Below are 97,220 nucleotides of genomic sequence, written 5' to 3'. Positions count from 1 at the left end.
CCCGACGCATGAATCGGCTCTCGAATTTGAATTTCTCCCTCCCCTTCCGGGGGAGGGCTGGGGTGGGGGCACGCGGCCGTTGCAAAAGCACGGCCTCCACCGGCGCCGCTCGCCCCCATCCCAGCCTTCCCCCAGGGGGGGAAGGAGCCACTACGCAGAGCACCCGACGCGCATGAATCGGCTCTCGAATTTGAGTTTCTCCCTCCCCCTTTGGGGGAGGGCTGGGGTGGGGGCACGCGGCCGTTGCAAAAGCACGGCCTCCACCGGCGCCGCTCGCCCCCATCCCAACCTTCCCCCAGAGGGGGAAGGAGCGAAGACCAAGACATGAACACCACCGGACCTCTTCAAGGCATCCGCATCCTCGACCTCACGGCCGTGGTGATGGGGCCCTATGCCACGCAGACGCTGGGCGACCTCGGCGCCGACATCGTCAAGGTCGAGCCGCCCGCCGGCGACAACCTGCGCGCGGTCGGCCCGATGCGCCATGCCGGCATGGGCGCGATGGCGATGCACCTCAACCGCAACAAGCGATCCGTCGTGCTCGACCTCAAGCAGCCCGAGGGCCGCGAGGCCTGCCTGCGGCTGGCGGCGGGGTGCGACGCGCTCATCTACAACACACGACCGCAGGCGATGGCACGGCTGGGCCTGGGCTACGACGCGGTGGCCGCGGTCAACCCGAAGATCGTCTACCTCGGCGCCTTCGGCTACGGCGAAGAAGGCCCCTATGCGGGCAAGCCCGCGTACGACGACCTGATCCAGGGGGCGGCAGGCATCGCCTCGCTGTTCGCGCAGCAAAGCGGCAGCGCGCCGCGCTACGCGCCCGTCACGCTGGCCGACCGCGCCGTGGGCCTGCAGGCCGCCATTGCCCTCCTTGCCGCCGTGCTGCATGCGCAGCGCACCGGCCAGGGCCAGGCCGTGGAGGTGCCCATGTTCGAAGCGCTGTCGCAGTTCGTCATGGGCGACCACCTCGGCGGCCACAGCTTCGAGCCGCCGCTCGGCCCCACCGGCTACGCGCGCCTGCTCGCGCCGCACCGCAAGCCCTACGCCACGTCGGACGGCTACCTGAGCGTGCTCATCTACAACGACAAGCACTGGCAGTCCTTCTTCGACGTCATCGGCCGCCCCGACCTGCGCGCCTCGCCGATGTTCGGCACGCACACCGCGCGCGCCGCGAACATCGGCGCGGTGTACGCGTTCGTGGCCGAGGTGATGGCCACGCGCAGCAGCGACGCATGGTTCGCCGCGCTGGCGGCGGCCGACATTCCGGTCGCCCGCCTGCACAGCACCGAGAGCCTGCTCGACGACCCGCACCTGCGCGCGGTCGATTTCTTTCCCGAGTTCGACCACCCGACCGAAGGCCGCATCCGCACCCTCGCGCCGGTCGGGCGCTACAGCGCCACGCCCACGGCCATCCGCCGCCCCACGCCGCGCATCGGCGAACAGAGCGTGGAGCTGCTGCGCGAAGCCGGCTACGACGACGCGGCCATCGAACGCATGCTCGCGCGCGGCGTCACGCTGCAGCCAGATCCAATGAAAGACAGCGAATGAATTTCTCCCTGAACGAAGACCAGCGCTCGCTGGTCGCGGCCATCGAACGGCTGTGCGAAGACTTCCCCGCCGACTACTGGCGCGACCACGACGACCGCGCCGTGTTCCCGCACGCGTTCCACCGCGCCGTGGCCGAGAGCGGCTGGCTCGGCATCGCCATGCCCGAGGCGCAGGGCGGCGCGGGGCTCGGCATCACCGAGGCGGCGCTGATGATGCGCGCCATCAGCGCGTCGGGCGCCGGCATGTCGGGTGCGTCGGCGGTGCACATGAACATCTTCGGGCTCAACCCGGTGGTGGTGTTCGGCAGCGAGGCGCAGCGCCAGCGCTTCCTGCCGCCGCTGATCGCCGGCACCGAGAAGGCCTGCTTCGCCGTGACCGAACCCGACGCGGGCCTGGACACCACCAGCCTGAAGACACAGGCGGTGCGCCGGCCCGGCGGCGGCTATCTGCTGCACGGCCGCAAGATCTGGATCTCGACCGCGCAGGTGGCCGACCGCATGCTGATCCTCACGCGCACCACGCCGCTGGACCAGGTGAACAAGCCCACGCAGGGGCTCACGCTGTTCTACACGCCGCTGGACCGCAGCAAGGTCGAGGTGCGCGAGATCCACAAGCTCGGCCGCGCGGCGGTCGACTCCAACATGCTGTTCATCGACGGGCTCGAAGTGCCTGAAGAAGACCGCATCGGCGAGGAAGGGCGCGGCTTCGAATACATCCTGCACGGGCTGAACCCCGAGCGCATATTGATCGCGGCGGAGGCCATCGGCATTGGCCGCGCGGCGCTGCGCATCGCCTCGCAGTACGCGCAGGAGCGCGTGGTGTTCGGCCGGCCCATCGGCCAGAACCAGGGCGTGGCGCACCCGCTGGCGCGCGCCTGGGCCAACCTGGAGGCGGCCGACCTGATGGTCTTCAAGGCCGCCACGCTATACGACGCGGGCGAGCCCTGCGGCATCGAGGCCAACGCCGCCAAGTACCTGGCGGCCGAGGCGGCGCACGACGCCTGCCAGAACGCCGTGCTCACGCTGGGCGGCATGGGCTATGCGAAGGAATACCACGTGGAGCGGCTGCTGCGCGAGAGCTACATACCGCGCATTGCGCCGGTGAGCCCGCAGATGATCCTGAACTTCATCGCCGAGAAGGCGCTGGGGCTGCCCAGGTCGTACTGACCCAGTTGGCCCGGACACCGCCATGGCCGAAGCCCCGGCCAGCGCATGGGGCGTGCGGGGAGGGGACAATCGTGCTCCTGCCGTTTCCACCAGCCAAGAGACAACAGCCATGAAGCTCCCCACCCAAGTCAGACTCGTCGACGTCGGCCCGCGCGACGGCCTGCAGAACGAAAAGCAACCCGTCTCCGCCGAAGTCAAGATCGGCCTCGTGCACCGCCTGCAGGACGCCGGGCTCAAGGAAATCGAGGTCACCAGCTTCGTGTCGCCCAAGTGGGTGCCGCAGATGGCGGACAACGCCCAGGTGATGCACGGCATCCAGCGCAAGGCCGGCGTTCTCTACTCGGTGCTCACGCCCAACATGAAGGGCTTCGAGGCCGCCATCGCCGCGCCGCGCGAGGAGTGGCCCGACGAGATCGTGGTGTTCGGCGCCGCCAGCGAAGCCTTCAGCCAGAAGAACATCAACTGCTCGATTGCCGAGAGCATCGAGCGCTTCGCGCCCGTGGTGGCCGCGGCGCGCGAGAAGGGCATTCGTGTGCGCGGTGCCATGTCGTGCACCGTGGGTTGTCCCTATGAAGGCGAGATCGCGCCGGCGAAGGTCGGCTACCTCGCGCAGTTGATGAAAGGCATCGGCGTGCAGCGCGTGGACGTGGCCGACACCATCGGCGTGGGCACGCCGCACAAGGTGCGCGGGGCGATGGAGGCCACGCTGGCGCACTTCGAGGTCGACGCCATTTCCGGCCACTTTCACGACACCTACGGGCAGGCGCTGGTCAACACGCTGGCGGCGCTCGAACTGGGCGTGTGGAACTTCCAGTCGTCCTCGGCCGGCCTGGGCGGCTGCCCCTACGCCAAGGGCGCGACGGGCAACGTGGCAACCGAAGACGTGGTCTACATGCTGCAGGGCATGGGCATCGAGACCGGCATCGACCTGGACAAGCTGATCGACGCGGGCGTGTACATCAGCGAGGCGCTGGGCCGCGAACCGAACTCGCGCGCGTCGAAGGCGATCCGCACCAAGCGGGCCGGTTGAAGCATGGACCTGAATGTCTGGCTTGCGTTCCTGGTGGCCAGTTGCGTCATCGCGGTATCGCCCGGTTCGGGCGCGGTGCTCAGCATGAGCCACGGGCTCAGCTACGGCGTGCGGCGCACCACGGCGACCATCGTCGGCCTGCAGCTGGGGCTGGCCGTGGTGCTGCTGGTGGCCGGGCTGGGCGTGGGCGCGGTGCTCACCGCCTCGGCCACCGCGTTCACCGTCATCAAGGTGGTCGGCGCCTGCTACCTGCTGTGGCTGGGCTGGCGGCAATGGCGAGCGCCTGTCGCGGCCGCTGCGCAAGCGGACGGCGGCGCAGCGGTGTCCGTGCGCGAGCCCGACCTCACTGCGGCGCAGCGTGTGCTGCGCGGCTTCCTGACCAACGTGACCAACCCCAAGGGCATCGTGTTCATGGCCGCCGTGCTGCCCCAGTTCATCCAGCCGACGCGGCCGTTGTGGCTGCAGCTGCTGGTGCTGCTGGCCACGACGGTGATGGTCGACGTGACCGTGATGCACGGCTACGCCTGGCTGGCCGCGCGGCTGCAAGGCGTGCTGCGCAGCGTGCGCGCCCGGCGCGCGCAGAACCGCGTCTTCGGCGGCGTGCTGATGGCGATGGGCGCGTTCCTGTTCCTGTTCAAGCGCAGCGCCTGATAGATTCGATGCGATGTGCGGCTCCGAACTCCATTCCCTTCCTGAAGGCGTCCAGCGCGTGGCCCGCGTGCTGCAGGACGCCGGACACCCCCATTCGCCACGCATGCTCGACGACGCCTGCCGCACCGCGCAGCAGGCCGCCGACGCGCTCGGCATTGCCGTCGGGCAGATCGCCAAGAGCATCATCTTCCGCCGCAAGAGCGACGAGGCGGCCGTGCTGGTCATCACCTCGGGCGACAAGCGCGTGGACGAGAAGAAGGTCGATGCGCTGGTCGGCAAGACCGGCCGCGCCGATGCCGAGTTCGTGAAGGCGCGCACGGGCTTCACCATCGGCGGCGTGTCGCCCGTGGGGCATGTGACCAAGCCCGTGGTGCTGATCGACCGCGAGCTGTTCCGCTTCGACGACATATGGGCCGCCGCGGGCCATCCGCACGCGGTGTTCCAGCTGCGCCCGCAAGACCTCGAGACCCTCACCGGCGCGCCGGTGGCGGACGTGGTGTGAATTTCGGCGACGCCGAGACGCTGGCCGAACGTGCCGTGGCCGTGCGTGGCGCAGCCGATGCGGTGCCTTCGCCCTGCACGTCGGTGTGCCGCATGGACAAGCTCAGCGGCTTGTGCGAAGGCTGCCTGCGCACCATTCCCGAGATCGCGGGCTGGAGCAAGATGGAAGACGAAACGCGGCGCCATGTGTGGCGCGCCATCGAGTTGCGGGCCAGGGCCGGCATCTGGCGTTCGACGGCCGATGCGGCCCACCCAGGCGACACAGGAGACACCCACGCATGAAGCACATCGACTTCTATCTCGACTTCATCTCGCCCTACGCGCACCTCGCGTTCGAGCACCTGCCCGAGGTGCTGCAGGGCCTGAGCTACAGCGTGGCCTACAAGCCGGTGCTGCTGGGCGCGCTGCTCAAGCAGCACGGGCAACTGGGCCCGGCGGAGATTCCGTCCAAGCGCAGCTGGACCTACCGCCACGTGCTCTGGCTGGGCCACACGCACGGCATCGCGATCGAGATGCCGGCCTCCCACCCCTACAACCCGCTGGCGCACCTGCGGCTGGCGCTGTCGACCAGCGACGACGGCACCGTGAGCCGCCTGGTGGCCGAGACCGTCTTTCGCCACGTGTGGCGCGGCGGCGAAGAAGCGGGCGATGCCACCCGGCTGGCCGCGCTGACCGCGCAACTGAAACCTAAGCGCGAAGCCGGCAGCGACGAGAGCAAGGCCCTGCTCAAGCGCAACACCGACGAGGCGCTGCAGCTCGGTGTGTTCGGTACGCCGGCCTGTGTGGTCGACGGCAAGCTGTTCTGGGGTTTCGACGGGCTGGCAATGCTGCGCGCCTACCTCTCGGGCGATGCGTGGTTCGACGGCCCGGCGTGGACCGACGCCGACCAGCGCCCCTCCTTGCTGCGCAGCAGCAAGGGCTGAGTACAAACCCGCGAAGGGTTTCGATTTCTTACAGGCTGAAACGCGCGGCGCGGGTTTCACCTTAATTCGTAAGCGTCGGTTCAGTTTCGCGAAAGGCTCGGGTCAGTCGCGCCTCCAAGAATGCCTCACGGCCCCGGAACCCGGGCGCCGCATGAACGCATACACACAGGAGACGACCCATGGCAGCCACACTAGATTCCCGGGGAGTGCCGCATCCGGCACCCCGGCCCATGTCCGCGGAGGAGAAGAAAGTCATCTTCGCCTCCTCGCTCGGCACCGTGTTCGAGTGGTACGACTTCTACCTCTACGGTTCGCTGGCCGCGATCATCGCCAAGCAGTTCTTCAGCGGCCTGGATGCGGGCGCGGCCTTCATCTTCGCGCTGCTGGCGTTCGCCGCGGGCTTCCTGGTGCGTCCGTTCGGCGCCATCGTGTTCGGCCGCCTGGGCGACATGATCGGGCGCAAGTACACCTTCCTGGTGACGATCCTGATCATGGGCCTGTCGACCTTCATCGTCGGCCTGCTGCCCAGCTACGCGACCATCGGCGTCGCGGCGCCGGTGATCCTGATCGCGCTGCGCATGCTGCAGGGCCTGGCGCTCGGCGGCGAGTACGGCGGTGCCGCCACCTACGTGGCCGAGCACTCGCCGCACGGCAAGCGCGGTGCCTACACCTCGTGGATCCAGACCACGGCCACGCTCGGCCTGTTCCTGAGCCTGCTGGTCATCCTGGGCGTGCGCGAAGGCCTGGGCGAAGCGGTGTTCAACGACTGGGGCTGGCGCATTCCGTTCCTGGTGTCGATCCTGCTGCTGGGCATCTCGGTGTGGATCCGCCTGACGCTGTCGGAGTCGCCCGCCTTCCAGAAGATGAAGGCCGAGGGCAAGACCTCGAAGGCGCCCCTGGCCGAGTCCTTCGGCGAGTGGAAGAACCTGAAGATCGTCATTCTTGCGCTGGTCGGTCTCACGGCCGGCCAGGCGGTGGTCTGGTACTCGGGCCAGTTCTACGCGCTGTTCTTCCTGACGGCCCAGCTGAAGGTCGATGCGACCACGGCCAACCTGATGATTGCCGCGGCGCTGCTGCTGGGCACGCCGTTCTTCGTGATCTTCGGGACGCTGTCCGACAAGATCGGCCGCAAGCCGATCATCATGGCCGGCTGCCTGCTGGCCGTGGTCACCTACTTCCCGGTCTTCAAGATGCTGACCGAAGCCGCCAACCCCGACCTGGCCCGTGCACAGGCCACGGCCGGCGTCACGGTGACGGCAGACCCGGCGTCGTGCTCGTTCCAGGGCAACCCGGTGGCCCGCGAGATCGACTTCCGCAGTTCCTGCGACATCGCCAAGCGCTACCTGGTGCAGAACTCGGTGAGCTATGAGAACGTGGCCGGCGCGCCGGGTTCGAAGGCGGTCGTGAAGATCGGCGACAAGACGGTCGAGGCGCCCGTCGGCAACGTCGTGAACCTCAAGTTCGACGAGAACTCCGCCAAGGAAATCGCCGCCTTCAAGAAGGGCGTGGCCGAAGACCTGAAGATTGCTGGCTACCCGGCGAAGGCCGACCCCGCCAAGATCAACAAGCTGCTGACCGTGCTGCTGCTGTTCTGGCTGGTGCTGCTGGTGACGATGGTCTACGGCCCGATCGCAGCGATGCTGGTCGAGATGTTCCCCACCCGCATCCGCTACACCTCGATGAGCCTGCCGTACCACATCGGCAACGGCTGGTTCGGCGGACTGCTGCCGACCACGGCCTTCGCCATCGTGGCCTCCACCGGCAACATGTACAACGGCCTGTGGTACCCGATCATCATCGCGGGCATCACGCTGGTGATCGGCACGCTGTTCATCCGCGAGACCAAGGACGTGGACATCTACGCGAACGACTGATCGATCGCGCGCTGAAGAGGAGGGCACGGGTCCTCCGCTCCACAAAGAGGCTTCATGCCACGCGCATGAGGCCTTTTTCTTGAGCCTTTCAATTCGTCAACCATCCCCCAGGAGACAACACCCATGTGGAAAATCGTCGTCGGCTTCGTCATCTTCGCCGCCCTTGCCCTGTACGTGATCTCGAAGGCCGGTGACAAGGTCGACATGTCGGGCGAGAAGCATGGGGGCGACGCGGCCACGCACGAGCCAGCGCCTGCGGCGGCGCCGAAGTAAGGCGGTCTCGAGGAGAACGCGCGCTTGTTCTTCTCCGGCGAGCCGGGCCTTGCCTGAAGGCCCTTCAATGCTCGACAGCGGGGGCTCAGCGCTTGAAGCGCCCGTCGCTGATGATCGACAGGTCCGCGAAGTCGATGCCGCTGTGGTCCTGCGGCGAGTAGCTCACGTCCAGCCCGCCGCCCAGGTCGAAGTTCCTGATGCTCTCGAGCGCGGCGACCATCTTTGCGCGCGTGGCCTTGGGGCCGGCGCGGCGCAGCGCCTCGACCAGCACCTTGGCCGATGCAAAGCCTTCCAGCGCGGCCGGCGACAGTTCGGCCTGGCCCTTGGCCTGCGCCAGTGCCAAGGCCTCCTTCACCATCGGCTGGCCCGCGGCGCGCTCGCTGGGGAACACCTGCGTCACGATGACGCCCTTGCTCGCTTCGCCCAGTTGCTTGATGAAGCCCGACGAGGCGTTGTTCGACAGCGTGACCACCTGCGCCGCCGAGCCCGCGGCGCGCAGCGCCTTGATGCCGTCGACCACCGCGACGCCCGAGCCGATCCACACCACCGCCTGTGCATTGGCCTCCTGGATGGCCGGCACGATGGCCTTGTAGTCCGGCTTCTCGCGGTCGGCCGGAATGGTCACCGTCGGCTTGGCCTTGCCCTTGGTGAAGCCGGTCATCGCGCCTTCGAGCGCGTCGGTGCCGAAGGAGTCGGTGACATACACCACCGCGATGCGCGTGAGGCCGATGGTCAGCAGGTGCTGCACCGCCTTCTCGGCCTCGCGCTGGTAGGTGGCGCGCACGTTGAACACCTGCCTCTGCAGCGGCTTGTGCAGCACCATGGCGCCGGTGGAAGGGCCGATCAGCGCCACGTCGTACTTGTCGAGCCACGGGATGATGGCTTGCGAATGCGGCGTGCCGCGGCTCATGAAGAGCGCGAGCACCTTCTTGTCCTCGATGAGCGCGCGTGCGTTCTCGCCGGCGCGCTTCACGTCGAAGGCGTCGTCCATGCGGATCACCTCGATCTTCTCGCCGTGGATGCCGCCCTGGGCGTTGACCGCGTCGATGATCAGCTGCGCGCCGCCGATGGTCTCGTTCACGCTCGCGGCCACCGAGCCGGTCATGCCGGCCGTCTGGCCGATCAGGATCTGGGCCGAGGCGCCCAGTGCCGTCAATGCCAGCAGGGCAGCGGCGCAAAGCGTGCGCGTCTTTGTCATGAGGGGCTTTCGAAGGAATACACGATCAGTTGCTAAGAGATGCAAAGAAACGTCGTATTTGTTTCTTAAAGTGTCTTGCGCGCCATTCGGAGAAACCCCTGCGAAACGGCCAAGCTTGTGACGCAGTGCACAAGCCGGTCACGGCTCTCTCCCTAGAATGTTTGCCCCACCCCCCAAGGCATTCATGACACAGGGCTCCATCCGGATTCGCGGCGCGCGCCAGCACAATCTCCAGAACCTCGACCTCGACATCCGCACCGGCGAGATGACCGTGGTGACCGGCCCCAGCGGCTCGGGCAAGTCGAGCCTGGTGTTCGACACCCTCTATGCCGAAGGCCAGCGGCGCTATGTGGAGACCTTCTCCGCCTATGCGCGCCAGTTCCTGGACCGCATGGACAAGCCGGCGGTCGACAGGGTGGAGGGCGTGCCGCCCGCCATCGCCATCGACCAGACCAACCCGGTGCGCTCCTCGCGCTCCACCGTCGGCACGATGACGGAGCTCAACGACCACCTGAAGCTGCTGTTCGCACGCGCGGCCAACCTGTTCGACCGCGAGACGGCGCTGCCTGTGCGGCACGACTCGCCCGACAGCATCTATGCGCAGATCGTCGAGCGCGCCGCGGCGGCGGGCGACCCGCGGCTGGTGGTCACCTTTCCGGTCGAGTTGCCCGCGAGCACCACGGCCGACGAGGTGACGCAATGGCTCTCGGCCAGCGGCTTCACGCGCGTGCAGGCCGAGCGCGAGGTGGCCACGCCCACCGGGCCGCGCAAGGTGCTCGACGTGGTAGCCGACCGTTTTCGCGTGTCCAGCGCCGAGCGCGCGCGCGTGGTCGAGGCCATCGAGGTGGCGCTCAAGCGTGGCAGCGGGCGCGTCACCGTGCATGCCACGGGCGCTGAGGAGAACGCTCCCACCGACGTGTGGAAATTTTCGACCGGCCTGCACTGCCCCGAGAGCGACATCCGCTACGCCGACCCGATCCCGTCGATGTTCTCGTTCAATTCGGCCGTGGGCGCCTGCGACACCTGCCGCGGCTTCGGCCGCGTCATCGGCGTCGACCTGGGCCTGGTGATTCCGAACGACAAGCTCACGCTGCGCGCGGGCGCCATCAAGACCATCCAGACGCCCGCGTGGAAAGAAGCGCAGGACGACCTCATGCGCCACGCCGAGGCCGCCGGCATTCCGCGCGACACGCCGTGGAACAAGCTCACCGAGGAGCAGAAGCACTGGGTGATCGAAGGCACGCCCAACTACAAGGAAGGCAACTGGAACAAGCAGTGGTACGGCGTGCGGCGCTTCTTCGGCTACCTGGAGAGCAAGGCCTACAAGATGCACATCCGCGTGCTGCTGTCGAAGTACCGCAGCTACACGCCGTGCCCGACCTGCAGCGGGGCGCGCCTGAAGCTCGACAGCCTGATCTGGCGCATCGGCAGCAAGGAAGACGCCGATGCGGTGCTGCCGCCCGAGAAGCGCTTCATGCCGACCGGCGCGAAGTGGACGCGGGCGCAGCTGGAGGCGCTGCCGGGGTTGTGCCTGCATGACCTGATGCTGTTGCCGATCGAGCGGTTGCGGAGGTTCTTCGACCGCATGGGTCAGGGAATGGCTCCCTCCCCCTCTGGGGGAGGGCAGGGGTGGGGGCAGGCGGCCTCCACGAAGGCTGTGGCGGTGGTGGAGGCCGAGAGCCCCCATCCCAACCTTCCCCCAGAGGGGGAAGGGGCAAGGCAAGGGGAGGCGCAGGCCCTGAAGCTGCTGTTCGAGGAAATCACCACCCGCCTGCGCTACCTGCACGACGTCGGCATCGGCTACCTCACGCTGGACCGCCAGAGCCGCACGCTGAGCGGCGGCGAGGTACAGCGCATCAACCTCACGACGGCGCTCGGCACCTCGCTGGTCAACACGCTCTTCGTGCTTGACGAGCCCAGCATCGGCCTGCATCCGCGCGACATGAACCGCATCACCGAGGCCATGCTGCGCCTGCGCGATGCGGGCAACACGCTGGTGGTGGTCGAGCACGACCCGGCCGTGATGCTCGCGGCCGACCGCGTGATCGACATGGGCCCGGGCCCCGGCATCCGCGGCGGGCAGATCGTGTTCGACGGCACCACCGACCAGCTGCGCGACGCCGACACGCTCACCGGCCAGTACCTGGGCGGGCGCAAGAAGATCGGCATGGGCTTCAAGCGGCTCGTGAGCGAGAACACGCACCGGCTCATCCTGGAAGGCGCGCGCGAGCACAACCTGAAGAACGTCACGGTCGAGTTTCCGCTGGCGCGGCTGGTGTGCGTCACCGGCGTCAGCGGCTCGGGCAAGTCCACGCTCATTCAGGACGTGCTGGCACCCGCGCTGATGCGCCACTTCGGCAAGGCCACCGAAACGCCCGGCGCGCACGACCGCCTGCTGGGCGCCGACCACCTCGGTGACGTGGTGTTCGTCGACCAGTCGCCCATCGGCAAGACCGCGCGCTCCAACCCCGCGAGCTACGTGGGCGCGTGGGACGCGATCCGCGAGATCTTCGCCACCGCGGCCTTGTCGCGCCAGCGCGGCTACACCGCCAGCAAGTTCAGCTTCAACTCCGGCGACGGGCGCTGCCCGACCTGCGGCGGCTCGGGCTTCGAGCACGTGGAGATGCAGTTTTTGTCGGACGTGTACCTGCGCTGCCCCGACTGCGACGGCAAGCGCTACCGCCCCGAGATCCTCGAAGTGCGCGTGGAGCGCAAGGGCAAGACCTACAACGTGGCCGACGTGCTCGACCTCACCGTGGCCGAAGCCGCCACGGTGTTCGACGCCGACCGCGACGTGCTGCGCGTGCTGCAGCCCATCTCCGACGTGGGCCTGGACTACGTGAAGCTGGGCCAGCCCGTGCCCACGCTGTCGGGCGGCGAGGCGCAGCGCCTGAAGCTCGCCGGCTTCCTGGCCGAAGCGGCGAAGAACGCCACGTCGAGCAAGCAGCTGCTGGCGCGCAAGGGCACGCTGTTTTTGTTCGACGAACCGACCACCGGCCTGCACTTCGACGACATCGCGCGCCTCATGCGCGCGCTGCGCAAGCTGCTGGACGCGGGGCATTCGCTGATCGTCATCGAGCACAACCTCGACGTGATCCGCGCCAGCGACTGGCTGATCGACCTGGGCCCCGAAGGCGGCGAGGGCGGCGGGCAGGTGGTGGCCGAAGGCACGCCCGAGCAGATGCGCGAGAACCGCGCCTCGCTCACCGGTGCCGCGCTGGCCGACTACGAGCTGGCCATCGGCCCGGACGCCTACAAGGTGGCCGAACGCGCCGCGCGCCGCTACATCGCCAACGCCAAGACGGCGCCGGGCGCCAACGCCATCGAGATCGTCAACGCGCGCGAGCACAACCTGAAGAACCTCAGCGTGGACATTCCGCGCGGCAAGTTCAGCGTGGTGACGGGCGTGAGCGGCTCGGGCAAGTCGACGCTGGCCTTCGACATCCTGTTCAACGAAGGGCAGCGCCGCTACCTCGAATCGCTCAACGCCTATGCGCGCAGCATCGTGCAGCCGGCCGGCCGGCCCGAGGTGGACGCGGTGTACGGCATTCCGCCGACCGTGGCCATCGAGCAGCGCCTCTCGCGCGGCGGCCGCAAGAGCACGGTGGGCACCACCACCGAGGTGTGGCACTTCCTGCGCCTGCTGTACGTGAAGCTGGGCATCCAGCACTGCATCCACGACGGCGCGGCCGTGCAGCCGCAGACGCCCGACAGCATCGCCGCGCAGCTGATGCGCAACTTCAAGGGCCAGCACATCGGCCTGCTGGCGCCGCTGGTGAGCAACCGCAAGGGCGTGTACACCGAGCTGGCCGACTGGGCGCGCCCGCGCGGCTTCACCCACCTGCGCGTGGACGGCGACTTTCTGCCGACCACCGGCTTCCCGCGCATCGACCGCTTCAAGGAGCACAGCATCGAGCTGCCGGTGGCCAGCCTCGACGTGCTGCCCTCGAAGGAAACCGAGCTGCGCGAGGCGCTGACCAAGGCGCTCGAACACGGCAAGGGCGTGGTGCACGTGCTGAGCGACCTGGACGGCCTGCGCGCCGCCATGATGGCCGGCGTGTCCGCGGTGGGCATCGGCCGCGTCCAGGTGTTCTCCACGCTGCGCGCCTGCCCGGTGTGCAGCACCAGCTACGCCGAGCTCGACCCGCGCCTGTTCAGCTACAACAGCAAGCACGGCTGGTGCCCCGACTGCGTGGGCACGGGCGTGAAGCTCAGCAAGGACCAGCGCAAGGTGTTCGACGACTCCGTGCGCGACGACGACAGCAAGGGCCGCGAGCAGACGTTCGCCGAACCCGAGATCGAGGACCTGGCCGACACCGCCTGCCCGACCTGCCAGGGCACGCGCCTCAACGCCACGGCACGCGCCGTGAGTTTCGGCGCATCGCCGGCCGACGGCCTGAGTGGCATCGGCATCACCCAGCTCGCGCGCATGAGCGTGACCGAGGTGCGCCAGTGGTTCGAAGGGCTGTCGCTCTCGGGCCGCGAGGCCGAGATCGCGCGCGACCTGGTGCCCGAGATCAAGAGCCGCCTCGAATTCCTCGAGGAAGTGGGCCTGGGCTATCTGACGTTAGACCGTGGCGCGCCCACGCTCAGCGGCGGCGAGGCGCAGCGCATCCGCCTGGCGGCGCAGCTGGGCAGCAACCTGCAGGGCGTGTGCTACGTGCTCGACGAGCCGACCATCGGGCTGCATGCGCGCGACAACCAGATCCTGCTGAACGCGCTGCACAAGCTCGGCGAAAAGGGCAACACGCTGGTGGTGGTGGAGCACGACGAAGACACCATCCGCCGCGCCGACCACATCATCGACATCGGCCCGAGCGCGGGCAAGCGCGGCGGCCGGCTGGTGGCCGAAGGCTCGGTGGCCGACATCCAGAACGCCGCCGATTCGCAGACCGGGCGCTACCTGCGCGATGCCATCCGGCATCCGCTGCAGGCGCGACGCCTGGTGCCTGCGCCCGACCCCCAGGCCGAGCACAACGGCGAGTGGCTCACCGTGCACGGCGCCGACCTGCACAACCTGCAGGACGTGACCGCCACGCTGCCGCTGCACCGCCTGGTGGTGGTCACCGGCGTCAGCGGCTCGGGCAAGTCGACGCTCGCGCGCGACGTGCTGCTGGCCAACGTGCAGGCCGTGGTCGTCCAGCGCATGACCAAGGCGGGCCGCGACGCGGACGCCGCCGGCAAGCGCCCGGCGTGGGCCGGCTGCAGCAGCGTCGACGGCTACGAGGTCATCGACCGCGTGCTCGAGGTCGACCAGACGCCCATCGGCAAGACGCCGCGCAGCTGCCCGGCCACGTACATCGGCTTCTGGGACACCATCCGCAAGCTCTTCGCCGACACGCTCGAGGCCAAGGCGCGCGGCTACGGCCCGGCGCGCTTCAGCTTCAACACCGGCGAAGGCCGCTGCCCGGGCTGCGAAGGCGCGGGCGTGCGCACCATCGAGATGAGCTTCCTGCCCGACGTGAAGGTGCCCTGCGAGGTGTGCCATGGCGCGCGCTTCAACCCCGAGACGCTGGCCGTGAGCTGGCGCGGCAAGAGCATCGGCGACGTGCTGAAGATGGAGGTCGACGAGGCCGTCGAGTTCTTCGCGAGCATGCCCAACATCGCGCACCCGCTGCAGCTGCTGAAGGATGTTGGGCTGGGCTACCTCACGCTGGGGCAGCCCTCGCCCACGCTGTCGGGCGGCGAGGCGCAGCGCATCAAGCTGGTGACCGAGCTCAGCAAGGTGCGCGACGACATCACGCGCCGCGGCCAGAAGGCGCCGCACACGCTGTACGTGCTCGACGAGCCGACCGTGGGCCTGCACATGGCCGACGTCGAGAAGCTGATCCACGTGCTGCACCGGCTGGTGAACGGCGGCCACAGCGTGGTGGTGATCGAGCACGACCTCGACGTGATCGCCGAGGCCGACTGGGTCATCGACCTGGGTCCCGACGGCGGCAACGCGGGCGGGCGCATCGTCGCCGCGGCGCCGCCGGAGGAGGTGGTGCGGCTTGGGACGCATACGGGCGTAGCGCTTGCCCCAGTGCTGGCGCGATAGGGCCCGCCCCCAGGCTGCGCGCACTTCGTGTCGCTTCTCCTTCCCCCTGCCGGGCGCAACACCTGCGGCCCGGCAAAAACCGGTTCCGCGGTGTGTCGCGAAGGGTTTCCACGAGGGTGCAAGCAGGCGCACAATGGGCTCGACCCTTGGCGCAGGCGCATCCTGAATCAGCCATGGTGGAGTGAACATGCGAGGGGATGAAGCGCCGCGGCAGGGTTACGCAAGGAGCCATGCCATGACCCGCTTCATCGATGTTCACAGCCTGGTCCGCCTGGTGGACGAGACCGGCGTTCCCCAATTCCTCGAGGCGCTGGCCGACGCACTGCGCGACGATTTCCTGCGATGGCGCGAGTTCGACAAGAAGGCGCGCGTGGCCAGCCACTCGCACCTGGGCGTGATCGAGCTGATGCCCGTGGCAGACGACGGCGCCTACGCCTTCAAGTACGTCAACGGCCACCCGCACAACACCGCGGTCGGGCTGCCCACCGTCATGGCATTCGGCGTGCTGGCCGAGGTGGACACGGGCTACCCCGTGCTGCTGTCGGAGCTCACGCTCACCACCGCCTTGCGCACCGCCGCCACGTCGGCCATGGCCGCCAAGGCACTGGCGCGGCCCGATTCGCGCAGCCTCGCGCTCATCGGCAACGGCTCGCAGAGCGAGTTCCAGGCGCTGGCTTTCCATGCGCTGCTGGGCATCGAGGAGGTGCGCGTGTTCGACACCGACCCGCACGCCACCGACAAGCTGGTGCGCCACCTGTCGGCCTGCACGCCGCTGGAGATCGTGCGTGCCGCTTCCGTGGCCGACGCGGTGCGCGGCGCCGACATCGTCACCACCGTCACCGCCTACCAGGGCCATGCCAGCGTGCTCACGCCCGGGATGATCGAGCCCGGCATGCACATCAACGCCGTGGGCGGCGACTCGCCCGGCAAGACCGAGCTGCACCCCGACGTGCTGGCCCTGGCGCGCGTGTTCGTCGAGTACGAGCCGCAGACCCGCGTGGAGGGCGAGATCCAGCAGGTGGCGGCCGACTTTCCGGTGCACGAACTGTGGCGCGTGCTGCTGGGCGAAGTGCCGGGCCGCGAGAGCCCGCGGCAGGTCACGCTGTTCGACTCGGTCGGCTTCGCGCTGGAGGACTACACGGCGCTGCGCTACATCCAGCGCATGGCGACCGAGCGCGGCATCGGCCAGCAGATTGCGCTGGTGCCGGAGCTCGACGACCCGAAGGACCTGTTCGGCCTCACGGCCTCGGGCAGGCGCCGGGCGGTGCTGCGGCGTGCGGCATGATGGCCGGCTTCATCACCGCCGCCGTACTTCTTCATGCTCACCATCTACAACGACCAGCACGTTCTTCACCAGGGCAAAGTCGAGATGTTCCGCGGCGAGCTCGTGCCGTGCTTCGAGGTGCCTGCCCGCGTCGACCATGTGAAGCATGAGTTGGAGCGCCGGGGGCTCGGCCTGCTGCAGCTGCCCGATGCCTTCGACGCGGCGCTGCTGGCCAAGGTGCATGCGCCGCGGTACCTGGACTTCATCGCGCATGCGTGGGAGGAGTGGGTGGCGCTGGACCCGGCCAACGTGTCGCGCGATGCGCTGCCTTCCTATTGGCCCACGCGCGGCATGCGCACCGACGTGCTGCCCAGGAGCTTTCCGGCGCGCATGGGGCTGTTCTCTTTCGACGCGGGCACGCCGCTGACGGCCGGGAGCTGGCAGGCCGCGCGGCACGGCGCGGCGTGCGCGTGGACGGCGGTTCAGCGCGTGGCCGGCGGCGAGCGCGCGGCCTTTGCGCTCACGCGGCCGCCGGGGCACCACGCGGGCGCCGACTTCTTCGGTGGCTACTGCTTCATCAACCATGCGGCCGTCGCGGCGCAGGCGCTGCGCGACGCGGGCGTGGAGCGGGTGGCCGTGCTCGACGTGGACTACCACCACGGCAACGGCACGCAGGCCATCTTCTACGAGCGCGACGACGTGCACTTCGCCAGCCTGCACGGCGACCCGCTGACCGACTACCCGTACTACCTGGGCCACGCCGACGAACGCGGCGCGGGCCGGGGCGAGGGCTTCAACCACAACCTGCCCCTGCCGCGCGGCACCGACTTCGCGGCCTGGCGCGCGGCGCTGAAGGCCGCGCTCGCGCGCATTGCGGCCGTGAAGGCCGGCGCGCTGGTCGTCTCGCTGGGCGTCGACACCTTCGAGGGCGACCCGATCTCGGGCTTCAAGCTGAAGAGCGACGACTACCTGCGCATGGGCGAAGACCTCGCGCGCGCGGGCCTGCCCACCGTGTTCGTGTTCGAGGGTGGCTACGCGGTGGCCGAGGTGGGCGTCAACGCGGTGAACGTGCTGGAAGGCTTCGCGCAGGCGTAGCTGACGCGCAGGCGACTCCGGGGGGGGCCAATGGCCTTGTTTTTGGCGGGCAATCGGGGGCTCCCCGATTGCCTTTGCCGAACCGGCGAGGCCCAATCGGCGCTTCTTCAAGTCAGGATCCAGTCAGCCATGCTGCGCCGCTCTTCTTTCCTCTGTGCCGCCACGCTCGCCGCGTGCGGTCTCGTTTCCCCGCTGGCGGCTTTCGCTCAAGCTTTTCCCGCCAAGCCCATCAAGCTGGTCATCGCCTTCCCGGCCGGCGGCCCGACCGACATCACCATGCGCCAGCTCGCGGACAACGCGAGCAAGATCCTCGGCCAGCCGGTGATCATCGACAACAAGCCCGGCGCCGGCGGCACGCTGCCCGCGCAGGCGCTGCAGACCTCGCAGCCCGACGGCTACACCGTCGCGCAGATCCCGCTGGGCGTGTTCCGCCTGGGCTACACCACCAAGATCAACTGGGACCCGCTGAAGGACATCACGTACGTGCTGAACGTGACGGGCTATGCCTTCGGCATCGTGGTGCCGGCCAACAGCCCCTTCAAGACCTGGGCCGACTTCGTCGCGTACGCCAAGGCCAACCCCGGCAAGCTGACCTACGGCTCGACCGGCAACCTCACCAGCCCGCACCTGACGACCGAAATCGTCGCGCAGAAGGCAGGCATCGAGCTGCAGCACGTGCCCTACAAGGGCAGCGCCGACCTGATGCTCGCCGTGGTCAGCGGCCAGTTGATGGCCGCCGCCGACAGCACCGGCTTCGCCCCGCAGGTCGAGGCCGGCAAGCTGCGCGTGCTGAACACCTGGGGCGACAAGCGCCTGGCCAAGTTCCCCGACGCGCCCACGCTGAAGGAGCTGGGCTACGACATCGTGCAGAACTCGCCCTTCGGCATCGGCGCGCCCAAGGGCACCCCGCCCGACGTCGTGAAGAAGCTGCACGACGCGTTCAAGCAGGCGATGGAAGAGCCGAGCTACGTGGCCGCGCTCGGCCGCTACGACATGCTGCCGGACTACATGAGCTCGGCGCAGTACACCAAGTTCGCGCAGGACACGGTGGTGAAGGAGAAGGCGGTGATCGAGAAGCTGGGGTTGGCGAAGGGCTCCTGAATTCGGCAATTGCCCACGCTTCATGTTTAAAAAATTCTATTTTTTAAACATGTTGAGTGAGACATGTATAAAAACCGGCCGTTTCTATACATGTCCACCGTCGGCGGCACCTTCAGGCGCTGGCCTCGGCCGAGATCGCAAACAACTCCTCCACCAGCCGCCCCGCCAGCTCAGCCTTCACGGGCTCCCCCCCGAACACCAGCCGAAACACGATCGGCGCAATCAGGTGGTCGATCACCTGCTGCGGCTGAGGCGCGTGCTCCCCGCGGGCGCGCGCCTGTTCCACCATCGTCAGCGCTTCCTTCCTGCGATTGCGCAGGCAATCGGTGTCCGAGTCGGCATTGGCCAGCGCGGCCGCCGCTTTCAGCAGGGAGGTGTTGCACGGCTTGGCCAGATGCTCGATGAGCTCGCGTGCCCAGGCCTCCAGGTCCGCGCGAAGTGCACCCGTGTTCGGCAGCGGCCGGTTCGGGTCCAGCCGGTGCGTGGCCGTTTCCGCCAGCAAGCCCTGCAGGTCGCCCCAGCGCCGGTAGATGCTGGACGCGCTGACGCCCGCGCGCTCGGCCACGGCCGGCACGGTGACGCGGTCGCGCCCCTGCTCGGCCACGAGTTCTTCGAGCGCTGTGCGCACCAGCGCCTGCACTTGCGCGCTGCGGCCGCCGGGGCGCTTGTTGGAGGGGGTGGGCAGGACGACGTCGTTCATGTTTCGGACTTTAACGCAAAGATATTTGCTTTAGGTGCTTCTCAAGTCTAGAATCACAAAAGCAAAAAAAGTTGCATTAAGGATCCAGCCATGCCGTCCACCTGCCCGGAACTCGCCACCGCCGTAGCCGCCGCCGCGGCCAACTCCGCGCGCGCCAAGCCCTGGCGCCTTCCGGCCGGCGTGACCTTCGCGCTGCTGGCCGCCGTGCTGTTCGCCTTCTTCTTCGCCGCCAGCGCGCCGTCGCCGCTGTTCGTGGTGTTCCAGCACGCCTGGCATTTCTCTTCGTCGATGCTCACCGTGGCATTTGCGATCTATGCGATTGCGCTGCTGGTTTCTCTGCTGGTCGCCGGTTCGCTGTCCGACCACATCGGACGCCGTCCCGTGGTGCTGGCCGCGCTGGTGCTCCAGGCGGTGGCGATGGGGCTTTTCCTGCTGGCGCACGACATCGGCGGGCTCATCGTCGCGCGGGTGGTGCAGGGCGTGGCCACGGGCATCGCGAGCGGGGCGCTGAGCGCGGCCGTGGTCGAGGCCGCACCGGCCTCGCGCAAGCGGCTGGGCGCGCTGATCACCAGCGTGTCGCCGCTGGCCGGGCTGGCCGTGGGCGCGCTGCTGACGGGCATGGCGGTGAAGTTCTCGGTGCAGCCGGTGACGTGGGTGTTCGGCGGCCTGGCCGCGGTGTTCGCGCTGGGGGCGGTGGTGGTGCTGTGGATGCCCGAAACGGTGACGCCGCGCGCCGGCGCGCTGGCCTCGCTGGTGCCGCGCGTGTCGATTCCCGTGAAGGCGCGTGCCGAGTTCGTGCGCGGGTTGCCGGTGCTCATCGCGGTGTGGGCGCTCGGCGGGTTGTTCCTGTCGCTGGCGCCCTCGCTGATGCTGCATGTGTTCGGCGTCGACAACGGCGTGGTCAACGGGCTGACGGTGGCGGTGCTGTCGGGCGTGGGCGCGATCGCGCCGACGTTGCTCGGGCGCTTCGCCGCGCCGCGCCCGGCCGTGCTCGGCATGGCGAGCATGGTGCTCGGGCTGGCGCTGCTGCTGGCGTCCCTGGCCACGCGTTCGCTGGCGCTGTTCTTCGTCGGGACGGCGGTGGCGGGCATCGGCTTCGGCGGCGCGTTCTCGGCGCTGGTGCAAACGCTGGCGCCGCTGGCGCAGTCGCACGAGCGCGGCGAACTGTTCGCGGCGATCTTCGTGGTGAGCTACCTGGCGTTCAGCCTGCCCGCGATGCTGGCGGGCTTCCTGGTCGCGCCGCTGGGCTTGCTGAACACCGCACAGGGCTACGCGGCGGTGCTGTTGCTGATCGCGGCCTTCGGCACCTGGCGCCAGTGGGCGGGGCTGCGCCGCGCGGCGCGCGAAGTGCCGCTCAGCGAGTAGCCAGGATCGCGCGCGCCGCTTCGGCGAACCCCGTGCCGCGCTCGCCCAGCGTCACGTAGCGCGGCAGGTGTTCCAGCTGCGGCACGAAGCGCGCGACGTTCGCCACGCCGATGCTGTGCGCGAAGCTGCGGAACATCAGCTGGTCGTTGGTGGAGTCGCCCACGTAGGCCCAGCGGTCCATCTCGTCGTCGAGCGTGCGGTCCCACAGCTCGCGCGTGATCCAGCGCGCGCCTTCGAGCTTGTCGTTGTCGCCGTACCAGCCGTTGATGTGGATGCTGCTCACGGTGGCGTGCATGCCTTCGCCGCGCATCAGCGCGACCACCTGCGCGATGGTGGCGTCGCTCAGCTGCACGAACTCGCTGTGGTCGATGGCGATGTCGGTCTCGCGCCCCGGCGAGTCGGTGGCGCGGCCGGCGCCCGGAATCTCGCGCTCGATGCGCGCCAGCACGGCCTGCATGCGCGCGAAGTTGGCCGCGCGCGTGGCCGCGTCCTGCTGGTAGCGCTTCTCGATGCGGCCGTCGGCCCGGGGCAGCAATGCCACCGCGCCGTTCTCCGCCACGATGGCGTCGATCGGCCAGGTGTTCACGAACGGCAGGCTCCAGCCCACGGGGCGGCCGGTGATCGCCACCACGGACAGGCCCGCGGCCTTCAGGTCGGCGAGCGCCTGCAGCGCATCGGGCGTGATCGCGCCGTCGTGGGTCAGCGTGTCGTCGATGTCGGTGAACACGCCGACGAGAGCACCGCGTGCGGCCGCATCCCACCGGGTCAAGGGCAAGAGGTGGTGGGGCGGGGTGGGCAATGAGGGCGAGGAAGACAGGGAAGAAGGCGAAGACATGGCAAGGAATCCGGAGGGAGCCGCGATCCTACCGGCGCTTTCGGGTAGCATCCCGCCCCCGCCGCGCGTTCGAAGCCGGCGCGGCGCCTTCCATGCCCCACATCCTCGTCGACCACCTCCTCAAGACCTACCGAATTTCCGAGCGCGACCCCGGCGTGATGGGCGCGTTGCGCGGGCTCGTGCACCGCCGCCATCGCACGGTGGAGGCGCTGTCGGGCGTGTCGTTCTCGCTCGAGCGCGGCGAACTGCTCGGCTTCATCGGGCCGAACGGCGCGGGCAAGTCGACCACCATCAAGATACTCGCGGGCATCCTGCGGCCCGACGGCGGTCGCGTGGAGGTCGACGGGCGCGACCCCTTCGCCAACCGCGAGCGCCACGTGGCGCGCATCGGCGTGGTCTTCGGCCAGCGCACGCAGCTGTGGTGGGACCTGCCCGTGGGCGACGGCTTCGACCTGCTGCGCGACATCTACCGGGTGGACCCGCAGCGCTACCGCCGCACGCGCGACGAACTGGTCGCGCTGCTGCACCTGGAGCGCGTGCTCGACCAGCCGGTGCGCCAGCTGTCGCTGGGCCAGCGCATGCGCGCGGAAATCGCGGCGGCGCTGCTGCACGAGCCCGACATCCTGTTTCTCGACGAGCCGACCATCGGCCTCGATGCGCCCTCCAAGCTGGCCGTGCGCGACTTCGTGCGCCGCGCCAACCGGGAGCGCGGCACCACCGTGCTGCTGACCACGCACGACATGCACGACATCGAGGCGCTGGCCCGGCGCGTGATCATCATCGGCCACGGGCGCGTGCTGGCCGACAGCCCGGTGGAGGCCCTGCGCGCGCAGGTGATGGCCGAGCGGCGGCTGGTGGTCGACTTTGCACAGGACGCCGAGCTGCCCCTGCAGGTGGACGGTGCCAAAGTGCATTCGCGCGACGGCCAGACGCTGGTGCTGGACTTCGACCCCGCGGTGACCACGGCACCCGCGCTGATCGCGCGCATCGCGGCCGCGCATGCGGTGCAGGACATTCGCCTGGAAGGCCTGGCGATCGAGGCGGTCATCGCGCGGTTCTACGCCATGCACGGCGCGGGCGAGGCGTGACCATGGCCACCCTGCGCGAACTCGCGCGCCCTTACCTCGCGGCTTTCGCGTCGCGCTTCCTGCAGATGCTGCAGTACCGCACCGCCGCGCTCGCGGGCTTCGCCACGCAGTGCTGGTGGGGCGGCATCAAGGTGATGGTGTTCGCCGCGTTCTATGGCGGCACCGCCATCGCGGGCGCCGGTTCGCCGATGTCGCTCGCGCAGGCCATCACCTACACATGGCTGGCCCAGGGGCTGCTCGTGTTGCTGCCCTGGCTGGGCGACCCCGAAGTGGCGCAGGCGGTGCGCACCGGCTCGGTGGCCTACGACCGCCTGCGCCCGGTGGACGCCTACGCGTTGTGGTTCGCGCGCAGCGCCGGCTGGATCGCCGCGCGCCTGCTGCCGCGCGTGGCGTTGATGGCGGCGTTCGCGGCTGTCGCCTTGCCGCTGATCGGCCTGAACGAATGGTCCTGGCAGCCGCCCGCGGGCGTGGCGGCGGGGCTCGCGTTCCTGCTGTCCGCCGCGCTCGCGCTGCTGCTCTCGACGGCGATGGTGATGCTGCTCAACGTGGCGATGACGGCCGCGCTGAACGAGCGCGGCATCAACGCGGTGGCGACGCCCGTGGTCATCGTGTTGTCGGGCAACGTGCTGCCGCTCGCGCTGCTGCCGGACGCCTGGCAGGGCGCGCTGCTGGTCCAGCCGTTGGCCGGGCTGATGGACATTCCGGCGCGGCTGTATTTCGGGCAACTGGGCGGCTGGCATGCGCTGGGCGGGCTGGGGCTGCAGTGCTTCTGGATCGTCGTGCTGGTCGCGGCGGGTCGATTCGCCATGGGTCGCACCATGCGCAGTCTTCAGATACAAGGGGGCTGAAGTGGCGCCTGTTCGAAACGCAATGCGAAGCAACTGATGGGCACGCTCCCTCTTTTCTTCAGGCTGGTCCGGGCTTCCATCGGCGGCCAGGCGCGCTACCCGGCTTCAGCGCTGATGCTGACCTTGGGCCAGTTCCTGGGGACCGGCATCGAGGTGGTCGCCGTGTGGGCGCTGTTCCACCGTTTCGGGGCAGTGCAGGGCTGGACCCTCGGCGAGGTGGCCGTGTTCTACGGCCTGGTGAACTGCATGTTCGCCATTGCCGATGCGCTGGGACGCGGCTTCGACGTGCTCGGCACCGAGTTCCTTCGCATCGGCGCGTTCGACCGGCTGCTGCTGCGTCCACGTCCGCTGGCGTTGCAACTGATGGGCAACGACTTCCGCATCAGCCGCGCGGGCCGGCTGCTGCAAGGCGTTGCGGTGATGGCCTTCGGCACGGTGCAGGCGGGCGTGGTGTGGTCGCCCGGCGCGGTGGCCATCGCGCTGTTTGCACTGGCCGGCGGCGTGGCGTTGTTCCTCGGCATCCTGGTGCTGCAGGGCACGTTGTCGTTCTGGACCGTGGAAAGCCTGGAGATCGCCAACGTGCTTACCTACGGCGGCGTGCAGGCGGCGCAGTACCCGCTGGCGCTGTACGCGCAGTGGTTTCGCCGTGTGCTGACCTTCATCGTGCCGCTGGCCTGCGTGGCCTATTACCCGGTGCTGGCGATCCTGGGCAAGGCCGATCCGCTGGGGGCGCCGGGGTGGGTGGGCTGGGTGTCGCCGCTCGCGGGCTTCGTGTTTCTCGCGGCGGCTTTCGGGGCGTGGCGCTTCGGGTTGCGCCACTACGCGTCGACGGGGAGCTGAGCCCCGCCAGTCTCTGTCAGCCGGCGTTCTGCAGCGCCAACCCCGCATGCTCGCGCAGCGGATGGAAGTGGATCTTCGGAAACCGCTCCTGCGCCAGCCGCACGTCGTACGGCGAGGTGCACAGGAAGGCCAGCGTGTCGGCCGCGTCCTTGGCCATGCGCACCGGGTAGGCGTTGACGAACTCGCGCAGCTCGGCCGGGGTGTCGGCCGTGATCCAGCGCGCGCCCGTGTACTGGCAGCCCTCGAGCCGCACGTCGGCGTCGTACTCGGCCTTCAGGCGGTGCTGCACCACTTCGAACTGCAGCTGGCCGACGGCGCCCAGCAGCATCGGGCCGCCGACTTCGGGGCGGAACACCTGGATCGCGCCTTCTTCGCCGAGCTGCGCCAGCCCCTGCTGCAGCTGCTTGGTGCGCAGCGGGTTCTTCAGGATCACGGTCATGAACAGTTCGGGCGCGAAGAACGGCAGCCCGGTGAACTGCAGGCTCGCGCCGTCCGTGATGGTGTCGCCCAGCTGCACGCCGCCGTGCGTGGTGAAACCCACGATGTCGCCCGCGTAGGCCTCTTCCACCGCCTCGCGGCGCTGGCTCATGAAGGTCACGACGCTGGTGGGCCGGAGCTCCTTCGAGGTGCGCTGCACCTTGAGCTTCATGCCCGGCGTGTACTTGCCCGAGGCCATGCGCACGAAGGCGATGCGGTCGCGGTGGTTGGCGTCCATGTTGGCCTGCACCTTGAAGACCACGCCCGCGAAGTCCTTGTCCTCGGGCTGAATCTCCTTGACGACCGGCTGGCGGTTGACCACCGTGGTGCTGGTGCGCGACTGCGGCGAGGGCGCCAGGTCGACCAGCGCGTCCAGCACTTCCATTACACCGAAGTTGTTCACGCCGGAGCCGAAGAACACGGGCGTCTGCTTGCCGGCCAGGAAGGCCTCGCGGTCCCAGCTGGGCGAGGCGCCGGTGGCCAGCTCCATGCTGTCCATGGCGCTCTCGAAATCGGCGCCGAAGCGCTTGGTCAGCGTTTCGCGGTCGGTCAGCGGAATGGTCTCGAAGTCGTGCGGCAGCCGTTCGCTGCCCGACTCGAACACCGTCATGGTGTGCGTGCGCAGGTTCATGATCCCGCGGAAGCTCTTGCCCTGGCCCACGGGCCAGGTCATGGGCACGCAGGGCATGCCGAGTTCGCGCTCCACTTCGTCCAGGATGTCCAGCGGCTCGCGCACTTCGCGGTCCATCTTGTTGACGAAGGTGATGATGGGCGTGTCGCGCTGGCGGCAGACCTCGATGAGCCGGCGCGTCTGCGCTTCCACGCCGTTGGCCGCGTCGATCACCATCAGCGCCGAGTCGACGGCGGTGAGCACGCGGTAGGTGTCTTCCGAGAAGTCCTTGTGGCCGGGCGTGTCGAGCAGGTTGATGACGTGGTCGCGGTACAGCATCTGCATGACCGAGGAGGCCACCGAGATGCCGCGCTGCTTTTCGATTTCCATCCAGTCGGAGGTGGCATGGCGCGAGGCCTTGCGCGCCTTCACCGAGCCGGCGATCTGGATCGCGCCGGAGAAAAGCAGCAGCTTTTCGGTCAGCGTGGTCTTGCCGGCGTCAGGGTGGGAAATGATCGCGAAGGTGCGACGGCGGCGGGTTTCGGCAAGAAAAGACAAGATGGGCAATCTGCGGGGGAATGCCGCGATTTTAGAAGGCCGCGCCCGACCCTCCCCGCCGCGGCGGCTTCCGTGGCCTGTTCAGTGCGGCAGGATCTTCGACAGGAACTGCTGCGCGCGGTCCGAGCGCGCTGCGGGGTTGCCGAAGAATTCCTCCTTGGGGCAGTCCTCCACGATGCAGCCCCGGTCCATGAAGATCACCCGGTTCGCCACCTTGCGCGCGAAGCCCATCTCGTGGGTGACGCACATCATCGTCATGCCGTCGCGCGCCAGGCCGACCATCACGTCGAGCACCTCGTTGACCATCTCCGGGTCCAGCGCCGAGGTGGGTTCGTCGAACAGCATGGCCACCGGGTTCATGGCGAGCGCGCGGGCAATGGCCACGCGCTGCTGCTGGCCGCCCGACAGCTGGCTGGGGAACTTGTGCGCATGCGCGTGCATGCCGACGCGCTCCAGCAGCGCCATCGAGGTGGCGCGGGCTTCGGCGGGCGAGCGCTTGAGCACCTTGCGCTGCGCGATCGACAGGTTCTCCTCGATCGACAGGTGCGGAAACAGCTCGAAGTGCTGGAACACCATGCCGACGCGGGCGCGCAGCCTGTTCAGGTCCGTCTTCGGGTCGCCGACGGACACGCCGTCCACGGTGATGCGGCCCTGCTGGAAGGGCTCCAGCGCGTTCACGCACTTGATGAGCGTGGACTTGCCCGAGCCCGAAGGCCCGCAGACCACCACCACCTCGCCCTTGCGGATTTGGGTGTTGCAGTCGGTCAGCACCTGGAAGGCGCCGTAGCTCTTGGTCACATGGCTGATGTCGATCATTGGCGGGCTCCGGCGCCGTTCAGCGCGTCAGCAGGTGGTGCAGGGTGTTGGCGACCACCCGGGTGGCCTTGCGCAGCTCGTCCAGCGGCACGCGCTCGTCGGCGCGGTGTCCGTTGGCCTCGAGCAGCGACTCGGGGCCGGCGCCGTACATCACCGTGGGAATGCCCGCTTCGCTGTACAGGCGCGCGTCGGTGTACAGCGGCACGCCGATCGGCGTCACTGGCTTGCCCATCACCTCGCTGGCCTCGCGGCACACCAACGCCGCCAGGGCGTCGGCGCCCGGCGCCGGCGCGAAGGGGCGCGCCAGCAGGATCTGGCGGATCTCCACCGAGATGCCGGGCAGCGCGCGGCAGGCGGCCTCGATCACCTCGCGCAATTCGGCCTCGACGGCCTCGGGCGACTCCTCGGGCACGATGCGCCGGTCGATGCGCAGGGTCAGCTTGTCGGCCACCACGTTGGTGTTGATGCCGCCGCCGATCAGGCCCACCACCATCGTGGGATGGGTGATGCCCGGCGTGAGCGAGGGGCGCCCGGCCAGGCCGTCGCGGTAGCGGTAGAGCGCGGGCAGCAGCGTGGCCGCGGCCTCGATCGCGTCGTGCCCGGTGTCGGGCCGGGCGGCGTGCGCCGAGGTGCCGCGCACCGTCACCTCGAGGTGCAGGCAGCCGTTGTGCGCCACCACGACGTGGTGCGAGAAGGCGGCCGACAGCACGAAGTCGGGCCGGCTCAGGCCCCTCGACAGGATCCATCCGGGGCCGGTGACGCCGCCGGTCTCCTCGTCGTAGGTCAGGTGCAGCTCGACCGTGCCGGCCAGCGGCGTGCCCGAGGCCGCCAGGTGCTTGAGCGCACGCATCGCGAAGGCGTAGGTGGTGAAGTCCGACTTCGACACCGCGGCGCCGCGGCCGTACAGCCAGCCGTCGCGCACTTCGCCGCCGTAGGGGTCGACGCTCCAGCCCGCGCCCGGCGGCACCACGTCGCCGTGTGCGTTGAGGGCCACCACCGGGCCGTCGCCGAAGCGCTCGCGCACGATCAGGTTGGTCACGCTGCGCATGCCGTGCGCGGCCGCGTAGTCGGGCGGTATCGCATGGCGCTCGACCTCGAAGCCCATGGCCTCCAGCAGCCGGGCCGTGAGCTCTGCATGCGGCGCGCAGTCTCCGGGCGGGTTGTCGGAGGGGCAGCGCACCAGCTCTGCCAGGGTGCGCACCTGCTCGTCGAAGTGGGTGTCGATGAAATGGCGCAGCGTGTCGCGGGGGAGGGCGGTGTCGGTCATGGCTGTCAGAGGAAACGGTCGATGAGAAAGGGGGAGATGTCGATGTCGGTGCGCCCGTGCACGACCAGGTCGGTAACGAGCCGCGCGGTGACGGGCGCGAGGGTGTAGCCGTTGGAGGTCACCGCGTTGTAGAAGCCGGGGCGGCCGGGCACCTCGCCGAGGATCGGCGCGCCGTCGATGTTCACGTTCATGCCGGCCCAGCAGCGCACCATGTGCAGGCCGCTCACGGCGGGCAGCACGTGGCGCGCGACCCAGAGGTTGCCTTCGATGCTGTCGCGCTCGGCGCGGTTCAGCCGCATGTCCTCGTGGAAGGCGGCCGTCCAGCCGCCGCCGACGATCAGGCCGCCACTGGCTGCCTGCTTCAGGCTCAGGTGCCGGTCGGCATGGGCGACCAGGTGGTCGACCAGCGGCGGCGCGGGCTCCGTCACGATCATCTGCAGCGGCGCCCCCTTGACGGGAATGGTCACGCCCAGCATGCGGCCGATGGCGCTCGACCAGGCGCCGCTCGCGTTGACGATGCGCCCGGCATGGATGGTGCCGCGCGAGGTGCGCACCACGAAGCCCGCGCCGTCGCCGGGCAGGGCCTCGATGGCCTGCACGTCGCAGCCGCGCAGCATTCGCGCGCCTTGCTGCTGCGCGCGCCGTGCCACCGCGTAGGTGGCGCGCAGCGGGTTGATCTTTCCTTCCATGGGGCAGAGCTCGGCACCCCGCAGCGCGTCGGACAGCGCTGGCGACAGGCGCCGCAGGTCGGCGCCGTCAATCACCTGCGCGTCGATGCCGTGGCGGCGCTCCAGCGCGGCCTTGGCCTCCAGGAAGCGCATGCCTGCCTCGCTGTCGGCGACCATGAGGCCGCCGGTGATCTTGATCTCGAGGTCTTCGCCGCAGTCGGCTTCTATCTCCTGCCACAGGCGCACCGACATCGGCCCGAGCGGCAATGTGGCCGCCGCCGGGCCGCCGCCTTCCTGCGCCTTGGCGCCGAAGTCGAACGACAGCAGCTGCACGTGCAGGCTGCCTGCATTGGCGCCGGAGGCCTGCAGGTTGATGTCGTCGCGGTCGACCACGGTCACGTCCTGCCCAGCCTTCGACAGGTAGTAGCCCAGGCAGGCGCCGAGCACGCCGGCACCGATCACCAGCACGTCGGTGCGCACCGGCGCGAAGGGCGCGTGCTCCACGGGCCGCGCGAGATTGGGCGTGATGGCCGGCTTGTGGCCGCCCCACTCGGGTTTCTCGAAACCGAGTGCGCCGGCCGGCACAGGCCTGGCCGGCGGGCGCGGGGCGAAGTACTGGTCGACCTCCGGCGGCCTGCCCGTGAGCTCGGCCACCAGCCGGCCCGCGGTGGCGGCGCAGTAGCGAGCCTGGCAGCGGCCCATGCCCAGGCGGGTGTTGCGCTTGAGCGCGGCCAGGGTGTCGCTGCCGGCGCGGATCTGCGCACGCACCGAGCCGAAGCTGATCTCCTCGCAGCGGCACAGCAGCGTGTCGTCGGGCACCGCGGCCAGCGTGACAGGCGGGGGCGCGTAGAGCGACCACAGGGCCTGCTGGAAGCACTCGGCGCGGTGCAACTGGCCCGTTGCCTCGGCGGATGCCGCAACGCGCAGGCCGAGATTGCGCGCCGCGGCTTCGCCTGCCAGTGTGCCGCGCGCCAGGGCGACGCGCGAGCCGCCCAGGTCGGCGCCGTCGCCCACCACGTACACGCCGGCCACGCTGGTGGCGCCGTCTTCCTGCGTGACGGTCGCAAGGTGCCCCAGGTGGCGCGGGGCCAGCCGGTGCGCGCAGCCCAGCATGCGCGCGAGTTCGGTGGAGGGGATGAAGCCATAGCCCAGGCACAGCGTGTCCGCCTCGAGGCGCCGCGCCGTTCCCGCCACCACGTGTCCTCGGGCATCGATGCGCGCGACCTGCACGGACCGCAGTCCGCCTGTGCTCGCGCCTGCGCCCGTGTCCTCGGCTTCGCCTTCGGCCTCCACGACCGTGTGGCCCCACAGCACCGGCACCCCGTGCGCACGCAGCTGCCGCAGGTAGCGCCAGCCGTCGCGCAGCAGGTCGGGGCCGGTGCGCGCCGCAGTGAGCAACTGGCGCCATTGGCGCAGGGAGGGGCGGGGCGCCGATTCGAGCACGGCGACGACCTCGGCGCCGCCCGCGAGCAGTTCCGCCGCCAACTGCAGGTTGAGCGGCCCGTTGCCCGCAATCACTACCCGGCGGCCCGGGGCGACGCGGTAGGCGCGAGCGAGCGTCTGACCAGCGCCGGTGGTCATCACGCCCGGTAGGGTCCAGCCGGGAAAGGGCACCGGGCGCTCGTAGGCACCGGAGGCGATCACGAGTTGGCGGCAGCCGATGACATGGGCGCGCCTGTCGATGAGCGCCGCGACCTCGGTCGGCGAGAAGGCGGCCCACACCTGCGCGCCCTGGACGATCGTGACGCCCGCGGCGTGGACGTCGTGCGCCAGCGCCAGGCCCTGCGCGAACTGGCGGTCGGCCGGCGTGGCCGCCCGGTGCGACGGCGCGAGCGGCTTGTAGAACTGGCCGCCCGGTTCCAGGCGCTCGTCGAGCACCAGCACGTCGGCGCCGGCCCGGCGCGCGGCCAGCGCAGCCGAAAGCCCGGCCGGGCCCGCGCCGACGACCAGCACGTCGACCTGCCGCCGTGCGGGTTGCGCTGCGGCCTCGGGGGCGAGCGGCTGCAGCGGGTCTTCCAGCGTGCCGGCCGGCTGGACGGAGCGCACCTGCTGCCCCTCTGCCACCTTGGTGAGGCAGGCGCGCTGGCTGGCGCGCCCGTCGACGATGACCAGGCACTCGAAACATGCGCCCATGCCGCAATAGAGACCCCGGCGCTCACGGCCCCGGGTATGGCGCAGGGCCTTGATGCCGCCAGCCGCCAGCGACGCCGCGATGGTTTCGCCTTCGAGGCCCTCCACGGGCTGCCCGTCGTACCAGAAGCGCACGGGGCGCCCGGCCGGGGTGATGGAAGGGTGGGTCAGTCTGGCGCTCATGGGCAGGTGCGAGGGAAAACGGAAAACCGCGTTGACGCGATTGAATGTATACGTATACTACATGTATACGTATACTTCGTCATCCGAATTTTCCCGAGGACTGCCCCATGACAGCGTTCCGCGGCACCTACACGGTGCTCATCACCCCCATGACCGCAGACGGCCTGCACGTGGACGTGCCCGCTCTGAAGAAGCTGGTCGACTGGCAAATCGAAGAGGGAATCCACGGGCTGATTCCTCTGGGGAGCACCGGGGAATTTCTGTCGCTGACGCCCGATGAGCGCCAGTTGGTGATCGAGACCTGCATCAGCACCGCAGCAAAACGCGTGCCCGTGCTGATCGGCACCGGTGCGGAGTGGACCGACGAGTGCGTGCGGCTGAGCCGCGAGGCCGAGACGATGGGCGCCGACGGCGTCATGATCATTCCGCCCTACTACAGCACGCCCACCGACGACGAGCTGTTCGCGCACTACCGCAAGGTGGGCGAGGCCATCGGCATTCCGATCATGGTCTACAACAACCCGGCCACGGCCAACGTCGACCTCAAGCCCGAGCTGGTGGCGCGCCTCTCGCGCATCGACAACTGCAAGTACATCAAGGAGTCGACGCTGGAGGTCACGCGCGTGCGCGACATCATCGAGCTGTGCGGCGACCGCATGACGGTGTTCGCCGGCATCCTCGGCTACGAGTCGTTCTGGCTCGGCGCGCAGGGCTGGGTGGCCGTGTGCTCCAACCTCATTCCCAGGATGTCGGCGCGCCTGTTCGAGCTGGTGGCCGACGAGCGCGACATGCCAGCGGCGCTGGCGCTCTACAAGCAGATGCTGCCGATCGTGCGCCAGGTCGGCGGCCACCGCTACGTCGCGGCCTCCAAGGACGGCCTGACGATGATGGGCCTGCCGGTCGGCAAGCCGCGCGCGCCCCGCCTGCCGCTGCCCGAGGCCGACGCCGCGGACCTGCGCCGCGAGCTGGCCCGCCTCGAACTGCTGGACTCGATCCGCGCCTGAGCGCCGGTGTCCCCGCATCTCGTTCCTGCCTTTCCCTTTCGTCGCCTCGTTCATTTCCTGAAGGACCACCCCATGAAACTGCTCCCCGCTCTCGCGTCGGCAACGGCACTCTTCATCTTCTGCGCGGGCGCCGCGAACGCGCAGGCGTGCAAGTCGCCCGTGCCCGACTCGGCCCTCGTCAAGAAGGGCACGCTGACCATGTCGGTCAACCCGACCCTGCCGCCGATGCAGTTCGTTGACCAGACCGGCGCGCTCAAGGGCATGCGGGTGGAACTCGGCGAGGCCATCGCCAAGCGCCTGTGCCTCACGCCGGAGTACGTGCGCATCGAGTTCTCCGCCATGATCCCGGGCCTGCAGGCCGGCCGCTGGGACGTCATCAACACCGGCATCTTCTACACGGAAGAGCGCGCCAAGCTGATGCAGATGCTCATCTATGAAGACCAGGCCATCAGCATCAGCACGGCCAAGGGCAACCCGCTGAAGATTGCCAGGACGGACGACCTGTCAGGCAAGAGCATCGGCGTGGAGCTCGGCGGCTTCGAGGAGCGCAAGGCGCGCGAGCTCGACAAGGCGCTCACCGACAAGGGCATGAAGGGCATGACCATCCGCACCTTCGAGAACTTCGCCATGGCGTTCCAGGCGCTGCGCGCCGGCCAGGTCGAGGTGGCCCTGTCGATCGACTCCACCGGCGCCGAATACCAGAAGCGCGGCGACTTCGACCGGGTGCTGAACGGCCTGTTCCCCACCCCGGTGGCGCTGGCCGCCCGCAACAAGGACCTGGCTGCGGCCATGGCCAAGGCGATGAACGACATGAAGGCCGACGGCAGCTTCCAGAAGCTGTTCGACCAGTACGGCGTGAAGGCGGTCGACGGCGCCGTCACCGTCAAGGGCCCGGCGGGCTGAGCCGCGACGGCACAGCCATCGAGCACACCAAGGAACGTTCATGGGACAAGGCTGGAGCTGGTCGGGGTTCTTCGACTACCTGTTCAATCCGTACATCCTCAGCGGCGCGGTGACCACGCTGTGGCTCACGCTCGCGGCGATCGCGGGCGGGCTGGTCGTGGGTTGCGCGCTGGCGCTGGCCCGGCTGTCCAGCCGCAGCTGGGTGGCGGGGCCCGCGCACTTCTACATCTGGGTGTTCCGCGGCACGCCGCTGCTGGTGCAGCTGATCATCATCTACACCGGCCTGCCCCAGTTCGGCCTGAAGCTGTCGGTGGTCGAGTCGGCGCTGCTGGGCCTGATCCTCAACGAGGCCGCCTACCTGGCGGAGATCGTGCGCGGCGGCATCCAGTCGATTTCCGCCGGACAGACCAACGCGGCCCGCGCCGTCGGCTTCAGCAGCGCGCAGACCATGCGCTACGTCGTCCTGCCCCAAGCCATGCGCCTGATCGTGCCGACGCTGGGCAACAGCATCAACGGCCTGCTCAAGACCACGTCGATCACCTCGGTGATCTCCATGGAAGAGCTGCTGCGCCGCACCCAGGTGCTGATCCAGGAAAAATTCATGGTGCTCGAGCTGTTCGTGGTCGCCGCCATCTATTACCTGCTGATGACCACGGCCTGGGACTTCATCCAGCGGCGCATCGAGCGCCACTACGGCCGCGCCTACGGCAATGCGGGCGCGCCGGTCGTGCCTGCCGACCCCGCGCTCGAGCAGCGCTGACGCACCCTCCCGAGAGTCCCATGAGCACCTACGACCTGATCCTGCGCAACGCCGACATCGCCACCGCGGGCGACCGCTACACCGCCGACATCGGCGTGCGCGACGGGCGCATCTGCGCCATCGCGCAAGACCTTGGCGCGAGCGCCGCCCGCGAAATCGACGCGGCCGGCCGGCTCGTCACGCCGGGCGGCGTGGACGGCCACTGCCACTTCGACCAGCCGACGGGCGACGGCTCGCGCTTCGCGGACGACTTTCTCTCCGGCACGCGTTCGGCGGCCTGCGGCGGCACCACCACCGTGCTGCCGTTCGCCGCGCAGCAGAAGGGCCACAGCATCCAGGAGGCGGTGGACGACTACCACCGCCGCGCCGAGGGCAAGGCGGTGATCGACTACGCCTTCCACCTGATCGTGGCCGACGCCACGCGCGACGTGACGCAGCGCGAGCTGCCCGCATTGATCGAGAAGGGCTACACCTCCTTCAAGATCTACATGACCTACGACGATCTCAAGCTGGACGACCGCCAGATCATCGAGGTCCTGGCCACCGCGCGCCGGCACGGCGCCATGACCATGATCCACGCCGAGAACAGCGACTGCATCGCCTGGCTCACCGAGCAGTTGCTCGACGCGGGGCTCACGGCGCCGCGCTACCACAGCAGTTCGCGCCCGATGGCGGTGGAGCGCGAGGCCACGCACCGGGCCATCGCGCTGGCCGAACTGGTCGACACGCCGATCCTGATCGTCCACGTCTCGGGCCGCGAGGCGATCGAGCAGATCCACTGGGCGCGCGGACGCGGCCTGCCGATCCATGCGGAGACCTGCCCGCAGTACCTGTTCCTGAGCGCCGAGGACCTGGGCATCGACCCCGACGATCCGATGCACGGCGCGCGCTGCATCTGCAGCCCGCCGCCGCGCGACAAGGCCAACCAGCAGTTCATCTGGAACGGGCTGTCGAGCGGGCTGTTCACCATCTTCTCGTCCGACCATGCGCCGTTCAACATGGGCGGCACCGACGGCAAGCGCGTGGCCGGCGACGACGCGTCCTTCGACCGCATTCCGAACGGCATTCCCGGCGTGGAAACGCGCTTGCCGCTGCTGATGAGCGAGGGCGTGCTCAAGGGGCGCATCGACATCCACCGCTTCGTCGAGCTCACGTCCACCAACCCGGCGCGGCTGTACGGGCTGTACCCGCGCAAGGGCACCATCGCCGTAGGCAGCGACGCCGACTTCGTGGTCTGGGACGTGTTCGCCCCGGGCCAGGAAAAGCTGCTCACCAACAGCATGCTGCACCATGCCGTCGACTACACGCCCTACGAAGGCATGGCGCTGCGCGCGTGGCCGGGCGTGACCGTGTCTCGCGGCCGCGTGGTGTGGCAGGACGGCGCATTCCTGGCCGAGCCCGGCTCGGGCCAGTTCCTGCCTTGCCTTCGGCCGCGCGCGCCGAACGACGGCAATCCGCTGGACAAATGGCTCTGAGCCTGCAGGGCAGCGCCGCGAGGCGGCCCTGATAAGCTCTGCCGCCCCTGTGGCCCCTTGGCTTTTCTCGCAGCCTTCCTTGCGGCCTTCCCCCTTTTTCGCATGCCCAGCCTTCCCAGCCCCACGCAGCCCGCCACCATCACGATCGCTCCCCTGGAGGTGCGCTCCGCCAGCCTGGCCGAGCAGGCCTACGAGCGGCTGCGCACGCTGATCCTCGACCGCCAGATCTCGGCCGGCAGTCCGCTGCAGGAGGCGCGGCTGGCGGAAGACCTGCGCATCTCGCGCACGCCGATGCGCGAGGCGCTGGTGCGGCTGGCGGGCGAGGGCCTGCTGGTGCGGCGCGACGCGCGTTCCTACGCCGTGCGCGCGCTCGGAACCAAGGAGTACTTCGACTGCATGCGTGCGCGCGAGGTGATCGAATGCGAGGGCATCGCGCTGGCCGTCGGAAAAATCACCGACGCCGAAATCGACACGCTCGAAACCGACATCCAGGCGCTCGATGCCGGCGAGCACACCGAGACCGAGCACTGGCACTTCGACGACCGTTTCCACCTGCTGATCGCCACGGCCAGCGGCAACGTGGTGTTTCCGCGGCTGGTGGAAGAGTTGCGTGTCAATGCGCGGCTGTTCCGCCTGCACAGCCCGTTGCACAGGCAGCCGGAGAACCACGACGAGCACGGCGAGATCGTTCGCGCGTTGCGCGCACGGGACGCCGAGCGCGCCCGCACCGCCATGCGCGAGCACCTGCGAAGCCTGCAGGAAGACGTGAGGCGCGCCCTGACCGAGTGACGGGTGCCTCAGGCGTCCAGGTGCCGCGCCGTGTGCGCGGCAATGGCGTCGACGATCTGCGGCCACATCGGAATCGGCAGCGCATGGCCCATGCCCGCGATGCGCAGCAGCTTGGCGCCGGGAATCGCATCGGCCACGTCGACGCCGCAGGCCACCGGCACCAATGGATCGGCCTCGCCGTGGATCACCAGCGTGGGCACCTGCACGTCGTGCAGCGCGGGCTTGCGGTTGCCCGAGGCCAGGATGGCTGCGAACTGGCGCGCCACGCCGGGCGGGTTGAGTCCGCGCAGGAACACGAGCTGGGCCCGCTCGGTGTCGCGCGCCTCGTCGAGCGGAAAGTCCGCTGTACCGCGCAGCACGCGCCACACGTTGGCGTAGTGCGGCAGGTAGGCCTCGAAGGTGGTCGGCGAAGGCGCGAACAGCACCGCCATCGCCTCGGGCGTGGGCGGCGGCAGGGCCGGGTTGCCGGTGCTCGACATGATGCTGGTGAACGACAGCATCCGGTGCGCATGGTGAATGCACAGCTCCTGCCCGATGGCGCCGCCCATGGAGGCGCCCACGACGTGGGCGCGCGCGATGCCCAGCGCGTCGAGCAGCCCGACGCAGTCGCCGGCCATGTCGCGCAGGGTGTAGGGCACCTGCAGCGGCCGGCCGGCCATGGCCTGGTGCATCAGCAGCTGGATGTCGGGCACGCCGAGCTCGGTCAGGTAGCTCGAGTGGCCGATGTCGCGGTTGTCGAAGCGGATCACGCGATGGCGGCCGGCTTCGGCGAGCCGCGCGCAAAACGCGTCGTCCCAGGCGACCATCTGGGCGCCGAGGCCCATGACCAGCAGCAGCGGCGTGGCGGCCGGGTCGCCGAAGCTGTCCCAGGCGAGTTCGATGCCGTTGACGCGCGTGCGCCGCTCGACCGGTGGCGGGGCTGCTGCTGGGGGCATGGCGGCGGGTTCCGGCTTACTTGCGCTGCAGCAGCTTGGTCACTTCGTCCACGTTGGACTGGATGCGCTGGCGCACCACGTCGAACGCATCGGCCTGCGACTTGGCCGCGAGGTTGGCGAGTTCCTTGATGTCGTCGATGGCGCGCTGGAACGACTGGCGGCCGAGTTCGTCGAGCTTGGCGAGGTTTTCCTTCGGGTCCTTGCCCGGCATGCCCTTGGCGGCGCTCTGCCATTCGGTGATGGCGTGCTTGATCATCTCGGTCTGCCGCTGCACCACGGTCTGCAGGCCCTGGTAGGACTTTTCGTTGGCTTCCATGACCGCCTGCAGGTCCTTGCGGCCGCTGTCCAGCAGCTTGCCGGCGCCGCCGGTCAGGTTGAGGTTCTGCAGCCGGTCGGCCATGCCCTTCAGCGGATTGAGCATGTCCGCGGCGTTCGGCATCGCCTGCTTCGCGCCGGCGGTGCTCTCGCTGCTAGAGGGGGTCTTCTTGGCGGCGGCTTTCTTGGCAGTGGCCATGGTGCGCAATCTCCTGTGTCGGGTGAACGGATGGGTGGCTGGAACCTGCCTTGCGGCCGGAGTCCCACGCCACGATACGCCGCACAGGGCCGCCCGCGCCTGTCGCCCGGACAAAAAATCCTGCGGGGTTTCCCTCGGATGCGGGGCGACCGCCCCGCGTGCCGTTTACATCGGTGGCGCGAAGCCGTCGCGCCCGGCCGTGACGCGCAGCGCCGTGGGCGTGCCGTTCTTTTCCTGCGCATTCACCATCACCTTGGCGCCGGGCACGAGCAGTGCGTCGGTGCCGGGGCGGAAGGTGACCACCGGAGCGTCGGGCGGCACGATGACGGTCTTCTCGCCGCCCTTGTAGGTCAGGCGCATCTGCTGCCCGCCGCGCACCGACTTCGGCGCCGCGGCCAGGTCGGCGACGGTGGCGTTGGTCATCGTGCTGTCGGGCATCAGGTCCCAAGGCCTGTGGCCTTCACCCGTGCCGCGCGCGGCCTCGGGGAACACCACCACTTCGATCGCCTTCTGGGTGCCGTCGGGCTGCGGCATGGCGGCGGTGCCGATGAAGCTGCCGCGCTTGATGTCGGACAGCTTGATGCGGTAGACCTCCGACACCGGCATGTCGGCCGGGCGTGCGAGGCTGACGACCTCGCCGCCGCGGTCCTGAACGACGAGGGTCTTGGCGTCTACGCGCACGATGGTGCCGCGGATGCGCACCGGGTCGGCGTTCTGCGCGGCGGCAAGGACCGGGACGCTGGCCGTGGCGACGAGTGCGGCTGCGGCAAGCAGGGCCGAGGGGATTCTGGAGTGCGTGAGCGACATGGGCGGGGGCTTCCGTGGTTGGGTGCGAACCAATGTACGCCTGTGCGGCAGAACGCGCTTTCCGTGATGTGGGATACCCGAGCGATTGGCGGGCCCGGGCGCCGCGTCTACAATCCGCCGTTCCGAGGAGCGTTGCAGCGCCGTCAGGCGTGAGGCTCGGACCACATCGCAACCACGCTCATCCGCTGTTCTCGCGGTGAGTCCTTTTTCCGTCAGACCCCCGAACGCAGTGGCATCTTTCAAACCAGTTTTGGAGTTCTCATGAGCGCTGTTCTCAAGCCCACCCCCGTGTCCACCGCCGACCAGGCGATTGCCGACCTGTCCCTCGCCGCCTGGGGCCGCAAGGAAATCCGCATCGCGGAAACCGAAATGCCCGGCCTGATGGCCATCCGTGAAGAGTTCTCCAAGGCGCAGCCGCTCAAGGGCGCGCGCATCACGGGTTCGATCCACATGACCATCCAGACGGCCGTGCTGATCGAGACGCTGCAAGCCCTGGGCGCCGAAGTGCGCTGGGCCTCGTGCAACATCTTCTCGACGCAGGACCACGCCGCCGCCGCCATCGCCGCCGCCGGCACGCCGGTGTTCGCCATCAAGGGCGAGTCGCTCAAGGACTACTGGGACTACACCCACGCCATCTTCGACTTCGGCCCCAAGGGTTCGAAGGGCGAAGGCCCGAACATGATCCTGGACGACGGCGGCGACGCCACGCTGCTGATGCACCTGGGCCAGCGCGCCGAGAAGGACCTGGGCGTGCTCGCCAACCCGACCAGCGAAGAAGAACGCATCCTCTACGCCGCCATCAAGGCCAAGCTGGCCGTGGACGGCACCTGGTACACCCGCAAGGCCGCCGAGATCATCGGCGTGACCGAGGAAACGACCACCGGCGTGCACCGCCTGAACGAGATGTCCGCCAAGGGCACGCTGCAGTTCCGCGCCATCAACGTGAACGACTCGGTCACCAAGAGCAAGTTCGACAACCTGTACGGCTGCCGCGAATCGCTGGTGGACGGCATCAAGCGCGCGACCGACGTGATGATCGCCGGCAAGGTGGCCTGCGTGGCCGGCTACGGCGACGTGGGCAAGGGCTCGGCCCAGGCACTGCGCGCACTGAGCGCCCAGGTGTGGGTGACCGAGATCGACCCGATCAACGCCCTGCAGGCCGCCATGGAAGGCTACAAGGTCGTGACCATGGAGTACGCCGCCGACAAGGCCGACATCTTCGTGACCACCACCGGCAACAAGGACGTCATCACGCACGACACCATGGCCGCCATGAAGGACCAGGCCATCGTCTGCAACATCGGCCACTTCGACAACGAGATCGACGTCGCGTCGATCGAGAAGTACGAGTGGGAAGAAATCAAGCCGCAGGTCGACCACATCACCTTCCCGGACGGCAAGAAGATCATCCTGCTGGCCAAGGGCCGCCTGGTGAACCTGGGCTGCGGCACGGGCCACCCGAGCTTCGTGATGTCGTCGTCGTTCGCCAACCAGACCATCGCCCAGATCGAGCTGTTCACCAAGCCCGACGCCTATGAAGCCGGCAAGGTCTACGTGCTGCCCAAGCACCTCGACGAAAAGGTGGCGCGCCTGCACCTGAAGAAGGTCGGCGCCATGCTGACCGAGCTGACCGACTCGCAGGCCGCCTACATCGGCGTGAGCAAGAACGGCCCGTACAAGCCCGACACGTACCGTTATTGATAGCGCAATGAAAAACCTCCGTGCTTCGCACTGCGGTGCGAGCTTGCTTGGGGCGGCCCGGCGCTTCGCTCATGCGCGCTGATCAACTGTTGGTGGAGCGCGGCATGGCCGCGTCGCGTTCGCAGGCCGTGCGGCTCATTGCCGGCGGCATGCGCTGGCGCGACGCGGGCACGAGCGACGCGTGGCGCCCGGTCGTCAAGAACAAGGACGAAGTGCCCGAATCGGCCGAGCTCGAGCTCGCCGATGCGGCCGAGGCCCGGTATGTGTCGCGCGGCGGGCTCAAGCTCGAAGGCGCGCTCGCGGTGAGCGGCGTCGACCCGGCCGGCAAGCTGTGCCTCGACGTGGGCCAGTCGACCGGCGGCTTCACCGATTGCCTGCTGCAGCGCGGCGCTGCGAAGGTGGTCGGCGTCGACGTCGGCCACGGGCAGCTGCATGCGAAGTTGCGCGAGGACGCGCGCGTGGTGGCCATCGAGGGTGTCAATGCGCGTGCGCTGTCGGCGGACGACCTGCATGAAGACGGTGACGAGGACGCAGAGCCCGAGGCGTCCGAGCAGCCCGCCGATCCGCGTTTTGACCTGATCGTCGGCGACCTGTCGTTCATTTCGCTCACGCTGGTGCTGCCTGCCGTGGTCGAGTTCCTGGCCGACGACGGCCAGTTGCTGATGCTGGTCAAGCCGCAGTTCGAACTGCAGCCCGGCCAGGTCGGCAAGGGCGGCATCGTGCGCGACGAATCGATGTATCCGGTGGTCGAGAAACGCCTGCACGACGCCTGCGAGGCACTCGATCTGCGTGTGCTGCGCTGGTTCGACAGCCCGATCGCCGGGGGCGACGGCAACCGCGAGTTTTTCATTCATGCCGTGCGCGCTGCCAAGGCGAGCGACGGTTCCTAAGGAGACGCAGGTGCGCCTTCCGCTGAGTTTCGAATTCTTCCCGACCAAGACGCCCGAAGGCGCGGTCAAGCTGCGCGCCGCGCGCCAGCAGCTGTATGTGCGCAAGCCGCAGTTCTGCTCGGTCACCTACGGCGCGGGCGGCTCCACGCACCACGGCACCTTCGGTGCGGTGCAGGAGATCCTGTCCGAAGGCGTGGACGCCGCGAGCCACTTCTCGTGCATCGGCGCCACGCGCGCCACGGTGCGCGAGCAGCTCGGCGAGCTCAAGGCCATGGGCGTGAAGCGCCTGGTGGCGCTGCGCGGCGACCTGCCCAGCGGCTATGGCATTGGCGGCGAATTCCAGTACGCGAGCGACCTCGTGGCCTTCATCCGCGAGGAAACCGGCCGCGATTTCCACATCGAGGTGGCCTGCTACCCCGAGATCCATCCGCAGGCCCGCTCGCCCGAAGCCGATCTGCAGGCCTTTGCCGCCAAGGTGAAGGCCGGCGCCGATTCGGCGATCACGCAGTACTTCTTCACGCCCGAGGCGTACTTTCGCTTCGTCGACGACGCCCGCAAGCTGGGCATCGACACGCCGATCGTGCCGGGCATCATGCCGATCACGAGTTCGACGCAGCTCATGCGCTTCTCGGACGCCTGCGGCGCCGAGATCCCGCGCTGGGTGCGCCTGCGGCTGCAGGCCTACGGCGACGACACCGCGTCGATCAAGGCCTTCGGCCTCGACGTGGTGACCGACCTGTGCACGCGCCTGCGCGACGGCGGTGCGCCGGCGCTGCATTTCTACACGATGAACCAGTCGGCGGCGACGCTGGCTGTGCTGGAGCGCCTCGATTGAGAGGGGGCGCGGCAGGCGCGGCCGCCTCGTTGCGCGGGGCGCTTCGCCTCGTCTTCGTGGCGGCGAGCTGTGCGCTCGCCGGCTGCGCCATGCCGCCGGCCACGGACGCCGAGGGCGGCAAGCTGCAACCGCTGCCGCGCGCGCTGGCGGTGCCGCCCGGTGCCGCGCCACGCTCCAACGTGCCGTCGGTGCGCTACGACCTCGCCGTCTCTGGCGCTGACGAATTGACGCCGGACGACGGCGTGCCCGGCGACGCCGGACCGCGCGACATCTTCGAGCGCGGCGGCGCCTCGTGGTACGGCATCCAGTTCCATCAGCGCAAGACCGCCAGCGGCGAGCGCTTCGACATGACCGCCATGACGGCGGCGCACAAGACCCTGCCTTTCAATACGCGCGTGTGCGTGCGCAGCCTCGTCAACGGCAGCGAGGTGCTGGTGCGCATCAACGACCGCGGCCCCTATGCGATGGGCCGTGTGATCGACCTGAGCCGCGCCGCGGCCGACCGCATCGGCCTGACCGGCCTGGGCATCAAGCAGGTGGCACTGACCGTGGTGGACCACGACGGCATGCGTTGCGGTGGCTTGCCGGTGGAGGCGGGGGATGCGCAGGCGCCGGTGGCGTCGGCGGCCGAGCCGCAGCAGCGTGCCAGGGTGCAGGTGCCGGCGCGGCGCAAGGCGCTCGTTCCGGCGCGTCAGCGCAGATAACTCAGTGAACGAAGTCTGCGGGGTTCGGGCTCAGCCGCCCGACTCGAGCGAGAAGGTGGCGTTGCGGTCCTGTCCCAGGCGCTCCGCCAGCTGGGGCAGCGCCGCTGCGAGCAGCGGCTTGAGCGTGTAGGGCGGATTGATCAGGAACATGCCGCTGGCCGGCAGGCCCGGTCGCTGCGTTTCGCCGGAGGCGGCGTCCTTGGTGATCTTGCTCGACTTGACCGTCAGCGTGGCGTGCAGCCACGACTTGCCGGCCTTGGTCGTCATCGTCTTCAGGCGGCGCGGCAGGTCGTGCGCCTCGGGGCGCGGAATGATCGGGTACCAGACCGCGTAGGTGCCCGTGGCGAAGCGCTTGAGCGCCTCGGCGGCGAAGTCGAGCACGCGGCCGTAGTCGGTCTTCATCTCGTAGCTCGGGTCCATCAGCACCAGCGCGCGGCGCGAGGGCGGCGGCAGGAATTTGGTGGCGCTGCCGAACCCGTCCTCGTTCATCACGGCGATCTGCCGGCCGGCCTCGAGCTGGGCGATGTTGGCGTCCAGCGTGCGCGAATCGGTCGGGTGCAGCTCGAACAGCTTGAGCTTGTCGTGGTCGCGCAGCAGGTGCTGCACGATGAACGGCGAGCCGGGGTAGACGCGTGCGCCGCCGTTGGGGTTGAAGTCGCTGATCACGCTCAGGTAGCGGGCGATGGCGTCGGCCAGCGGGGCTTGCGCCTCGGGCGCTACCTTTTTGGTAGCGGACTTCGCAGCGGGCGCGTGCGTTGTGGGCTCTTTCTTGCCTGAAAGAAGGCGCAGGATGCCTTCGGCAGCCTCGCCGCTGGTGCCCGCATAGTCGCCGTCGAGGCGGTACAGGCCGGCGCCGGCGTGGGTGTCGACGACCGTCAGGGCTGCCTCTTTTTCAAGCAGGTGATCGAGCGTGGCAATCAACACCGTGTGCTTGAGCACGTCGGCGTGGTTGCCGGCATGGAAGGCGTGGCGGTAACTGAACATAGGGTGGGAATGGTAACGGTGTTGGGGCGCGCATATGCAAATTTGCCAGCGCAAGGCCGTTCTTTATATAATCGAGGGCTTCGCAGCGTTTTTGTAGCCCCGCGGCGAAGTCTCCCGAACCGTTTTGCGGTGCGGGGTTCACCCACCTAAGAGATTCCCATCAGAGGAACGCCGACCGTGGAAAAGGGCTCGCCAAACCCTCTTTTCAAGAGAAAAACTCATGACCAAAACGTTCAGCGCCAAGCCCGCTGACGTGACGCACGAGTGGTTTGTGATTGACGCGACCGACAAGGTCCTCGGACGAGTAGCCAGCGAAGTTGCTCTCCGTTTGCGCGGCAAACACAAGGCCATTTACACGCCTCACGTCGATACCGGTGACTTCATCGTCATCATCAATGCCGCGCAACTGCGCGTCACCGGCGCCAAGTCGATCGACAAGGTGTACTACCGTCACTCGGGCTACCCGGGCGGCATCAGTGCCACCAACTTCCGCGACATGCAATCCAAGTTCCCGGGCCGTGCCCTGGAAAAGGCCGTCAAGGGCATGCTGCCCAAGGGTCCGCTTGGCTACGCGATGATCAAGAAACTCAAGGTCTACGGTGGCGCAGAGCACCCGCATACCGCCCAACAGCCCAAAGTGCTGGAACTGTAAGGAGCCTTGAGAATGATTGGTGAATGGAACAATGGCACCGGCCGTCGCAAATCCAGCGTCGCCCGTGTGTTTCTGAAAAAAGGCACCGGCAAGATCACGGTCAACGGCAAGGACATCCAAGAGTTCTTCGGCCGTGAAACCTCGATCATGATCGCCAAGCAGCCCCTCGCGCTGACCAACAACCTCGAAGCTTTCGACGTGATGGTCAACGTGAACGGCGGCGGCGAATCGGGTCAAGCCGGCGCCACGCGCCACGGCATCACCCGTGCGCTGATCGACTACGACGCAACGCTCAAGCCCGTGCTGAGCCAAGCCGGCTTCGTGACGCGCGATGCGCGTGAAGTCGAACGTAAGAAGGTCGGTCTGCACTCCGCCCGTCGTCGCAAGCAGTTCAGCAAGCGCTGATCTGTTCACTGCGAACACAAAGCCGCCCTCGGGCGGCTTTTTCAATGCGAGGGCCGTCCTCGGGCGGCTTTTTCAATGCGAGGGCCGTCCTCCGGCGGCTTTTCCCATGCAAGGGCCGCCTTCGGGCGGCTTTTTCGTTGCCCGCGACGCATCCGACCCCACTTGCATTGGGGTGCACGCCACACCCCGCCTGCCGAAATTGCGGCATTGCAGTAGCATTGGTTCCATTGGCCGCTTGTTCGGCCCCAAGGAGTTATCACCCCATGAGCGCCGTAGCCGAAAACATCCAGACCCAGATGCCAGAGCCCATCGTCTTCACCGACAGTGCGGCAGCCAAGGTGGCCGACCTGATCGCCGAAGAAGGCAACCCCGACCTCAAGCTGCGCGTGTTCGTCCAGGGTGGCGGCTGCTCCGGCTTCCAGTACGGTTTCACGTTCGATGAAATCACGAACGAAGACGACACCACCATGACCAAGAACGGCGTGTCCCTGCTGATCGACGCCATGAGCTACCAGTACCTGGTGGGTGCCGAGATCGACTACAAGGAAGACCTGCAAGGCGCCCAGTTCGTCATCAAGAACCCGAACGCCACCAGCACCTGCGGCTGCGGATCGAGCTTCTCGGCCTGATGCCCGGATGCTGCTGACCCAGCCTCCCCAGAAAGCCGCCTCCGGGCGGCTTTTTCGTTCCCGCTTCTTTTTCTGCGCTTGCCCATGACCTCCGAGGCTGAAACCGCCCCCGCGCCTGTAGATCCCGTGCGCAAGAGCCTGCTGTGGCTCGTCGCCGTCGGCTTCTTCATGCAGACGCTGGACGCGACCATCATCAACACGGCGCTGCCGGCCATGGCCGCGAGCCTGGGCGAGAGCCCGCTGCGCATGCAGTCGGTGGTGGTGGCCTATGCGCTCACGATGGCGATGCTGATTCCCGCCTCGGGCTGGATCGCCGACCGCTTCGGCACGCGGCGCATCTTCTTCTGCGCCATCGTGCTGTTCGCCGCCGGTTCGGTGCTGTGCGCGTTGTCGCACGGCCTGGGCCAACTGGTGGCGGCGCGCGTGGTGCAGGGCCTGGGCGGCGCGCTGCTGCTGCCCGTGGGGCGCCTGGCGCTGCTGCGCACGGTGCCGCGCGGAGAGTTCCTCCAGGCCATGAGTTTCGTGGCCATCCCGGGCCTCATAGGTCCCTTGCTGGGCCCCACGCTGGGCGGCTGGCTGGTGCAGTACGCCTCCTGGCACTGGATCTTCCTGATCAACGTGCCCGTGGGGCTGCTGGGCTGCCTCGCCACGCTCAAGTACATGCCCGACCTGCGCGGCGCGGTGCAGAAGCGCTTCGACAGCGTCGGCTACGCCATGCTGGCCTTCGGCATGGTGGCGATCTCGCTGGCGCTGGACGGCGTCTCCGAGCTGGGCCTGCGCCAGGGCGGCGTGATGGTGGTGCTGATCTTCGGCTTCGCCAGCATCGCGGGCTATTGGCTGCGCGCCTCGCGCACGCCCGAGCCGCTGTTCGCACCGTCGCTGTTCCATGTGCAGACGCTCAGCATCGGGCTCATCGGCAACCTGTTTTCGCGCCTGGGCAGCAGCTGCATGCCGTTCCTGGTGCCGCTGCTGCTGCAGGTGTCGATGGGCTACTCGCCGGTGCGCGCCGGGCTGATGATGCTGCCGATCGCGCTGGCTGGCATGGCCATGAAGCGCTTCGCCACGCCGCTGATCACGCGCCACGGCTATCGCCGCGTGCTGGTGGTCAACACCATCCTCGTGGGCTGCACCATGGCCAGCTTCGGCCTGACGGCGCCGGGCCAGCCGATGGCGCTGCACGTGCTGCAGCTGCTGGCGTTCGGCGCGGTCAATTCGCTGCAGTTCACCGCCATGAACACCATCACGCTGAAGGACCTGGACGGCAGCATGGCCAGCAGCGGCAACAGCCTGCTGTCGATGGTGCAGATGCTGGCCATGAGCCTGGGCGTGGCCGCCGCGGGTGCGACCCTGGCGGGCTACAACGGCATCTTCGGCTCCGACTCTGCGGCGCACACGCTGGACGCCTTCCAGGCAACCTTCGCGAGCATGGGGCTGATCACGGTGGCCTCGGCGTTGATCTTCTGGCACCTGCCGTCGGAATCGCGGGCGGCGCACCCGGCACAGCCGGAGGTGTCCGGCCAGGGCTGACGCGGATTCAGGCGGGGTAGATCGCGCCCAGCACCCGCGCGCCGCGCGCGCCCGTCACGCTGGCGAGGTTGCCCGGCTCGCGCCGTATTGCGGCGCGCGCCAGCCAGGCAAAGGCTGCGGCCTCGACCTGCTGGGGCGGCAGGCCGTGCTCGGTCGACGCCACCACGTCCACGTCGGGCAGCATCGCGCGCAGGCGCCCAAGCAGGTGGTCGTTCAGTGCTCCGCCGCCGCAGACGATCAGCAGCCTGCTCTCTTTTCCGTAGCGCAACAGGTCCGCTGCACAAGCGTGAGCAGTCAATTCGGCCAGCGTCGCCTGCACATCGGCAGGGGCCATCGCCGTGGTGCCGAGCTGTGCGGCCAGCCAGGTCGGGTTGAACAGGTCGCGCCCGGTGCTCTTGGGCGGTGCCTTGGCGAAGTACGCGTCGGCCTGCAGCAGCGCGAGCAGCTCGGGCAGCACCTGTCCGCTGGCCGCCCACTGGCCGCCGCGGTCGAAAGGCTGGCCCTGGTAGGTCTGGCACCAGTGGTCCATCAGCGCATTGCCCGGGCCGCAGTCGAAGCCGCGCACGAGGGCGCCCTCGGGTGCGTTGGCGGCCGGCAGCAGGCTCAGGTTGGAGATGCCGCCGATGTTCAGCACCGCGACGCTCTCGTCCGGGCGGGCGAACAGGGCGCGGTGAAATGCCGGCACCAGCGGCGCGCCCTGGCCGCCGGCGGCGAGGTCGCGGGTGCGGAAGTCGCCGACCACGTCGATGCCCGTCAGTTCGGCCAGCAGGGAGGGGTTGTTCAGCTGAACCGTGTAGCCCACCTCGTCGAACTCGAGCGGCCGGTGGCGCACGGTCTGGCCGTGCGCGCCGATGGCGGTGATCGCCCCGGCGGCGATGCCGCTGTCCGCCAGCAGCTGCTGGACCACGCCGGCATAGGCCCTGGCCAGCCCGTTGCCGGCCAGGGCCGCGCGGTGCAGTTCGTTGTCGCCGGGCGTGTTCAGCGCCATCAGTTCCGCGCGCAGTGCGACGGGAAACCCGGCCGTGGCGTAGGCCTGTACCGCGATGCGGCCGCCGGAGAACTCGGCGAGCACGCCGTCCACGCCGTCGAGCGAGGTGCCCGACATCAGGCCGATGAAAAGTTCGGCGGCCATCCGTGGATCGGTGCTGAAAAAACTCAGTCGGCGCTGGCCTGAATGACGGAGAAGGCCGCCGCCAGCTCGGTGCGCGCACCCACGGCGATGCGCTCGAAGGCCGGACGCAACGCCGCGGTGATCGGCGCGCCGCCTTCCTGCGCGATGGAAGCCGGGTCCTGGTAGACGCCGCCCACGCGGAATTCGAAGTGCAGGTGCGGGCCGGTGGCCCAGCCCGTGGAACCCACCGCGCCGATGGCCTGGCCCTGGCTGATGCTCTGGCCGGTCTTGACGTCGATGCGGCTCAGGTGCGCATACGCCGTCTGCTGGTTGTTGCGGTGGTTGATGATGATGATGTTGCCGTAGCCGTTCTGCGTGCCCGCAAAGTCGACCGTGCCGTCGCCGACCGAACGCACCGAGGTGCCCGTGGGCGCCGCGTAGTCGATGCCGTTGTGCTGGCGCCAGCTGTTCAGGATCGGGTGCATGCGCATCGCGAAACCGCTGGACACGCGCGAGAACTCGACCGGCGTCGCCAGGTAGGCCTTGCGCAGGCTGTCGCCGTTCGGGCGGTAGTAGCTGCCCTTCTGGTTCGCGCCCGGGGGCTGGAACCAGACGGCCTGGTGGATCCTGCCGTTGTTCTCGAACTCGGCAGAGAGCACGCGGCCGCTGCGCAGTGCCTGCCCGTCGGCTTCGAAGGTCTCGTAGACCACGGCAAAGCGGTCGCCCTTGCGCAGGGCGCGCACGTCGACGTCGCCCGCGAAGATGTCGGCCAGCTGGCTCGCCACCGCATCGGGAATGCGCGAATCGTCGGTGGCGGCGAACAGCGAGGTGCGGATGGTGCCGCTGGCCAGGCGCGTGCCGGGGGTGAGCGCGTCGCGCTCGGTCACGCCGGCGAAGCCGGTGGGCGTGCGCTCGATGACGAAGCGCTTGAAGCCGCCGTCGCCGTCTGGAATCCAGCGGGCGCTGAGCTTCTTGAGCTGGTTTTCCTGCGTGGCCTCGGCCGTGACGGTGCGGCCGGCCCGCGAGAACAGGGCGTTGCGCGCGTCGGCGCTGCCGCGCACGAAGGCGGTGGCGGCGGGGTCGGCGATGCCCAGGCGCTTCAGCAGGGCCTCGGCCGTGTCGCTCGAACGGGTGACGTCGGTGCGGAACAGCGTGAAGCTGAAGTTTTCCAGCGACGCGCCCTGGTCGGCGAAAGACACGGGTGCCGTCGCTTCGAGGATCTGCTTCACCGGGAGGTCGGACGCGTCCGGGCCGAGCGATGCCACCGCAAGAGTACCGGCGCTCAGCAGGGCGGCCGCGATGACCGCGGTGATCTGCTTGGGGTACGTCCGGAAGGTATAGGCCACGCGAGAAGCAAGGAGCTCCTCGGCGGCAAGAATGCCGTTGATCAAACTTTGAATTCCAGCTCAGGTTCTGCAAAACCGTGCAGCAAGGCCCAGTACGTTCAGGGCGGCAGCAGACGGTGCGGAAGAAGCGCCGCTTAGAATTCGGCGCTTGAAAAGTCGGGCTGAGTATAGCTTCGGCACCCCCAAAGTCAGCTAAAAAAGCCCATGAACGCCGAATCTGTTACATCCAATACCCTCTCAAATAGTGTAGGACGCGCGCTCGAAATATCCCTCCGGGGCGCTGACGAGCTCCTGCCGCAGGACGAGTGGGTGCGCAAGCTGCAGCGCTCGGAAGCCACCGGAACCCCCCTGCGCATCAAGCTGGGGCTGGACCCGACGGCGCCGGACATCCACATCGGCCACACGGTGGTGCTCAACAAGATGCGGCAGCTGCAAGACCTGGGCCACCGGGTGATCTTCCTGATCGGCGACTTCACCAGCACCATCGGCGACCCCTCCGGGCGCAACAACACGCGCCCACCGCTCACCCGCGAGCAGATCGAGGCCAACGCCCAGACGTACTACAAGCAGGCCAGCCTGGTGCTGGACCCCGAGAAGACCGAGATCCGCTACAACTCCGAGTGGAGCGACCCGCTGGGCGCGCGCGGCATGATCCAGCTGGCCGCCAAGTACACGGTGGCCCGCATGATGGAGCGCGACGACTTCAACAAGCGCTTCAAGGCCGGCCAGTCGATCTCGGTGCACGAATTCCTCTACCCGCTGATGCAGGGCTACGACTCGGTGGCGCTCAAGAGCGACCTCGAACTGGGCGGCACGGACCAGAAGTTCAACCTGCTGGTCGGGCGCCATCTCCAGCAGGAATACGGCCAGGAGCCGCAGTGCATCCTCACCATGCCGCTGCTGGAAGGGCTCGACGGCGTCGAGAAGATGTCCAAGAGCAAGAACAACTACATCGGCATCAGCGAAGACGCCAACACCATGTTCGCCAAGGTGCTGTCGATTTCCGACGACCTGATGTGGCGCTGGTACACGCTGCTGAGCTTCCAGTCGCTGGAGCAGATCGCGGCGCTGAAGGCCGAGATCGCGGCCGGGCGCAACCCGAAGGACGCCAAGGTGGCGCTGGCCAAGGAAATTACCGCGCGCTTCCACAGCGCGGCGGCGGCCGAGACGGCCGAGCAGGACTTCATCAACCGAAGCAAGGGCGGCGTTCCGGACGAGATTGCCGAAGTGTCGCTGTCGGGCGCACCGCTGGGCATTGCCCAGCTGCTGAAGCAGGCCAACCTGGCGTCTTCGGCGGGTGAAGGCAACCGCCTGATCGAAGGCGGTGGCGTCCGGGTCGATTCGGTGGTGGTCAGCGACAAGGCGCTGAAGCTGCCGGCCGGCAGCTACGTGGTGCAGGTCGGCAAGCGCAAGTTCGCGCGCGTGACGCTGAGCTGACCCCAGCGGTCGAACAACCGGTCAACGCACCTCGATGGTGACGCGCCGGTTGCGCGGCTCGTCCACCTCGTCGGCGGTCGGCACGGCCAGTTCGCGTTCACCGCGCCCCACGGCCTCGATGCGGTTGGCCGGGAACTGGCGTTCGATGAAGAGCTGGGCCACTTCCTGTGCCCGGCGGCGAGAGAGCAGGTCGTTCTGTTCGCCGTTGCCTTTGGTGTCGGTGTGGCCCGTGACCACGATGTCGCTGCCGCTGCGCGCCAGCGCCGCGGCCATCGCCTCGGTCATGACCTGCTGCGAGGCGGCCGTCAGCGTGGTGCCCCCGAGCTCGAAGTAGACGGTGTAGCGCTGCGGAAGGGGCGGGCGCATGTCGAACAGCGGCTTGTTGTCGGCCTGGAGCTTGGCTGGATCGACCTGGTCCACGACCGGGGCGCCACGTGCACCCACGGCAGCGGTGGCGCGCTGGTAGGCGGTGGAGAGCGTTTCCTCCCCGTCCTTGGCGCGCACCACCACGGCGGAGGGCTTGCCGTCGGCCTGGGGCAACAGCACCACCCGCGTGCCGGGCGTGGAGCAGGCGGCCAGCAGCAGGGCCATCAGCGCGGTCCCGAGCAGGGATGCGCGGCGAAATTTCAGGGATATCGTCTTCATGGCTGGCCGTCCGCCTGCACGATGAAGTCGGTGCCGCGAATGCCGATGGTGGCCGTCTGCGTCTCGACCCGCACCGCGTCGGGGTTGGTCTTGCCGATCAGGCCCGTGATCATGCGCATCGAGCCGCGCAGCAACGACAGCAGCATGCCGCCTTCGTGCGTCGTGGCGTCGAAGTGGAACTCCTTCAGGTCCAGCCGCGACGACGGGCCGACCACCAGCGTGGTGTCGTCGCGCAGCACCACCGACGCCGAGGAATCGGGGCCGGTCACGATGCGGTCGACCGCGCCGACGGGGTCGCCCGGACTGGCGGCGCGCGTGGCGCCCGAACCGCTGAGCAGTTGCACGTTGCCGCGCACGGACTTCACGAAGCCCGCCTGGAGGTCTGCCTTCGCAGCGGCCGCCACGGGGGCGGGCGCAGGTGCAACCGCTGCCGGCGCGGCTGGCGTCGGTGTCTGGGCTTGGGCCAGCGCGGCCGAGCCGACAATGGCGAGGCCGCACAAGGCGGGCAGGAAGTTTTTCATCATCTGAAGCTGGTTCCTTTGCGAAAGAATGTGTCGCAAGAGTCAGAAATATTAGGGCGAAGGCGTTACATATGGACACGGCGCCAATAATTCAGCCGGCTCTTGCGGCCTTTTACCGCTTTTCGCGTGGCGTATTGCCCAATTTCCCGATGGATTTCGCATGACGTTCTCACCCAAGGCGCTGCTTCGTGTATCCGTGGCCGTCGCGCTGCTCACCATTCTGCTCAAGGGCTACGCAGGCTACCTCACCCATTCGATGGGCCTCATCTCCGACGCGATGGAGTCCTTCGTCAACCTGGCCAGCGCCATGTTCGCGCTGGCCATGGTGACCATCGCGGAGCGCCCCGCCGACGACGACCATCCCTACGGCCACCACAAGGCCGAGTACTTCTCCTCGGGCTTCGAAGGCATCCTGATCGTGGGCGCTGCCATCGCAATCCTCTGGGTCTCGGTGCAGCGCCTGATGGCCCCGCAGCCGCTCGAGCAGGTGGGCTGGGGCCTGGCGCTGTCGGTGGTCAGCTCGGGCTTCAACGCGGGGCTGGCCTACGTGCTGTTCCGCGCGGCACGCGTGCACCGCTCGATCGCGCTGGAGGCCGACGGGCGCCACCTCATGACCGACGTCTGGACCTCCGCCGCGGTGGTGGTCGGCATCGTCGGCGTGCAGCTCAGCGGCTGGCTCTGGCTCGACCCGCTGCTGGCCATCGGCGTGGCGCTGAACATCGTGCGCGAGGGCGTCAAGCTGGTCTGGCGCTCTTCGCAGGGCCTGATGGACGAAGCCCTCGACCCCGAGACCCTCGCCACCGTGCGCGCCACGCTGGCCACCTTCGTCGCCCGTGTGCCCGAGGGCCCGCAACTGCGCTTCGACGACATGGTGACCCGCAGCGCGGGCCAGCGCCGCTTTGCCGACCTGCACATGCACGTGCCCGGCGACTGGACCCTGCTGCATGCCGCCCACATGCGCGACCAACTCGAACAGGCCCTGATGGACGCCGTGCCGGGCCTGCGCGTCACCATCCAGCTGCTGCCCCTCACCATGGAAGCCCGCGCCACCCAGGCCGGGGAACATCACGCCTCATGAAAGCTGTTCTGCAACGCGTGTCGAACGCACGCGTCGACATTGCCGGGCGCACCGTCGGCGCCATCGACGCGGGCCTGCTCGTGCTGCTGTGCGCCGAGCGCGGCGACACCGACGCGCTGGCCGACCGCATGCTCGCCAAGATCCTCAAGCTGCGCATCTTTTCCGACGACGCCGGCAAGATGAACCGCAGCGTGCAGGACATCGGCGGCGGCCTGCTGGTGGTGAGCCAGTTCACGCTGGCGGCCGACGTGAGCGGCGGCAACCGCCCCAGCTTCACCCAGGCCGCGCCGCCCGACGAAGGCCGCAGGCTCTACGACCACTTCGTGGCGCAGGCGCGCGCCGCGCACCCAGTGGTGGCCACCGGCGAGTTCGGCGCCGACATGCAGGTGCACCTGCTCAACGACGGCCCCGTCACCATCCCGCTGCAGATGACGGCGTAGCCGCCGGCGCGCCGGTGTCGTCCATCGACGCCAGCACCTCGCGCAGGTAGTCCATCACCGCCACCGCCGCGTGCGACGGATGCCGGTCGGGCATGGTCAGGATGTACAGCGCATTGCCCAGGCCCTCGGGCTCCCATTGCGGCAGCACCTGCACCGCGCGGCCTGCCTGCAGGTCGTCGGTCATCGCGTAGCAGGGCAGCAGGCCGATGCCCGTGCCCGCCAGCACCGCGCTGCGCAGATAGGGGAAGTGCTCGGTCTGCAGGTTCAGCTTCAGCCGCAGCTCGCGGCGCTGCGTGCCGCGGTGCATCGGCATCATGAAATGCCGCTCCGGCCCCGGCACGTACAGCACGACGCACGCGGCCAGGTCTTCCGGCTCGGCAATCGCCGCCTGCGCCGCCAAGTACGAGGGCGCGGCATAGAGCCCCCAGCGGATCGCGCAGATGCGCCGCGCCACCTGGTCCAGCGGCGGCTCGGAGGTGATGCGCAGCGCCACGTCGATCTCGCTGCCGATCAGGTCGAACACCCTGTTCGAGAACAGCACCCGCAGCGACACCTCCGGGTGCGCGCGCTGGAACTCCAGCAGGCGCGGTCCCACGAAGAACTCGCCCAGCCCGGTCGGGATGCTGATGCGTACGTGCCCGCGTACCGTGCGGCCCAGGCTGTCGATGGCCGCGCGCGCCGATTCGACCTCGGCCAGCATGCGCAGCCCGTGCTCGTACAGCGTGCGCCCCTGCTCGGTGGGCGCCAGCCGGCGGGTCGTGCGGCGCAGCAGCGTGGCGCCGACCTGCCGCTCCAGGCTCTTGAGCTCCTTGCTGATCTGCGAGCGCGTGACGTCGCGCCGGCGGGCGGCCTCGCTCAGGTTGCCGGCGTCCACGATGTCCACCAGCGTGCGGATCAGGTTCAGGTCCAGGCTCATCGGAGCGATTGTCGACTCTGCGGATACAGAGTGAGTCGGTGAATGGGAATTGTAGGGAGCGAGGTGAACGATAAAGATCGAAGCCACCCGATTCCCAGGAGACAAGACAGCCATGGCGACAGACAACATATTCAAGGACGGCCTGTTCGCCGGCCAACGCGTGCTCGTGACCGGCGGCGGCACCGGCCTGGGCTTCGCGATGGCCGAGCAACTGGCCGCGCTGGGTGCCGAGCTGCACCTGTGCGGTCGCCGCGCCTCGGTGCTCGAAGAAGCCGCGCAGCAGCTGCGCACCCGCTTCGGCGTCACCGTCGGCACCCACGTGCTCGACATCCGTTCCCCGCAGGCGGTCGACGACATGATGGAAACCATCTGGACGCGCCACGGCCCGCTCGACAGCCTGGTCAACAACGCCGCCGGCAACTTCATCAGCCGCACCGAAGACCTGTCGCCCAACGGCTTCCACGCCATCTCCGACATCGTCTTTCGGGGCACCTTCTACGCCACGCAGGCCGCGGGCAAGCGCTGGATCGCGGCCGGCCGGGGCGGCAGCGTGCTGTCGATCGTCGTCACCTGGGTCGCCACCGGCGCGCCCTTCGTCGTGCCCTCGGCCATGTCGAAGGCCGGCATCGACGTCATGACCAAGTCGCTGGCGGTGGAGTGGGGCCCCAAGGGCATCCGCCTCAACGCCATCGCGCCCGGCGTGATCCCGACCGCCGGCGCCTCGGGCCGCCTGCGCCCGGTCGACAGCCAGGAGAACGCCATGGCCAGGCAGAACCCCACGCGCCGCCTGGGCGAAGGCGGCGACATCGGGCGCCTCGCGGCATTCCTGCTGGCGCCGCAGAACAGCTGGATCAACGGCCAGACCCTCACGCTCGACGGCGGCGACGCGCTCGCCAACGGCGCGTACTTCACCCAGTACCAGGAATGGAGTGACGCCGACTGGCAGGCCGCGCGCGAAAAGATCCAGGCCCTGAACGCGTCCGACAAGGCGCAGCGCGGCGCCGCATGACGACCACCCCCGTGAAGCCCGAGTTCCACTTCGAAGGCCGCGTGCTCGACGCCGACGCGCAACTGGCGCGCGGCGCGCGCCTGGCCGGCGGCCTGCTGCGGCTGGGCCTGCGCGAAGGCGACGTGCTGGCCGTGCTGCTGCGCAACGACGAAGTGCAGGTCGACGTGGTGCACGCCTGCCGCCAGGCCGGCATCTACTTCTGCCCGATCAACTGGCACTTCACGCCCGACGAGGTCGGCGTGCTGTTGCACGACAGCGGCGCGCGCGCCCTGCTGGTCCACGGCGACCTGCTCGACGCGGTGGCGCGCGCCGTGCCCGACGGCGTGGCGCTGCTGGCCGTCGGCGAGGCGCGCACGCCCGGCGCCCGGCCCTACGAAAGCTGGCTGGCCGCGCAGGCGCCGTACGACGGCCCGCGCGTGTCGCCGCGCGGCCACATGGCCTACACATCGGGCACCACGGGGCGGCCCAAGGGCGTGGTGCGCCATCCGATCCCCGTGGCCGAGCTGGAGACCCGCCAGGCCCGCCTGCGCGAAGTGGTCGAACTGACCTTCGGGCTGCGCGCGGGCTGCCGTGCGTTGCTGCCCGCGCCGCTGTACCACAGCGCCCCCAGCCTGTTCCTGCAGAACGCGCTGTTGCTGGCCGAGCGCGTGGTGCTCATGGCGCGCTTCGACGCCGAGGCGCTGCTCGCCGCCATTGCGCAGCACCGCATCGACACCGTCTACCTCGTGCCCATCATGTACGTGCGGCTGCTGCGACTGCCGCCGGCGGTGCGCGCGCGCTACGACCTGACGTCGCTGCGCTTCGTGGCCTCCACCGGCGCGCCCTGCGCGCCCGACGTGAAGCGCGCCATGATCGAATGGTTCGGTCCGGTGATCCACGAGACCTACGCCTCGAGCGAGGCCGGCATGGTCACTTCCATCGGCGCGGCCGAAGCCCTGGCGCGCCCCGGCAGCGCCGGCCGCCCGGTGCTCGACGCGCAGGTGCGCATCCTCGACGAACACGGCGCGGCGCTGCCCACGGGCGAGGTCGGCCTCATCTACGTGCGCCAGCCGGCTTACCCCGACTTCAGCTACCGCCACGACGACGCCGCGCGCCGGGCCATCGAGCGCGACGGCTTCATCAGCCTGGGCGACATGGGCTACCTCGACGCCGACGGCTACCTCTATGTCTGCGATCGCGCGTCGGACATGGTGATTTCAGGTGGCGCGAACATCTACCCCGCCGAGATCGAGCACCGCCTGCTGGCCTTTCCCGGCGTGGCCGACTGCGCAGTGTTCGGCGTGCCCGACGCCGAGTACGGCGAGCGCCTGCACGCCGTGGTCGAGCCCGTGCCCGGCGTCGTGCTGGACGCCGCCGACTTGCGCGAATGGCTGCAGGCCACTCTGTCGTCGTTCAAGGTGCCGCGCAGCATCGAAATGGCTGCGCTGCCGCGCGACGACAACGGAAAGATCGCCAAGCGCCGGTTGCGCGACAAGCACTGGCAGGGCCAGGCCCGCCGCGTCTAGCAGACCCCTTTCGCATCCCCCTCAAGAAAAAAGACTGGAAGAGACATGAAGAAAACCCTCCTGCGCGGCATCGCGCTCTCGCTGTCCTTGCTCGCGGGGCTGGCCGGCTCGGCCCGCGCCGACTACCCCGACCATGCCGTGAAGCTCGTCGTGCCCTACACGCCGGGCGGCTCGGCCGACCTTGTCGCGCGCGCGCTCGCGTCCGAGCTGGCCAAGGAAATCGGCCAGGCGGTGGTGGTCGACAACAAGCCCGGCGCCAACACCATGGTGGCTGCCAGCGCCGTGGCGCGCGCGCCCGCCGACGGCTACACGCTGCTGCTGGCCAGCAGCGCGAGCATGGTGCTCAACCCGCAGCTGTACAAGAAGATGAGCTACGTGCCGCAGAAGGACTTTCGCGTGCTGGCCGTGGCGGCCGAGGCGCCGCTGGTCGTGGTCACCAACGACAAGGCGACGCCGCGCACGCTGAAGGAGTTCCAGGCCTATGCCAAGGCCAATGCCGGGCGCCTGAACTACGGCTCGGTCGGGCTGGGCAATCCGCTGCAGCTGGCCACCGAAATGCTCAAGAGCGAATTGCAGATCGACCTGGTGCACGTGCCCTACAACGGCAGCGCGCCCGCGCTGGCCGCGCTGCTGGGCAACGACACGCAGCTGATGGTGGACGTGGTCAGCACCTCGCTGCCGCACATCCGCGCCGGCAAGCTGCGGGCGCTCGCGGTCACGGGCAGCGAGCGGGTGAAGTCGTTGCCCGATGTGCCCACGGTGGCCGAGGCCGGCTTCCCCGGCTTCCATGCCGCCACCTGGTTCGGCGTCGCGGTGCCGGCGGCCACGCCGGCCGCGGTGTCGGTCACGCTGCAGGCGGCCGTTCACAAGGTGATGCAGGGCGCCGCGTTCCGAAGCCTGGTCGAGGCGCAGTCGCTGCTGGTGCAGTCGCCGCGCACCGACGCCGAGCTGAACCAGTACATCGAGCGCGACCGCACCAGCTGGGGCAAGGTGATTCGCGAACGCAACATCACGCTCGAATGAGGCCGGGGCCGGGCCTTCAGTAGGGGCTGCGAATGCCCATTTCCGCGAGGATCTCGATCTCGTAGGCTTCCATCTCGTCGGCATCGGCCTCGCTGGTCTCGTGGTCCCAGCCCTGCGCATGCAGGGTGCCGTGCACCAGCAGGTGCGCGTAGTGGTGGGCCAGGGTCTTGCGGTTTTCCTTCGCCTCGCGCGCCACCACCGGTGCGCACAGCACCAGGTCGGCCATCACCAGCGGGCTTTGCGCGTAGTCGAAGGTCAGCACGTTGGTCGCGTAGTCCTTGCCGCGAAACTCGCGGTTCAGGCGCTGGCCTTCGTCGGCATCGACGATGCGCACGGTGATCTCGCCGTCGATGTCCAGCGCATGGCGGATCCAGCGCGTCACGCTGTGGCGCGGCAGGGCGATGCGGTGGCGCTCCACGCCCTTGAAACGGCCGAACTGCAGCGAGAGCGACAGCGCCGGAAGCCTGGATGCCGCCATCTCAGTGGACCCCCGTCCGCTTGCGCTGGCCGTCGTAGGCGTCCACGATCTTCGCCACCAGCGGATGCCGCACCACGTCCGCGCTCGTGAAGTGGGTGATGGCGATGCCGCTCACCCGCTTGAGCACGCGCTCCGCGTCGATCAGCCCGCTCAGCTGCTGCTTGGGCAGGTCGATCTGGCTCACGTCGCCCGTCACCACCGCGCGCGCGCCGAAGCCGATGCGCGTGAGGAACATCTTCATCTGCTCGGGCGTTGTGTTCTGCGCCTCGTCGAGGATCACGAAGGCGTTGTTCAGCGTGCGCCCGCGCATGAAGGCCAGCGGGGCGATTTCGAGCGCGTTGCGCTCGAAGGCCTTCTGCACCTTCTCGTGGCCCATCAGGTCGTACAGCGCGTCGTACAGCGGGCGCAGGTACGGGTCGATCTTCTGCGTCAGGTCGCCCGGCAGGAAGCCCAGGCGTTCGCCCGCTTCCACCGCCGGGCGCGTCAGCACGATGCGCTGCACCGACGCCCGCTCCAGCGCATCGACCGCGCAGGCCACCGCCAGGTAGGTCTTGCCGGTGCCGGCCGGACCGATGCCGAAGGTGATGTCGTGCTTGGCGATGTTGTCGAGGTAGAGCGCCTGCGTGGGCGTGCGCGCGCGCAGGTCGGCGCGGCGGGTGACCAGCATGGCCGCGTCGTCGTCGCCCTCGGTCATCGAGCCGTCGCCCGCCAGCGTGAGCTGCACCACGGCCGGGTCGATCGTGCGCTGGGCTATTTCGTAGAGCGCCTGCAGCACGTCCATGGCGCGCCGCGCCGTGGCCTTGGGGCCGTCGACCTTGAACTGCTCGTGGCGGTGGGCGATCTTCACGCCCAGGGCTTCCTCGATGCGGCGCAGGTGCGCGTCCAGCGGTCCGCACAGGTGGCCGAGGCGCGTGTTGTTCAGGGGGGTAAAGGTGTGTCGCAGAATCACTCGGTATCCATTTCCATCTATTTGGCAGACCTATGCAAGACCAGCCGTGCTCGAAAAAACGCAATCCAGCGCGGGAAACACCGCGGAACCGGCTTTGCCGGGCCGCCGGTGTTGCCCCCTCGAGGGGGGAGGCGGCTACACGAAGTGAGCAAGCAACGGGGGTGGGCCGATGATAGGCAAACTGAGCGGCATCCTCGCCGAACGCAATCCACCGCAGGTGGTGGTCGACTGCAACGGGGTCGGCTACGAGGTCGACGTGCCCATGAGCACGTTCTACAACCTGCCCAGCCTCGGCGCGAAGGTGTCGCTGCTCACCCACTTCGTGGTGCGCGAGGACGCGCAGATTCTCTACGGCTTCGGCAGTGCCGAGGAGCGGGCGGCCTTTCGCCAGCTCATCAAGATCACCGGCGTGGGCCCGCGCATGGCGCTCGGGGTGCTCTCGGGCATGAGCGTGGGTGAGCTGGCGCAGGCCATCACGCTGCAGGAGCTGGGCCGGCTGGTGAAGATTCCGGGCATCGGCAAGAAGACCGCCGAGCGCTTACTGCTCGAACTCAAGGGCAAGCTGGGCGCGGACATCGGCATGCCCGCGCATGCCGCCTCCGACGCGCAGGCCGACATCCTGCAGGCGCTGGTCGCGCTGGGCTACAGCGACAAGGAAGCCGCCCTGGCGCTGAAGGCGCTGCCGAAGGACGCGAGCGTGAGCGACGGGATCAAGATGGCGCTGAAGGCGCTGGCGAAGTGAACCTTCGCGGGGCGTGGTCGCGCGTGGAAGCGCTGCGCCACGAGTCGGTGCGCAGCGACGAACTGCTGCTGCGCGCGGCCCTGGCCGGCTGCGTGCCCATTCTCCTGGCCTACGGGTGCGCGGGCCTCGTGTACGGCAACCTGCCGATGTTCACGCCGTTCGGTCTCATCGACATGCCCGGCGCCTGCGCATGGCTCACGGCCGCCATGGCCTTTGCGCTGGCGATCTTCGCCGTCGACTGGCTGGTGCGCGGCGAGCTGGCGGTGGCACCGCCGCCGGTCACGGTCGTGACGCGGGTCTGGCGGCCGGGGGGCTTGCCGTCACCCGCGTTGCCGCCGCATGTTTTTCCTCAGCCCCGCTCGTCCGTGTTGCGCATCGCCTGCCTGGGCGTCGCGGCCGTGGCTTGCGCGTCCGCGCTGGTGGGGCGCGCCACGCTCGCGCTGGGCTGGCAGGCCTTTGCACGGCCGGGCGGCATCGCGCCGCAGGCGGAGTGGCCGCTCTTTCCGCTGCAATGGGCCTGGCCCTGGCTGCTGCCGCTGACGCGCCGGCCCGTGGTGCTGGGCCTGCTCGGCGTGGGCGCGGTGCTGCTGGCCGCGGCCTATCTGATGAACTGGCGCAAGGTGCGCGGCGCGTGGTTCCCGTTTCTCACCGTGCTGCCGATGCTGATGACGCTGAACTTCCTGGGCGACGCGGGTTTCGACTACGCCGCTGCACGGGGCTTGGGCGGGCTGGACGAGCCTGAGCTGGTGCGCGCCCTGGCCCAGTACCCGGGGCGTTACAACGTCTTCACGTTCCTCAGCCTTTGGGGTGCCATCGGCTTCGGCACCGTCGGCATGATCCTGGGCTTCTGGTTCGGCCGTTCGCGGGTCATGGACGAGGACTGACCGGCCATTCGATCGGTTTCATCGCATTGCTGCGGGCACCCGAGGGCGTTCAGGGGTGGATCTTCTCGCCCTTGGCCAGCATCTCGACGAACTTCTCGACCGGGTCGTCGTGCGCCACGCGCGCCGCCGCGCTCACGGCACCCACCAGTAGCGAAGCGCGTGAAAGTAGATCGGCGCCGCGAAGATCACCGAGTCCAGCCGGTCGAGCATGCCGCCGTGGCCCTCGATCATCGAACCCCAGTCCTTCACGCCGCGGTCGCGCTTGATGGCCGACATCACCAGGCCGCCGAAGAAGCCCATCAGGCAGATGGTCAGCGCCATCAGCGCGGCCTGCCACGGGTTGAAAGGCGTGGCCCAGTACAGCGCGGCGCCCAGCGCGGTGGCGCTCGCCACGCCGCCGACCAGGCCTTCCCAGGTCTTGGAGGGCGACAGCTCGGGCGCCACCTTGCGCTTGCCGAACAGCTTGCCCCACACGTACTGCAGCACGTCGCTGCCCTGCACCACGATGACGAGGAATGCGATCAGAAGCAGGTTGCGGCCCTCGAAGCCCGGAATCTGCAGCGTGAGCAGCGCAGGCACGTGGCTGATGCAGAACACGCACACCATCAGCCCCCACTGGATCTTGGAGGTGCGCTCCAGAAAGCGCTGTGTGTCGCCGCCCACGGCCGCCAGGATGGGCAGGATCAGGAAGGCGTAGACCGGGATGTAGATCGAATAGAGGCCATACCAGTCGATCCAGATCAGGAAGTACTGGCCCGGCAGCGCCACGAAGAAGGCCAGCGCGATCGCCCCGTGGTCGCCGCGCCGCGTGTAGGCCAGGCTGATGAACTCGCGCAGCGCGTAGAAGGAAATCAGATAGAACAGCACGATCACGCCGCCCTTGCCGAAGGCGAAGGCCAGCCCGATGACCGCCACCATCACCCACCACGCGTTGACGCGCGAGTTGAGGTTGTCGATCACCGAGTGCGGCTGGCCGTGCGCCACGCGCCACTTCAGCACCGCGCCGATGGCCGAGGCCAGCACCAGCACGCCGAAGACGCCGCCGAAGAGCTTGAGCGTGGTCAGCGCGAAGGGAGAGAGGTCGATCATGGCGCGGTCCCACCGTTGTGGCTGTTGTGGCCGTTCGTGTCCGGCCGGTCGTATTCGGGGCGCATGTCGAGCATGGCGGTGCGCGCGCGGGCCAGGAACGACACCTTGTCTTCGCCCTCGGCCAGCGTGATCGGCGCGCCGAAGCGCACCGTGCAGGCCAGCGGAATCGGCACCAGCACGCCCTTGGGCAGCACGCGCTTGAGGTTCTCGATCCACACCGGCACCAGCCGCACGTGGGGGCAGGCGCGCGCCAGGTGGAAGAGCCCGCTCTTCAGCGGCAGCAGGATGTCGTCGCCCGTGTTGCGCGTGCCTTCGGGAAACATGATGAGCGAGTCGCCGCCCTCCAGCGCCTCCTTCATCTGGTCGACCGGGTTGCCGCCCTGGCCCGAACCGTCGCGCCGGATCATCAGCGCGTTGAACACGTCGCGGCCGATGAAGTTGCGCAGCTTCGAGGCCTCCCAGTAGTCCTGCCCCGCGACCGGCCGCGTGAGCGCGCGCAGGTCGGGCGGCAGCGTGGCCCACAGCAGCACGAAGTCGCCGTGGCTGGTGTGGTTGGCGAAGTACAGCGTCTGCTCGGCCTTGGGGCTCGTGCCCAACCAGATGGCGCGCACGCCGGTCAGCAGGCCGGCCACGCCGATGATGAGCTTGCCCGCCACGATGGCGAGCCCGCGCCGCAGCACGGTGCTCTGCGGCTTGTCGTTGTTCTTTTGGTCGTCGTCGGTCAAGAGAGGTCCTGTGTCATCAAGGCGAGGAGAAACATGGCGCTCTGGCAGGCGACCACGATGGCGTGGCGCTGCAGGAGCTGGCGGGTGCCCTGCACGCGCGCGTCGAGCGGGCGTGGGGCTTGCTGGGGTGCCGATTCACGCAGCCCCAGGGAAGAGAGCGCCTTGTCGAGCGCGTCCAGCGACGTGACGGTGCTGCGCGCGAGCCCGTCGAACAGCGCCTCGTCGAAGCGCAGGCGAAAGGCGAAATAGCGCTCCAGCGCACCCAGGACGACGATCGCGCCGAATGCCATGGCCGGGGTGCTCGACAGCGAGCGCAGCGTCAACGCGAGCACCAGCGCAGCGATGCAGGTCAGCGCGAAGCCCCACAGGGCCAGCAGCGCCGCGGCGCGCAGCAGGCCGGCCAGTGCGGCGCAGGTGGTGCGTTCGGTGTCAGTCATGGCGCGGTACCTCCGGCAGTTTCGAAAGAGGCTTCAGCGGCTCCAGCGAGGCCAGCCATGCGCCGCGCAGCACGACCTGCGGCCGCGCGCGGCGCACGGCGGCTTCGGCCTGCGCCACACCGCCGGCCGCGCCGTAGCGCCCCAGCCAGGCGATCACCGCCGCCGCGCTGCGCGAAAAGCCGAGCGCGCAGCAAACCCACACCGGCGCGCCGTCGGCGTTGCGGCGCTGGCCCTCGATGACGGCGGCCGCGCGCTGCAGCCGCACCGTCGGCGGCACCGTCAGGTCGAGCAGCGGCACGCAGCGCGCATGCGGCACGCCGGCCGGCATCTGAAGCTCGGCGCACAGGCTCACCAGCCGGGGCCGGCCGGCGGCCAGCCATTCGGCGTGCGTCGGCCGCCGGCCCAGCCGCAGGCCCGGCACCACCTCGACCGAGGCCGGCAGCTTGCGCGTCCACAGCCAGGCGTTGACGGCCGCGCCGAGCCGATAGGGTGCGAACAGCCAGCGCGCCGCCCAGCCCATGCGGCCGTGCCCGTCCATCTGGAAGCCGCGCGCGCCGAAGCCGATGTAGTTGAGCGCCACCAGCGCGAGCGACGCGGCCGGCCAGCACAGCCACAGCGCGATGCCGCCGCCGTACAGCGCGGCCGCCAGGCACAGCGCCGCACCCGCCGCATAGAGCCCCGCGAGCTTCCAGCGCCGGGCGTCGTGCGTGCGCTGCCAGGCGCGCGGCATCGACACCACGCGCTCCAGCGGCCACAGCCACACGCAGAACAGGCCGAGCAGCGCGCCGGTCGGGATGTCGATGAAGTGGTGCTGCCACGTCGTGAGCACCGACGCGCAGATGGCGAAGGCCCACACATGAAGCACCAGCCGCGCCCACAGCGGCCCGATGAACTGCCGGTACCAGTCCCACAGGATCACGGCCAGCGCAATGTGCAGCGAGGGCGCCTGGTTGAACGGCTGGTCGAAGCCGCGCAGCGCGTTGAACAGGAAGGCCGGCGCGCCCTCGACCGGCGGTTGCCCGAAGCTGAAGTGCAGCGGCCACGCGATGAAGCAGGTGCAGGCAACGAGCGTGGCCGTGACCAGCCGCAGCGCATGCCGGTCGAGCGTGTGCCGGCTGCGCGCCAGGAACAGCGACAGCGCGTAGAAGACGTTGATCGTCCAGTAAGGAAAGATCGTCCACGGCCAGAACGGCACGTGACGCTCCCAGTCGAAGGCCATCGACGGCACGTTCGTGCGCGTGGTGGCCCACCAGTTGGCGAAGCCGTAGGTCGCGTAGAACAGCGGCCCGAGGAACACCAGCCATGCGGCGGCGCGCTTCCAGGGGCGCTGTGCCAGCCAGGCGCTCATCGGAAAGCCTCCGTGCTGCGCACTGCGGCGCGAGCTTGCTTGGGGCGGCCCGGCGCGGCGCTCATCGCCCGGTGCGCACCGCCAGCGAGACCGTGAAGATCCCCCACTCGTCGACCCGCTGGTCGATCTTGCGGAAGCCCGCTTCTTCCACCAGCTGGTCCATCTCGACCTGGGTGCGGCGGCGCATCACCCAGGCCTCGCCCTGGCGGTGGCTGGTGAGGGCGCGCGCGATCATTTCCAGCTGCGGATGCCACGGCTGGCCGGTGTACACGAGGTAGCCGCGGTCTTCCACCGCGTCGCCCACGCCCGCGAGCGAGCGGCGCACCATCTCGTTGTCGGGGAACAGCTCGTACAGGCCCGACACCACGGCCAGCGTGGGCCGCGGCATGACGCTGGCCAGGCTGATGCGGTCGAAGGCGTCGGCCTGCACGAACTGGGCGATGTCTTCGAGGCCCTTCTCGGCGATGAGCGCGCGGCCGTCGCGCACGTTGATGTCGCTGTAGTCCCGCAGCAGGATCGAGGCGGCCTTCACCGGGCTGGCCAGCACCGCGTCGAGCACGTAGCGGCCGTGGCCGGCGGCGATGTCCATCACGCGCACCTCGCGGTGCATTTCGGCCAGGCGTTCCATGGCGATGCGCAGCAGCTCCTCGACGTGGATCTTGCGCTGGCGGATGCCGCGCCAGCCGATGGAGTTCAGGTAGGTGTTGTCGATCGAGCGGCCGATGGCCGAGCTGCCCCTGGGCTGGTTGCGGTACACGTAGTCGAGGGTGCTGCCCGAGTCGAAACCGGTGTCGTGGCCCAGCTTGATGCCTTCGGACATCGTGCCGCCCAGCTTCAGCCCGGCGCGCGTCATGGCCCAGTAGGTGCCGCGCGGCGACAGGGGCGACAGCGGCTCGGCCAGCGCGCGCGACTCGTCCGCGGTGTCGCCGCTCAGGTGCGCCTCGCGGCGGTCGACCGGCACGGCCGGTTCGTCGAAACGCTGCAGGATGAACTCGCGGATCTGCGCCACGGCGCTCGCGCGGTCTTTCTCGCCGAGGGTGTCGTGAAAGAAGCCCGGCAGTTCGGTCTTGGTCTTGACCGCGCTGCCCAGCCGCTCGAAGAACCGGTGCTGCGGCTTGTGGTGCACCACCCAGTCGGCGCCCGAGATCAGCAGTTGCACCGGCAGGGTGATGGCGTTGGCGTCGGCCACCACGCGGTCGGCCGCTTCGTACAGGCCCAGCAGGATGTTGACGGCGATGGGCCGCGAGATGAGCGGGTCGCTCTCGTAGCTCGCGATGCGCGCGGGGTCGTGCGTGAGGAACTTGGCCTTCACGTAGCTGTTGACGAAGAACAGGCCGCGCAGCTTGTGCATCAGCCCGAGCCCGGCGCGCGCGAAGGGCACGTACAGCTTCACCTTGAAGGCCGGCGAGGCCAGCGTGAGGCCGCGCACCTTGGGGGCGTAGTCGTGCGCCCAGGTGGCGATCAGCACCGCGCCCACGCTCTGCGCGACCACGTGCATGTCCTGCTCGGGCACGCCGTGCGCGGCGGCGATGTGCTGCACGAAGGTCTGCACGTCGCGCACCGATGTGCCGAAGCTCGGGCTGTAGCCGCGCTGGCCGGGCGAGCGGCCGTGGCCGCGGGCGTCCCAGGCGTAGAAGTCGAAGTCGGGCAGGTCCAGCTCGTCGACCAGGTGCGCCATGCGCGCGCCGTGCTCATGGCCGCGGTGGAACAGCAGGATGGCGCCGCGGCGCGTGGCGCCGGTGGCGGGCCATCGGCGGTAGAACAGCGATTCGCCGTCGTGTGTCTGGAACTGGCGTTCCTCGGGAACGCGTGAAGTGATGTCTGTCATTGAATCCCTGTGAATTTTTTATTGGTTTGTGTCGGATGGCGTCGGGTCAGCGTGGCGTGACCGGCTTGAGTTCGGCTTCCGCCAGCGCCCGGCGGACGCGGTTGACGACCGTCCAGGCCACCAGCACCGCCAGCAGCGGCATCAGCCAGGCGGTCCAGCCCGGCAGCGGCCAGCCCAGCGCCACATAGAGACCGAGCGCGCCGAACACGAAGGCCCGGTCGCTCTTGCCCAGCGGGCCGTCGTAGCGGCGCGAGGCGCCCACCGTGGGCCCCAGCGCGCCGGCGAACTCGCTCAGGCCCGCGAGCACGATCACCGTGCCGACCCAGAAGCCGCTGAACGGCGCCACCAACGCAAAGGGCAGGTACAGCGCCGCGTCGGAAACCACGTCGGTCAGTTCGTTGAGGAAGGCGCCCAGCCTGCTTTGCTGATGGTGCTCGCGCGCCAGCATGCCGTCGATGGCGTTGAAGGCCATGCGCAGGAACATCCACAAGGGAATGAGCGCGAAGGCGGCCGGCGATGAAAAGGAGGGGGCCGCGAAGAAGAGCCAGAGCCCGAGCGCGACCGACACGACGCATGCCGCCATCGTCACCTGGTTGGCGGTGACGCCCATCGCATGCAGGCGGACCACCATCGGCCGCAGCAGGGCCTGGAAACGCGGCTTCAGTTCGTAGATCGACACGTGCTGGCTTCCCCTCGTTTGTTATATGGCCACACAGGTGGCCGGAGCATTCTGCCAGTGTGGCAGGCACTAAACTCGTAGTCGAAGAACCCCTCTCATGACCATCCAGACCGACGATTTCGCACCCGCCCCCCAACGCGTGGTGTCCGCCGCGCCCGCCTCGCCCAACGAAGAGGCGATCGAGCGGGCCTTGCGTCCCAAGCTGCTCGACGAATACGTCGGCCAGGCCAAGGTGCGCGAGCAGCTCGAGATCTTCATCGGCGCGGCACGCAAGCGCAAGGAAGCCCTCGACCACGTGCTGCTGTTCGGCCCGCCCGGCCTGGGCAAGACCACGCTGTCGCACATCATCGCGGCCGAGCTGGGCGTGAACCTGCGCCAGACCTCGGGCCCGGTGCTCGAGAAGCCCAAGGACCTGGCGGCGCTGCTGACCAACCTGGAGCCGAACGACGTGCTCTTCATCGACGAGATCCACCGGCTGAGCCCGGTCGTCGAAGAAATCCTGTACCCCGCGCTGGAGGACTACCAGATCGACATCATGATTGGCGAAGGCCCCGCGGCGCGCAGCATCAAGCTCGACCTGCAACCCTTCACGCTGGTGGGGGCCACCACCCGTGCCGGCATGCTGACCAACCCGCTGCGCGACCGCTTCGGCATCGTGGCGCGGCTGGAGTTCTACACGCCCGAAGAGCTCGCGCTCATCGTCACCCGCAGCGCACGCCTGCTCAAGGTGGAGACCGACGCCACCGGCGGCTTCGAGATTGCCCGGCGTTCGCGCGGCACGCCCCGCATCGCCAACCGGCTGCTGCGCCGCGTGCGCGACTACGCCGAGGTGAAGGGCAACGGCCGCATCACCGAAGACATTGCGCACAAGGCGCTGGCCATGCTGGACGTCGACCCGCAGGGCTTCGACCTGATGGACCGCAAGCTGCTCGAGGCCGTGATCCACCGCTTCGACGGCGGTCCGGTCGGCCTGGACAACGTGGCCGCCAGCATCGGCGAAGAGCGCGACACCATCGAGGACGTGATCGAGCCCTACCTCATCCAGCAGGGCTACCTGCAGCGCACGCCGCGCGGGCGCATCGCCACGCTGGCGGCGTACCGCCACCTGGGCGTGACCCCGCCGTCGAGCCGCGCCGACGGGCAGGATCTTTTCGGAGCCTGAACACACCATGCACACCCATGACCTGAGCGCCTGGAAGCACGACCACCACTTCGGCGCCGACACCGCCTCGGCCGAACGCAGCACGCGCCTGGTGATGTGGATCACCGCCGTGATGATGGTGGTCGAGATCGGCGCGGGCTGGTGGTTCAACTCGATGGCGCTGCTGGCCGACGGCTGGCACATGAGTTCGCACGCGCTGGCCATCGGCCTGAGCGCCTTCGCCTATGCCGCCGCGCGGCGCTACGCACGCGACCCGCGCTTTGCCTTCGGCACCTGGAAGATCGAGGTGCTGGGCGGCTTTGCCAGCGCGCTGGTGCTGCTGGGCATCGCGGCGCTGATGTTGGTGGGCTCGCTGGAGCGGCTGTGGTCGCCCTCGGCCATCCACTACCCGGAAGCCATTTCGGTCGCTGTGCTGGGGCTGGTGGTGAACCTGGTCTGCGCGCGGCTGCTGGGCGGGGCGCATCACCGCGACCACGGGCATGACCACGATCACGCCCACGGGCACGGGCACGGGCACGACAACCACGGGCACGACCTGAACCTGCGTTCCGCCTACATCCACGTCGTGGCCGATGCCGCCACGTCGGTGCTGGCCATCGCGGCGCTGCTGGGCGGCTGGTTCTACGGCTGGGCCTGGCTCGACCCGGCGATGGGCATCGTCGGCGCGGTGCTGGTGGCGGTGTGGGCCAAGGGTCTGCTGAAGGACACGGGCAAGGTGCTGCTGGACCGCGAGATGGACCACCCCGTCACCGAGGAAATTCGCGAAGGCGTCGAGACGATGCTGGCCGCGTCCGAAACCCGCGTGGCCGACCTGCACGTGTGGCGCGTGGGGCGCGACGCCTACGCCTGCGCGCTGACGGTGGTGACGCATTCGCTCACGCTGACGGCGGACGAGGTGCGGGCGTGCTTCTCGATGCACAAGGAGATCCGGCACTCGACGGTCGAGATCCAGCGCTGCGTCGATTAGGTATTCGCTCCTTCCCCCGCTGGGGGAAGGTCGGGATGGGGGCAGGCAGTGCGTTCATCGCGATCGCCGCTTGCCCCCACCCCAACCCTCCCCCAGCGGGGGAGGGAGCAAGACAAAGTCAGGCGGCCGTACGCGCGTGCCGCACGATCAGTATCTGCGCCGCGTAATACGTTCCCAGCACCCACAGCGACGCCAGCGGCAGCGGTGACACGAACCGGTTCATCGCGAGCAGCGCATCGCTCAGCATGAAGAAACACGCGCCCACGGCCACCCAGCGGGAGGGCGCATCGCGCAGCACCGCCGCGCGCCCGGCGGCCTGTGCCGCCATGCAGGCGATCACCACCACATACACCCCGACCGGAATGCGCAAGGCCACGGGCAGCCCGCCCTGCCAGAGAAACGCATACATCGCGGCGCCGATCAGCAGCGTCACCGCCAGCGCCCCGCGCCGCGGAAAAGTGCCCACCCCGATGCGGAACAGCGCGATGTAGGCCAGGTGCGCCAGCAGGAAGCACACCAGCCCCGGCACGAACAGCTTCGCCGGGCCCATCAGCAGCACGTCGCCTGCCAGGGATGCCACCAGCCCGGCCAGCAGCAGTCCGTCGAACGTCTTCACTCCACCGCTCACCTTCGCCCGCCGCGCAGCGAAGAAGATGGCGATGGCCAAGGCCAACGGCTTGCAGACGTGGTGCAGCCACGCGATGTCCAGCACCGCACTTGCCGTGGCCAGCGCGGACGCCTCGACCAGCAGCACCTCGGTGACCGAGATGCGCCCCTGCAACACCGCGCCGATGGCCCACAGGCTGGCCGTCAGCGCCGCAAGCCACACGGCCGCACGCGGCAGCGGCACGGCATCGGAGAACCACAGGAACACCGCCACGCCCGCCAGCAACAGCACGAACTGCACGCCGGCAAACCATTGCACGCCCCGGCTCACCTCGGGTTCGTAGCGCGTCACCTGCGCGATGTCGAAGGCCGGCTTCGGGAACCGCGCCGCCACGTCCGCCGGCCGCCAGCCGGGCGGCTTGAACCACACGCGCAGCTTGTCGGTCCAGCGGCGCGTGTGCCATGAATCCTTCGCCAGCGCCCAGTACACCTCGGCGTTGGCCCACAGCGGGTCCCAGCTGCGCAGCGCGCCGCGCGTGCCGTACACGCAGCGCTCGTCTTCCTCGCGGAAGGTGCCGAACAACCGGTCCCACACGATCAGCACGCCGCCGTAGTTGCGGTCGAGGTAGCGGTCGTTCACCGCGTGATGCACCCGGTGGTTCGACGGCGAGCAGAACCAGCGGTCGAACCAGCCCAGCTTGCCCACCTGCTCGGTGTGGACCCAGAACTGGTAGAGCAGGTCGACGAGCGCCACCACGCCGAACACCAGCGGCGGCACACCCGCCACCGCCATCGGCAGGTAGAAGAGCCAGCCGAACAGCGCGCCGCTCGAGGTCTGCCGCAGCGCGGTCGACAGGTTGTAGTGCTGGCTCTGGTGGTGCACCACGTGCGCGGCCCACAGCACCGCTGATTCATGGCCCATGCGGTGCAGCCAGTAGTAGCAGAAGTCGTAGAACACCAGGGCCAGCAGCCAGCCGTACCAGGTGGTCCAGAAGTCGCGCGCCGCCTCCTGCGGAAACAGCGCGACCGCCGAATACACCGCCGTGTAGATGCCGATGCGCAGCAGCCCCGTGAGCACCGCGCTGATCTGGCTGAGCATGCCCAGACCGATGCTGTTCACCGCGTCGGCCAGCCGGTAGGTGTCGTGCCCGGTGCCGCGCCGGGCCCGCGCGCGCCCCACCGCGAACTCGATCGCGATGAGAAGAAAGAACACGGGGGTTGCAAGAACGATGATCTGGCCAGGGCGCATCGCGGCATTGTGGCGTTGCCTGCCGGCCACGCGTCATCGGGATGTCACGGGTATGCCATTGCGCCGTCATGCGCCAGTGGGAGCCTACTGGTCCATGCAACGCGACGACGCTTTCCTTCGCGCATGGCGCGACACCGCAAACCCGTCCACGGACCCGGAGGACGAGGAACGCCTGCGTCCACCGCTGCAGTTCCGCACGCTGTGGATCTCGGACCTGCACCTGGGAACCCCGGGCTGCCAGGCCCGCGCGCTGCTCGACTTCCTGAAGCACACCGAGTGCGAAACGCTCTTTCTTGTCGGCGACATCATCGATGGCTGGCAGCTCAGGCGCCACTGGTACTGGCCGCAGGCGCACAACGACGTGATCCAGAAGCTGCTGCGCAAGGCGCGCAAGGGCACGCGGGTGATCTTCATCCCGGGCAACCACGACGAGTTCGCGCGCAAGTACCTCAACCACAACTTCGGCGGCATCGACGTGGCCGATGAATGGATCCACGAAACGGCCGACGGGCGCAAGCTGTGGATCATTCACGGCGACCTGTTCGACGGCGTCATTCAGTGCGCCAAGTGGCTGGCCTACGTGGGTGACTCGCTCTACGAATTCACGCTCAAGCTCAACCGCCACCTCAACTCGCTGCGCGCGCGCATGGGGCTGCCGTACTGGTCGTTGTCGAAGTACCTCAAGGGCAAGGTCAAGCGTGCCGTGAGCTACGTGGGCGACTTCGAGGCCGCAGTAGCGCGCGAGGCCCGCAACCGCGGCGCGCAGGGGGTGGTGTGCGGCCACATCCATCACGCCGAGATGCGCGACATCGACGGCATTCTTTACTGCAACGACGGCGACTGGGTGGAAAGCCTGACGGCGCTGGCCGAGCATGCGGACGGCACGCTGGAAATCATCGACTGGGCGCAGCACATGCCTGTGGCGACGAAGACGACGTCGGCGCGCGAAGCCGTGGCCGCCTGACGTTCTGCTACTGGGTCGCTGCGACCGGCATGCACGCTGGGTTCGTGGTGAGCCCGCACCGTGAATTTTTCGCGTTCTTGCGTACCGATTTCTGGTCGGTAGTCGTTTGACTATTGTTTGCGAATGTGCGGGTCGTCTGTGCCCGAGACTTTTCGGATTGCCATCCGACAGGTCTACCGCGCGTGCCTCAAACCCTCGCCATCACCAGTAAAGCCTTGCCCTCGCGTAGGGGGCGCTCCGCACTAGAGCCTGCGCGGGTCTCTGGCGCAAGGGTGTGAACAGCATGCTTGAGTACGAACTCATGCTCAAGACGCCGGCTGCGTTGAGTCTCTGTGCGAGCGACGCGGCTGATCCCAATCTGGATGACTTCATTGCAGGCGAGATCACTTGTGCGATCTCACTGGATCGTCCTAGCGAACTCATGAACAAGCTCGACGAGGTGGCATTGATGGTGCGCTACGGCACTGCGGAGCCATTGGTCGCCGAGCAGACCAAGCGGACGTGCCAGCTTGACGACCCTTGATAACCCCGTACAGCACGGCTCTTTCCCCTTAATCGTTAAAAAGTAAAGTTGATCGACATGAGTTTGGAAAATGCATTGCCGGCCTTTGAGTACTTGCTCGGGAAAGGTATTTTAAAAAAATTCGAATATGACAAATGCATTGCCAATAGAGAGTGGAAGTCAGGCTTGGCACTGCGCACGCCGGGACAGGCTTTGGCATGGGCGATCTCGCGGCGTCAGATAGGCATAACCCTATTTGGACTTCGCGCTGAGGCAAAGGACAAAAAAGAAGACGATGGGTTGCAACAAACCTTCAGTGAGGCCGCGTGGATCTTGCGATCGCCCGGCGCTCCCTCTCCGGCGTTGACTTTCGATCTTCGGATGATCGAGGTGAGGGCCGAGGAGGGGGTTGACCTAGAGGCCCTGCAAGTCTTGCGTGGGCTGGAACTAATTGATCAAGCACTCTATGACCAGGCTGTTCAAAAAATGCCTGCAGCTCGTACTTGGTTTGGTGTGCCGAGTTCGGCTGTTGCTACATTGAGTTGGATCGTGTGCTGTCTTGGCGCAATGTCGGAATCAGATCTGAAAGCGCTTGAATCACGGGTTCTTTCAGAACCCGATTTCCCTTCGGCGCTGGAGCGAAAGAAAATTGTGGCTGAAGTGGTAGCGTCGGCTGATGTGCCAAAGCAGCAGATGGCCGCAGCATTCGAAGATGCATCGTCTTGGGGGCGACTGGTGCCTCTATGGTGCCGTATGGATGCCGAGGGAGCCATCATGGTCGCTGGAATTGCAGCTGTGATCGTGGTGGTCGGCTTATTGTTGTTGGCAAAGGGATAAGAGCAGACTCTTTTCGCTAAGAGCAATCCAGGGGGGAATGATTTTTGGATTGCAGTTCAATGTTCGGTGCAGCGATGAAAAACTTCGGGCTCATTACGAGGCTCTGAGGCCGCCCCTTGCCTCCACGCCTGCACATTGGAATGTGATCGAGAGCCTGGTGTGGGGCGCATGCCGCGTGGAGAATTGACAGACAGCGGGCGGGAGCTATATCAATCGGAGCAAGAAGCCGCGCCGACCCCAGTGTCCCGCCCGTGACCCCATTCGTCCGATCCGACGATGCCACCGGCCCCCGCCGGCATCACACTCGCCCGGTGTATTCCTCAGCGAGACAACACCATGGCCTGGGCACTCACGGCGGCGGAGACCGCATTCCGCGACGAGGTTCGCGACTTCCTGGCGCGTGAGCTGACGCCCGAACTGCGCGTCGCGGGCCGGCGCTGCTCGGGCATCTTCACCGACTACGAATTCGGCAACCGCTGGCACCGCATCCTTGCCACGCGCGGCTGGAGCGTGCCCAACTGGCCGGTCGAGCACGGGGGCACCGGCTGGACGCCGATGCAGCACTACCTCTTCGCCAGCGAACTGGCCGCCGCCGACGCACCGCCGCGTGCCCCCATGGGCCCCGGCATGGTCGCGCCGGTGATCATCGCCTTCGGCACCGAGGCACAGAAGCGTGCCTGGCTGCCCCGCATCCGCTCGGGCGAGGACTACTGGTGCCAGGGCTACTCGGAGCCGCAGTCGGGCTCCGACCTGGCCTCGCTTCAGTGCAAGGCGGTGCGTGACGGTGATCACTACGTGCTCAACGGCACCAAGATCTGGACCACCCACGCGCAGTACGCCAACAAGATGTTCTGCCTGGTGCGCACCACCTCGGGCGGCAAGCCGCAGCAGGGCATCAGCTTCCTGTGCTTCGACCTGCCGGCGCCGGGCGTCACCATCCGCCCGATCATCAGCATCTCGGGCGACCACGAGCTCAACCAGGTGTTCTTCGACGACGTGCGCGTGCCGGCCGAAGGGCTCATCGGCGAAGAGAACCAGGGCTGGACCATCGCCAAGTACCTGCTGCAGCACGAGCGCGGCGGGGCCTGGGCGCCCATGTTGCGCGCGCGCCTGCGCCGTCTGCAGGCGGCGGCCGATGCGGCCTTCGGCGCGGTGGCACACGACGCGCACCACAGGCAAGACACGCACGAGGCCCAAGACATGGCGCTGCGCCTGGCCGATGCGGCCTGCGCCATCGACGCCATCGAGGCGACCGAGCTGCAGTCGCTGCGCGCGCAGGCCCGCGGCGAGCAGCCGGGCATCCGCCCCTCCATGGGCAAGGTGCTGGGCTCCGAACTGCGCCAGCGCCTGACCGAGCTCGGCGTGGAAATCGCCGCCCACTACGCCGCCGCCGACCTGCCGCTGGACGACAGCCTGCAGGGCGACCTGCCGATTCCCGAAGAGGCCGTGTTCGCCATGTCGGCCTACCTCAACGACCGCGCTGCGTCCATCTATGCGGGCTCCAACGAGGTGCAACGCAACATCATCGCCAGCAGCCTGCTGGCGAACTGAGGTTCCAGCCATGCGCATCCTCACCGAACAAGACGACACCCTCGCGATGCTGCGCGACAGCCTCGCGCGCTACCTCGACGACCGCCACGGCTTCGAGCAGCGGCTGCATGCGCTGCGCCACGCCGACGACGCACCGCCGCCGTTCTGGCGGGGCCTGGCGCGCGAACTCGACCTGCTGGGCGCCGCATTGCCCGAAGCGCACGGCGGTCTCGGCGGCGGCATGCCTGCGCACCTGGCCCTGATGGAAACGCTGGGCAGTGCGCTCGCGGCCGAGCCCTACCTGTCGACCATGGTGATCGGCGCGGGCCTGCTGCAGCGCCACCCCGGCGCGCAGGCCGATGCGCTGCTCGCGCGCATCGTCGCCGGCCAGGCCGTGCTGGCCTTCGCCCACGCCGAGCCGCAAAGCCGGCACGACCGCGCCGACGTGCAGGCCGAACTCGTGCGCGACGGCGAAGGCTTCGTGCTGACCGGCCGCAAGTCCGTGGTGCAGGCCGCGCCGTGGGCCAGCCACCTGATCGTGAGCGCGCGCAGCGGTGCCGGCCTGTCGCTGCTCGTGGTGCCCGGCGGCACGCCCGGCGTGCGCCTGCGCGCCTACCCGACCCGCGACGGCGGCCGCGCTGCCGACATCGCCTTCGACCGCGTGCGCCTGCCCGTGGATGCCCTGCTGGGCGGCGAGGTAGGTGAGGGCGGCGCGCTGCCGCAGATCGAGCAGGCCCACGACGAGGCCACGCTCGCCATCTGCGCCGAGGCCATCGGCGTCATGCGCCGCCTGATGCGCGACACGCTGGCCTACGTGCGCCAGCGCAAGCAGTTCGGCGTGCCGATTTCCAGCTTCCAGGTGCTGCAGCACCGCCTGGCCGACATGCACATGGCGCTGGAGCTGGCCGCCGCGCTCACCGCCAGCGTGGGCGAGGGGGTCGATGCCGCATCGCCGCTCGAGCGCGCGCGCGCCGTCTCGTCGGCCAAGGTGGCCGTCGCCAAGGCCTGCCGGGCGGTGGGGCAGGGCGCGGTGCAGCTGCACGGCGGCATGGGCATGACCGAGGAACTGGCGGTGGGCCACTATGTGCGCCGCGCCACGCTCATCGAGGGCCAGTTCGGCTCCGCCGCCTGGCACCTGCGCCGCGTGGCCCAACTTCGCACGGCCTGAGCGGCCCCGGGCCCCGCATTCGTCGCTTTCGTCGCTTTCGACGATGCACCCCCGGCGCCCGCGCGCCAAGATGACTCCACACGGTGGCCGCCGATGGCGGCGCCCAAGGAGACACACATGCCGGGTCCGTTGCAGGGGTTGCGGGTGATCGAGATGGCGGGCATCGGCCCCGGGCCGTTCTGCGCGATGCTGTTCGCCGACATGGGCGCGGAGGTGGTCCGCATCGAGCGCCCGGGCACGCGCACTGCGCCGCACGACATCCTGGCGCGGGGGCGCAGCACGCTGCAGGTCGACCTGCGCGCGCCAGGCGCCTCGGCATCGGTGCTCGGCGCCATCGAAAAGGCCGACGTGCTGATCGAGGGCTTCCGCCCCGGCGTCATGGAGCGCCTGGGCCTGGGCCCCGCCGAATGCCATGCGCGCAACCCGCGCCTGGTGTACGGCCGCATGACCGGCTGGGGCCAGCACGGGCCGCTGTCGCACGCGGCGGGCCACGACATCAACTACATCGCGCTGAGCGGCGCGCTGCACGCCATCGGCCGCGCGGGCGAGCCGCCGGTGCCGCCGCTCAACTACGTGGGCGACTTCGGCGGCGGCGCGATGCTGCTGGCCTTCGGCATCCTGGCCGCGCTGCACGAGGCCAAGGGCTCGGGCCAGGGCCAGGTGGTCGACGCCGCCATGACCGACGGCGCGGCGCTGCTGTCGGCCATGATGTACGGCTTCAAGTCGGCCGGCCAATGGAGCAACCAGCGCGGCGAGAACATGCTCGACGGCGGCGCGCACTTCTACGACACCTACGCCTGCGCCGACGGCAAGTACGTGGCCGTGGGCGCCATCGAGCCGCAGTTCTACGCGCTCATGCGCGAGCGCTGCGGCATCGCCGACGACCCCGCCTTCGACGCCCAGATGGACGCCGACCGCTGGCCGGTGCTCAAGCTGCGCATGGCCGACGTGTTCCGCACCCGCACGCGCGACGAATGGTGCGTGCTGCTCGAAGGCAGCGACGCCTGCTTCGCGCCCGTGCTCGACTGGGACGAGGCCCCGGCGCACCCGCACAACGTGGCGCGCGGCACCTTCGCCACCGTGGGCGGCGTGGTGCAGCCCGCGCCGGCGCCGCGCTTCAGCCGCACCGCGCCCGTGGTGCCGCCGGCCACGGCAAGCGACGACGGCCCCACCGTGCTGCGCCGCTGGGGCGTGGCGGCGCATGCCACGGCGCCGCTGGGCGCTGCCTGAACCACGACAAGGACGGAGACGACACCCATGTTCCTCACCCAAGCCCTGCACAAGGGACGCCGGGAAAAAGCCAGGGCCACCGCCGTGGTCTGCGGCGACACGCGGCTCGACTACACCGCCTTCACCGACCGCGTGGCGCGCCTGGGCGCTGTGCTGCGCCAGCTCGGCATGGCCTCCGGCGAGCGGGTCGGCATGATGAGCCTCAACTCGCACCGCTTCGCCGAGTACTTCTTCGGCACCTGGTGGGGCGGCGGCGTCATCAACCCCGTGAACATCCGCTGGAACCCGAAGGAGGTCGCGTATTCGCTGGACGACTGCGACACCCGCATCCTGCTGGTGGATGACCTGTTCGCGCCCATGGTGCCCGCGCTGCGCGGGCTGTCGAAGTCGCTGCGCACGGCCGTGTACTGCGGCGACGGCCCGGTGCCCGACGGCATGCTGGGCTACGAGGCGCTGCTGGCCGCCACCTCACCCATTGACGACGCGCCGCACGGCGGCGACGAGCTCGCCGCCATCATGTACACCGGCGGCACCACCGGCCAGCCCAAGGGCGTGATGCTCACGCACGGCAGCCTGTGCATCAACGCGCTGGGCACCGTGGCCGCGCTGCCGCGCGACACGCAGGACGCCGCGGCCATCGTCGCCGCGCCCATGTTCCATGTGGCCGGCTGCGGCATCGCGCTGCAAAGCGTGCTGCGGCTGGTGCCCATGCACGTGGTGCCGATGTTCGACGAGCTCGCGGTGCTGCAGACCCTGCAGTCGGCCCGCGTGACCGAGATGTTCCTGGTGCCCACCATGATCAAGCGCGTGATCGAGCATCCGCGCTTCGCCGAGTTCGACCTGTCGGCCCTGCGCCTGCTGTCCTACGGCGCGGCGCCCATCGATGCCGCGCTGCTCGACCAGGCCATGCGCGCCTTTCCGGGGACCGCGTTCGCGCAGGTGTACGGCATGACCGAGCTGTCGCCCGTGGTCACCGCGCTGTCGCCGCACTGCCACCTGCCCGGTCCCGACCGCGAGCGCCTGCTGCGCTCGGCCGGCGTGCCCATCTCGATCGCCGAGGTGCGCATCGTGGACGGCGAAGACAACGAGCTGCCCCCCGGCCAGGTCGGCGAGATCGTTGCGCGCGGCCCCATGGTCATGAAGGGCTACTGGAACAAGCCGAAGGAAACCGAGGCGGCGCTGCGCGGCGGCTGGATGCACACCGGCGACGGCGGGCGCATGGACGAAGACGGCTTCGTCTACGTGGTCGACCGCATGAAGGACATGATCGTCAGCGGCGGCGAGAACGTGTATTCGGCCGAAGTCGAGAACGCCATCGCGCAGCTGCCGCAGGTGCTGATGTCCGCCGTCATCGGCGTGCCCGACAACCAGTGGGGCGAGCGCGTGCACGCGGTGATCGTGCGGCGCGAAGGCATGGCGCTGGAGGCCGCGCAGGTCATGGCGCACTGCCGCGAATTCATCGCCAGCTACAAGTGCCCGCGCAGCGTGGAGTTTCGCGATGCGCTGCCGCTGTCGGCGGCCGGCAAGCTGCAGAAGTTCCAGCTGCGCGAGCCCTTCTGGGCGGGCAGGGAGCGCCGCGTCGGCTGATCTTTTTTCTCTGATTTCTCTTTTCACGAATACAAGCAAGGACGACAACATGGCCCTCGATTTCCGCCGCTCCTGGAGCGACGAAGACCTCGACCTGTACCGCGACAACGTGGTGCGCTTCATCGAGACCGAGATGGTTCCCACCGACGAGGCGGCGCGCAAGCGCGGCCACGTCGGCCACGAGATCTGGCGCAAGGCCGGCTCGCTCGGGCTGCTGTGCGCGGACATTCCCGAAGACTTCGGCGGCGGCGGCGGCGACTTCCGCCACGAGGCCGTGTTCTACGAGGAGGCCGCGCGCCGCGGGCTCAACGGCATGAGCACCTCGGTGCATTCGATCGTGGCGCACTACTTCCTGAACCACGGCACCGACGAACAGAAGCGCCGCTACCTGCCGCGGCTGGCGCGCGGCGAGCTGGTCGGCGCCATCGCCATGACCGAGCCCGGCGCCGGCTCCGACCTGCAGGGCGTGCGCACCCGCGCGGAGAAAGACGGCGAGGGCTACCGCATCAACGGCTCCAAGACCTTCATCACCAACGGCTTCCTGGCCGGCGTGGTGCTGGTGGTGTGCAAGACCGACCCGGCGCAGGGCGCCAAGGGCACGTCGATCCTCATCGTGGAGACCGAGGGCTGCAAGGGCTTTCGCGTGGGCCGGGTGCTCGACAAGATCGGCATGAAGGCGCAGGACACCTCCGAGCTTTTCTTCGACGACGTGCGCGTGAGCGAAGACGCGCTGCTCGGCGGCAAGGAAGGGCAGGGCTTCTTCCAGCTCATGAGCGACCTGCCGTACGAGCGCACCATCATCGGCCTGAGCGCGCTGGCCACCATGGAGGGCGCCTACCAGGCCACGCTCGACTACGTGCGCGACCGCAAGGCCTTCGGCAAGCCGATCGGCGAATTCCAGAACACCAAGTTCAAGCTGGCGGAAATCGCCACGCAGATCAAGGTGGGCCGCGCCTTCATCGACCGCTGCGTGGAAGACCTGGTGGCCGGCACGCTCGACACCGCCACCGCCTCCATGGCCAAGCTGTGGGGCTCGGAAACGCAGGGCCGCGTGCTCGACGAGTGCCTGCAGCTCTTCGGCGGCTACGGCTTCATGAGCGAGTACATGGTCGCGCGCATGTACGCCGATGCGCGGGTGCAGCGCATCTACGGCGGCACGAACGAGATCATGAAAGAGGTGATTTCGCGCGCGCTGTGAACCCGCGTGCCGGCCTCTTCAAACTCAGGACAGCCGGCGGATCTCTGCGCGTGCGATCTCGCGGTGCGGGTACGACGGCGACAGGCCGATGAACTGCGTGTACTTCTCGCGCGCGGCGTCGGTGTCGCCCGCGTCTTCCAGCGCCAGCGCCTCGACGGTGAACTGTGTGGAGAGCTGGTTGGCATCCTCCTCGCGCGCCGAGGCGGCCAGCGTCTTGGGCTGCAGCTCGGGCGCCTCCGCATAGAGTTGCCGCTGCACTTCGAGCACCTCGATCAGGGCGCGGCCGATGCGCTGGATGTTCTGCGGCACGGGGTCGAGGTCCGACGCGCGGACTTCCGTCGCCGCCTGGTCGAGCAGGTGCGACGCCACGCGCAGCAATTGGTGAAGGGACTTGTGAGTCATGGAAGAACCGCCACCGGGGCGGGCTTGAAATGGGAGTCGGGCAGGCTATGGCTGTCCGGCTTCGCCGGGTCGGCGAAGCCGGGGCTGCACATCGCCATGGTCAGTTGGGGCGCTTGGCGCCGGGGTTGGAACTGGCGTCGGAGCGCCCGCGTGCGGTGCGACCGTTGGCGGTGGCGCGCTGCGCGGCCGGCGGCGATGCGTCGGCCTTCAATTTTTCCGCCAGCTGCCTGTGTCGCTCGGCAATGGCCAGCCGCTTGGCGACGTCGTGGCCGTGGTCCTTCACGGAGAACGCCTTGCTCACGCTGCCCCGGCGGCTGCTGAAGGTGATGGCGAGCCAGTAGCCCGGATGGTTGGGGTTGGGCGTCTTGAAGTGCACGCCGCTCACGCCGCTGGTGTTGTTGCGCCGCGTGATTTCAGACTTCGAGCGCTTGCCCTGCCGTAGCCCCGGTGCATGGGCCGACAGACCCATGCGGATCGCCTCTTCGGCCGGGTGCAGCCGCGACAGGCCCGTCATGCGCTCGAGCTGCTGCGCGCGCTCGCGAACCGCCAGCGTCCGCGCGGCGTCGCCCAGCCCGTCGACCGGAAAGTCCGCGCGCAGGATCTCGTCGGGGGCAATGTAGGTCTTGGCGAACCAGCCGCGCACCCGGCCCGCCGGCGACAGCCGGTGTATCACCCCGGGCACGCCCGTGCTGTTGGCGCGGGGCTTTTCGGCGCGCGTGCGGCGCGGCACCGGGTGCACGCTGCGCACGATGTGGTCGCGCCAGTCCTGGGCCTGGAGCAGGGCCTGGTCTTCGCCGCCGTAGCTGGCCTTGCCGAACTGCTTGTAGTGGCGCTCGCCATTGCGCACCAGCGACACCTCGAAACCCCACGGCCTGGCGCAAATGCCATACATGGCGGCGGAATTGGGAACACCTTTGGGCATGTTCGACGTACTGCGTTGCTTGTCGGCGGCGGTGCGGCGGCCGATGTCAGTGGGCTCCCTGACGCGTTCGAGGCTCGTTGGCGCCCGTTTCTGGCCGCCATTCTGGCCCAAGACGCATGACCGGCCCGCCACGGCGTTCCCGTGGCCCCTCCGCCTCACTGCCCCGGCCTCGCCTCGGCGGCTGCGGCACCGTACGGGCGGCGCTCCTTGCTGGAGGGCATGGAGAGCGCGTCCACGGCATTGCGGGTGTACATCAGCTTCTGCTCTAGCTGGCGTTCGCGCTCCTCGATCGCCATCTGTTTGGCCAGCTCGGGGCCGTGCTCCTTGATGGAGAAGGCCTTGCTCACGCTGCCCTTGCCGCTGGTGTAGGTGATGGCCAGCCAGTAGCCCGGGTGGCCGACGTTGGGCGACTTGAAATGCACGCCGCTCACGCCGCTGGAGTTGGTGCTGCGCTTGATCTCGGACTTCGAGCGCTTGGGCGAGCGCTGCTCGCCGCTGCCCAGCACCGGCGCCGTGCGGATCATCTCTTCCGCCGGGTGCAGCCTGGCCAGCCCCGCCATGCGATCGAGCTGGCGTTGCCGCTCCTCGATGGCCAGCGCCTGCGCGGCGTCGCCCACCATGTTCACGGCGAAATCGGTGCGCAGGATCTCTTCCTGCCCGAGGTAGGTCTTGGCCACCCACGCGCGCACCTTGCCGCTGGACGCGACCTGCGCGAACACGCCGGACACACCCGTCGTGTTGTTGACGCGAAGCTTCTCCGCCCGCGTGCGCCGCGGCACTGGCGGCACGCTGCGCACGATGCCGTCGCGCCAGTCCTGCGCCTGCAGCAGCGCCTGCGCCTCGCTGCCGTAGCTGGCGCGGCCGAACTGTTTGAAGTAGCGGTTGCCGTTGCGCACGATCGACACCTCGAAGCCCCACGAACGAGGGTAGATGCCATACATCGCGGCCGGGTTGGGGATTCCTTTGGGCATGGTGGCTTCCGCTCGACGGCGCTCTCTGTTGAGGTGGCTCCCTTCCCGGCGGCTCTGGAACCTTGCCGGGCGCAAAAGGCCTCCAGCGCCGTGTGCCAGGGGCTTTCGCGGCTGTTGGAAGTCTCTGATCTCTGGAGGGAATGCTAGGGATTGCGCGGCGTCGCGGGTATCACCGGAATCGGTAGTCGTGGGGCTTGCCGGCCAGACCGGACCAAGGGCATTCCCGAGGTGCGCTAGCGAATCACACCCAGCTTGCGCGCAATCGCCACCGCCTGCGTCCGGCTCTTTGCGTCGAGCTTCATGTTGATGTTGCGCAGGTGCGTGCGCACCGTGCTGTCCGACACGAACAGCTTTTCTGCCATCGCGTTGTTCGAGTAGCCCTCGGCCAGCAACTGCAGCACACGGATTTCCTTGCGCGTGAGCGGCTCTGCCATCGTGTCGCCGGTGGGCGCCTCGGCTTCGCCGGCGGCCGGCGGCCCCACGGCCTGCAGCAGCCGCTGCAGGCAGTCGGCCAGGATCGGATCGTTGCTGCTGCTGCCGCGCGAGCTTTCATGCTGCGCCGCCGCATACCGGTGCACCAGCGGTCCCACGGCGGGCCCTTCGTCCAGTATCAGCCGCATGAAGCCTTCCTGGCTCGCGGTCTGCAGCACCTCGCCGATCTCGTCGATGGCCGCGGCCATGTCGCCGGTGCGTTGCAGCGCCAGCGCGCGCAGCACCTTCAGCGACAGCGCGCGCCGGCTGCGGGCCGAGGCCAGCGCGGCGTGCAGCTCGGCGTCGATCACGCCCAGCGCGGCGCGTGCGTCGCCGAACGCGATGTCCCAGCGCGCGCGGGCCAGCGCAAGGTAGTCGAGGTCGTGCGCGGGCAGGCGCTGTCGCCGTTCGCGCGCCCACAGCGCGGGGTCTTCGGCGCGCAGCAGTTCGTCGTGCGACGCGGGCCCGTTGCCCTGCAGCAGCAGCATGCGCGAGCGCTCCAGCTTGGCGCCGGCCACCACGCGCGGCAGCTGGCGGTGGTGGCCCAGGTATTCGAGCTCGGTCAGGGCCTGGAAGGCCGCGTCGATGTCGCCCGCATGGAACGCCAGGCGCGAGCGCATCACGTGGCTCAGGATCATGTGGTCGGGCAGGCCCACGTCGCGTGCCAGCGGCAGGTACACGTTCAGCAGGTGCTCGGCCTGCACGAGCTGGTTGGTCTCGTACACGGCGCCCGCGTACAGCACGCCCGCCCAGGCGTTGCCGTGGCTGTGGTTGTACGACACGGCATGGGTCGAATCCACCGCCATGCGCAGCCGTGCGGTGGCCTGCCGCAGCCGGCCTTCCTGCAGGTCGAACAGGCCGGCCAGCGACTCGGTGTACATGCGGTTGAAGGCGCTGTCGCCCTGCTCGCGCCGCGCCACCTCGAGCATGCGGCGCGCCTCGTGCGGGTCGCCGCGCACGGCCAGGATGTGGGCCATGGCGTTGAGCAGCACGCTGTCTGCAAAGGCCAGGCCGGTGGGCAGGCGCGCCATGGCGATGCGCCCGGCCTCGTAGGCCTCGTCGTGCCGGTCCTGCATGGCCAGCAGCAGCGGCACCAGCGTGTGGGCGCTGGCGCGCACTTCGGCGATGGGGCTGTCGAGGCAGCCCGACGCATCGAGCTGGCGCATCGCGTCCCACGGGCCGTGCGTGAAGCAGGTGGCCCACAGCGCGATGGGCTGCAGGAACGGGTGCGCGCGCAGCTGGTGTTCCGGAATGGCCGCGAACCAGCGCGCCAGCATGCGCATGCGGCCCTGCTCGAGGAAGCGGGCGGCATGGCTGTCGAGCAGGGTCAGCGCATACGGGTGGTCGCCGCCTTCGATGGCGTGGTCGATGGCCGGCACCGGGCGCCCGTTCGACTCGTACCAGCCCGAGGCCGCCAGGTGCAGGCGCGCCAGTTCGCCGGGCTGCTCGCGCACCAGCTGCGCGCGCAGGAAGTCGGCGAACAGGCTGTGATAGCGCCATGCGTCGCCGCCGTCCTTGCCGTCACCCTTGCCGTCCCCCCTGCCGTCGTCGCTGCCGCCCACGCGCGTGACGAACAGGTTCGACGCGGCCAGCCGCTCGAGGATGGCCGCGCAATCGGCGCGCGGGCACAGCGCCTGGCACACCGATGCGTCGAGCTGCCGCAGCACGCTGGTGCGCAGCAGGAAGTCGCGAACGTCCTGCGGCTGGTGCGCGAGCACGTCTTCGGCCAGGTAGTCGGCCACCGCGCGGTCGGAGCCCGAGAAGCGTTCGACAAAGCCGGTCTCGGTGCCGTGCCGCTCCAGCGCCATCGACGCGAGCCACAGCGCGGCCACCCAGCCTTCGGTCTTGCGGTGCAGCTGCGCGAGCATGTCGGCGGGCAGCGCGCTGGCGGCGTGCGCCATGCGCAGGCTGAAGAAGGCGCTGGTTTCCTCGAGGCTGAAGCGCAGGCGGTCGGTGTCGATCTCCATCAGCTGGCCGCGCGCGCGCAGCCGCCCCAGGCCCAGGTCGGGCAGGCTGCGCGAGCCGATCACGATCTGCCCGCGCCGCGGCAGGTGCTCGACGATCTCGCGCACCAGGCCCAGCACCGCCGGCTCCTGCACGCGCTCGAAGTCGTCCAGGAACAGGGTGAAGGGCGAGTCGTGCGCGGCCAGCGCCGCCACCGCGTCGAACGGGCCGTGGGGGCCGGGTGTGCGGGGCGCTTCCACGCCCAGCCGCTGCACGGCCTCGGCCAGGCAGTGGAGAAAGCGCGAGACGTCGTTGTCGGCCAGGTCGAGCGTGAGCCATGCGGTGGCGGTGCCCTGCGCCTCCATGCGCTCGCGCATCTGCGCCATGGCGGTGGTCTTGCCGAAGCCGGCCGGCGCGCGCACCAGCACCAGCTTCACGGCCGCCGCGGCCGTGCCGTCACCGAGCACGGTGCGCGGCACCTGCGTGGCGACGAAGGCGGGCGGGTTGAGCTTGGTTTCCAGGACCCGCGCGATCGGGGGCGTGGCGGGCAGGAAGGGCGCGGTGTGTGTGGGGGACTGCATGCGGGGCGGCTGAAATCCCGTCGTTTCCGACGATGCGTGCGGGCGATTCTGCTTCCTAAACTGGCCCCGGACAAACCCGCACAAACCCCGCATAGCCTTCGTCGGACACCTCAAGGACATTCAAGAGATGCAACTCGATTCCAGCATTGCCGCCGTCGTCACTGGCGGCGCCTCGGGCCTGGGTGCCGCCACCGCGCGCCGCCTCGCCAGCCACGGCGTGAAGGTCGCGCTGTTCGACCTGAATTCGGAACAGGGCGAGGCCCTGGCCAAGGAACTCGGCGGCGTGTTCTGCAAGGTCGACGTCACCTCCGACGAGCAGGTGGACGCGGCCTTCGCCAAGGCCCGCGCGGCGCACGGCCAGGAGCGCGTGCTGGTCAACTGCGCGGGCACCGGCAACGCGGTGAAAACCGCCAGCCGCGACAAGGCCACGGGCGAGATCAAGCACTTTCCGCTCGCCAACTTCGACCGCATCATCCAGATCAACCTGGTGGGCACCTTTCGCTGCATCGCCAAGTCGGCCGCCGGCATGCTCACGCTCGACATGGGGCAAGACGGCGAGCGCGGCGCCATCGTCAACACCGCGTCCGTTGCCGCGCAGGACGGGCAGATGGGCCAGGCGGCCTACACCGCGTCGAAGGCGGGCATCGTCGGCATGACGCTGCCGATTGCGCGCGACCTCATGAGCGAAGGCATTCGCGTGAACACCATCCTGCCTGGCATCTTCGACACGCCGCTGCTGCAGGGCGCGCCCGACAACGTGAAGGCCGCGCTGGCCGCATCGGTGCCGTTCCCCAAGCGGCTGGGCAACCCGGCGGAGTACGCAACGCTGGCGGAGCTGATGATCACCAACGGGTACTTCAACGGCGAGAGCGTGCGGCTGGACGGCGCCATTCGCATGGCACCGCGCTGAGCGTCGGTTCGCGGGCGGTGGCCGGCGTTGCGGAACCCGCAGGGGCAATGCCAACATAATCGGCCTTCATGGGAGCCTTGCCATCCATCCTCGACCCCCGCTCCGTCATCGTGCTGGCCGGCATCATGGGCCTGATGATGGCGCTCGTGGTGTTCTTCATGCGCCGCAGCTATCCGCCGAGCATTCGCGGGCTGAGCGAGTGGGCGCTGGCACCGCTGGTGGCCTTCGCGAGCACCATGCTGTTCGCGGGGCGCGACTTCCTGCCGGACTTCGTCACCATCGTCGTCGCCAACTTCGTGCTGTTCCAGGCCTGCATCCTTTATTACGCAGGCAGCCAGAAGTTCCTGCTGGGGCGCAGCGACACCCGGGGCTGGACGCTGTTGAACGGCTTCCTCGGGCTGGCGATGTGCTGGTTCAGCGCCATCCGGCCCGACTTCCAGGCGCGCCTGCTGCTGGTCACGCTGTCGGTGTCCGCGCTGTTCTTCTTTCATGCCTGGCTGTACATCGGCCACAAGGGCCGGGTGTTCGGCAAGCGGCTGATGACCGGCCTGCTGCTCGTGCAGTCGCTGGTGGCCGCCTTGCGCTTCGCCTCGGCGGCGATGGGCATGGCCGGCAGCACGCTCATGGACGCCAGCTGGATCCAGTCGCTGTACATCAGCATGTACTCGTTCACGGTGCTGCTGCTGTCCATCTCCGTCATCCTGATGGCCACGGACCGCGTGCACACCGAGTTCGAGTACCTGGCCTCGCGCGACCCGCTGACCGGCGCGCTCAACCGCCGCGCGCTGCTCGACGCCTGCAGCGCCGCCTTTGCCTCGGGCCGCCGGCGCTCGGCCCTGCTGATGGTGGACCTGGACCACTTCAAGTCCGTGAACGACCGCTTCGGCCACCTCATGGGCGACGCGGTGCTGCGCGAAGCCGCCGGGCGCATGCAGCAGGCCGTCGGCGATGCGGGCGTGCTCGGGCGCTATGGCGGCGAGGAGTTTGTCGTGCTGCTGCCCGACGCCGGCAAACCCGAGGCGATGGCCATCGCGGCGCGGCTCAAGCAGGCCATCAACGAGCCGTTCGCGCCCGATTCGCCGATGGCGGTGGTCGGCGGCATGGCCGTCAGCATCGGTGTGGCGGCCAGCGAAGACGGCACGCGTGTCGACGACGTGCTGGCCCGTGCCGACGCCGCGCTGTACCGCGCGAAGGCCATGGGGCGCGACCGGGTGATGGCGGCGGCCTGAATCGTTGCTGGGGCTTCAGCCGAGGTCGTTCCAGTCGCAGCGCAGCCGGCGTTGCGCGCCTGCGTAGGTCAGCGTGCCCCGGGTCTTCGACACGTGCAGCGTGACCTTGCGCGACGGCCTTTCGAGTGCCGTGCCCGTGAGGCGCATGGCCTGGCGCTTGTGGTCGACAAAGCGGTGCCGCAACGCGAAGCGTTCGGACGAGGGTTCCGCGCCGTCGGTTCGCGCAATGACCAGCTCTGTCGGCTCGCCGGTGGACAGGCGCAACTGCACTTCCGCTGAGTAGGGCGCGCCTTCGCATTGCATGCTGCCGTTGGCGAAGGCCCAGGGTGCGCACAGCAGCCACGCTGCGCAGGCCATCGAACGCATCGGCGTGACGCGCCTCGCCGATGGCGATGCCTTCGCCTTTGCCACTACCGCTTGTCTCCCCAGCGCCACCGCGGCGGCTCGCCCTTGAGCCAGCAGACCGCGACGAGTGCGGCACTCAGGCCCACGACCGCCAGCACGAAATGAACCGGTTGCCGTTCCGGGCGAATGGCCACGATCGCGCCGACGAGCAGCACGAGGTACGCCGCGATCACCGCCCAACCCTGCCAGCAGGTGGGCATGCCCCAGCCCCAGCCGTAGCGCTTGGCAGGGAACCAGCAGGAGCGGTCGGGCGTGGTGTTCACTCTTGTCGGGTCGGTGGTGTGCTGTCGCCGAAAGGCGACCAGACGATGCGCAGCATTCTGCCCGCCGCTCGAACCCCTCACATCGATGGCAGCGATCTGTTAGCGCCGACCCGTACCGCACCGCTCGCCAGCACGATCCCCGGCACCACCAGCGCCAATGCCACCAGAACCGCACCCGTGAGCGGCTCGTTCATCCAGTACGCGGCGCCCAGCGTGGTCAGCACCGGTACCGCTGCTGCCGACAGCGACGCGCGCGACGCACCGAGCCGCGCGACCGCCACCATGTAGACCACCAACCCCAGCAAGCCCGCGACCACGCCTTGCGCCGTGGCCTGCAGAGCGACGTCGGCCCACGGTGCGGCGAGCAGGCGCGGCGCGCCGACGAAGGCCAGCACCGGCAGCAGCAGCAGCGCCGACCAGCCGTTCACGAACGCCGCGCCTTGCCACGGCGTGAGCCCGCAGTGTGCGAACGCGAGCGAGTGCACCGCCCACAGCATCGCCGCCGCCAGGAAGAGCAGGTCACCGCGCCAGCTGAGCGAGCCGCCGCTGAAACTGCCCGCCGCGAACAGCACCATGCCCAGTGCGATGCAGCCCAGCCCCAGCAAGCGGATGCCGCCGACCTTCTGCCCCTTGTGAAGCCAAGCGCCGATGGCCGTGAACAGCGGCAGGCTGCCTGCCATGAAGATGCCCATGTGGCTCGCGGGCGCCCATTGCGCCCCGGCCAGCACCAGCAACCCGAAGGGCAGGCCGCCGCCGACGACCAGCAGCATGCGCGCCAGGCGCGACGCCTTGGGCGCGATGCGCTGGCGGCCGAACCACAGCGGCGCCAGCAGCAACGCCGGGATGCCGTAGCGCATCAGCGCCAGTTCCATCGGCCCGAGCGTGGTGGTCACGCCGTGGCGCGAGACGAGTTGCCATGCGCTGCCGACAAGGGCAGCGGCCAGCGCGGCGAGCAGGCCGGTGGAGAGATTGCGATCCATCGCGGCGAGTCTCGCGACCGCGCCGCGCGGCGGCTATCAAATTCGTGCGGCCAGCGTGCGCCGGGCTTGGCCCAGCGTCGCACCCACCTCGCGCCGGAACACCGCGCCCAGGTGGCTCTGGCTGCAATAGCCGAGGTCGTGCGCGATGCCCGCGAGGTCGGCGTCGCCTTCCACCAGCCGCTCCATGGCCGCGGCCGGCCGCAGATGCTGGCGGTACTGATGCAGGCTCAGCCCGGTCTGCTGCCGGAAGCTGCGCGCCAGGTGAAACGGCGAGCGCGACACGGCGTCGGCCACCTCGTGCAGCGACAGCCGCACCTCCCTGTCGGCGGTTTCCGCGAGCAGCCGCTTCGCGCGTGCAACGGCACCCGTCGACGGCCCCTGTTGGCGCGACATGCCGAGTTCATCGACCAGCGCAGCGATGGCGTCAGCGCCCGCGTCGCCCGCGCGAAGCAGCCGTTGCGCCGCATGCACGCGGTACAGCGACCGGGGCGACAGCAGGCAGAACAGGGGCCCCGCGTTCGCGCGGGGCGCCGGATGCCTGCTGACCACCATGCTGCGACGCACCGCGCGCGCCGCGAGCCGCAGCTGGTAGACCGTGGCGTCGCCGAAGTGCATGGCGGTCAGGCCGTCGACGAGCCAGGTGCTGTCGCCGGAACGCACGTCGAGCAGCGTGCGCCCCGTCGGGAAGATGATGCGGCGCGACGCCAGGGTGTAGGGCGCGCTCCAGTCGGCCCCTTCGTGCGCATGGGCGCGCACATGCTCCACGGTGAACTCGTGTCCGGTGTAGAGGAGGGTGCGTTCCTGGGGCATGGGGTGTGCGATGTTCGGCCGCATTCTGCGCGCCTGAAGGCCGGCCGGCCAGCCGCTTCGTCAGGCAAATGGAAACGGCCCCTCCATCGTTCCGATGTGGCTCACATGGCTCACCATGCCGTGCGCCTCACTCCATAGATGCAGCATGCAACCGGGGCGACCCATGTAGGACGCCGGTGCGGCGGCAGGGGCCAGCCGCAGCGCAATTTCCGTCGTGCTGCTCGGGCACGAACACACGACCGTGCCTGCCCAGCGCCGCAGCATCGTGCGGTGCACGTGGCCGCACAGCACCAGTTCGATGTTGTCGAACGCGCGCAGCACGGCTTCCAGCGGCGCGGGGTTCATGTAGCGGTAGGTGTCCATGTACGGAATGCCGCTCACGAAGGGCGGGTGGTGCAGCATCAGCAGCGTGGGCTTCGTGCGCTCGGCCTCCAGCGTGCGCTGCAGCCATGCGAGCCCTTGTGCATCGACATCGCCATGGTGAAGGCCCGGCACGCAGGAATCGAGCGCCACGATGCGCACCGGGTAATCGTCGATGCAGTAGTGCAGCGCGCCTTCGCCCGGCAGGTACGCGTGGTCTGCAAACGCTGCGCGAAAGTTCTCGCGGTGGTCGTGGTTGCCGGGAATCACCAGGTACGGAATGGCCAGCTTCGCCAGCAGGCGTCGCACCTGTGCGTATTCGGCGGGCCGGCCTTCGTCGACCAGGTCACCCGTGAGCAGCACCAGGTCGGGCCGGCGGTCGAGCGCGTGCAGGTGGTCGATGGCGTCTTCGAACATGCGGTTCGAATCGGCCACGCCCTGGTAGAGCTGCCCGGCGGGGCGGACATGGGGGTCGGAGATATGGGCAATGAGCATCGGGGCCTCGGGTTTGCAGTGCAGCAAGCAGGTTTCGTTCCCTTCACGCATCCGGGCGCGCTCAATCGTCCGTTCCGACGATGCGGCGCGCCGTGGCCGCTGCCTACGATGCAGCGCGCTTCGCGCCCAAAGAAGGAGACAGGCCATGTTCGGATTGATGCAAGACCGCCCGCTGCTGATTTCGTCGCTCATCGATCATGCGGCCACCTTCCACCCGCACGCCGAGGTCGTGGGCCGCTCCGTGGAAGGCCCGCTGCACCGCACCAACTACGGCGAGATACAGCGCCGCGCCAAGCAGGTGGCCCATGCGATGAAGGCGCTCGGCATCGAGCCCGGCGACCGCGTGGGCACGCTCGCGTGGAACACCTGGCGCCACCTGGCGCTGTACTTCGGTGTCTCGGGTGCGGGCGCGGTGCTGCACACCGTGAACCCGCGGCTCTTTCCGGAGCAGATCGACTACATCGTCAACCACGCCGAAGACAAGGTGCTGTTCTTCGACGCCAACTTCGCGCCGCTGGTCGAGAAGCTCGCGCCGCAGCTGAAGACGGTGCGCGCCTTCATCGCCATGACCGACCGCGCGCACATGCCCGCCATCGACGTGCCCCAGCTGCTGTGCTACGACGAACTGGTGGGCACGCAGAGCGAGGTGTATGCATGGCCCGAGTTCGACGAGCGCACCGCCTCCTCGCTTTGCTACACCTCGGGCACCACCGGCCATCCGAAGGGCGTGCTGTATTCGCACCGCTCGACCGTGCTGCACTCGCTGATGGAATGCGCGCCCGACACCTTCGGCGTCAACTCGCAGATGACGCTGCTGCTCGCCGTGCCCATGTTCCATGCCAACGCCTGGGGCATGCCGTATGCGGCGGCCATGGCTGGCGCCAAGCTGGTCATGCCCGGCCCGCACATGGACGGCCAGAGCCTGTACGAGCTGATGCGCGACGAGAAGGTCGGCTTCTCGCAGGCGGTGCCCACCATCTGGCTGATGCTGTTCCAGTACTTCGATGCGCACCCCGAGATCGACACGCGCGCCATTGGCCTCAAGCGCATCGGCGTGGGCGGCGCGGCCACGCCGCGCAGCATGATCGAACGCTTCGAGCGCGACTTCGGCGCCGACTTCGTGCAGGGCTGGGGCATGACGGAGACCAGCCCCATCGGCGTGATCGGCAACCTGCTGCCCAAGCACCTGTCGATGCCCAAGGAAGAGCAGCTGCGCGTGAAGATGCGCCAGGGCCGCGGCGTGTGGGGCGTGGAGCTGAAGATCGTCGGCGAGGACGGCCAGCGCCTGCCGCACGACGGCAAGGCCTTCGGCCATCTGCATGTGCGCGGGCCGTGGATTGCGAGCGGCTACTTCAAGGGCGAGGGCGGCTCGGTGCTCGATGCCGAGGGTTTTTTTCCGACCGGCGACGTCGCCAACATCGACGAGGACGGCTATGTGCAGCTGGTCGATCGCGCAAAGGACGTCATCAAGTCGGGCGGCGAATGGATTTCTTCCATCGACCTGGAGAACGCCGCGAGCGCGCACCCGGCGGTGGCCGAGGCGGCGGTGATCGGCATCGCGCATCCGAAGTGGCAGGAGCGGCCGTTGCTCATCGTGGTGAAGCGCGCAGGCGCCGAAGTCACGCGCGAGGAACTGCTCACTTTTCTGTCAGGGCGCGTGGCGAAGTGGTGGCTGCCGGACGACGTGGCTTTCGTCGACAGCCTGCCGCATACAGCCACCGGCAAGTTGCTGAAGACGAAGTTGCGCGAGCAGTTCAAGGGTTATGTGGCCGCGACGTCTCTTTGACAGTTCCGTGACTTGTTCGATTTTTCTGTGGACAACTCTGTGGGTTGTGCGGGGAGGCGACCCGGCGAAGCCACGGCTGGCGTGGGTTTCCACCACGTTGCCTGTTGAATAGGCAGTACCCCGGCGAGGGTCGAAAAGAGGCCTATCGCGGCGTGGGGAATGCGAAAAATCGTGTTAGGTCCTGGGCGTTCGTGTAGTCGTGGACGTGTGCGTTGTTGCGTTGCGCTTGTCGGTTGACTGCGGCGATGCGCGCCGCTACATTCCAGTCCGCCTTGCGATGAGTGGGGCCGGGTTTAGCAGCCTGAAGAAACGCGGCGAAGAAGCCGCTTACCGCATTGGTTTGCGGCTTTTCCATTTCTGGCTTCCTTTTAGGCGGCTCGGAGGGGAGGGCGCGAGCCCTGCCGGTTTCGCCTCGCGTTTCCCGGTCTGCTAACCCGTTCGAGCCGCCGCCTTCGTTTAGCAGCGAGTGCGTCGGTTGTTGCAAAACCGAAATGTCAGGAGGCCTCATGGCCGGTTCATCAAGCACTGCTGCGCACGGGCGCGCGAAGTTCAAACCCTTTGTCTGGAATTCCCTTGAGGGACTCGACCACGAGGCACGCGCGCGTGCCTCGTTTCTTAACGACGCGCGCGATGTGGTGGACGGTGCGCACACGCTGATGCAGTTGCTCGCGTGGGATGAAGAGCAACGCGATGAAGCGAACGCTGCCAATGCACGAGCGCCTCTTCTCGATGCCGTGCATCGCGCCTCGCTTCAGCGGTTCGTGGTGGCGGCGCTGGGCAGGTTGCACGCCGACATCGAAGGCCAGTGCGAAACGCTGGACGCCCTGCGGCGCTAGCCGCGCCCGACGCCGCGCCATCCGCACAGGGTGCGCAGCGCGCTCAGGCTACTTGCGCCCTGCCAACCGCGCCCGCCCCAGCGGCGTGATGCGCTTCACGATCGCCAATTCCGGCGGATGGTCGCTGCCCTTCCACATCAGCGCAGCGCTGATCGCCGCATCGACGAAGCCGGCGAGCTTCAACGCCTCGATGCAATTGATCTCCTCGTGGTCTTCCACGCGAAGCGGGAACGACGCGTCCTTGATGCGGCGCAGGTAGTCGAGCGGCTCGATGCCTTTCGTGTCGACGGCCTGCCTCGGTGCTTCGCTGCGGCCTGTGCGCATCTTCTCGATCTCGGTATGCCCGTCGTCGGTGATGCAGATGATCAGCGCCGCTTGCGCGAGCCGGTAATTGCCCCCCGGGTCGAACGCGGGGTCGATGGCGGCCTCGATGAGGCCCGTTGCTTTCAGCACGGACACGCGCCTGACGTCTTGTGCGTCGGTCACGTGCAGGGGCAAGCGGGCATGCGCCAAACGGAGAAGGTAAGTAAGCGGCACCTGAGATCCCTGTCTACGCCTCCACGCTGTCGTCGATCCCGCCGCGGGCCGCCCAGCCGAAGCAAGGCTTTCCTTGGTGACACCGCCGACCCTCTCTTGGTCAACCCATCGCCCGGACCAGACCACCCACGAAGGGGTGGTCGCCAAAGCGTCCCGAATTGTGAGTATTTGTTATCAATTGCTCATTTTGTAGGCAAATGGACTGCGCGCTATCCCCTGAACTGGGTATTCAAGGGACCTTTCGCACACTTTCGGTGCCTTCTTCGTGCGGACTCGTTACCGTTTTGGCCGGCCGATGGGGTGCCGCCGTTGCCGTTTCAGTGCTTGTGCTCGCCGTGCCCGGCCACCGGTTGCGCGGATGCATTGAGCGCACGCACCGGCGCCTTCACCTCGACGGTTTCGCGCCGGCCGTCCTTGCCCTCGAACACCAGCGTGAGCGGCACGGTGTCGCCTTCCTTCACCTGCTGCTTGAGGTCGAGCAGCATCACGTGATAACCGCCGGGCTTGAGCTCGACGGCCTTGCCGGCGGGCACGTCGAGCGCGGGAATCTGCCGCATGCGCATCACGTTGTCCTGCATGGCCATCTCGTGCACTTCGACGAGGGGCGTGACGCTCGAGCTGGCCGAGACCAGCCGCGTGTCTTTCGCGGCGCTGAGCTGCATGAACGCGCCGGTGGCCTTTTGCTGCGGCACGGTGGCGCGCACCCAGGCGTCCTTGACGGTGACCTGGGCGTGGGCGTTGGCTGCGAGCAGGGCTGCCGAAGCGATGAGGATGCGTGCGATGGGTGTCATGAATGAGGCTCCTTGGTTTTGAAATGAAGGTCAGGCCGCTGTGGCCGCGAGGATCTGGCGAAGGTCTTGCGCGCATTCCTCCGCGCTCTGCTCGTGGCGCAGCACGAGGCGGATCTTTCCCTTGCGGTCGAACACGTAGCTGAAGGCCGAGTGGTCCATGGTGTACGACGAGCCGGTGGGCACTTTCTTGTAGAAGACCTTGAAGGCCTTGGCGGTTTCCGCGGTTCTTTGCAGGTCGCCGTACAGGCCGATGAAGCTCGCGTCGAAGGCCTGGGTGTAGGCCTTGAGCACCACGGGCAGGTCGCGCTCGGGGTCGACGGTGACGAAGATCACCTGCAGCCGGTCGCCCTGCGCACCGAGCAGCCGCTTGATCTCGGCCGCGCGCACGAGCGCGGTGGGGCACACGTCGGGGCACTGGGTGAAGCCGAAGAACATCATCACGGCCTTGCCCTTGAAGTCGGCGAGCGTGCGTTCGCGGCCGTCGGGGTCGGTCAGGCGGAAGTCCTGTGCGTAGCTGGCGCCGGTGATGTCGACGCCGTTGTAGCTGGCGGGCAGCACCTTGTCGCAGGCTGCGAGGGAAAGCGCGGCGAGGCCGCCGCCGGCCAGCAGCAAATGGCGCCGCGTGGGATGGGGTGTGTGGGTCATTGAAGCAAAACTCTCTTGGCGGCACCGCTGCGGGCGCCGCCGCATGACAGGAGCGCGTGCGATGCGCCTCGCCCGGAGGTCGCATCGCATGCGCACGAACCGAAGAAGCGTCAGGAGAGCGAAGGAGGCCCGCGCGCCGGCATGGGCGCGGCGGTGGCCGCGGCGATGCGCGCAGATGGAATCGGCTGCACCGCATGGGCCAGCGGCAGGGGCGTGGGCAGCGCGACGGTGGGCGTCGCGGGCGGGGCGCCTGCGAGCACGCACAACGGGCAGTCCATGTGGCCGGCGCCGAGCTCTTGCGCGCTGTCGTCGGTGTGCACGACGGCCTTGACCGAGCCGGTGGCCGAGCACACCAGTTCCATGGCCTGCGGATGCACCACCGGCGAGGCGATGGCCGCGCCCAGCGACAGCGCGAACCACAGCAAGACCCAGCGGATCAGGCTTGCACCCGGACGCCGCAGGCTCGCGCGGGGCGATGTGGGCGTGTTGGGCGTCGGTGCGGTGTGCGGGGGCATCGGCGCGGATTATCGGCCAGCCACCCTCAGGCAATGAAAAAAGCCTTGCAAGTCGTTGACCTGCAAGGCTTTTGTTGTTGGTGGCTCTTCACGGATTCGAACCGCGGACCTGTGGATTATGATTCCATCGCTCTAACCGACTGAGCTAAAGAGCCGTTGGTGCTGTGCAGCACCAAGCCCAAAATTATAGCCCAGCATTTGGGCTCATTTCAACCACCTGTGGGCAACTTGCCCAATTCCTCGGAAACCAGGCGCACGATCAGCTTGTCCAGCGTCTGCACCGAGTAGTTGCCGACGTCGTGCACGGTCTGCGTTCCGGGGCCGCTCGCAGGGTTCGCCGCCTCCTTGTACGTCAGGAAAACGAAGCGCCCGCCGGTGTATTGCGCGATCTGGCGCTGGATGTATTCGCCCTGCTTGTCGAGCCCCGACGCGCCCACGCCCAGCACCTTGATGCCCTTGCCCAGCGCGGCCACCATGTCGTCGTCGTACTGGGGGCCGCCGTAGTCCAGGTGCGGCGGCGCGTCCGCCAGCAGCACCACGAGGCGGGTGGTGCCGTTGCCGCGCCAGCTGAGCCGGTGCACGGTTTCGTTCAATGCCTCGTTCATGGCCTCGGGGTAGTCGCCGCCGCCCGCGGCCTGCAGCTTGTCGAGCACGCCCTGGAAGGCGTCGAGGTCGTTGGTGAAGTCGTGGCGGCGCACCAGGAAGTCGTCGCTGCGGTCGCGGTATGCCACCAGGCCGAAGCAGGTGTCGGGGCGGCTCGGCAGCCGCGCGACCTGGTCGGCGATGGTGCGCAGGGTGGTCTTGAGCCTGGCGATCTCGTCGTCCATGGAACCGGTGGCGTCGATGAGAAAGACCAGGTCGAGCTGCGCGCGCTTCGGCTGGGCGCCGGGCTTGTCGAGCACCACGTCGACCGCGTTCTTCTGGCCGCGCTGCAAAAAGGCGGTGCTCTGCCGGCCGTTCTTGCGCACGGTGACTTCGTACACCGGGCTGCGCGCCTTGTCGAAGGCGTTGGGATGCAGCCAGGCGCGTCCGCCCGCATCGGTGCGGGCCCACATGGCGGCGCCGCTCGCAGCTTGCACGGCCACTTCGGCGTCGGGCACGACCGCGCCGCGCGCGTCGCGCACCTGCAGCAGATAGCGCGCGCTGATGTCGCGCTCGCGGTGCGTGACCTGGGTGCGGTCGCGGAAGGCGAGGTACTCGCCGAAGTCGGCGTTGTCGTCGACCATGCCGGCGGTAACGGGTTCGTTGGCGGGGCGCGGGGCCTGCGCCGGCGGAGGGAGGGCGACGCGTGGCGTGGCAGGGGCGGCAGGCGCGGCAGGGGAGGCAGGCGCGGGCACGGCGATGGCGGCGGGCGCAGCTTCTGCGATCGGCGCGGCGGGCGCCACGGACGCAGCCAAGTCGCCGCTGGCGCCAGCGTAGGCCGCCGAAGGCGACGGTTTGCGCAATGCATGCGGCACGGGCGCCTCGTCGGCGAGCGCCCGCCTGTCGCGGCCCTCGCTTCTTTCAAGCCGCGCGGCGCGCGGGAGGCCAGGCGTCTCGTGCGTCTGGATCGGCCGCGCGCAGTTCGTGGCCGACGGCGCCTCGAAGTTCGGCACAGCCTGCGTCACCTGCACG

At 68.8% G+C, this 97,220-nt stretch carries 92 protein-coding genes, 1 tRNA gene and 1 riboswitch (1 of these 94 running past the window's edge); of the genes, 52 read left to right on the top strand and 41 right to left on the bottom strand.

All coding sequences use genetic code 11. The features are described 5' to 3' along the window. The first annotated feature begins 324 nt into the window (after window positions 1-324). The 9 genes from AC0IYU_RS24335 (at window position 325) to AC0IYU_RS24295 (ending at window position 7,966) form a co-directional block, all read left to right on the top strand. Window positions 325-1,548 carry a CaiB/BaiF CoA transferase family protein gene (locus tag AC0IYU_RS24335; RefSeq protein ID WP_472122024.1) on the top strand — a complete coding sequence of 408 codons (1,224 nt, stop codon included), beginning with the start codon at window positions 325-327 and terminating at the stop codon, window positions 1,546-1,548. Next, entirely contained in the window at window positions 1,545-2,714 is a 1,170-nt protein-coding gene (locus AC0IYU_RS24330; RefSeq protein WP_472122022.1) for an acyl-CoA dehydrogenase family protein, read from the top strand. The genes AC0IYU_RS24335 and AC0IYU_RS24330 overlap by 4 nt, the downstream gene beginning before the upstream one ends. Before the next feature lie 109 nt (window positions 2,715-2,823). After that, a complete protein-coding gene (locus tag AC0IYU_RS24325) occupies window positions 2,824-3,744 on the top strand; it encodes a hydroxymethylglutaryl-CoA lyase (protein WP_472122019.1) in 921 nt (306 codons plus the stop codon). 3 nt (window positions 3,745-3,747) lie between these two features. After that, a complete protein-coding gene (locus AC0IYU_RS24320) occupies window positions 3,748-4,395 on the top strand; it encodes a LysE family transporter (RefSeq protein ID WP_472122017.1) in 648 nt (215 codons plus the stop codon). A gap of 13 nt (window positions 4,396-4,408) precedes the next feature. Then, window positions 4,409-4,897 (top strand): YbaK/EbsC family protein, encoded by a 489-nt coding sequence (locus AC0IYU_RS24315; RefSeq protein ID WP_472122014.1) that lies wholly within the window; start codon window positions 4,409-4,411, stop codon window positions 4,895-4,897. Further along, window positions 4,894-5,178, top strand: coding sequence for a DUF1289 domain-containing protein (locus AC0IYU_RS24310; RefSeq protein WP_472122011.1), 285 nt, complete (start codon window positions 4,894-4,896; stop codon window positions 5,176-5,178). The genes AC0IYU_RS24315 and AC0IYU_RS24310 overlap by 4 nt, the downstream gene beginning before the upstream one ends. Continuing rightward, window positions 5,175-5,819 carry a 2-hydroxychromene-2-carboxylate isomerase gene (locus AC0IYU_RS24305; protein WP_472122008.1) on the top strand — a complete coding sequence of 215 codons (645 nt, stop codon included), beginning with the start codon at window positions 5,175-5,177 and terminating at the stop codon, window positions 5,817-5,819. Before AC0IYU_RS24310 ends, AC0IYU_RS24305 begins: the two co-directional genes overlap by 4 nt. A 179-nt stretch (window positions 5,820-5,998) precedes the next feature. Further along, complete coding sequence (locus tag AC0IYU_RS24300) at window positions 5,999-7,693, top strand: MFS transporter (RefSeq protein WP_472122006.1); 1,695 nt, start codon at window positions 5,999-6,001, stop codon at window positions 7,691-7,693. 123 nt (window positions 7,694-7,816) lie between these two features. After that, on the top strand, window positions 7,817-7,966 hold the full coding sequence (locus AC0IYU_RS24295) for a hypothetical protein (protein WP_435436773.1): 150 nt from the start codon (window positions 7,817-7,819) through the stop codon (window positions 7,964-7,966). Between the two features lie 85 nt (window positions 7,967-8,051). On the opposite strand, the gene AC0IYU_RS24290 is transcribed toward AC0IYU_RS24295, so the two are convergent. Next, window positions 8,052-9,164 carry an ABC transporter substrate-binding protein gene (locus AC0IYU_RS24290; protein WP_472122003.1) on the bottom strand — a complete coding sequence of 371 codons (1,113 nt, stop codon included), beginning with the start codon at window positions 9,162-9,164 and terminating at the stop codon, window positions 8,052-8,054. Between the two features lie 184 nt (window positions 9,165-9,348). On the opposite strand from AC0IYU_RS24290, the gene uvrA reads away from it, so the two are divergent. The 4 genes from uvrA to AC0IYU_RS24270 all read left to right on the top strand — a co-directional run bounded on the left by uvrA (window position 9,349) and on the right by AC0IYU_RS24270 (window position 18,664). Further along, the gene (gene uvrA, locus AC0IYU_RS24285) at window positions 9,349-15,204 is read left to right on the top strand and encodes an excinuclease ABC subunit UvrA (protein ID WP_472122000.1); all 5,856 of its coding nucleotides are present in this window, start codon (window positions 9,349-9,351) and stop codon (window positions 15,202-15,204) included. 235 nt (window positions 15,205-15,439) lie between these two features. Beyond that, window positions 15,440-16,489: an ornithine cyclodeaminase gene (locus AC0IYU_RS24280; protein ID WP_472121997.1), complete on the top strand. Its 1,050-nt coding sequence runs from the start codon at window positions 15,440-15,442 to the stop codon at window positions 16,487-16,489. A gap of 33 nt (window positions 16,490-16,522) precedes the next feature. Continuing rightward, the gene (locus AC0IYU_RS24275; protein WP_472121994.1) at window positions 16,523-17,563 is read left to right on the top strand and encodes a histone deacetylase family protein; all 1,041 of its coding nucleotides are present in this window, start codon (window positions 16,523-16,525) and stop codon (window positions 17,561-17,563) included. Window positions 17,564-17,692: 129 nt separating this feature from the next. Further along, window positions 17,693-18,664: a Bug family tripartite tricarboxylate transporter substrate binding protein gene (locus tag AC0IYU_RS24270; protein ID WP_472121991.1), complete on the top strand. Its 972-nt coding sequence runs from the start codon at window positions 17,693-17,695 to the stop codon at window positions 18,662-18,664. Window positions 18,665-18,776: 112 nt separating this feature from the next. On the opposite strand, the gene AC0IYU_RS24265 is transcribed toward AC0IYU_RS24270, so the two are convergent. After that, complete coding sequence (locus AC0IYU_RS24265; RefSeq protein ID WP_472121989.1) at window positions 18,777-19,364, bottom strand: TetR/AcrR family transcriptional regulator; 588 nt, start codon at window positions 19,362-19,364, stop codon at window positions 18,777-18,779. Window positions 19,365-19,454: 90 nt separating this feature from the next. Between AC0IYU_RS24265 and AC0IYU_RS24260 the strand changes: the two genes are divergently transcribed. Then, the gene (locus tag AC0IYU_RS24260) at window positions 19,455-20,729 is read left to right on the top strand and encodes an MFS transporter (protein WP_472121987.1); all 1,275 of its coding nucleotides are present in this window, start codon (window positions 19,455-19,457) and stop codon (window positions 20,727-20,729) included. On the opposite strand, the gene AC0IYU_RS24255 is transcribed toward AC0IYU_RS24260, so the two are convergent. After that, complete coding sequence (locus AC0IYU_RS24255) at window positions 20,719-21,564, bottom strand: HAD-IIB family hydrolase (protein WP_472121984.1); 846 nt, start codon at window positions 21,562-21,564, stop codon at window positions 20,719-20,721. The two genes, AC0IYU_RS24260 and AC0IYU_RS24255, sit on opposite strands and share 11 nt — an antisense overlap. Before the next feature lie 92 nt (window positions 21,565-21,656). Between AC0IYU_RS24255 and AC0IYU_RS24250 the strand changes: the two genes are divergently transcribed. From AC0IYU_RS24250 to AC0IYU_RS24240, 3 genes are read left to right on the top strand one after another with little or no spacing between them, the layout of a single operon-like run. Then, window positions 21,657-22,652 carry an ABC transporter ATP-binding protein gene (locus tag AC0IYU_RS24250; RefSeq protein ID WP_472121981.1) on the top strand — a complete coding sequence of 332 codons (996 nt, stop codon included), beginning with the start codon at window positions 21,657-21,659 and terminating at the stop codon, window positions 22,650-22,652. A 2-nt stretch (window positions 22,653-22,654) separates the two neighbouring features. Further along, window positions 22,655-23,500, top strand: coding sequence for an ABC transporter permease (locus AC0IYU_RS24245; RefSeq protein WP_472121979.1), 846 nt, complete (start codon window positions 22,655-22,657; stop codon window positions 23,498-23,500). A 36-nt stretch (window positions 23,501-23,536) separates the two neighbouring features. Continuing rightward, window positions 23,537-24,340: an ABC transporter permease gene (locus AC0IYU_RS24240; protein WP_472121976.1), complete on the top strand. Its 804-nt coding sequence runs from the start codon at window positions 23,537-23,539 to the stop codon at window positions 24,338-24,340. A gap of 16 nt (window positions 24,341-24,356) precedes the next feature. Here the strand turns inward: AC0IYU_RS24240 and AC0IYU_RS24235 are convergent, their stop codons facing one another. The 4 genes from AC0IYU_RS24235 to AC0IYU_RS24220 all read right to left on the bottom strand — a co-directional run bounded on the left by AC0IYU_RS24235 (window position 24,357) and on the right by AC0IYU_RS24220 (window position 31,049). Further along, on the bottom strand, window positions 24,357-25,985 hold the full coding sequence (locus AC0IYU_RS24235; protein ID WP_435494942.1) for a peptide chain release factor 3: 1,629 nt from the start codon (window positions 25,983-25,985) through the stop codon (window positions 24,357-24,359). An 81-nt stretch (window positions 25,986-26,066) separates the two neighbouring features. Further along, window positions 26,067-26,801 carry an amino acid ABC transporter ATP-binding protein gene (locus AC0IYU_RS24230; protein WP_472121973.1) on the bottom strand — a complete coding sequence of 245 codons (735 nt, stop codon included), beginning with the start codon at window positions 26,799-26,801 and terminating at the stop codon, window positions 26,067-26,069. A gap of 19 nt (window positions 26,802-26,820) precedes the next feature. Continuing rightward, window positions 26,821-28,068: a M20/M25/M40 family metallo-hydrolase gene (locus AC0IYU_RS24225; protein WP_472121970.1), complete on the bottom strand. Its 1,248-nt coding sequence runs from the start codon at window positions 28,066-28,068 to the stop codon at window positions 26,821-26,823. A 5-nt stretch (window positions 28,069-28,073) separates the two neighbouring features. Continuing rightward, window positions 28,074-31,049, bottom strand: a complete 2,976-nt coding sequence (locus tag AC0IYU_RS24220; protein ID WP_472121967.1) for an FAD-dependent oxidoreductase — start codon at window positions 31,047-31,049, stop codon at window positions 28,074-28,076. Window positions 31,050-31,156: 107 nt separating this feature from the next. Between AC0IYU_RS24220 and AC0IYU_RS24215 the strand changes: the two genes are divergently transcribed. The 5 genes from AC0IYU_RS24215 to AC0IYU_RS24195 all read left to right on the top strand — a co-directional run bounded on the left by AC0IYU_RS24215 (window position 31,157) and on the right by AC0IYU_RS24195 (window position 35,980). Further along, on the top strand, window positions 31,157-32,053 hold the full coding sequence (locus AC0IYU_RS24215) for a dihydrodipicolinate synthase family protein (protein WP_472121964.1): 897 nt from the start codon (window positions 31,157-31,159) through the stop codon (window positions 32,051-32,053). Window positions 32,054-32,125: 72 nt separating this feature from the next. After that, a complete protein-coding gene (locus AC0IYU_RS24210; protein WP_472121962.1) occupies window positions 32,126-32,956 on the top strand; it encodes an ABC transporter substrate-binding protein in 831 nt (276 codons plus the stop codon). 40 nt (window positions 32,957-32,996) lie between these two features. Further along, a complete protein-coding gene (locus tag AC0IYU_RS24205) occupies window positions 32,997-33,716 on the top strand; it encodes an amino acid ABC transporter permease (RefSeq protein WP_472121959.1) in 720 nt (239 codons plus the stop codon). A 20-nt stretch (window positions 33,717-33,736) separates the two neighbouring features. Next, the gene (gene hydA, locus AC0IYU_RS24200; protein WP_472121956.1) at window positions 33,737-35,191 is read left to right on the top strand and encodes a dihydropyrimidinase; all 1,455 of its coding nucleotides are present in this window, start codon (window positions 33,737-33,739) and stop codon (window positions 35,189-35,191) included. A gap of 102 nt (window positions 35,192-35,293) precedes the next feature. Next, entirely contained in the window at window positions 35,294-35,980 is a 687-nt protein-coding gene (locus tag AC0IYU_RS24195) for a GntR family transcriptional regulator (protein WP_472121953.1), read from the top strand. 8 nt (window positions 35,981-35,988) lie between these two features. Here the strand turns inward: AC0IYU_RS24195 and AC0IYU_RS24190 are convergent, their stop codons facing one another. The 3 genes from AC0IYU_RS24190 to AC0IYU_RS24180 all read right to left on the bottom strand — a co-directional run bounded on the left by AC0IYU_RS24190 (window position 35,989) and on the right by AC0IYU_RS24180 (window position 38,236). Further along, on the bottom strand, window positions 35,989-36,915 hold the full coding sequence (locus tag AC0IYU_RS24190; protein ID WP_472121950.1) for an alpha/beta fold hydrolase: 927 nt from the start codon (window positions 36,913-36,915) through the stop codon (window positions 35,989-35,991). 16 nt (window positions 36,916-36,931) lie between these two features. Continuing rightward, entirely contained in the window at window positions 36,932-37,429 is a 498-nt protein-coding gene (phaP, locus tag AC0IYU_RS24185) for a TIGR01841 family phasin (RefSeq protein WP_472121947.1), read from the bottom strand. Between the two features lie 165 nt (window positions 37,430-37,594). Next, window positions 37,595-38,236: a hypothetical protein gene (locus AC0IYU_RS24180; RefSeq protein WP_472121943.1), complete on the bottom strand. Its 642-nt coding sequence runs from the start codon at window positions 38,234-38,236 to the stop codon at window positions 37,595-37,597. Between the two features lie 118 nt (window positions 38,237-38,354). Beyond that, a riboswitch (S-adenosyl-L-homocysteine riboswitch) is annotated at window positions 38,355-38,423 on the top strand. 74 nt (window positions 38,424-38,497) lie between these two features. Here AC0IYU_RS24180 and ahcY point away from each other — a divergent pair. The 4 genes from ahcY to AC0IYU_RS24160 all read left to right on the top strand — a co-directional run bounded on the left by ahcY (window position 38,498) and on the right by AC0IYU_RS24160 (window position 42,366). After that, complete coding sequence (gene ahcY / locus AC0IYU_RS24175) at window positions 38,498-39,937, top strand: adenosylhomocysteinase (RefSeq protein ID WP_472121941.1); 1,440 nt, start codon at window positions 38,498-38,500, stop codon at window positions 39,935-39,937. Window positions 39,938-40,008: 71 nt separating this feature from the next. Next, the gene (locus tag AC0IYU_RS24170; protein ID WP_472121939.1) at window positions 40,009-40,827 is read left to right on the top strand and encodes a TlyA family RNA methyltransferase; all 819 of its coding nucleotides are present in this window, start codon (window positions 40,009-40,011) and stop codon (window positions 40,825-40,827) included. Window positions 40,828-40,837: 10 nt separating this feature from the next. After that, entirely contained in the window at window positions 40,838-41,662 is an 825-nt protein-coding gene (gene metF / locus AC0IYU_RS24165) for a methylenetetrahydrofolate reductase [NAD(P)H] (protein WP_472121936.1), read from the top strand. 89 nt (window positions 41,663-41,751) lie between these two features. Then, on the top strand, window positions 41,752-42,366 hold the full coding sequence (locus tag AC0IYU_RS24160) for a septal ring lytic transglycosylase RlpA family protein (RefSeq protein WP_472121933.1): 615 nt from the start codon (window positions 41,752-41,754) through the stop codon (window positions 42,364-42,366). A 30-nt stretch (window positions 42,367-42,396) separates the two neighbouring features. Here the strand turns inward: AC0IYU_RS24160 and AC0IYU_RS24155 are convergent, their stop codons facing one another. Next, on the bottom strand, window positions 42,397-43,350 hold the full coding sequence (locus AC0IYU_RS24155; protein WP_472121930.1) for a 23S rRNA (adenine(2030)-N(6))-methyltransferase RlmJ: 954 nt from the start codon (window positions 43,348-43,350) through the stop codon (window positions 42,397-42,399). Between the two features lie 220 nt (window positions 43,351-43,570). Here AC0IYU_RS24155 and rplM point away from each other — a divergent pair, with 220 nt between their 5' ends. The 4 genes from rplM to mdtD all read left to right on the top strand — a co-directional run bounded on the left by rplM (window position 43,571) and on the right by mdtD (window position 46,563). Continuing rightward, window positions 43,571-44,002, top strand: a complete 432-nt coding sequence (gene rplM / locus AC0IYU_RS24150) for a 50S ribosomal protein L13 (protein ID WP_013543664.1) — start codon at window positions 43,571-43,573, stop codon at window positions 44,000-44,002. Window positions 44,003-44,014: 12 nt separating this feature from the next. Continuing rightward, complete coding sequence (gene rpsI / locus AC0IYU_RS24145; protein WP_007827948.1) at window positions 44,015-44,407, top strand: 30S ribosomal protein S9; 393 nt, start codon at window positions 44,015-44,017, stop codon at window positions 44,405-44,407. 263 nt (window positions 44,408-44,670) lie between these two features. Further along, window positions 44,671-45,036, top strand: coding sequence for an iron-sulfur cluster insertion protein ErpA (erpA, locus tag AC0IYU_RS24140; RefSeq protein ID WP_007827949.1), 366 nt, complete (start codon window positions 44,671-44,673; stop codon window positions 45,034-45,036). A 72-nt stretch (window positions 45,037-45,108) separates the two neighbouring features. Then, complete coding sequence (gene mdtD, locus AC0IYU_RS24135; RefSeq protein WP_472122042.1) at window positions 45,109-46,563, top strand: multidrug transporter subunit MdtD; 1,455 nt, start codon at window positions 45,109-45,111, stop codon at window positions 46,561-46,563. 7 nt (window positions 46,564-46,570) lie between these two features. Here mdtD and AC0IYU_RS24130 read toward each other — a convergent pair whose 3' ends face one another. Together AC0IYU_RS24130 and AC0IYU_RS24125 are read right to left on the bottom strand one after the other, a co-directional pair. After that, window positions 46,571-47,695, bottom strand: coding sequence for an anhydro-N-acetylmuramic acid kinase (locus AC0IYU_RS24130; protein WP_472121927.1), 1,125 nt, complete (start codon window positions 47,693-47,695; stop codon window positions 46,571-46,573). Window positions 47,696-47,718: 23 nt separating this feature from the next. Further along, window positions 47,719-49,065, bottom strand: coding sequence for a peptidoglycan DD-metalloendopeptidase family protein (locus AC0IYU_RS24125; protein WP_472121924.1), 1,347 nt, complete (start codon window positions 49,063-49,065; stop codon window positions 47,719-47,721). Between the two features lie 159 nt (window positions 49,066-49,224). On the opposite strand from AC0IYU_RS24125, the gene tyrS reads away from it, so the two are divergent. Continuing rightward, a complete protein-coding gene (gene tyrS, locus AC0IYU_RS24120) occupies window positions 49,225-50,457 on the top strand; it encodes a tyrosine--tRNA ligase (protein WP_472121921.1) in 1,233 nt (410 codons plus the stop codon). A gap of 21 nt (window positions 50,458-50,478) precedes the next feature. On the opposite strand, the gene AC0IYU_RS24115 is transcribed toward tyrS, so the two are convergent. Together AC0IYU_RS24115 and AC0IYU_RS24110 are read right to left on the bottom strand one after the other, a co-directional pair. Beyond that, complete coding sequence (locus AC0IYU_RS24115) at window positions 50,479-51,102, bottom strand: OmpA family protein (protein ID WP_472121919.1); 624 nt, start codon at window positions 51,100-51,102, stop codon at window positions 50,479-50,481. Continuing rightward, window positions 51,099-51,626 carry a FecR family protein gene (locus AC0IYU_RS24110; protein WP_472121917.1) on the bottom strand — a complete coding sequence of 176 codons (528 nt, stop codon included), beginning with the start codon at window positions 51,624-51,626 and terminating at the stop codon, window positions 51,099-51,101. Before AC0IYU_RS24110 ends, AC0IYU_RS24115 begins: the two co-directional genes overlap by 4 nt. Before the next feature lie 157 nt (window positions 51,627-51,783). Between AC0IYU_RS24110 and AC0IYU_RS24105 the strand changes: the two genes are divergently transcribed. After that, the gene (locus tag AC0IYU_RS24105) at window positions 51,784-52,701 is read left to right on the top strand and encodes a cation diffusion facilitator family transporter (RefSeq protein WP_472121914.1); all 918 of its coding nucleotides are present in this window, start codon (window positions 51,784-51,786) and stop codon (window positions 52,699-52,701) included. Further along, complete coding sequence (gene dtd / locus AC0IYU_RS24100; RefSeq protein ID WP_472121911.1) at window positions 52,698-53,141, top strand: D-aminoacyl-tRNA deacylase; 444 nt, start codon at window positions 52,698-52,700, stop codon at window positions 53,139-53,141. Before AC0IYU_RS24105 ends, dtd begins: the two co-directional genes overlap by 4 nt. Here dtd and AC0IYU_RS24095 read toward each other — a convergent pair. Beyond that, on the bottom strand, window positions 53,113-54,051 hold the full coding sequence (locus AC0IYU_RS24095; RefSeq protein WP_472122039.1) for a LysR family transcriptional regulator: 939 nt from the start codon (window positions 54,049-54,051) through the stop codon (window positions 53,113-53,115). The two genes, dtd and AC0IYU_RS24095, sit on opposite strands and share 29 nt — an antisense overlap. Window positions 54,052-54,184: 133 nt before the next feature. Between AC0IYU_RS24095 and AC0IYU_RS24090 the strand changes: the two genes are divergently transcribed. The 3 genes from AC0IYU_RS24090 to AC0IYU_RS24080 are packed head-to-tail and all read left to right on the top strand — an operon-like array spanning window position 54,185 to window position 57,594. Then, window positions 54,185-55,066, top strand: a complete 882-nt coding sequence (locus AC0IYU_RS24090; RefSeq protein ID WP_472122036.1) for an SDR family oxidoreductase — start codon at window positions 54,185-54,187, stop codon at window positions 55,064-55,066. Beyond that, window positions 55,063-56,571, top strand: a complete 1,509-nt coding sequence (locus AC0IYU_RS24085) for an AMP-binding protein (RefSeq protein WP_472121908.1) — start codon at window positions 55,063-55,065, stop codon at window positions 56,569-56,571. Before AC0IYU_RS24090 ends, AC0IYU_RS24085 begins: the two co-directional genes overlap by 4 nt. 45 nt (window positions 56,572-56,616) lie before the next feature. Next, window positions 56,617-57,594, top strand: a complete 978-nt coding sequence (locus tag AC0IYU_RS24080; RefSeq protein WP_472121905.1) for a Bug family tripartite tricarboxylate transporter substrate binding protein — start codon at window positions 56,617-56,619, stop codon at window positions 57,592-57,594. A gap of 16 nt (window positions 57,595-57,610) precedes the next feature. Here the strand turns inward: AC0IYU_RS24080 and ybeY are convergent, their stop codons facing one another. Continuing rightward, complete coding sequence (gene ybeY, locus AC0IYU_RS24075) at window positions 57,611-58,072, bottom strand: rRNA maturation RNase YbeY (protein WP_472121902.1); 462 nt, start codon at window positions 58,070-58,072, stop codon at window positions 57,611-57,613. Window position 58,073: 1 nt separating this feature from the next. After that, entirely contained in the window at window positions 58,074-59,021 is a 948-nt protein-coding gene (locus AC0IYU_RS24070) for a PhoH family protein (protein ID WP_472121899.1), read from the bottom strand. Between the two features lie 169 nt (window positions 59,022-59,190). Here AC0IYU_RS24070 and ruvA point away from each other — a divergent pair, with 169 nt between their 5' ends. After that, complete coding sequence (gene ruvA, locus AC0IYU_RS24065; RefSeq protein WP_472121896.1) at window positions 59,191-59,763, top strand: Holliday junction branch migration protein RuvA; 573 nt, start codon at window positions 59,191-59,193, stop codon at window positions 59,761-59,763. Continuing rightward, entirely contained in the window at window positions 59,760-60,647 is an 888-nt protein-coding gene (locus tag AC0IYU_RS24060) for a hypothetical protein (protein WP_472121893.1), read from the top strand. The genes ruvA and AC0IYU_RS24060 overlap by 4 nt, the downstream gene beginning before the upstream one ends. 132 nt (window positions 60,648-60,779) lie before the next feature. Here the strand turns inward: AC0IYU_RS24060 and AC0IYU_RS24055 are convergent, their stop codons facing one another. The 6 genes from AC0IYU_RS24055 to AC0IYU_RS24030 all read right to left on the bottom strand — a co-directional run bounded on the left by AC0IYU_RS24055 (window position 60,780) and on the right by AC0IYU_RS24030 (window position 66,753). Then, window positions 60,780-61,736, bottom strand: a complete 957-nt coding sequence (locus AC0IYU_RS24055; RefSeq protein ID WP_435436815.1) for a phosphatidate cytidylyltransferase — start codon at window positions 61,734-61,736, stop codon at window positions 60,780-60,782. After that, window positions 61,733-62,461, bottom strand: coding sequence for a lysophospholipid acyltransferase family protein (locus AC0IYU_RS24050; protein ID WP_472121890.1), 729 nt, complete (start codon window positions 62,459-62,461; stop codon window positions 61,733-61,735). The genes AC0IYU_RS24055 and AC0IYU_RS24050 overlap by 4 nt, the downstream gene beginning before the upstream one ends. Next, entirely contained in the window at window positions 62,458-62,898 is a 441-nt protein-coding gene (locus tag AC0IYU_RS24045) for a hypothetical protein (RefSeq protein ID WP_472121887.1), read from the bottom strand. Before AC0IYU_RS24045 ends, AC0IYU_RS24050 begins: the two co-directional genes overlap by 4 nt. Beyond that, on the bottom strand, window positions 62,891-64,246 hold the full coding sequence (locus AC0IYU_RS24040) for a phosphatase PAP2/dual specificity phosphatase family protein (protein ID WP_472121885.1): 1,356 nt from the start codon (window positions 64,244-64,246) through the stop codon (window positions 62,891-62,893). Before AC0IYU_RS24040 ends, AC0IYU_RS24045 begins: the two co-directional genes overlap by 8 nt. Before the next feature lie 61 nt (window positions 64,247-64,307). Beyond that, window positions 64,308-66,074: a bifunctional alpha/beta hydrolase/class I SAM-dependent methyltransferase gene (locus AC0IYU_RS24035; RefSeq protein WP_472121882.1), complete on the bottom strand. Its 1,767-nt coding sequence runs from the start codon at window positions 66,072-66,074 to the stop codon at window positions 64,308-64,310. A 46-nt stretch (window positions 66,075-66,120) separates the two neighbouring features. Then, window positions 66,121-66,753 (bottom strand): CDP-alcohol phosphatidyltransferase family protein, encoded by a 633-nt coding sequence (locus AC0IYU_RS24030; protein ID WP_472121879.1) that lies wholly within the window; start codon window positions 66,751-66,753, stop codon window positions 66,121-66,123. 97 nt (window positions 66,754-66,850) lie between these two features. Here AC0IYU_RS24030 and ruvB point away from each other — a divergent pair, with 97 nt between their 5' ends. Then, window positions 66,851-67,915 carry a Holliday junction branch migration DNA helicase RuvB gene (ruvB, locus tag AC0IYU_RS24025; RefSeq protein WP_435484895.1) on the top strand — a complete coding sequence of 355 codons (1,065 nt, stop codon included), beginning with the start codon at window positions 66,851-66,853 and terminating at the stop codon, window positions 67,913-67,915. 7 nt (window positions 67,916-67,922) lie between these two features. Continuing rightward, window positions 67,923-68,882, top strand: coding sequence for a CDF family Co(II)/Ni(II) efflux transporter DmeF (gene dmeF, locus AC0IYU_RS24020; protein WP_472121877.1), 960 nt, complete (start codon window positions 67,923-67,925; stop codon window positions 68,880-68,882). A gap of 118 nt (window positions 68,883-69,000) precedes the next feature. Here dmeF and AC0IYU_RS24015 read toward each other — a convergent pair whose 3' ends face one another. Then, window positions 69,001-70,737 (bottom strand): lysoplasmalogenase family protein, encoded by a 1,737-nt coding sequence (locus tag AC0IYU_RS24015; RefSeq protein ID WP_472121874.1) that lies wholly within the window; start codon window positions 70,735-70,737, stop codon window positions 69,001-69,003. Between the two features lie 94 nt (window positions 70,738-70,831). Here AC0IYU_RS24015 and AC0IYU_RS24010 point away from each other — a divergent pair, with 94 nt between their 5' ends. The 8 genes from AC0IYU_RS24010 to AC0IYU_RS23975 all read left to right on the top strand — a co-directional run bounded on the left by AC0IYU_RS24010 (window position 70,832) and on the right by AC0IYU_RS23975 (window position 79,753). Further along, window positions 70,832-71,701 carry a UDP-2,3-diacylglucosamine diphosphatase gene (locus tag AC0IYU_RS24010; RefSeq protein WP_472121871.1) on the top strand — a complete coding sequence of 290 codons (870 nt, stop codon included), beginning with the start codon at window positions 70,832-70,834 and terminating at the stop codon, window positions 71,699-71,701. Between the two features lie 283 nt (window positions 71,702-71,984). Beyond that, on the top strand, window positions 71,985-72,224 hold the full coding sequence (locus tag AC0IYU_RS24005; protein WP_472121869.1) for a hypothetical protein: 240 nt from the start codon (window positions 71,985-71,987) through the stop codon (window positions 72,222-72,224). Between the two features lie 48 nt (window positions 72,225-72,272). After that, complete coding sequence (locus tag AC0IYU_RS24000) at window positions 72,273-73,040, top strand: hypothetical protein (protein ID WP_472121866.1); 768 nt, start codon at window positions 72,273-72,275, stop codon at window positions 73,038-73,040. A 336-nt stretch (window positions 73,041-73,376) separates the two neighbouring features. Then, window positions 73,377-74,591, top strand: coding sequence for an acyl-CoA dehydrogenase family protein (locus tag AC0IYU_RS23995; protein WP_472121863.1), 1,215 nt, complete (start codon window positions 73,377-73,379; stop codon window positions 74,589-74,591). Window positions 74,592-74,601: 10 nt separating this feature from the next. Beyond that, on the top strand, window positions 74,602-75,738 hold the full coding sequence (locus AC0IYU_RS23990) for an acyl-CoA dehydrogenase family protein (protein WP_472121860.1): 1,137 nt from the start codon (window positions 74,602-74,604) through the stop codon (window positions 75,736-75,738). A gap of 117 nt (window positions 75,739-75,855) precedes the next feature. After that, entirely contained in the window at window positions 75,856-76,968 is a 1,113-nt protein-coding gene (locus AC0IYU_RS23985) for a CaiB/BaiF CoA transferase family protein (RefSeq protein ID WP_472121857.1), read from the top strand. A gap of 27 nt (window positions 76,969-76,995) precedes the next feature. Then, window positions 76,996-78,555: a long-chain-fatty-acid--CoA ligase gene (locus AC0IYU_RS23980; protein WP_472121854.1), complete on the top strand. Its 1,560-nt coding sequence runs from the start codon at window positions 76,996-76,998 to the stop codon at window positions 78,553-78,555. Between the two features lie 49 nt (window positions 78,556-78,604). Beyond that, a complete protein-coding gene (locus AC0IYU_RS23975) occupies window positions 78,605-79,753 on the top strand; it encodes an acyl-CoA dehydrogenase family protein (RefSeq protein WP_472121851.1) in 1,149 nt (382 codons plus the stop codon). Between the two features lie 24 nt (window positions 79,754-79,777). Here the strand turns inward: AC0IYU_RS23975 and AC0IYU_RS23970 are convergent, their stop codons facing one another. From AC0IYU_RS23970 to AC0IYU_RS23955, 4 genes are all read right to left on the bottom strand, one after another. Further along, entirely contained in the window at window positions 79,778-80,155 is a 378-nt protein-coding gene (locus AC0IYU_RS23970) for a hypothetical protein (RefSeq protein ID WP_472121848.1), read from the bottom strand. A gap of 100 nt (window positions 80,156-80,255) precedes the next feature. Beyond that, the gene (locus AC0IYU_RS23965; protein WP_472121845.1) at window positions 80,256-81,047 is read right to left on the bottom strand and encodes an AP2 domain-containing protein; all 792 of its coding nucleotides are present in this window, start codon (window positions 81,045-81,047) and stop codon (window positions 80,256-80,258) included. A gap of 185 nt (window positions 81,048-81,232) precedes the next feature. Next, the gene (locus AC0IYU_RS23960; RefSeq protein ID WP_472121842.1) at window positions 81,233-82,048 is read right to left on the bottom strand and encodes an AP2 domain-containing protein; all 816 of its coding nucleotides are present in this window, start codon (window positions 82,046-82,048) and stop codon (window positions 81,233-81,235) included. Between the two features lie 233 nt (window positions 82,049-82,281). Next, the gene (locus AC0IYU_RS23955; RefSeq protein WP_472121839.1) at window positions 82,282-85,044 is read right to left on the bottom strand and encodes a winged helix-turn-helix domain-containing protein; all 2,763 of its coding nucleotides are present in this window, start codon (window positions 85,042-85,044) and stop codon (window positions 82,282-82,284) included. A 127-nt stretch (window positions 85,045-85,171) separates the two neighbouring features. On the opposite strand from AC0IYU_RS23955, the gene AC0IYU_RS23950 reads away from it, so the two are divergent. Together AC0IYU_RS23950 and AC0IYU_RS23945 are read left to right on the top strand one after the other, a co-directional pair. Continuing rightward, window positions 85,172-85,954, top strand: a complete 783-nt coding sequence (locus AC0IYU_RS23950; protein ID WP_435484908.1) for an SDR family NAD(P)-dependent oxidoreductase — start codon at window positions 85,172-85,174, stop codon at window positions 85,952-85,954. A gap of 68 nt (window positions 85,955-86,022) precedes the next feature. Further along, the gene (locus AC0IYU_RS23945; protein WP_472121836.1) at window positions 86,023-87,183 is read left to right on the top strand and encodes a GGDEF domain-containing protein; all 1,161 of its coding nucleotides are present in this window, start codon (window positions 86,023-86,025) and stop codon (window positions 87,181-87,183) included. Between the two features lie 15 nt (window positions 87,184-87,198). Here the strand turns inward: AC0IYU_RS23945 and AC0IYU_RS23940 are convergent, their stop codons facing one another. The 5 genes from AC0IYU_RS23940 to AC0IYU_RS23920 all read right to left on the bottom strand — a co-directional run bounded on the left by AC0IYU_RS23940 (window position 87,199) and on the right by AC0IYU_RS23920 (window position 90,496). Continuing rightward, window positions 87,199-87,549 carry a hypothetical protein gene (locus AC0IYU_RS23940; protein WP_472121833.1) on the bottom strand — a complete coding sequence of 117 codons (351 nt, stop codon included), beginning with the start codon at window positions 87,547-87,549 and terminating at the stop codon, window positions 87,199-87,201. Window positions 87,550-87,593: 44 nt separating this feature from the next. Continuing rightward, window positions 87,594-87,788 carry a hypothetical protein gene (locus tag AC0IYU_RS23935; RefSeq protein WP_472122033.1) on the bottom strand — a complete coding sequence of 65 codons (195 nt, stop codon included), beginning with the start codon at window positions 87,786-87,788 and terminating at the stop codon, window positions 87,594-87,596. Between the two features lie 140 nt (window positions 87,789-87,928). After that, on the bottom strand, window positions 87,929-88,831 hold the full coding sequence (locus AC0IYU_RS23930; protein ID WP_472121830.1) for a DMT family transporter: 903 nt from the start codon (window positions 88,829-88,831) through the stop codon (window positions 87,929-87,931). Between the two features lie 36 nt (window positions 88,832-88,867). Then, window positions 88,868-89,641 (bottom strand): helix-turn-helix domain-containing protein, encoded by a 774-nt coding sequence (locus AC0IYU_RS23925; RefSeq protein ID WP_472121827.1) that lies wholly within the window; start codon window positions 89,639-89,641, stop codon window positions 88,868-88,870. Window positions 89,642-89,701: 60 nt separating this feature from the next. Further along, window positions 89,702-90,496 carry a phosphodiesterase gene (locus AC0IYU_RS23920; protein ID WP_472121824.1) on the bottom strand — a complete coding sequence of 265 codons (795 nt, stop codon included), beginning with the start codon at window positions 90,494-90,496 and terminating at the stop codon, window positions 89,702-89,704. Between the two features lie 145 nt (window positions 90,497-90,641). On the opposite strand from AC0IYU_RS23920, the gene AC0IYU_RS23915 reads away from it, so the two are divergent. Then, window positions 90,642-92,282 carry a 3-(methylthio)propionyl-CoA ligase gene (locus AC0IYU_RS23915; protein ID WP_472121821.1) on the top strand — a complete coding sequence of 547 codons (1,641 nt, stop codon included), beginning with the start codon at window positions 90,642-90,644 and terminating at the stop codon, window positions 92,280-92,282. Window positions 92,283-92,424: 142 nt separating this feature from the next. On the opposite strand, the gene AC0IYU_RS23910 is transcribed toward AC0IYU_RS23915, so the two are convergent. Beyond that, window positions 92,425-92,637: a hypothetical protein gene (locus tag AC0IYU_RS23910; RefSeq protein ID WP_472121818.1), complete on the bottom strand. Its 213-nt coding sequence runs from the start codon at window positions 92,635-92,637 to the stop codon at window positions 92,425-92,427. A 151-nt stretch (window positions 92,638-92,788) separates the two neighbouring features. Here AC0IYU_RS23910 and AC0IYU_RS23905 point away from each other — a divergent pair, with 151 nt between their 5' ends. After that, entirely contained in the window at window positions 92,789-93,118 is a 330-nt protein-coding gene (locus tag AC0IYU_RS23905) for a hypothetical protein (RefSeq protein ID WP_472121815.1), read from the top strand. A gap of 48 nt (window positions 93,119-93,166) precedes the next feature. On the opposite strand, the gene AC0IYU_RS23900 is transcribed toward AC0IYU_RS23905, so the two are convergent. From AC0IYU_RS23900 to AC0IYU_RS23875, 6 genes are all read right to left on the bottom strand, one after another. Then, window positions 93,167-93,571 (bottom strand): hypothetical protein, encoded by a 405-nt coding sequence (locus tag AC0IYU_RS23900; RefSeq protein WP_472121811.1) that lies wholly within the window; start codon window positions 93,569-93,571, stop codon window positions 93,167-93,169. Window positions 93,572-93,972: 401 nt separating this feature from the next. Continuing rightward, window positions 93,973-94,446, bottom strand: coding sequence for a copper chaperone PCu(A)C (locus AC0IYU_RS23895; RefSeq protein WP_472121808.1), 474 nt, complete (start codon window positions 94,444-94,446; stop codon window positions 93,973-93,975). A gap of 30 nt (window positions 94,447-94,476) precedes the next feature. Further along, on the bottom strand, window positions 94,477-95,091 hold the full coding sequence (locus AC0IYU_RS23890; protein WP_472121805.1) for an SCO family protein: 615 nt from the start codon (window positions 95,089-95,091) through the stop codon (window positions 94,477-94,479). 110 nt (window positions 95,092-95,201) lie between these two features. Then, the gene (locus tag AC0IYU_RS23885) at window positions 95,202-95,606 is read right to left on the bottom strand and encodes a DUF2946 family protein (RefSeq protein WP_472121802.1); all 405 of its coding nucleotides are present in this window, start codon (window positions 95,604-95,606) and stop codon (window positions 95,202-95,204) included. Window positions 95,607-95,684: 78 nt separating this feature from the next. Beyond that, window positions 95,685-95,761, bottom strand: a tRNA-Met gene (locus tag AC0IYU_RS23880). Between the two features lie 54 nt (window positions 95,762-95,815). Then, window positions 95,816-97,220 carry the 3' portion of a vWA domain-containing protein gene (locus AC0IYU_RS23875; protein WP_472121799.1) on the bottom strand. The gene runs 152 nt beyond the window's last position, so only the last 1,405 of its 1,557 coding nucleotides appear in the window; its start codon lies off the right edge, out of view; the stop codon is at window positions 95,816-95,818.

The organism is Variovorax sp. AC103 (assembly GCF_979254005.1).
The sequence above is the reverse complement of the archived record's forward strand: the minus strand, read 5'-3'. Positions and strand labels throughout refer to the sequence as shown.

Excerpts from the sequence above, each read along its gene's own strand:
- AC0IYU_RS23990 (WP_472121860.1), top strand. The coding sequence starts at position 74,602 with ATGCGCATCCTCACCGAACAAGACGACACCCTCGCGATGCTGCGCGAC.
- AC0IYU_RS24230 (WP_472121973.1), bottom strand. The coding sequence starts at position 26,801 with ATGATCGACATCAGCCATGTGACCAAGAGCTACGGCGCCTTCCAGGTG.
- AC0IYU_RS24330 (WP_472122022.1), top strand. The coding sequence starts at position 1,545 with ATGAATTTCTCCCTGAACGAAGACCAGCGCTCGCTGGTCGCGGCCATC.
- AC0IYU_RS24170 (WP_472121939.1), top strand. The coding sequence starts at position 40,009 with ATGCGCGCTGATCAACTGTTGGTGGAGCGCGGCATGGCCGCGTCGCGT.
- AC0IYU_RS24205 (WP_472121959.1), top strand. The coding sequence starts at position 32,997 with ATGGGACAAGGCTGGAGCTGGTCGGGGTTCTTCGACTACCTGTTCAAT.
- AC0IYU_RS24240 (WP_472121976.1), top strand. The coding sequence starts at position 23,537 with ATGGGCACGCTCCCTCTTTTCTTCAGGCTGGTCCGGGCTTCCATCGGC.
- dtd (WP_472121911.1), top strand. The coding sequence starts at position 52,698 with ATGAAAGCTGTTCTGCAACGCGTGTCGAACGCACGCGTCGACATTGCC.
- AC0IYU_RS23885 (WP_472121802.1), bottom strand. The coding sequence starts at position 95,606 with ATGCCCCCGCACACCGCACCGACGCCCAACACGCCCACATCGCCCCGC.
- AC0IYU_RS24250 (WP_472121981.1), top strand. The coding sequence starts at position 21,657 with ATGCCCCACATCCTCGTCGACCACCTCCTCAAGACCTACCGAATTTCC.
- AC0IYU_RS23955 (WP_472121839.1), bottom strand. The coding sequence starts at position 85,044 with ATGCAGTCCCCCACACACACCGCGCCCTTCCTGCCCGCCACGCCCCCG.
- AC0IYU_RS23970 (WP_472121848.1), bottom strand. The coding sequence starts at position 80,155 with ATGACTCACAAGTCCCTTCACCAATTGCTGCGCGTGGCGTCGCACCTG.
- AC0IYU_RS23980 (WP_472121854.1), top strand. The coding sequence starts at position 76,996 with ATGTTCCTCACCCAAGCCCTGCACAAGGGACGCCGGGAAAAAGCCAGG.
- AC0IYU_RS23995 (WP_472121863.1), top strand. The coding sequence starts at position 73,377 with ATGGCCTGGGCACTCACGGCGGCGGAGACCGCATTCCGCGACGAGGTT.
- AC0IYU_RS23940 (WP_472121833.1), bottom strand. The coding sequence starts at position 87,549 with ATGCGTTCGATGGCCTGCGCAGCGTGGCTGCTGTGCGCACCCTGGGCC.
- AC0IYU_RS23915 (WP_472121821.1), top strand. The coding sequence starts at position 90,642 with ATGTTCGGATTGATGCAAGACCGCCCGCTGCTGATTTCGTCGCTCATC.
- AC0IYU_RS24300 (WP_472122006.1), top strand. The coding sequence starts at position 5,999 with ATGGCAGCCACACTAGATTCCCGGGGAGTGCCGCATCCGGCACCCCGG.
- AC0IYU_RS24055 (WP_435436815.1), bottom strand. The coding sequence starts at position 61,736 with ATGATCGACCTCTCTCCCTTCGCGCTGACCACGCTCAAGCTCTTCGGC.
- AC0IYU_RS24190 (WP_472121950.1), bottom strand. The coding sequence starts at position 36,915 with ATGCCCCCAGCAGCAGCCCCGCCACCGGTCGAGCGGCGCACGCGCGTC.
- AC0IYU_RS24325 (WP_472122019.1), top strand. The coding sequence starts at position 2,824 with ATGAAGCTCCCCACCCAAGTCAGACTCGTCGACGTCGGCCCGCGCGAC.
- dmeF (WP_472121877.1), top strand. The coding sequence starts at position 67,923 with ATGCACACCCATGACCTGAGCGCCTGGAAGCACGACCACCACTTCGGC.
- AC0IYU_RS24260 (WP_472121987.1), top strand. The coding sequence starts at position 19,455 with ATGCCGTCCACCTGCCCGGAACTCGCCACCGCCGTAGCCGCCGCCGCG.
- AC0IYU_RS23935 (WP_472122033.1), bottom strand. The coding sequence starts at position 87,788 with ATGCCCACCTGCTGGCAGGGTTGGGCGGTGATCGCGGCGTACCTCGTG.
- AC0IYU_RS23890 (WP_472121805.1), bottom strand. The coding sequence starts at position 95,091 with ATGACCCACACACCCCATCCCACGCGGCGCCATTTGCTGCTGGCCGGC.
- AC0IYU_RS23950 (WP_435484908.1), top strand. The coding sequence starts at position 85,172 with ATGCAACTCGATTCCAGCATTGCCGCCGTCGTCACTGGCGGCGCCTCG.
- AC0IYU_RS24270 (WP_472121991.1), top strand. The coding sequence starts at position 17,693 with ATGCTGCGCCGCTCTTCTTTCCTCTGTGCCGCCACGCTCGCCGCGTGC.
- AC0IYU_RS24010 (WP_472121871.1), top strand. The coding sequence starts at position 70,832 with ATGCAACGCGACGACGCTTTCCTTCGCGCATGGCGCGACACCGCAAAC.
- AC0IYU_RS23925 (WP_472121827.1), bottom strand. The coding sequence starts at position 89,641 with ATGCCCCAGGAACGCACCCTCCTCTACACCGGACACGAGTTCACCGTG.
- AC0IYU_RS24215 (WP_472121964.1), top strand. The coding sequence starts at position 31,157 with ATGACAGCGTTCCGCGGCACCTACACGGTGCTCATCACCCCCATGACC.
- AC0IYU_RS24245 (WP_472121979.1), top strand. The coding sequence starts at position 22,655 with ATGGCCACCCTGCGCGAACTCGCGCGCCCTTACCTCGCGGCTTTCGCG.
- AC0IYU_RS24130 (WP_472121927.1), bottom strand. The coding sequence starts at position 47,695 with ATGGCCGCCGAACTTTTCATCGGCCTGATGTCGGGCACCTCGCTCGAC.
- AC0IYU_RS23985 (WP_472121857.1), top strand. The coding sequence starts at position 75,856 with ATGCCGGGTCCGTTGCAGGGGTTGCGGGTGATCGAGATGGCGGGCATC.
- AC0IYU_RS23945 (WP_472121836.1), top strand. The coding sequence starts at position 86,023 with ATGGGAGCCTTGCCATCCATCCTCGACCCCCGCTCCGTCATCGTGCTG.
- AC0IYU_RS24180 (WP_472121943.1), bottom strand. The coding sequence starts at position 38,236 with ATGTCGCTCACGCACTCCAGAATCCCCTCGGCCCTGCTTGCCGCAGCC.
- AC0IYU_RS24035 (WP_472121882.1), bottom strand. The coding sequence starts at position 66,074 with ATGACAGACATCACTTCACGCGTTCCCGAGGAACGCCAGTTCCAGACA.
- AC0IYU_RS24160 (WP_472121933.1), top strand. The coding sequence starts at position 41,752 with ATGCCGCCGGCCACGGACGCCGAGGGCGGCAAGCTGCAACCGCTGCCG.
- AC0IYU_RS24320 (WP_472122017.1), top strand. The coding sequence starts at position 3,748 with ATGGACCTGAATGTCTGGCTTGCGTTCCTGGTGGCCAGTTGCGTCATC.
- AC0IYU_RS24225 (WP_472121970.1), bottom strand. The coding sequence starts at position 28,068 with ATGACCGACACCGCCCTCCCCCGCGACACGCTGCGCCATTTCATCGAC.
- tyrS (WP_472121921.1), top strand. The coding sequence starts at position 49,225 with ATGAACGCCGAATCTGTTACATCCAATACCCTCTCAAATAGTGTAGGA.
- AC0IYU_RS24295 (WP_435436773.1), top strand. The coding sequence starts at position 7,817 with ATGTGGAAAATCGTCGTCGGCTTCGTCATCTTCGCCGCCCTTGCCCTG.
- AC0IYU_RS24045 (WP_472121887.1), bottom strand. The coding sequence starts at position 62,898 with ATGACTGACACCGAACGCACCACCTGCGCCGCACTGGCCGGCCTGCTG.
- AC0IYU_RS24085 (WP_472121908.1), top strand. The coding sequence starts at position 55,063 with ATGACGACCACCCCCGTGAAGCCCGAGTTCCACTTCGAAGGCCGCGTG.
- erpA (WP_007827949.1), top strand. The coding sequence starts at position 44,671 with ATGAGCGCCGTAGCCGAAAACATCCAGACCCAGATGCCAGAGCCCATC.
- AC0IYU_RS24265 (WP_472121989.1), bottom strand. The coding sequence starts at position 19,364 with ATGAACGACGTCGTCCTGCCCACCCCCTCCAACAAGCGCCCCGGCGGC.
- AC0IYU_RS24195 (WP_472121953.1), top strand. The coding sequence starts at position 35,294 with ATGCCCAGCCTTCCCAGCCCCACGCAGCCCGCCACCATCACGATCGCT.
- AC0IYU_RS24115 (WP_472121919.1), bottom strand. The coding sequence starts at position 51,102 with ATGAAGACGATATCCCTGAAATTTCGCCGCGCATCCCTGCTCGGGACC.
- AC0IYU_RS23930 (WP_472121830.1), bottom strand. The coding sequence starts at position 88,831 with ATGGATCGCAATCTCTCCACCGGCCTGCTCGCCGCGCTGGCCGCTGCC.
- AC0IYU_RS24335 (WP_472122024.1), top strand. The coding sequence starts at position 325 with ATGAACACCACCGGACCTCTTCAAGGCATCCGCATCCTCGACCTCACG.
- AC0IYU_RS23960 (WP_472121842.1), bottom strand. The coding sequence starts at position 82,048 with ATGCCCAAAGGAATCCCCAACCCGGCCGCGATGTATGGCATCTACCCT.
- ruvA (WP_472121896.1), top strand. The coding sequence starts at position 59,191 with ATGATAGGCAAACTGAGCGGCATCCTCGCCGAACGCAATCCACCGCAG.
- AC0IYU_RS24280 (WP_472121997.1), top strand. The coding sequence starts at position 15,440 with ATGACCCGCTTCATCGATGTTCACAGCCTGGTCCGCCTGGTGGACGAG.
- rpsI (WP_007827948.1), top strand. The coding sequence starts at position 44,015 with ATGATTGGTGAATGGAACAATGGCACCGGCCGTCGCAAATCCAGCGTC.
- AC0IYU_RS24255 (WP_472121984.1), bottom strand. The coding sequence starts at position 21,564 with ATGTCTTCGCCTTCTTCCCTGTCTTCCTCGCCCTCATTGCCCACCCCG.
- AC0IYU_RS24015 (WP_472121874.1), bottom strand. The coding sequence starts at position 70,737 with ATGCGCCCTGGCCAGATCATCGTTCTTGCAACCCCCGTGTTCTTTCTT.
- AC0IYU_RS23965 (WP_472121845.1), bottom strand. The coding sequence starts at position 81,047 with ATGTATGGCATTTGCGCCAGGCCGTGGGGTTTCGAGGTGTCGCTGGTG.
- AC0IYU_RS24155 (WP_472121930.1), bottom strand. The coding sequence starts at position 43,350 with ATGTTCAGTTACCGCCACGCCTTCCATGCCGGCAACCACGCCGACGTG.
- AC0IYU_RS24005 (WP_472121869.1), top strand. The coding sequence starts at position 71,985 with ATGCTTGAGTACGAACTCATGCTCAAGACGCCGGCTGCGTTGAGTCTC.
- AC0IYU_RS23910 (WP_472121818.1), bottom strand. The coding sequence starts at position 92,637 with ATGGAAAAGCCGCAAACCAATGCGGTAAGCGGCTTCTTCGCCGCGTTT.
- AC0IYU_RS24210 (WP_472121962.1), top strand. The coding sequence starts at position 32,126 with ATGAAACTGCTCCCCGCTCTCGCGTCGGCAACGGCACTCTTCATCTTC.
- ybeY (WP_472121902.1), bottom strand. The coding sequence starts at position 58,072 with ATGGCGGCATCCAGGCTTCCGGCGCTGTCGCTCTCGCTGCAGTTCGGC.
- AC0IYU_RS24105 (WP_472121914.1), top strand. The coding sequence starts at position 51,784 with ATGACGTTCTCACCCAAGGCGCTGCTTCGTGTATCCGTGGCCGTCGCG.
- AC0IYU_RS23905 (WP_472121815.1), top strand. The coding sequence starts at position 92,789 with ATGGCCGGTTCATCAAGCACTGCTGCGCACGGGCGCGCGAAGTTCAAA.
- phaP (WP_472121947.1), bottom strand. The coding sequence starts at position 37,429 with ATGGCCACTGCCAAGAAAGCCGCCGCCAAGAAGACCCCCTCTAGCAGC.
- ruvB (WP_435484895.1), top strand. The coding sequence starts at position 66,851 with ATGACCATCCAGACCGACGATTTCGCACCCGCCCCCCAACGCGTGGTG.
- AC0IYU_RS24040 (WP_472121885.1), bottom strand. The coding sequence starts at position 64,246 with ATGAGCGCCTGGCTGGCACAGCGCCCCTGGAAGCGCGCCGCCGCATGG.
- rplM (WP_013543664.1), top strand. The coding sequence starts at position 43,571 with ATGACCAAAACGTTCAGCGCCAAGCCCGCTGACGTGACGCACGAGTGG.
- uvrA (WP_472122000.1), top strand. The coding sequence starts at position 9,349 with ATGACACAGGGCTCCATCCGGATTCGCGGCGCGCGCCAGCACAATCTC.
- AC0IYU_RS24220 (WP_472121967.1), bottom strand. The coding sequence starts at position 31,049 with ATGAGCGCCAGACTGACCCACCCTTCCATCACCCCGGCCGGGCGCCCC.
- AC0IYU_RS24275 (WP_472121994.1), top strand. The coding sequence starts at position 16,523 with ATGCTCACCATCTACAACGACCAGCACGTTCTTCACCAGGGCAAAGTC.
- AC0IYU_RS24080 (WP_472121905.1), top strand. The coding sequence starts at position 56,617 with ATGAAGAAAACCCTCCTGCGCGGCATCGCGCTCTCGCTGTCCTTGCTC.
- AC0IYU_RS24110 (WP_472121917.1), bottom strand. The coding sequence starts at position 51,626 with ATGATGAAAAACTTCCTGCCCGCCTTGTGCGGCCTCGCCATTGTCGGC.
- AC0IYU_RS24290 (WP_472122003.1), bottom strand. The coding sequence starts at position 9,164 with ATGACAAAGACGCGCACGCTTTGCGCCGCTGCCCTGCTGGCATTGACG.
- ahcY (WP_472121941.1), top strand. The coding sequence starts at position 38,498 with ATGAGCGCTGTTCTCAAGCCCACCCCCGTGTCCACCGCCGACCAGGCG.
- hydA (WP_472121956.1), top strand. The coding sequence starts at position 33,737 with ATGAGCACCTACGACCTGATCCTGCGCAACGCCGACATCGCCACCGCG.
- AC0IYU_RS23895 (WP_472121808.1), bottom strand. The coding sequence starts at position 94,446 with ATGACACCCATCGCACGCATCCTCATCGCTTCGGCAGCCCTGCTCGCA.
- AC0IYU_RS24315 (WP_472122014.1), top strand. The coding sequence starts at position 4,409 with ATGTGCGGCTCCGAACTCCATTCCCTTCCTGAAGGCGTCCAGCGCGTG.
- AC0IYU_RS24305 (WP_472122008.1), top strand. The coding sequence starts at position 5,175 with ATGAAGCACATCGACTTCTATCTCGACTTCATCTCGCCCTACGCGCAC.
- AC0IYU_RS23975 (WP_472121851.1), top strand. The coding sequence starts at position 78,605 with ATGGCCCTCGATTTCCGCCGCTCCTGGAGCGACGAAGACCTCGACCTG.
- AC0IYU_RS23920 (WP_472121824.1), bottom strand. The coding sequence starts at position 90,496 with ATGCTCATTGCCCATATCTCCGACCCCCATGTCCGCCCCGCCGGGCAG.